Here is a 113,647-nt window from a genome sequence, read left to right as displayed (position 1 = left end):
GATTTCGTCCATTTCCTGGTTGTTTACGGCTATGCAGCCGTTGGTCCAGTCCAGGCCTGTGTATGCAAACGCCATGTCTTCTGCACCATTAGGCAGGCCGTGAATCATAATGCTGCCACCGGGATCCAGGCCCCAGTTTTCCGCCATTTCACGGTCTTTTCCACTTGGGTAGGAAATGTGAATGGATTTGTAAAAATCGCTGCCAGAGTTGCGCCAGTCCAGCGTGTAGTCGCCTTCGGGGGTGCGCTCGTCGCCTTCAAAGAGCTTATGCCCTTCCGGGTTATCACCCAGCGATATACGGTAACTCCGGATCACCTCTTCCCCGTTCATCAAATACAGGCGGCGCTGCCCTTTTTTCACCAGCACTGTACTGACCATCAGAGACTCGTCTGGCGAATCGTCCATTGCCGGCATGCGGGGGTCTGCCCGAGCCAGCAACTCTGAACTGTAGGCCGGAAAGCTTGCGGCAACAAAAAGAGCCAGAAGGCACGAGGTTAATAAACGGGAAATAGCCATAACCTTAACTTACCAATGATTAATCTTTACGCAGAACCTTTTATAACATAGCCGGTCTGCCAGAGGTTAAGGGGTTTTGTTAACTTTTATAGCTATCCGATGCAGATATCAGGCATTTTGTGACTTGTCCATTTTCAGACCAACCTTGGTGACCTGGTCTGCCTCGGTGGCCCTCGCTACCAGAGTAACAGGCCCCAGAACCACTGTATCGCCAACAACCGGGTGCCCCTTGGTGCGCTTGGCAAAGCACTCCGCCAGTGACAATTCAGGTGGCAGCTCATCGAATTCAATGCCATAAACCTGCTCTACATCACCAAGCAGCGCATCTCCGTTCAGCACGAAATCGCCAAAGAAAGCCCTCTCTGCGAGGTATTTTGGTGTGTGGCGGCCACTCAGTGACTTGCCTAGCTCTTTCAGAACACTGGGCGTAGCAAACATGGCGACCATATCGCCACTGGAGACTTCCAGATCTGCCTTGGGTTGCAGGCAGACCCGATTGCGGAATACGCCTGCAACGGCTGTGTTTTCCGGAAAGCGAAGCTGGCCCAGGACTCGAGGAGTTTCCCAGTTTTCTCCCCGCAAGGGGAACAGCATCAGCTCGTGATCGCCGGCCGCAGGTGCGTCCAGTGGCAGGCGCCGGTAAGGCTCGCCGTTTGCCGGGATCTCCAGGCGCAGTTTGCGCGCAAGCGGGGTGATCGTTGTACCTTGAACCAGCAGAGAAACCAGAACAATAAAAAAAGCGGCATGAAAAACCAGTTGTGCCTCGGGCAGGTTGGCAATAATCGGGAACAGGGCCAGGACAATAGGTACGGCTCCCCGGAGCCCCACCCAGCTGATAAAGCCCAGCTCCCGGCGATTAAAGCCAAAAGGCCAGACGGTGAGCATGACGGTTAACGGGCGGATCACAAAAATCAGCGCCAGCGCCAGTATCAGGCCGCTTCCCGCCAGGGGAAGCAGGTCGGATGGATTAACCAGCAAGCCGAGAATCAGGAACAGACAGAGCTGGGCCAGCCACGCCAGACCATCGTGTACCTGGAGGATCATGGGCATCATCCGTACCTGGCGGTTACCAATCACAACACCACTCAGGTAGATGGCCAGAAACCCGCTACCGCCGAGGGCGTTGACGACAGAAAACACCAGGATACCGGCAGCGACCACCAGCAATGGGTAAAGCGACGGCGTCAGGCGGATGCGATTGGTCAGCTCAGCAATCAGAAAGCCGCCAAGGATACCGCCAACGCCCCCAATGCTGAACTGCTTGAACAACAGTATCAGCGAATCCTGGATCGCGTGTTCGCCACCGCTGGCAATCACCGAGACCATCATCAGCGTCAGGAAAATCGCCATAGGGTCGTTACTGCCGGATTCGATTTCCAGCGTCGCGCTTACGCGCTCATTCAAGTGCAGCCCGCGACCTTGCAACAGTGAAAATACTGCGGCCGCATCCGTTGATGAAATGATGGAACCGATGAGCAGGGCAGTCATCCAGTTCAGATCAAAGACCAGCCAGGCAACGAATGCAGCCCCCAGAGCCGTCATGGCTACGCCAATGGTTGCCAGTACCAGGGCGGGCTTCAGGCCTACCCGGAAGGTTTCTGCCCGTGTGCGCATGCCGCCATCAAGCAGGATAACGCCCAGCGCCAGATTGGCGACCAGGAAAGAGAGCTGGAAATCGTCGAATTCAATGCCGCCCGGGCCGTCTTTGCCCATCATCATGCCCACCGCCAGGAAAATAAGCAGTACCGGCATACCGACCCGGCTGGAAAGCGGGCTCAGAACGATGCTGATGACGAGCATCAGGGCACCTACCAGGGTGAGCGTTGGATCCATCAGAACTCCAAAAGAGAATGCTTGCCGGGAACCGGCGGAAGCGCTTATATTGCGCGGGTAGTCACGCCTTCTGGCGGGTGTAGTTCAATGGTAGAACGGCAGCTTCCCAAGCTGCACACGTGGGTTCGATTCCCATCACCCGCTCCAAACCGAACTTCGATGCCTTTCAGTATCACCGTAAAGCACACTTGTATCAAATGGTTGGCCGCCGTCAAAGCAGATGACGCTGTTCTTAGCTGTCGCTGCCCGGAAACTGTGTGGCTGGGCCTGGCAGTTCGCCGCTTCCAGCCTGGCCAAGCTGCTTTGCATTGCGCCACTCCCTCACCGACGGCTGATCACACTCGACAATCAACGAGTGATTGGCAAGGAATACGACTCAGTTTTAAGGCTGGCTTGCCGCAATTGCACGGCGAAAAACGGAGATAGATGACAACTGTCGCAAAACGTCATGATTTTTCGACTGCACAGCTTACAACCCTATGAAAAATATGGAACAGTCAGCGAAGAACGATGCTAGATAAGCGAACAGATATTTTGCAGGAAATCCGACAATTGACGCTTATTTCCAGGCAGGCTACCTTTTAGAGTAGGTAGTTTTTTGATAATAAAGACAAATTTGATGGGTGACACCCGCGACGCGGGGGAATAGACGCGTTTAGCATAGATGTCATTTGTCGTTGAATTAGCTGTTATGCACTACACCGTCGAATATGAGTAGAAAATGAGAATCCATTTGAGTACAGCAACGGTGACGTCCCATGAAAACAGGCGTCAGTCGATGAATTTGCACTTTAATCCGGTGGTGCTGTTTGAGAATAGCTGGCCCTTTCCTATAGACCATTTGAAAGATATAAGCTGGAGCATAGAGGCCGAGTCGATAGGGAAGCATGATTTTGAGTTCACCACCGGTTGCGATTCACCGTTTGAAGTGGAGAATGATCGGAATTATATAGAGTTCTTCTTGAGTAAGAAGAGCGTGCCATTTCAATATGACGATTACCCGTGCCAAATACTCTTTTCGGCCACATTGGACTCCCCTCATTCTGGTCCGATAGAGATAGATCGTCGGTTTTTTGGTGTAGTTAAAACAGTGTGGTCCAAAGGGCTACGATAAAATGCATAACCAAACCAGGCACAGCGACGGCTTTTCCGTTGCGGCTTCGCCTCCACTACAAAGCCGTGCGTGCTGGCAGCGTTATACCTGACGGAGAAACTAATGAGGAAGCTTGTAAGTTCAGGATCTCATCTGGAAGATCCGATTGGTTTTTCGAGAGCATGTCGAGTTGGAAACGTTATTGCTGTCTCCGGTACTGCACCTATAAAAAATGGTGAAACCACTTGCGTCGGTGATGTGTATGGGCAGACAAAGTACTGCTTGGAGTTGTCTATTCAAGCTATTAAAGAAGCAGGCGGGAACCCGACAGACATAACCAGAACTCGAATCATGCTAACGGATATAACGCGTTGGGAAGACGCAGCAAAGGCACATGGAGAGCTGTTCTCCACAATAAAGCCAGCATGCACTTTCGTAGAAGTGAGTCGCTTCATAGATCCAGCATGGCTTGTGGAGACGGAAATTGACTGTGTCCTGGATCAGGTATAGCCAATCAGTCAACCGTACACCAAAAGCCTTCTGCTTTTTGGTTCCCTCCGCTGGCGGTTACCTAGGCGTTATATTTCCGAGTTACCCACGAACAGTAGCCCCCTTCTATAGTTAGGGTGATCCCTAGCGCGCAGCTGATTTACGCCGAGTGTTTCGAGTCGATCGCGGCGGCCTAATCCGCTATCTTCGAGGAAAGTGAAGTCGATGACTCAGCTCGGTAAATTTCGAGCGTGGTTGAGCCTTACAGAGCGTCAATAATTTTTCAGGCCCGACATCATGATTGTTGCTTTCGACAATTACCGCCTCAATACTGATACCTATCAGCTCTTTCAGGGTGACACACTGGTAGCTGTTGAACCGCAAGTCTTCTCGGTACTGCACACGCTGATCGAAAACCGGCACAAAGTTGTTTCCAAGGATGAAATGATCGAGCGCATCTGGCGAGGGCGCATCATGTCTGATGCGGCTATCTCCAGCCGCATCAAGAGTGCACGCCAGGCGATTGGTGACGATGGCACCGCCCAACGTTTAATCAAAACCGTTCACGGTATCGGGTTCCGGTTTGTTGGCGAGGTGAATGCCTTTCCTTCCAGCCCGTCGATTCAAACCAGCGGACCAACCGCAGGAAAAGACGTTTATCAAACCGCCGGAGATTCCCGCCCGTCCATTATCGTGCTGCCCTTTCAATCTGTGAATGAGGGGCTTTCAATCGTGCCTCAGGGCCTTGCCCACGATGTTATTTCCGGGCTATCGAGGCTGCGGTGGCTGAAGGTGATTTCCAGATCAAGCTCGTTTCGGGTGGGCGGCGATAAAACGGGGCTGGAAGCGTTGTGCCAATTGACGTCTGTGCGTTACTGCCTGTCCGGTTTTATTGAGCAGGAAAGACGGCAGCTGATTCTGAGCATTGAGCTTTCCGATATTCTCAGCGGCTCGGTGGTGTGGGCCGACCGAATTCTCGTGAATGCCCATGACATCCATGATCTGCGATCTGACATTATCAAGCGAATGATCAGTGTTCTGGAGCTTCGCATCTCGGATAGCGAGGCTCAGTTGGCTCAATTGAAAGCGCCTGAGAATCTGGATGCATGGGAAGCCTACCATCTGGGGATCGCTCACCTGTATCGATTCACTGAGATTGATAATCGCAAGGCCGTTGCTCTTTTTACCCGCGCTGTTTCACTCGAACCCGGCTTTGCGAGAGCTCACGCCGGGCTCTCTTCGGCGGAGTTTCAGAACGCCTTCAATCTCTACCCGGGCGTCGACAGGAACGACACCATCGCGAATGCGACCAGAAGCGCTGAGAAAAGTATCGAACTCGACCGGTTGGACCCCTTGGCCAATTTCGCTATGGGCCGAACCCACTGGCTCCATGGCAACACTGAGGCGAGTTTGCCTTGGTTAGAGCGGGCACTCGCGCTAAACCCCAACTACGCCCAGGGATTTTACGCTCATGGCTTGGCGTCCTTGATGACCAGCAACGAGCTCAGGAGCTATGACAGTTCTGAACAGGCGATTTCCCTGAGCCCGCTGGACCCATTCCTCTATGGGTTTTATGGCATCAGGGCGTTTTCCTACCTGGCCGATGAAGACATCGACAATGCCCGGCTTTGGGCCGAAAAAGCCGCACTGCAGCCAGAGTCCATTGTGGTGATGGATATCCTCGCGGCGTCGACCTGTGAAATGGCCCAGGACCCTGTTGCTGCGGCTAAATGGATCGATCGGGCTAAAGCCCGACACCCAGACATCGACAGCCAGTATTTCTTCAAGGCCCTGCCGTTTGTTGCCGGCAATATTCGCACTCTGATCCAGTCTTCGCTCACCCGCTTAGGGCTCTGACGGATTTTAACGTTCAACCTCTCGAGTTCTACAGAATTCCCCCGATTTTCTTCAAGCTTGGCCGTTTCCTTTTTGCAGTAATACATCCTGAGGGTGACCCAAACCATGGTTTGCCTTACGCCACTGACTCAGGAGATGATCATGCACATTCCACAGCTTTCTGATTACCGCGAAGATTTACTACCCATTACTGCAATCCACGGCTCTGCCAGTACGGGATCACTATGGCGTCGGCTTGCGACGCTATCCACGGCCCGGCGGGCGGTGTTCGCGCCCGACCTGACAGGGTACGGCGCCAATAACACGCCCGAACCAGACACTGTCTCGACCCTTGAAGAACGAGCCTGGCCAATCATCGACACCATTGAACAGTCCGGGCGACCAACCCACTTGGTGGCCCATTCTTTTGGCGGCTCAGTGGCTCTTGAGGTCGTCGCCAGAATTCCACACCAAATCACAAGCCTGACGCTGTTCGAGCCGGTGTCACCGTCGCTGTTGAGAGGCACGGACCAACCGGAGGATCTAAGCTTGCTCGGCGATATCCTGGGGTTATCGGAGATTGTCCGGGGAACGTCCGGCGCTGTGGGAATGGAGTCCTTTATTAACTTCTGGCACGAAGCTGATGCCTGGTCGCGGTTGTCGGATAACGCCCGAGCCAGGCTGGCCAGGCTGGCTCCTGTGGTGCACCAGGATTTCAGAGAAGCCTATTCGGTTGACCCCCATGCGCTGTCAGCCATCAGTTACCCCGGCCCCGTCAATCTACTCGTGGGTGAGCAAACCAACGCCCACGCAAAAAGAATGTCGGAAATACTCACGCGGCAGTTCCCCCAGGCTTCACTTGTGACCCTGGCCGGCATGGGTCATATGGGGCCACTGACGCATTCCGAGATTGTCGGCAACGCCATACTGGCGGTTATTGAGCGGGTAGAGAGTGAGGCGCAATCGGTCAGGTTGGCGGCCAGCGGAGGTTGAAAATATGCTGGAGGCAACCTGCCTTCAGCGGAACAAAAAAAACTGAGGGAACACTGGGTGTTCCCTCAGTCTGATTGGCAGGCATTGAATAGATCAAGCTCTGGTTAATTGCTCTACCGTTATATTGACGTCAACCGGAATGGCTTTGGATACCAACTCATATACTGGAGAGTAGCTCATCAGCTTTCTCACAGTTGCTTCATCGGCAGACGTCTTGGCTTTCACGTCGACGCGAACCTTGCTAAAGCCACGGTTGGCATCGTCTGAAACACCGAAGAAACCGCGTGCATCCATCTCACCTTCAGCCGAAGCATTGAACGCCTGGATCGCAAAGCCCTGCACCGATGCGTGGGCAACGACAGTGGTGGTGATGCAACTCACCAACGAATTCAGATAGTGTTCAACGGCGTTGGGGGCGGTGTTGTCTCCCGCCAGAAACGCGGGCTGGTCTGCGGCAACGATGAGTGCATGGGCGCGCTCGGTCCTTTCGTCGTTGCCTGCATAGAAGTCCTTGATTGCGGTGCGGCTCAAATTCCCGTTGACCCACTCATTGTCAGCACGGAATCGGAAGTTGCCGTAGTTATCGTCCTGCGACATTTTGGTCGCGAGTTCAACAATGCGGGCTGTATCAATGCCGTTTACGATGTGGTCAGTTTTGATGGCTGTATTGGTCATGATTATTGCTCCTAACGTGGTTGGTTGTTTATCGACGCAATCTGTCGATATGAAAAGGTTATGCAACCACGGGTTCGACTGATACGACTGAAAATGTAGTAAACAGCTACTAAATCTGTAGTAATCTGATTGTGGGTTGTCCTTGATTCAAAATAACTTGAGGTGAGGATTTATGGACTACGGACAGTTCTGCCCGATTGCGAAGGCGACCGAGTTACTTGGTGAACGCTGGATGTTGCTGATTCTGCGGGAGCTCTTTCTGGGTTCACATCGTTACAGTGATATTCAGCGCGGCTTGTCACGAATTTCCCCGTCATTGCTAACCAAGCGGCTCAAGGAACTTGAGCTCGCGGGCGTGGTGGTGCGCAAATCAAAACAGGGCCGCACCGGGCGTGACTATTATCTGACCCCGGCGGGCAAAGAACTGGAACCGTTGATCGAAAACCTTGCGGTGTGGGGTATGCGCTGGGCTCGCGGGCAACTGCGTGATGAGGAGCTGGATGTTGAATTTCTGATGTGGGATATCCAGCGCCGCCTGCAGATCGATAAATTGCCTGAGGGTGAGACGGTATTCTGTTTCATTTTTAATGACATAGAGAGATACAACAGTTGGTGGATTATCGTGCGTGACGGAACCGCCGACCTCTGTACAGAAAATCCCGGACTGGATGTCGACCTATATATCCGCAGCTCGCTGCGTGCCATGGTTGAAATATGGGAAGGTGACCTGGGGTTAAAGGCTGCGTTGCAGGGCGAACGCGTCACTGCACACGGCAAAAAGCATTTGGCAAAAACAATGACTGATTGGCTTGGTATTAATCCATTCTGTGATATTCGCCCGGGTGATCCCGAGTTGACCAGGATTGCTGCTGTTTAATAACAGTTTTGTTCGGCTGGAACGTCCGCCGGGCCTGACGGCCCTCCACCGGACGCATTTTTCTTTCTCCGCTCCGTTGCAAAAAAGTCGTTGCTGAACAAAAGCTTTAAATCAGTAATGGTACCGGAGTTGAGCGATAAGTAGAGCGTCATCCGTGACCTTGTAGACCATGCGATCCTCTTCGTTGATTCGGCGAGACCAGTAGCCAGCCAGGCTATGTTTTAGGGGCTCTGGTTTACCAATACCTTCGAACGGCTCGCGCTTGGTTTCTTTAATCAACTTGTTGATTCGGTTAAGAACCTTTTTATCGGTTTTTTGCCAGTACAGATAGTCTTCCCAGGCATTCTCGGAGAAGATAAGCTTCACTCAAGAAGTTCCTTTTCTTGTCCGCCGCTTTGTTCCAATTCGGCAACGGATTCTAATAGTCGTCGGGCATTCTTCGGCGCACGCAGAAGGTAGGCTGTCTCCTGCAACGCTTCGTAGTCTTCAAGTGAGATCATCACCACGGACTGCGATTTGCTCCGGGTGATAATGATTGGGGAACGGTCTTCGCAGACCTGCTCCATGGTTTTTGCCAGATTGGTTCTGGCAGCTGAGTAGCTGATTACATCCATAAGATCACTCCTGTACATAATGTTGTACTGGTACAGGATATCGTACAAGTAAAGATTTAACAATTGGCTACACAGCGACCGATTGTGCGCCGCTTCGCGGCTCCAAGCCGGCTATCGCTTTACGCGCTAAACCACACCCTTTCTCTTTAGCGCCTCGATCTCACTGGCGGTCTTTTGCAGCACGCGCTCAAGCACCGCGGAAGTGTCTTCTCCCAGTGCGGGCGGCGCTTTGTGGTATTCAAGCGGAGTTTTCGAGTATTTGATCGGATTGGCCACGCTCTTCACCGGGCCATGAGCGGAATCGAGGGTCACCTCCATGCCGCGCGCCTGCACTTGAGGATCATCGAATACCTGGGCGATATCCTGAATCGGGCCGCAGGGCACACCAATCTCATTGAGAAGCAGGGTCCATTGCTTCAGCGTGCGTGTTTTGGTCGCGCTCACTAATACCTTGATCAGCTCAACGCGGTGTTTCACTCGCTCAGCATTGGTCGCAAAACGCGCGTCCTGGGCAAGCTCGCCGTGGCCAATGGCCTCGCAGAAGCGCTGAAACTGCCCATTGTTCCCTATGGCAATGATGATCTGTTGGTCATCAGCGGTGGGAAAGGGCTGGTAGGGCACGAGATTGGGGTGATAGTCACCCGTGCGCGTTGGGGGTTTGCCACTGCAGAAATAGTTCTGCGCCTGGTTCGCTAGCCAGCTCACCTGAACATCAAGCAGCGCCATATCGATATGCTGCCCTTCGCCTGTCTGGGTTCGGTGGTACAGAGCGCCCAGAATGGCTATGGTGGCGTTCATGCCAGTGGTCAAATCTGCTACAGCGACACCGACGCGTTTTGGGCCGGCGCCAGGCTGGTCGTCCGCCGCCCCGGTAATGCTCATCAGCCCGCCTTGCGCCTGAATCAGGTAGTCGTAACCCGGCATTTCGGCCATTGGCCCGGTGTGCCCGAAACCGGTGATCGAGCAATAGATCAGGCCCGGGTTGAGCGCAGAGAGGGTGGCGTAGTCCAACCCTTTCTTCGCCAAGCCACCGCTTTTGAAATTCTCGACCAGGATGTCGCTTTGGCTCGCGAGCTCACGGATCAATTCCAGACCTTCGGGCTGGCTGATATCCACCGTCAGTGAGTGTTTACCGCGGTTGGCCGCGAGAAAGTAGGCAGACTCGCGGGTGTTCTCGCCATTTTCGGCCTTGAGCCAGGGAGGCCCCCAGAGGCGTGTATCATCGCCACTATCGGGCCTCTCGATCTTGATAACCTCGGCCCCCATGTCTGCAAGAATCTGGGTGCTCCAGGGACCCGCCAACACGCGGCTGAGATCAAGTACGCGCAACTTTTTCAAGGGACCTGCCATGGTGCACACCTGCCGTTAGAAAAAAATCAGTAAAAGGCCTGGAGCCCGGTTTGAGCACGACCCAGGATCAGTGCATGAACGTCATGCGTGCCTTCATAGGTGTTAACCGACTCCAGGTTCACCATGTGGCGAATCACGCCATACTCGTCCGAAACGCCGTTACCGCCGTGCATGTCACGGGACTGACGAGCGATATCCAGTGCCTTGCCACAGTTATTGCGCTTGATCAGCGAAACCATCTCTGGTGCCCAGTTGCCGCTGTCCATCAAGCGACCTACCTGCAACGCTGCCTGCAAGCCCAGGGTGATCTCGGTCTGCATGTCGGCCAGTTTTTTCTGAATCAATTGGTTAGCGGCCAACGGGCGGCCAAACTGCTTGCGGTCCAGGGTGTACTGACGCGCTGCGTGCCAGCAGAATTCAGCCGTGCCCATTACGCCCCAGGCGATACCGAAGCGAGCTTTGTTCAGGCAACCAAACGGGCCTTTCAGGCCGCTGACGTCAGGCAGCAGGTTTTCTTCGGGAACAAAAGCATTATCAAGTACGATTTCGCCCGTGATGGACGCACGCAGAGAAACTTTGCCCTCAATTTTCGGTGTGCTGAAACCTTTAGTGCCACGCTCGACGATAAAACCCTTAATCTGGTTATCATGGGCAGCGGATTTCGCCCACACCACTGCAATGTCGGCAATCGGACTGTTGGTGATCCAGATTTTGGCGCCAGTGAGGCGGTAGCCGCCATCCACTTTTTCGGCACGCGTGATCATCGAGCCGGGGTCGGAGCCGTGGTCAGGTTCTGTCAGGCCAAAACAGCCGACGGTTTCGCCGCTGGCAAGTTTGGGCAAATATTTCTGTTTCTGTTCTTCCGAGCCATAAGCTTCGATGGGATACATCACCAGCGACGACTGCACGCTCATGGCGGAACGGTAGCCGGAATCGACACGCTCTACTTCACGCGCAATCAGCCCATAAGCAACGTGGTTGACGCCCGCACCGCCGTATTCCGGTGCAACCGTAGCACCCAACAAGCCGAGTTCGCCCATCTCGCTCATGATCTCGCGGTCAAAGCGTTCCTCGCGAAACGCAGACAGGACACGTGGCTGGAGTTTTTCCTGACAGTAGTCGTAGGCAGCGTCACGAATCTGGCGCTCTTCGTCAGTCAACTGCTGTTCCAGCAGTAGTGGGTCGTCCCAATTAAAACGGCTCATCGTCAAAGCTCCAAAGCTGATAGTGGCGATTGGTGTGCAGGAAACGTTCTAGCAAAATATCGACATTTTAATAAAACGTCAAAATATTTCTCGTAAGAAAACGCATGTTCGCCCGATAGTCGAATGACGGTATCGAGAGAAAGCCTACGTTGCACGGCATAAGGCCAAGTTAGGCTTAGGGTGCATGCAGGTGTGGTTTAATTGCTATGGATCAAATAACGTGGATATTTTACAAATTTGTAGAAATTTTGTGGCATGTTCTATTTATATGGGGCTACACTGAATCCGGTTTAGACGTTCCGGACACTCGATGTACCTACAACAAACAACAACATTCCTTACAGATTAAGGGTCCTCTTATGAATCTCTCTGCATTCGTGAAAAGCCTTCTTGCCACTTCCCTTGCGGTTTCCGTGCTGGCCAGCCAGGCGGTCTACGCTGACACGCTGCGTCTGCGCATGCATACGTTTTACGGCACAGAAGTCGATCAAATCGCTTCCGACCTTCGAGATCGCGTTAAAGAAGCCAGTGACGGCTCTATCCGAATTCAGTTCTTCCGTGGTGGTGAGCTGGTAGACAGCGATCAGTTTGTGGAAGCCGTTGCGCGTGGCAGTGTCGATATCGCTCACGGTGTAGGCAGCTATTGGCCGGGTACGGTTGGTATCGGCACGATTGAAGCTGGCTTGCCAGGCGCTTGGGTGAGCGTAGAAGAAGCTCGTGATGTTTTTGCTAATCAAGGCTTGGACAAGCTAATTGCGACAGCCTATGAAGAAAAAGGGGTCAAACTGATCGGGCGGGGTTTTGGCAGTGATTATGGTCTGGTTACTCGCGAACCGATCACCAGCCTTGAAGATCTTTCTGACATGCGTATTCGGGCCACCAGCTCAATCGCCACCGTACTGGAAAAGTTTGATATCCCCACCGCCTTCATCCCGGGTGAAGAAATTTACATTGCTCTTTCGACGGGTGTCATTGACGGTGCTATTTATGGTGGCCCAGTGGAGTACGAGCAGCTGCGAATCAACGAAGTGGCCGGCTATTACACCGATATAAACCTGCTCAATCCGGGCTGGACAGAAAGTGTGCTTATCAATCCAGATACATGGGAGAAGATGAGCGACGAGCAACAAAAGATAGTTGCAGCAGAAATTGATCAATATCTTCTGGACATCCATAACTGGCTTGAAGAAGGCAATCAGCGCCTCATCGACGAAGGCAAGCTGTTTAAATTCTCCGTTTTGCCAGAAAAGGATTCACGCGGATTGGCGGAGGCTTCCCTTCCGATCTGGAAAGAAGAGGCCGCCCATTCCGAGCGCAATGCCCGCGCCGTCGAAATCCTGATCGAAAATGCCAAAGTGAAAGGGCGCCTCAGTGAGTAAGATTACCCGCTATCTTCGTTTTCAGGACGGGCTCTCCGAATGGATTGGCCGAGCCACCTCCTGGCTGACGTTAGGTATCATCGGTGTACTGCTCTATGAAGTTGCTGCTCGCTATATTTTTAACGCCCCCACCGTGTGGGGGCACGAGTTGGCAACAATGTTCTTCGGTGCATTGGCCATACTGGCCGGGAGTTATACGTTGCTCCATCGGCAGCACGTGTGCAGCGATGTCATCTACCGTTTGTTTCCGGTGCGTGTTCAAGCCCTTTGTGACGTGATCGTATTTTCGTTGGGCATTCTCGTTTTGGCTGTGTTTTTCAAAATGGCGGTGGAATTTGCCTATCGTTCATGGGAAATAGGCGAGTACTCCAACAGCAGCATATGGCGCCCAATGGTATGGCCCGTTAAAGCAACAATCCCTGTTGCTGTCGGTTTTCTGATTCTGCAGTCCATGGCAGAGCTTGTCCGCGCCTTAGCCCGTTTGTCGGGCGTGCAGTATGACGACCCGCGAGACCAGCGTGATGAGCAAGGCGCCTGATTGAGGCGCCCCCGGTAAGACAGACAACGCAGCCATGCTTATCGTGACGCACCAAGAAACACATTTGGGTCTATCGCTGAGATAGTCCCTGGAAAGGCTTTTTCTATGATAGATCTAGATCCCTTTGCCATCACTGCCATCATGTTTTCCTCCATGATTATTCTGATGGTAATGGGTGCTCCGCTGGCATGGGCACTCATGATATCGGGCATGGGCAGTGCCTACTTGATGTTTGGCCCTGGTGGGCTGCAATTCCTGCTTTCATCAGCCTACAGCACCATGGACAACTTTTTGCTGGCGGCACTTCCGTTGTTCATATTCATGGGGCTGGTGCTTGAGCGCTCAGGAATAACTGACGACCTTTTCGAGATGATACACAAGCTGATGGGTCGGCTTCCTGGCGGTCTTGGTGTCGGCACCATTCTGATCTGTGCCCTTATAGCCGCGATGGCAGGTGTCTCGGGTGCGGCGACCGTAAGCCTGGGCATCATTGCACTGCCTGCAATGCTTAAGCGAGGTTACGACAAGCGGCTGGCTACGGGTACCATCATGGCCGGCGGGGCACTCGGCTTTCTGATCCCGCCAAGTGTGTTGATGATTGTTTATGCCTTTCTTGCACGTGAGTCTGTGGGCAAGTTGTTTGCTGCGGGTTTGATGCCCGGTTTGATGTTGGCGGGCATCTATATGGTCTACATTTTGATACGCTGCCGCCGGAACCCTGCGCTCGGCCCTGCGGCGCCCGTGGAAGAGCGCTTCACAGCCAAAGAAAAACTGAAGTCGCTCCGCCACCTTATATCCCCGGGTATTCTGGTCACGACTGTGCTGGGCTGCATTATTGGTGGTGTAACGTCTCCGTCTGAGGCCTCTGCTGTCGGCGCCGCTGGCGCGCTAGTCATCGCGGCTATGCACGGTAGGCTGAACTGGAATCTGCTGCGTTACGTTATGCTATCCACTACAAAAATCACTGGCATGCTCTTGTGGATTGCTATTGCGGCCGTCTTTTTCAGCCGAATCTACATGGGGTTGGGTGCTGATGAGATCATCACTGACTCAATTGATGCTTTCTCACTATCACCCTATGTCGTCATCCTCATCATGCTGTTCAGCTTTTTCGTCTTGGGAATGTTTCTGGATGATTTTGCCATATTGTTCATTACCATCCCGATTTACGTACCGATCGTGCGCGACATGGGCTTTGACACTACCTGGTTTGCGGTGCTGTTTATCCTCAGCATGCAATCAGCGTATTTGACGCCGCCCTTCGGATACAACCTCTTCTACATGCGATCGGTGGCCCCAAAATCCATCACCATTGTGGACATTTATCACTCGGCGCTGCCCTACGTTGGCTTGCAGCTTTTTGGCCTTGCTCTGGTTGTCGCTTTTCCGATGATTGCACTGTGGCTACCCGGCCTGTTGTTCTAGCAGCCGCTTAGTCCATTCCCCGGAAAACGATAGCAGTATAAAGGGACGCCATAGTCCCTTTATTCTTTCAGTGGGCTGCCTTCAAGCAGTCCCTTGTTGCTGCATTATTGCTGTGATAATCGGAACAGGCGTCATCAGGTGTTCGCGCATCATCCTTTCGGCATCTTTTTTGCGGCGGGCAAGTGTGATCTCTACGAGAGCATCGTGTTCTTTGCGCTTTTGCTCCAAGGCCTCCTTGGAAAAAACGGTGGCTTTCAGCCAGACATGACGATATCGCTGAACCTTGTCAAAGAGGCCATCGCGTACTTTCATTAGCTGGGGAGAGCTGCAACCGCTCACAAGAGCTGTATGGAAACTGCTATGGCGGGCATCCCATACTTCCAGCAGTGAGTCGGGCGTGTTGGCTTCACTCACTTTAGCGAGTTGATAATTTTTGCCCAATATACCCGCTTCCCAATTGTCATCGCCCCGTTCAATCGCCAAGCCCAGCATCATGGCCTCCAGCTCGGCACGTGCGTCATACAAATCGTGCAGTTCAGCAAGCGACATAGGAGAAACGCGATAGCCGCGTTGGCTGATTGCCACAACTAATTGCTCGGCTACCAATTGCGACAACGCCTCACGCAGAGGTCCAATGCCGAGGTCATAGCGCTCCTTCAATACACTCATGCGGAGCTTTTCGTCGGGGCGGAGCTGACCTTTGATAATGTCATTCTTTAGCTGTTTGTACGCGCGGATACCGAGGTTCTCTTTGATATCCGCCGGCTCTTCTGGGCGTGCTGTCAGATTCATGGTCAGAACGTTCGCAAAATTGATATCGAAGCATAACATAATTCGATAGGAGGCAATGGGATGGCTACCTGGCCTGGCGGTTAACCTGCAAGGCCGCAATAATGATCCCCAACGAGGCAACACCGATAATGATCGCCGCCAGCGCATTCACGTCCGGGCTGACTCCCAGCCGGACTTTGGAGAAGATCACCATTGGCAGGGTTGAGGCGCCCGGGCCGGAGACAAAGCTGGCAACCACCAGATCATCCAGGCTGAGGGTGAAGGCCAGTAGCCAGCCCGACATCAGCGCCGGGGCGATCACCGGCAGTGTCACATCGAAGAATACCCGTACCGGGCGCGCACCAAGATCCAGCGCTGCCTCTTCTATCGACAGATCCATGTCCACCAGCCGCGATTGGATAATCACTGCCGCATAGGCCGCGCCAAACGTCGAGTGCGCGATGATGATCGTCAGGATGCCACGCCCTCCGGGCCAACCGATAACGCTTTCCATAGCGACGAACATCAACAGCAACGACAGGCCAATGATCACCTCAGGCATGACCAGCGGCGCGGTAATCATCATGCTCAGCAGCGTCTTGCTGCGAAAGCGTTGGAACCGGATCAGCACGAATGAGGCCACGGTACCGATCACAATAGACAGGGTTGCACTGGCCAGGGCGATCCGCAGGCTAACCCAGGCGGCATCCAGGATTTGTGGATCGCGGAACAACTCGCCATACCACTTGGTTGAGAATCCGCCCCAAACGGTCACCAGGCGGCTTTCATTAAAGCTGAAGATCACCAGTGACAGGATCGGCGCGTAAAGGAATACGAAGCCGAGAACGCCAACAATCGCAAGGAACCGGGACTTACGCTTCATTGCGCTTCTCCTTCACCCGCTGACTGCGCCCAGCGTAGCAGCATGATGGGGATGACCAGAACGAACAGCATCACGATGGCGACGGCGGAAGCGATGGGCCAATCCCGGTTCGAGAAGAACTCATTCCAGAGCACCTGGCCGATCATCAGCGTATCCGGCCCGCCCAGCAGCGCCGGAATGACAAATTCGCCCACTGCGGGAATGAACACCAACATGCAGCCCGCGATAATCCCGCTCAACGACAGCGGCATAGTGACGGTAAAGAACGTGGTGATCGGGCGCGCGCCCAGATCGGCAGAGGCTTCAAGGTAGGCCTCGTCCAGTTTCACCAGATTGGCATAAAGCGGCAGGATCATGAACGGCAGATAGGTATAAACGATGCCGACATAGACCGCGAAATCCGTCTGTAGCATCACTAACGGCTCGTCGATGATACCGGTGCTCATCAGAAAGTTGTTGATAACGCCATTGCTCTTGAGAAACCCGATCCATGCATACACCCGCAGTAGGAACGACGTCCAGAACGGCAGCACAACCAGCATCAGCAACAGGTTGCGCCGACCCGGTTCTGAGCGCGCGATCAGGTAGGCCATCGGGTACCCGATCAACAAGGCGATGAGTGTCGAGATGCCGGCAATCTTGACCGAGCCCAGATAGGCCGCAACGTAGAGAGGATCTTCCAGGAGGAACAGATAGTTACCGAAATTCAGGTTGATCCTGAAAAAACCATCGACCCATTCGGCGATTGGCAAATAGGGCGGCCGGGCAATAGCGGCCACAGAAAACGAGATTTTCGCGACCACGAGGAAGGGAATCAGAAAAAAAATCAGAAGCCAGACGGTCGGAATAGCGATGACCAGGGTGCGCCCCTTGAGCCCCATTCGGCCCAGAACCGCCCCGATCCTGGTTCCCAGCGGCAGGCTGCTCATGACGTCACCACAACCCCGGCGCTGCCGTCCCAGCCCAGGTTCACGCGGTCACCGTAGTTCAGAGTGCTCTCCTCGGAGCGGGTCAGATTGGTCTGGGTGACGCGCACACGTTTGCCGTTATCCAGCCGTATCTGATACACGGACGCATCGCCCATGTAGGCAATCTCATCAACGGTGCCAATCAGCTTGTTACGCAGATCTCCCAGATCATCCTTGCTGATCACCACTTTTTCCGGGCGCACCGCAACGGCGACCTTTTGGCCGATCACACCGCTGATGCTGTGGGGCACATAGATGTCCAACCCTGCCTCGGGTGACGCGACAATAACGTGGCTCTCCCCGTCCTCGGCGATACGGCCCTCGAAGATATTCACCGAACCAATGAAATCGGCAACGAACCGGTTTCGCGGGTACTCATATATCTCGCGCGGAGTGCCAACTTGCACGATCTCACCTGCGGTCATAACACCGATCCGGCTGGACAGCGTCATCGCCTCCTCCTGGTCGTGGGTGACCACCACAAAGGTCACGCCCAGGCTTTCCTGAATCTTGATTAATTCGAACTGGGTCTCTTCGCGCAGCTTCTTGTCCAGCGCGCCCAGGGGTTCGTCCAGCATCAGCAGCTTGGGCTTTTTGACCAGCGAGCGTGCCAGCGCGACTCGTTGGCGCTGGCCCCCAGACAGTTGATGCGGCTTACGGGTGGCGAATCCTTCCATTTGCACCAGCGACAATATATCGGTGACGCGAGTGGCAATCTCTGCCCGTGGCAGACCGTCGCGCTTCAACCCATACGCAATGTTCTTTTCCACTGTCATGTGCGGAAACAACGCGTAGGTTTGAAACATCATATTGGTGGGCCGATTATAGGGCGGGATGCCGGCCTGATCCTGGCCGTCGATGATGATCTGGCCGGAGGTAAGACCCTCGAACCCCGACAGCATCCGCAGCAGCGTCGACTTGCCGCAACCCGATCCGCCCAGAAGGCAGAAAATCTCACCTTTGTAGATATCCAGCGAGACGTCGTAGACCGACGTAAACGCGCCGAATTTCTTGGTCACATTTTTGATTTGTAAAAATGGCACCGCGTTCGGATCGGTCCACGGTCTTGCATCCGATGACGAGATAACTTCGGACATGATGGTTTCCCCCTCCCGAAAAAGCGATCCTGGAAATTGGTTGGCGCCGGGGCAGGCCCGAGCGCCAACGTGCAGGCTTACTTTCCGGTCTTGATCGTGGTCCACGTGCGGGTCAGAGTCCGGTCATAGCGCGCTGAGTGCGGCTTGGAAACGAACATCTTGACCTTGACGTCCTGGGGGGGATAAATGCCTGGGTCATTCGCAACGTCTTCGTTCACAAACTTCGTAGCAGCCGTGTTCGGGTTGCCGAAATACACATAGTTGGTGATGTCCGCGGCAACTTTTGGTTCGAGGATGTAGTCGATGAATTTTAATGCGTTTTCGGGATTGGGTGCGTCGTCCGGGATCGCCATCATGTCGAACCCGATCAGCGCGCCCTCTTTCGGGATCGTGTAGGCGATGTTGGTGCCTTGTCCGGCTTCGGCGGCACGGTCGCGTGCCTGCAGGATGTCACCTGAGTAGCCAATGGTCAGGCAGATGTCGCCATTGGCCAGATCGTTAATGTATTGCGACGAATGAAAATAGCGGATGTAGGGGCGAACGCCCAACATCAACTCGCTGGCTTTCTCCAGATCGGCTTTATCTTCGGAATGCGGATCCAGCCCCAGATAATTCAGCGCCGACGCCATAACCTCAGACGGAGAATCCATTATCACCACGCCACAATCGGCCAGCTTGGCCACGGTGCCCGGGTCGAACACCATGTCCCAGCTGCCGATCTTGTCTGCATCGATGCGCTCGGCGATCATGTCGATGTTATAGCCGATCCCGACAGAGAACATCATGTAGGGTACGCCATAGGTGTTGTCCGGGTCGTTCACCGCGATGATTTTGAGAATGTCAGGGTCGAGATTGCCGTAGTTCTTCAGCTTGTCCTTGTCGATTTTGGCATAAAGGCCGGCTTGCGCCTGACGAGCGAGAAACTCGATAGAGGGCACCACTACATCGTAGCCGCTGGCACCGGTCAGCATCTTGGCTTCCAGCACTTCGTTGCTGTCGAACACGTCGTAATTGACCGTGATACCGGTTTTCTTTTCGAAGTTGGAAATCGTATCGGCGGCCACATAATCAGACCAGTGATAGACGTTCAGTTCACCATCAGCCCATGCTGAGCCGGTAGTCAGCGCCAGTGCGCCGAAGATCATTGTTGTTTTTTTCATGGTGTTCTCCTAAAGAGTTTTTATTATTGGATCAGATACCCATTTTGTCACGCAGCCCGTACCACCAGGAGCCCATCACCGAATAGGGAACGCGGAACATGCGTCCACCGGGGAACGGATACCACGGCACCTTGGCAAACACGTCGAACCGGGTCATGTCGCCGTGGATTGCCTCGGCCAGGATGCGCCCGAAGGTGTGCGATCCGGTTACGCCATGGCCGCTGTAACCGTGTGCGAAATAGGTGTTGCTGCCGATGCGCCCCATCTGCGGAACACGGCTGAACGAAAGGGCGAAATTACCACTCCAGGCGTAGTCGATTTTCACCCCTTTGAGTTGTGGGAACACCTTGTCCATGTTGCGCTGCAACTTGGATTTTATGTCACTGGGGTCAGCGCCACCGTAAACAGTGCCGCCGCCAAACAACATGCGCTTGTCGCCGGACAAGCGATAATAATCAAGGATATAGCGGATATCTTCGACGCAGGCATCGGATGGAATCAATTCCTGTGCACGCGCTTCGCCCAAGGGTTCGGTCGCCATCACCTGCGTTGACACCGGCATCACCCGTGAGGTGAGCGTCGGCACCACGTGGCCCAGATAGGCATTGCCGCACAGAACCAGCGTTTTGCAGGTCATCGAGCCTTTGGCCGTTTTGACAACGGGCTGCGCCGCCAAGTGATCCACGTCGATCACCGCCGACATCTCATAGATCGTGCCGCCGTTCTGCTCAAACGCCGCCGCCTCGCCCAGGGCCAGATTCAACGGGTGCATGTGGCCGCCGGAATGGTCGATCATCCCGCCTTCGTAAAGGTCGGAATTAACGTATTTCCGCAGTTGTTCCTTGTCCAGCATCTCCTGGTTCTTCAGGCCATAGCTGGCCCAGAGCTTCACCCGCTCTTCCAGTTCGACCATGTGGGCGCTGGTCAAACCCGTAAAGATGTTCTTGTCTTTCAGGTCGCATTGGATGTCGTAGGTGCTGATTCGCTCACGGATGATCTCGCCTCCTTCCTGCACCAGACCCGCGACGAAGGTGGCCGTGTCTTGCCCGTAGCGTTTCTTGATGGTTTGCAGACTGGCGTTCAGCCCGTTAACGATCTGTCCGCCATTGCGTCCCGAGGCACCCCATCCAACCCGAGCGCCCTCAATGATGGCAACCTTGTAGCCTTTTTCCGCGAGGTACAGGCCCGTTGAGAGCCCGCTATAGCCGGCGCCTACGATGCAGACGTCGATTTGGTGATCACCCATCAGTTCCGGCCGTTCCGGCGCCGGGTTGGCTGAGGCGGCGTAGTAACTTGTGGTGTGGCTTCCGTCGCCGGCATAAGTGTGGCCCTGGGAGCTCATCACACGATCTCCAAATAGCTGTCGTATTCGAAATGGGTCACATGGCGGGCAAACGTGCGTAATTCCTGCATCTTGCATTCGACCAGCATCGTTTGCAGCCGTTTGGAAAAGATCTTCGGCACATCCGTACCCTTTTGAAAGGCGTCGATGGCGGTCGCCCAGTCCAGCGGCAGATTGTCCAGCTTCATCGAATACGCGTTCCCGGTGATGGGTGCCGCCGGCTGCATGTCGTTTTGAATGCCGAGCAGCGCGCCGCCCAAGATGCTGGTCAACACGAGGTAGGGGTTGGCATCGGCACCCGCGACGCGATGCTCTATGCGCCGCGCGCTTGCAGCACCGCCGGGGATGCGGATTGCCGCAGTTCGGTTCTCATAGCCCCAGGCGACATTTGTCGGCGCATGGGCGCCGGGTAGAAGACGGCGATATGAATTTTCGTGCGGCGCAAATGTCAGCGTGTTTTGCTGCATCGTGGCCAGCATTCCGGCTACCGCATTCAACATCAGGGGCGAGCCTTCGTCGCCGCCATTGTCGAAGACGTTTACCCCGTTTTCATCGATCAACGAGAAGTGGACGTGAAAGCCGCTGCCAGACAGGGCGCCATAGGGCTTTGCCATAAAGGTGGCCGCAAACCCGTGCTTGCGGGCAATGCCACGCACGAGCCGCTTGAACAACACGGCATCGTCGGCGGCACGCAAGGGGTCGGCGACGTGACGCATGTTGATCTCGAACTGCCCCGCCCCATTTTCCGAGATTGCCGCATCAGCTGGAATGCCCTGCAATTCGCAGGCATCGTATACATCGTTCAGAAATTCATCGAAATGCTGCAATTCGTCCAGGGACAGCGCCCCGTCAGATACCAGCCGCTTACCGGTGACCGGGGATCGAGGCGCCTGCGGGTGATCCTCCGAGGGGTCGACCAGATAGAATTCCAGCTCGGTCGCCACTACGGGCGTCAGCCCGCGCTCTTTGTATTGTTCGGCCACGCGCGCCAAGGCCCGACGCGGATCGCCGGGGAAGGGTGTGCCGTCCTCTTGCCGCATCCACAGCATCGCCAGCGCCGTCGGGCGACTGGTCCAGGTGATTGGCATCAATGGGCGGCCGGTATAGTCACACAGCCCATCGGAATCGCCGGTCTCGAATACGAGTTCATTGTTTTCGATATCTTCGCCCCAGATATCCATGGCGACAATCGACAACGGCATGCGCAGGCCGCCATCTATGACCTTGGATACCTGATCAACCGGAACGCGCTTGCCCCGCATGGTGCCGTTCAGATCGCAAACGCAGGCAAAAATGGAATCAATTTCAGGATGCTGTGCCAGCCAAGCTTCGGCCTTATTATCAGACATGGATCACCTTGCGATACCGTTTTAAGAATTGTGATATCATTTTGTAAATATTTATATCATTACCTTAATTGTGTCAATCTATTTAGGTAATATAACCCCCTTCAACAAACCCCAGGGCGGGCTGATGACCAACAACGGCGAACTCAATATCCCTGATATCCCGGCACTATCCGGGACGACGACACAGGAATACGTATATGAACGCCTACGCAACGCGATCATGTTGGGCGCGATCGAACCCGGCACTTCGCTGACGATGCGCGGGTTAGCTGAATGCCTGGGCCTCAGCCCAACCCCTGTACGCGAGGCGGTGCGGCGGCTCAGCTCGGAACATGCGATACAGATCAAAGACAATCGGCGTATGACAGTGCCTTTGATGACGCTCGACCGCTTTGAAGAATTGGTTGCACTCCGCGTCGCGATCGAGGTCCATACAGCCCAACGCGCGTTGCCCTATATGTCGGATGTCATCATCGAAAAGTTGACGGAAATGGATGACAGGATGGACGGCTTCGTCTCTGAAAGAGATCTGGATCAACTAACTTTGTTGAACCAGGATTTTCATCGCACCTTATACACGGTTAACCCGGCCCAGGCCTCAATGCCGATCATTGAAAGCATCTGGCTGCAGCTGGGTCCGTTCCAGCGCCAGGTCCTCACGCGGGTCACCGAATATTACGAGATTGATCGCCACAAAGAGATTCTGGCAGCGCTGACGACCCGCGACGCAACTGCGCTGCAAGATGCCATTACCAACGACATCAGAGACGGCGTTCTGAAGTCCGGCCGGAGCCTGCTTGCCGTCATAGAAGCGGCATGACGGTTTTCAGGCCATGTTAGCCTGTTCAACCGTGTTGGCCGTCTGTTCCGGGACTCAGTGGCCGGCAGCCAAGGCGTCAAATGTGGTGACCTCGCCGGGGCTGTCGGGTTCGTAACCCGGCACGCCGTTGATGCGATCGATCAATGCCGGGGATTTCATAAGCGCTGTCAGGTCTGCAAGTGTGGCGGGAGGCAGGCGATCCTGGCGGTAGATCAGCATGTAGTGCTCGCTGGCCATTTCAATAAAATTCAGGTTGAACTGCTCGGCAGCAGCCTGTACCCCAAATCCAACTTCCGCCATCCCCGACGCTACGAAGGCTGCAATCGCCGTGTGGGTGAACTCCTGCTGAGAAGTGCGGTTGATACTGTCCCCGGCAACATCTTGCTGCTTCAGTAAAAGATCAAAGAGAACCCGGGTGCCGGAGTGACGGTCACGGCTGATGAAGCTGAGGCCGGAGGTGCTCAGATCCTGCAACGTGCGGATGTTCTCGTGTTCGCCTTTGCGCATCATCAAGCCTTCGCGCCGGGTAACAAAACGGATAAGGCGGTGCTCATGACCGTTCAGGTGCTTTTTATAGTGGCTGATAATCTGCCGGGCGAGTGACGGGCAAGTGGGCAGGTGAAAACTTGCGATATCACACTCTCCGCGATTCAGGGCAGAAAGCGCTTCTTCCGGGTTCCGGTACTGCAGGTTGATGTTTACCTGCTCCGAGAACTCTGGCAGCAAGGCAACCGCGTAGCCGTGGCTTGCGTGCAGGCGCAGAGTGGGTTGGGCGCCGGCTAGCAACTGCTGAACCTGATCGTTCAGCTCCGCAGCCATGCTGTCGATTTGTGGGCCAAGCCGAGCGGTTACACGGTGCTCTGCCCACAGTAGTTTCTCCCCCAAAGCAGAAAGCTGGCTGCCATGGCCTTTGCGCATGATGACCAGTGGCATGCCCAGAATATCGGTACCCCGGTTGAGTAAATTCCAGGCGTGCCTATAGGAAATGCCGACTGCGGCGGCGGCAACGGTGAGCTTGCCGGTATCGCGGATGCTCGCCAGCAGGCGAAACAGAACGGGCTCGAAGAGTTCGTCAGTATCGGTGCGGAATACCCAGGCCGGGGATATGGTCAGTTTCCTGTTATGCATTCTTGTTCATATTCCGTACCGGAGCCTGGAGTGCTAATTTGGCGTAGTTGAGTGTTTTGTTACTGTATCAGAATAAAAACAGGTAGGAACAGTCATGCATATGTCAGAGAGAGCTGATCATAAAACAGTGCCCGTTGCCGGCGACTGGAGCCCTGACATGATTCGCCAGGAAGTCGCAGCCCTGCAGCACGGACCCGGTGCGCTTTTACCCATTTTGCATGCCATACAGGATCGCATCGGCTACGTACCCGAGGGTGCCGTACCCATCATCGCTGAAATGCTGCAGCAAACCCGAGCCGATATTCACGGGGTTATCAGCTTTTATCATCATTTTCGCACCCGCCCGGCGGGCAGCAACGTGCTGGAAGTGTGCCGTGCCGAAGCCTGCCAGGCCCGCGGCGGGCGGGCGCTTGAACGCCACGTTCAGGAAAGGCTGGGCGTGGGCTACCACGAAACCACCGCCGATAACGAGTTCACGCTCGCGCCGGTGTATTGCCTGGGCAACTGTGCCTGCGGGCCGTCTATTCGCGTGAACAATGACGTTATCGGCCGAGTGACCCCACAGAAATTTGATCAGCTGGCGGACAAACTGACAACGTCTGTCCTTCAGCTAAAATAAAAGCAGGAGCGAGTTCGATGACAACAACAATTTATGTGCCCTGCGATACCACAGCCCTTTCTTTAGGTGCCGACCGGGTTGCGCAAGAGTTACTGCTCGCAGCAGCAGCGCAGAACCTGGATGTAAACCTGGTGCGTAATGGCTCACGCGGGCTGTTCTGGCTCGAGCCATTGATTGAAGTGCAAACGCCTTATGGCCGCGTCGCTTATGGCCCGGTGGAGCCGGATCAGGTGGAAGAACTGGTGGTTGCTGGCTTGTTTGAGGGTCATCCCGATCACCCCTTGTATCTGGGTGACATTGCGCAACACCCTTACCTGCAGCAACAGCAGCGCCTTACGTTTGCCCGAATTGGCATCACTGACCCGATCTGTATTGAGGATTACATTGCCCACGGTGGTTTCGCCGGCCTGAAGAAAGCCGCTGCGCTCGCGCCCCAGTGCATTGTGGGTGAAGTAAAGGCCTCCGGCCTGCGCGGTCGCGGCGGCGCGGCCTTCCCCGCGGGGATAAAATGGCAGACCGTATTGGACGAACCTCAAAACCAGCAAAAATACGTGGTGTGCAACGCCGACGAAGGCGATTCCGGCACCTTTGCCGACCGCCTGGTGATGGAATGCGACCCTTACATGCTGATTGAGGGCATGGTCATTGCCGGCCTGGCGGTGGGTGCTACTCTGGGTTTTATTTACGTACGTTCGGAATACTTACTGTCCAAGAAGATGCTGGACGAAGCCATCCGCACCGCTGAGGCCCACGGTTATCTGGGCGATAACGTTTGCGGCAACGGCCGTTCGTTCCGTCTGGAAGCGCGGCTCGGCGCAGGCGCCTACATATGCGGCGAAGAAACCTCCCTGCTGGAAAGCCTTGAAGGGAAGCGTGGGCTGGTGCGTTCCAAGCCGCCGCTGCCCGCCATCAAAGGTCTGTTTGGCCAGCCCACGGTGGTAAACAACGTGCTGTCGCTGGCGGCGGTGCCATACATCTTGGCCCACGGTGGCAAAGCTTACGCCGATTACGGCATGGGCCGCTCGCTGGGCACCCTGCCCATTCAGCTGGCCGGTAACATCAAGCAGGGCGGCCTCATTGAGCTGGCCTTTGGCGTGACCCTGCGCAAAATCCTGGAAGACTTCGGCGCTGGCACCTTTACCGGCCGGCCAATGAAGGCCGTGCAGGTGGGTGGTCCGCTGATGGCTTACATGCCCGAAAACCAGTGGGACACACCGATGGATTATGAAGCTTTTGCCAAACTCGGCGCGGGCATTGGCCACGGCGGTGTGGTGGTGTTTGACGACACCGTGGATATGGGCGAACAGGCCCGTTTTGCCATGGAGTTCTGCGCTGTTGAATCCTGCGGAAAATGCACCCCTTGCCGGATTGGCTCGGTGCGTGGCGTGGAAGTGATTGATCGCATTCGTGCCGGTGAGAACCGCGATAACAACCTGGTGTTGCTGGAAGAGCTGTGTGAAACCATGGTGGACGGCTCACTTTGCGCCATGGGCGGTATGACGCCCTTTCCGGTTCAGAGCGTGATGAAACATTTCCCCGAAGACCTGATGGCCAGCCCGCGCCCAGTGGAGGCTTGATATGTTGCACTATTATGATCCGCGCACCGAAAGCTACCAGCCCGGCAAGAACGGCCTGAATCCCGACGTTGATTACGGCACGCCAGTTAGCCTGTCAGAAGCATTGGTATCCATTTCGGTCGATGGCCGTGACATCACCGTACCGGAAGGCACCTCGGTATTGCGCGCCGCAGCACTGGCGGGCATCAACATCCCCAAATTGTGTGCCTCCGACAACCTGGAAGCCTTTGGCTCCTGCCGCTTGTGTGCGGTGGAAATTGAAGGCCGTCGCGGCTATCCGGCCTCCTGCACCACACCGGTAGCAGAAGGTATGGCCGTTACCACCCAGACCGGCAAGCTGGCGAAACTGCGCCGTAATATCATGGAGTTGTACATCTCCGACCACCCGCTGGATTGCCTGACCTGCCCGGCCAATGGCAACTGCGAACTGCAGGACGTGGCCGGCGTGGTGGGCCTGCGGGAAGTGCGCTACGGGTTTGACGGCGAGAACCATCTGGACGCTGAAATTGACGATTCCAACCCGTATTTCAGTTTCGATCCCAGCAAGTGCATTGTCTGCTCACGCTGCGTGCGAGCCTGCGACGAGGTGCAGGGCACCTTTGCGCTGACCATCGAAGGCCGCGGCTTTGACTCCAAAGTCGTCGCCAGCCAGAACGATCCGTTCATGGATTCCGATTGCGTATCCTGCGGTGCCTGCGTACAGGCTTGCCCTACCTCCACGCTGATGGAGAAGAGTGTGATCGACGCCGGCCAGCCTGAGCACAGTGTGGTTACTACCTGCGCGTACTGCGGTGTGGGCTGCTCGTTCAAGGCCGAAATGAAAGGCGATCAGGTTGTGCGCATGGTTCCCTACAAAGGCGGTGAGGCCAACCACGGCCATTCCTGCGTGAAAGGCCGGTTTGCCTTCGGCTACGCCACCCATAAAGACCGCATCAAAGAGCCGATGATTCGCGAGACCATCAACGATCCGTGGCAAGTGGTGTCCTGGGACGAAGCGCTGGCGTTTTCCGCCAAAAAACTCAAAGGCATTCAGGCCGAGCATGGCCGCGAAAGCATTGGCGGGATTACCTCCTCGCGCTGCACCAACGAAGAAACTTATCTGGTGCAGAAGCTCGTGCGTGCGGCCTTCGGCAACAACAACACCGACACCTGCGCACGGGTATGCCATTCCCCTACCGGCTACGGTTTGAAAACTACACTGGGCGAGTCTGCCGGCACCCAGACCTTCGATTCGGTGATGAAGGCCGACACCATTGTGGTGATCGGCGCCAATCCAACCGATGCGCACCCGGTTTTCGGCTCGCTGATGCGTAAGCGCTTGCGCCAGGGCGCCAAACTGATCGTGATTGATCCGCGCCGTATTGATGTGATTCACACGCCCCATGCTGCTGAAGGCCTGCACCTGCCGCTGCGCCCCGGCACCAACGTGGCCATGGTGAACGCACTGGCCCACGTGATTGTGACCGAAGGGCTGGAAGATCAGGAGTTCATCCATAACCGTTGCGACACCGAGGCCTACAACGCCTGGCGCACGTTTATTGCCGAGGCGCGTAATTCCCCCGAAGCCATGGAAGCGGTAACCGGTGTAGCGGCAGACAAAGTACGCGAAGCCGCCCGCCTTTATGCACAGGCAGACAACGGCGCCATCTACTATGGCTTGGGAGTGACCGAACACAGCCAGGGCTCTACCATGGTGATGGGCATTGCCAACCTGGCCCTGGCCACTGGCAACATTGGCAAAGAAGGCGGCGGCGTAAACCCGCTGCGCGGGCAGAATAACGTGCAGGGCTCCTGTGATATGGGGTCCTTCCCCCACGAGCTGCCCGGCTATCAGCACGTGAGCGACCCGACGGTGCGTGAGCGCTTTCAGGCTGTCTGGGGTGTGCCCATCGACAACGAGCCGGGCCTGCGCATTCCGAACATGTTCGATGCCGCCATCGCCGGGTCGTTCAAAGCGCTGTACGTGCAGGGCGAGGACATTGCCCAGTCAGACCCCAACACCCAGCATGTGGAATCGGCTCTGAGAGCCCTGGATTGCCTGATTGTGCAGGACATCTTCCTGAACGAAACTGCCAAGTTCGCGCACGTGTTGCTGCCTGGCTCCACCTTCCTGGAAAAGAACGGCACCTTCACCAACGCCGAGCGCCGCATCAACCGCGTGCGTAAAGTGATGGAGCCCATTGCCGGCATGGAAGACTGGGAAGTGACCATGGCGCTGTCGAACGCCTTGGGTTACCCCATGCACTACAACCATCCCTCTGAAATCATGGATGAAATTGCCTCATTAACACCCACCTTCACCGGTGTAAGTTACGACAAGCTGGAACAGCTGGGCAGTATCCAGTGGCCCTGCAACGATGAGCACCCGGAGGGCACGCCCACCATGCACACGGTGGACTTCCCCATCGGCAAAGGCAGGTTTGCGGTCACCGAATACCTGGCCAGTGAGGAGCGAGCCGGCCGCCGCTTCCCGCTGTTGCTGACGACCGGACGCATCTTGTCCCAGTACAACGTTGGCGCCCAGACCCGCCGCACCAGCAACAGGGATTGGCATGAAGAAGACGTGCTGGAACTGCACCCCAGCGATGCGGAACTGCGCGGCGTAAAAGACGGCGACTGGCTGGGCATCAGCAGCCGCGTAGGCCATACCGTGCTGCGGGCAAAACTCAGCACCCGCATGTTGCCGGGAGTGGTTTACACCACTTTCCATCACCCGAGCAGCGGTGCCAATGTGGTCACCACCGACAATTCCGACTGGGCGACCAACTGCCCGGAATACAAGGTAACGGCCGTGCAGGTAGAAAAAGTGTCCCAGCCGTCGGATTGGCAGCGCAACTTTGTGGACTTCAACAAGCGCCAGCAGGCCTTGCTGAAGCCGGCCATGGAAAGCGGGGAAGACAGCCATGCAAACGCACTCAAGTAATCAGGGGCCAGTTGCCATGGCTGATACACCCGCAAGCATTTCACCGCCGATGAGTGAGGCCCGGGTGAGTGTGCGCGGTGGTATTGAAGGCGCCCGGTCCCGCGATCTGATTGCAGAAGAAATTCCGGTGGCCATGGTTTACAACGGCGTGTCCCACGCCGTGATGATGGCTTCACCCTGCGATCTTGAAGATTTTGCCCTGGGTTTCAGCCTGAGCGAAGGCATTCTGCAGCGGCCGGACCAGCTGTTCAGCGTCGAGATAAAGCCGGGTGAAGACGGTATAGAATTAGACATGCACATTGCCGGCGACTGCTATGCCCGCCTGCGGGAGCAGCGCCGCAATATGGCCGGCCGAACCGGCTGCGGGCTCTGTGGCACTGAATCCCTGACCCACGTGGTACGAACCCTCAAGCCGGTGGCGCCGCAGCCAATCCCCGGCGACGAAGCCGTTCAGGCCGCACTGCAAAATCTGAAAAAGCACCAGCCGTTGCAACTGCAAACCGGAGCCACCCACGGTGCCGCCTGGTGCGACACCCAAGGCCGGATTGTTCAGACCCGGGAAGACGTAGGCCGCCACAACGCGCTGGACAAGTTGATCGGTGCCCGCCTGCGCGAATATGGCGATCAGGCCTTTGGCGAAGGCTTCGCGCTAATTTCCAGTCGCGCCAGTTTTGAAATGGCACAGAAAAGCGCCAGTGTAGGCATATCAACTCTGGTGGCAGTATCCGCCCCCACTGCCCTGGCCATCCGCGAGGCCCGCAAAAGCGGCATGAACCTTATCGGCTTCGCCCGCCCCGGCCGCCACGTAATCTATGCAAGCTGCGATGACACTGCGCAGGAGAGCACCTTGTGAACGATCACCAATTAAACAACCTGATCAAAATGCTCGACCAGATTATCGCCAACAACCTGCACCATGGTGACGACGATAAGGTAACCGACGTGGCTGCCGACCACCTGCATAAGTTCTGGGCCCGCAGCATGAAGCAACAAATCATCGCCTACGCCAGCGAAAACCCGGCAGAGCTGTCTGCATTAGCCCGATCGACTATTGCCAAGCTGGAGGCCGCGCCGGAGTAAACACCGCATCAAACCAGGTTTAACTGTTTTAACAATTCATGTTTTAATACTGCGCTACAGCTGCACGATGTTTATATTGATAGCCTTCAATGCTGGGCCAAAGCCATGCAAGGTACGTACGTTGAGCTTGTTGAAACGCGGATAGATACTGCTGATCTGGAAATCGGCATGCATGTCATCCGGTTGGATAGACCCTGGGAAGAAACAGACTTTCTCATGCAGGGCTTTATTATCAGAGACCTGAACGAAGTCCACGCGTTGCGTCTTCAATGTGATTTTGTGGTTATACAAGGCGTAGCCGAGAAAAACCGGGAACCCAGAGAGAAGGTTTCCAGCCCGGGTCGTCTGGCAGGTTTTTTCAAGCCCAAACAGAAGCCTGTGCAGCCGCCGAAACCCGGCTCCGCCCGGACAGTCCCCCGAAAGCGTGTTTCCTACATAAACCAGGTGAGCATGAGTCGGGAATTGCAAACGGCGACCATGCGGTTTGAAGACGCTCAGAGCACGGCCAAATCCATCATGTCCGGTTTGCGCATCAGCCGCACGCTGGATATAAACAACGCCCGAACGGTTGTGAATAGTTGCGTAGAGAGTGTGCTGCGCAACGAGAACGCCTTGATGCTGCTCACCAAGATCAAGAACCAGGATGAGTATACCGCCGAGCATTGCATCAACGTTTCCATTCTGGCCGCAGCGTTTGGAAAATCTCTGGGTATGATAAAGGGCGAAATTGAGAATTTGGCACTATGCGGCCTGCTGCACGATGTTGGTAAAACCAGAATTCCGAACGAGGTTCTGAATAAGCCAACCAGCCTGACCGACGACGAGTTTGCGTTAATGCGAAACCATACGATTCACGGTCGCACCATTCTCATCAGCACCGGAGCCCCCCTGCAAAGCGCTGTGGACGTGGCCTTCTCGCATCACGAGCGAATAGACGGCAAAGGCTATCCAAGAGGGCTACCGGCGGAAAACATACCCTACTTTGCAAAGATCATCGCGCTGGTGGACACCTACGACGCGATTACCAGCACGCGTGTTTATCAAAAAGCCCTGGCGTCCATGCATGCTCTGGAGATCATCCACAATAATCGCGGAACCCAGTTTGATACTGAGCTGGCTGACGCGTTTATTCAGATGGTGGGCGTTTATCCACCCGGATCCATCGCCGAAATGGTGAACGGAGAAGTGGGGATCGTGATCGAAAGCCATGCGCTGCACAAACTCAAGCCGAAGGTGTTAATGGTTCGGGATGCGGACAAAACACCGGTAGTCTCTTTCAGGATATTGGATTTACAGGCGGCTCCAAAAGACGATAACGGAATGGTCTACCAAATCGCCAAAGAGGTGCCAGACGGGACTTACGGTATTGTACTGCAGGACTTCGTGAAGGAAGGTTTGATCGTAACAGCGCCTTTGTCTTCGTTTGATACAGAATAGAGCACAAGTGGGAGTATCCTCTGGTAGGCGATAAGTTGCCCGAAGGTTGACTTGGCTGTGGTTCCGACCGGGACTCCCGCGGTTTTCTGGCCCGCGGTTATCGCGTTACTGCCTTTGACGCCTCCGACAAACTGGCCGGCCTTGCCCCCAGGGCCATAAGCCACCCCGTTTCCGTTCGCACGTTTGATCAGGTTAGCGAATACGAGGCCTACGATGGCATCTGGACCTGCGCCTTGCCGCAGTTTGAGAAAATGGCGATCTGGCAAACCGCTGACCGGGGCGGGATGAGTGTTGGGTGAATGGGGTTTGTCAAAAATCCTAGAGTGGCTCGACGTATGAAGCGTCATTTATCCATCCAATCTCACAGCCTCCCAAACTCCTCACTGTATGAAAAGACGGTCACGGTGCCAGCGCATAAATTCTGGCGATGGTGAGAACTTATCTGGCAGTTCAATTGTGGTTCCGCTTCGCTCAAGAAACGTCTCGCGTATGTGATTATTGCTTTGCTGTTTTTCCAATTCCGATGAAATCATTAACCTGTAATCATCGGCGAACGTGATTAAGCCGATATCAAAGGCTCGATCATAAAATGTGCTGAGACACAGGCCGTTACGAGGGTTTAGACGATTATGCTCGTCTTCGGCCCACGGTTTAATGTGGCTAGCCACTAGAAAACGTGTGTCTGCGATACCCGTAACGCAACATTGATAGTCGTACGCAGAAAGCACCGCTGTACGAAATAGGTTTTGGCTTTTGCGGCGCTGGATGACCGAAGAGATGGTTTCACCACGGTAGCTGTTAAGCTCGATAGCTTCTTGTTCATTGGGTGTGGCCGAATCCAGGCTCTCCAGAGCCATCACTATTTTGGGCATGATTCGAGAGGGGGTTTGGCTAAACTCTTGCCATAGATCTCGATCTGCTTGCGAGGCTCCTGCAAGTCCTTTGCGCCCAGAGCCGGTGATAACCGGATCCAGGCTTGCGAGATTGCTTAGCTTCATGGCAACAGAGCTGGGTGAGCGCTCAAGCTTGAATGCGACCTCAATAATTCGAGGATGGCGCTGATGAAATTTTCCAAAGGGAAGCTCGCAGTAAAGCCCCAGAGCAACCAACAGATCAAATTCCGACCATGCCTTTCTCGTCGTCATGCCGTTACCTTCGCCAGAACGCTTGAATTTAGCCCCTCAATGCAACTTCAACCTAGGCTGCATCGCCCGGCTTATCTTGTCCATAAACCAGATCACGCCGGTGCGTAGAAAGCCGTGCAGCGCTACCTGGTGCATGCGGTACAGCGATACATAAAACAGCCGGGCCACCTTGCCTTCAATGTACATGCTGCGGCCAGAAAGGTTGCCCATCAGGTTGCCTACGGTGGTGTAGTGGCTGAAGTTGATCAGCGAGCCGTAGTCGTTGTAAACGAAGGGCACGGCGTCTTTGCCTTCCAGCCGGTTGCACAGGGACTTAAACAGGGCATCGGCTTGCTGGTGCGCGGCTTGGGCGCGGGGGGCGACGGGTCTGTCAGAATTCGGTTGCGGGCAGGCGGCGCAGTCGCCGAAGGCGAAAATGTCAGAATCCCGGGTGGTTTGCAGGGTCTGGTGCACAATCAGTTGATTGCTGCGGTTGGACTCCAGGCCATCCAGGTCGGCGAGAAACGCCGGCGCTTTTATGCCTGCAGCCCAGATGGTCATTTCCGAGGGCAGCTCGGTGCCGTCTTTGAGTACCACAAGGCCGGGGCGGATTTCGCTTACGGGTTGGCCGTTAAGAACTTTCACATGTTGGCGCCCAAGTTCCTTGGTGGCCGCTGCCGAGAGCCGGGCTGGCAGTGCCGGCAGAATGCGGTCGGCGGCTTCAATTACGGTGATGGAGACATCGGAGGCTTTCAGGTGGTTCATGCCGTACACCGGCAATTCGCGAGAGGCTAACCGTAGCTCTGCTGCCAGCTCAACACCGGTGGCGCCGGCACCTATAATGCTGATGTTCAGCATGTGATCACCGCCTTGCCGAGCTTCGTGGTTTTTGCGCAAAAACGCATTGAGCATCAAGTTGTGGAAGCGGCGGGCCTGTTTCAGGCTGTCGAGGAACAGGCAGTGCTCCTGTGCGCCGGGGGTACCGAAATCGTTGGCGGTACTGCCGACGGCTATCACCAGGGTGTCGTAATTCAGGTGGCGCTCGGGAACCACTTCGTTGCCTTCTTCATCGAGAAAAGGCGCGATCACCAGTTTTTTGGTTTCACGATTCAGGCCGCTCATGCGCCCCAGCTGGAATTCGTAGTGGTGCGTGCGGGCGTGGGCCCGGTAGTTTATTTCATTGGAATTGGCGTCCAGCGAGCCGGATGCCACCTCGTGCAGGAGGGGCTTCCATACATGGGTCAGCCCTGCGTCAACGAGGGTAACGCGAGCTTTGCCCTTTTTGCCGAGCTTCCTGCCCAGGCTGGTAACAAGTTCGAGGCCGCCGGCACCGCCACCGACGACAACAATATGATGAAGGTTTTCCATAGCAATCCAACCTGTAAGTAAAGAAAGCCAAACACTCTTTCAGAAAAACGCTTGGCTGTCGTCACTGGAGCCTGTTTACAAGGTAGGATACTAATGCTGCCCGAATAATACTAACGTGCTCCGGACAACCGGCACAATTGGTCGGAACACCTATTGATCATTCGACATACACAGCAAGAGACAGGAAAGTATGAAAGTAGCAGTTTACTGTGGTTCCCGTTCAGGTAACGAGCCGCAATACGCTGAAAAGGCCAGAGAGCTGGGTGAGTACTTCGGTAATAACGGTATAGACCTGGTGTTTGGCGGCGGGCACGTCGGCCTGATGGGTATTATTGCTGACGCGGTTCTGGCTAGCGGCGGCAAGGTTTATGGCGTTATCCCGGAACATTTGTTGAATCGGGAGCTGGCACACTCGGATCTTACCGAGCTTTTTGTTGTGAGCAACATGCATGAACGCAAGGCGAAGATGGCGGAGTTGGCCGATGGCTTTGTCGCCCTGCCGGGCGGTATTGGCACGCTGGAGGAAATCTTTGAGGCCTGGACTTGGGGGCAGCTCGGTTTTCACCAGAAGCCGTGCGCCTTCTATAACGTGAAGGGTTTTTACGACTCGTTGTTGGAGATGATTAAAACCATGGTGGCCTCTGGCTTTGTTAAGCAGCAATACCTCGACATGATTGTGCTGGCGGATACACCGACAGAACTGGTTGATGGCTTCAAGGCCTACGTACCGCCTCGGGAAAAGTGGACCTGAGCAAGCGTGAGCGCCTGACTGAATTCAAAGCCGGCTGACTTTGCCCATCAGTCGGCCCAGGTACAGTTGACTTTGGGGGCGTTGGGGTGCGGCCAGTCGCAACCACCTCGACGGTGATATCCACGCGCACCGCCAGATAGCTTCTGCGTATCCTTGGCAAATATTTTTACCAGCGATCAAGCTGAAGGCCGTGCTTCTTGAGATAGGCACCACTATCCGATAAATAGCGTTCGGTTCTCTTTTCATAGTACTCAGGATGAGTGTCTATTTTGACTGCTTTATAACGCCCCACCTCGATGGCGGTCTCGGCCCAATTCATAATCCATAGGACAACCGTACCGCCGGGGGCGAGCCCCAGAACCAATGTATCACGGGGCATGTTGATGGTTTTTCCATTTCTTTGAACCGGTGCGGGTTGCTCCATACGTTCACGTAGGGCTTCCGGGTCAGGGATATGGATAAGCCGGGTATAGGACTGCTGTTCGGCGAAGGAAAACCATGTTATGTGGATGTAGTCGGGCATGGGTTCCAGATGCGCGTTCCCGTTACCCGAAGCCTTCCAGCAACAGGTCGTGATGCCAATCGGATGCCACCAGGCTCGCTCTCCTGTCGCTTCGAATTGCACTGGCTTGACCCACGCATCGTAATGTCGGGGCACACTGACACGAAGTCGGTACTTCACTGGATGGTCCCATTCAGGCGTACCCGCGATGGAGCAGCCACTTAACAGGAAGCTCGTGCAGAGCACCGTCACAAGCACTACAAGTCTTCTGATCATTTGAGTCCCTTATTCGGATATACGCCCCGCACGCCACCGGGTGCAGGTTTGAATGGAAAGAGTGGTCCGGCAATCTGGTAATGGGCTGAGTGGTGAATGTAACGTTGGCGAAGCAGGGCTTCCTCTGCCGCAGACAGTCGCAGTGGCTGGCCTTCGTTGATGTGGCGGGTAATCTGGGCAGCGATAGGTTGAAGCTCATCGGGCAAGACGATATCAGGGTCGGCAGGGTCTACCGGGTCAAACGGTACCCCCGCATTTTTTGCCAGCCGGTACATCTGCCGCAGGGCCACCCGAGAGTATTCGGCCTGTACTCGCCGGTCCAGCCAAAGACGAAACTGCAGTTCGACTTCACCTTCTTTTAACCGCCGGTGGTAAGCTTCTTCAACTGTTAGTGTGCCATCCGGATTGTATGCCCCCAGCCAGCCTTCACCGGCTATCCGCTGACGGTCCATCAGGATTTTTGTGTATTCATAACTGTCTCTGGGGTGGTAGCCGCGGAACTTGCGGGGCAGGGCTACCTGAATGTGTTCGTGGAAGTTATCGGGGTAGCCGCCACCTATGTCGGAATGGGCTCCGGGCAGTACCCACTCGTCAAAATGATCCGGCAGGCTACCATCCGGCCCTCGCACGCTGTTGAGGGAGAAGTTGTAACGCCATTCGTCCCGAGCCGTCAGGTGCACGGCCCGCTGAACCGAGTCGGCGGCAATGTCCACGCGCACCCCGCCATTGTTGGTATTGTGAGCTGAAAAGTCGGCACCCAGTATATCGACAACGGCTGCCACGGTATCAAACAGCCCCAGAAAACGAATGGTGACGGTTTTCGGCCAGGTAATGCCTAGTTTCTGAAAAGATTGCCCCAATGCACCGCTGGCACCATCCCCCACCTCATTCACGAAATGTCGGGCGGTAGCCGCGCCCCGGCTGAAGCCGAAGACATCCAGAATTAACTCGTCAATTGGGCTACTTGCATCACGGGAAATGTATGCTCCCAGTTCATCACAAGCCAATGTCATTTTGGCGAGAATCCCCCGCTCACCCGTACCGGTTCCCATAGCCCAGGCATCATCCTCCTTGCCGGATTTGGTGCCAACGCCCGAGACATATACAGGATATCGGTGATTTTCGATGGTTAGCGTGTTAGTGGAAAAGGGCAAATAAAGATCACGAAGCTTTGCAACATTGGTCTCAGCATTAAGGTAGCTCCCCTCCATCAGTTGCGAAATTTCAGCGCTGCAGGCTTCCTCACTGATGGCCCCCGCTGCCTGAGCGGTCAGGCATTCATCCACCTTTCGCTCAAAGGCACCGGTGTTATCGCGGCTGTTGCCGGTGCCGTCGAAGAAAATTCCAGCCTCAACGGTCACTTTGGGGCGGAGGTCAGACTGGCCTGCTGCATAGCGTTTCGAGGCTTCAATTTCTTCGGGGGTCGCGCCTTCCAGACCTTTGTCTACCAGTGCGCCTTTGGCTTTGGCCCACTCAACAAAGCCGAAAGGGTCTTTGTCCAGCGCCTGCGTAGCCTCCGGGGTCAGTTGGCCCTGGCTGTTCAGGGCACCCGCCTTGGCGAAATCCACCACCGGTGCGGTAAGGGTGGCTACGCCTAAGATGACACGGGGTTTGCCGGTAATGATCTGGCCACCGTGGGAGGTCGGGCTGCCCATGTGGGCCAGGGGGCGACCGTCCAGCAGGGCCAGTGGATAACCCTGAACGATTACGGCACCGCAACCGCAGGCATCGCCCACCCGGGCGATGGGTACACCATCCACATTGGCGGTCGCGCCGTTCGCAATAATGGGGCTGCTGCCGTGGCCGGGAATGGGGCAAACGTGGGTGTCGCCAACGCAGGCGACCATGAGGTTGCTCATGAGGCACTCCTTCCTTGGGTGATGACCGGTTTTGATCCGAAAACCGGCTTGCCGTAAGACAACGAAAGCGTATACATTTTTTGGTCAAGTTACCATGATCAGCCTGAGCTCATGGCGAAGATCAACTGGCTGAATTCAAAGCCGGCTGACTTTGCTCATCAGTTGGCTCCAGTCAATCGGCAGCCGCTTTTCCAGGCTGGCCAGCGCGGGGTCTTTCGGATGGATGGCCTCGAAGGGCTGTTTGCTGGCGTACACAATGGTGTTGTTGGTTTTACTTTTGAATACCAGCAGCACGGCAAAGTGCTTTCTCAGCTGGCGGAAGTAAGGCCCTTCCGGGTCCGGCGTGCGGTGGTAGTTCAACACCAGCCAGCCATCGGGGCTCAGTGCTCGGCTGCAGCCTTCGACAAACTGCCGCTGGGCCTGTGCCGGGCTCATGCGGTCGGCGTTGTACAGGTCTGCCAGAATCATATCGGTACTGGCATCGGGAAGATCGCTCAGGGCATTGCGGGCATCGGCAATGGTCACCTTCAGGCGCTCGCTGTCGGGTAACCCGAAGTGTTCCCGGGCCACATCCAGAACCGCCTGCCTCAGCTCAACCGCGTGTACGCGGCATTCCGGGTAAAGATGATGAAAAGCACTGGCCATCACGCCGCCGCCCAGCCCGAGTATGGTTACGTGCCGGGGGCTGCTAAAGGCGGCGGGCAGCAGCATTGCCCGGCTGTATTCGTGCACGGGAACATGCGGGTATCGTCGGTCAATCTTGCTTTGTTCAAACACTGAGTTGAAGGTCAGTACCCGGTGCTTGCGGTAGTCGATCACCAGAATACTGCCGAGTTTGTCCCGGCTGTGGTGAATAATCTCGCCTTTGTTGAACATGCGGTGCTCTTTGAGAAAATCGGGGGCTAGCGTTCCAGAAGCTTGATCACGTTTTGGTTGCCATTGGCGCGGGCAAGATTCAGTGCCGTATTGCCATCTGCGTCCTGCAGCTCCGGGTTGGCGCCTTTTTCCAACAGCAGTTGCACCGTATCGGCATGGCCGTTGCTGGCGGCAAGCATCAGCAGGCTTTCGCCGTTGCTGGTGCGTATGTCTACGGGTACTCCGGCTTCCAGCAGAGGGCGGAGCATGTTGGTGCCGCCGTTGCGTGCCAGCTCAAAAATCCCCTGGGCGAACGCAATGGCGTCTTCATCCAGCTGGTTCGCTGGTTGTTGCGGCTGGCCGGGCTTGTGCTCGTTCATCTGGTCTCCGTTTAATTTACTATTCAAAGGTCGGTTGGACATACGTACGATACCGTTGATACAACCTTTTATCACAGAATGAGTTAGTCTCAGACACAATCGCTGGAATAGAGCCCAGCTGCTAACAGCAATAACTGACAGGAGAAAGCACCATGAAACTGAACGTTGAGGGTATTGAAGAGGGCAAGCCGGTCCCGGATATATTCGCGTTCGGCGTGTTCCACCCGGAAGACCACATGAGCTTTGGCCCTAACCGGAACCCGGGGATGTCCTGGGAAGGCGCACCGGAAGGTACAAAAAGCTTCGTGATTATGATGTTTGATCCGGATGTGCCCAGTGTGGCGGATGATGCAAATCAGGAAGGCAAAACGGTTTCAAAAAACATTCCGCGAGTGGATTTTTTCCACTGGCTGCTGGTGGATATTCCCGCCCGCGTTAGCCGTATTCCAGAAGGCGAAGACAGTGATGGCGTTACACCCAAAGGCAAAGACAGCGGCCCAGGCCCGTTTGGCCTGCGTGGGGTAAACAACTTTACCCAGTTCCTTGCCGGAAACCCGGATATGGCGGGAACTTACTACGGCTACGATGGCCCCTGTCCGCCCTGGAACGACGAGCTGCTGCACCACTATCACTACGAAGTTCATGCGTTGGATGTGGAATCTCTGGGCCTTTCCGGGGAGTTTGATGGCGAGGCGGTTCGTAACGCCATGGCGGGCCACGTACTGGCCAGTGCCAGGGTGACCGGAACCTATACGCTCAACCCGGACCTGCGCTAACGTGATTGAATAGCCGGATGAACAGCCGTTCGCAGTGGGTTTTCCGCCTCTCCTTTCTGGCCATTGTGGCGCTGGTAATGATCGCGATCTGGCTTGTGCTTAGCCAACTTGGCATGCCAGCCAGTTTCGCGCCAGTGGCATTGTCGGATTGGCTTGCTCATCAGGGGGAACTCGGGCCGCTGCTTCTGATACTGTTAATGATCCTCGCGGTGGTTGTCGGGCCTATCCCGACACTGCCCATCAGCGCTGCAGCGGGCCTGGTGTATGGTATGTATACCGGAACGGCCATTGCGGTGGTTGGCGCGCTCGCGGGGGCGCTTATTGCGTTTTACCTGGCGCGGATTCTCGGGCGTGATGCCGTTCAGAAGAAGCTGGAGCACAATCCGCTGTTCTCGGCACAGGGGTCACAACGTTTCCTGTTTGTCGCGATACTGCTGACCCGGTTGATCCCCCTGTTTTCCTTTGCCCTGGTCAGCTATGCGGCCGGGGTCACGGCAATACATCTCTGGCGTTACATGCTTGCGACCGCCGTGGGTATGGTGCCAATGACCTTGGTTTTTGCGGGGCTTGGCCAGAGCTTTGAACTCAACCCGATGCTGACGGTGATAGCCGCCGCTATTATCCTGGTGTTTATGAGCACCCTGCCAATTTATCTTGGCCGGCACCCGAATTCCAGGCTGGCCCGTTGGCTGCATCTGAATGGCGATGTTTGAGCCTATGCCCTTTCTGTGTAACAGAAAGCGAAGTCTGTTGTCTGTAACCGCACCCTTTCACTAAAAACCCGATACAACTGGGAGCGATTATGCTTGGTTACCGACGTTTGTCATTTGTTCTGGCCTTTCTTGTTATGCCTGCCCTGGCGTGGGCCGATATTAATTCCGGGTTTTATGCGGGTTATCAGCGCCTTCTTACCGATTATCTGGTTAAACAGACCTTACCCGGTGACGGACTGATTTCTGCCTTCGAGTACCGGTCTGCCCTGGCCGATAATGACCTGCAACAAACGTTGACGGACCAACGTGCCAAGCTGATGGCATTCAATCCCGAGACCCTGGAGGGGCGAGAGGAATCCGTTGCCTTCTGGACGAACGCCTACAATTTTTTCATGCTTGCCCAGATACTCACTGAGCGACCGGATGGCGAACTGGTTTCGTCCGTCTGGGATTATGGCGGCCGGGTGAACCCGTTTGTTGACAGTGTGTTTGAGCGAAAGAGCTTTGCTGTTGGAGGACGAGCTTACAGCCTCAATGAGATTGAAAAGGAAATCCTGCTGGGTGACGACTATGCCGACAAGGGCTGGAAGGATGCCCGCGTACATTTTGCTGTGAACTGTGCTTCGGTTGGCTGCCCGCCACTTCGGGACACCCTTTATACTGCAGATAATCTGGAAGACATGCTCGCAGAAAATACCCGCCGGGCGTTCAGCACAGAGCGTCACCTCCGTGTAGAGGGTGAGGTGCTCTATGTTACCGAATTATTTAAATGGTACGAAGAGGACTTCACCGAGGTTTCCGGTTCTGAAAAGGCTTTCATTGAAGAATGGGCTGATCCGGTAGTGGCAGATCGAGTGGCAGGCACAGAAACCATAAAATTCATCGACTACGACTGGGCTTTGAACAGCCCGGCCAATTTTCCCGAGTTGCGTTAATCCGGTTCTCGGAATACGGACACAAAAAAGGCCACTAATCCGGAGAGTAGCGGCCTTTTCCGTTCCTGATCACTTTGCAGAGACTTTCACATCCACAATCTTGTCAGACGTTGTCATCGGAAAGCTCCTTGCTTCGTTGTATCTGTCTGCTTGACCGTTCATGGCCAGCGCAGTAGACGCAGAGAACGATAGGGCAATAGCGGCGAGTATCAGTGTCAGTTTTCTCATGGCTTGGTACCTCGTTCGTGGTGATGCACGGGGTCTATCCGATGCTCGGTCAGGCCGCGCTTACGAGGTATAGACAACTGACTGGCCCCTTGTGTTACAGATTTTCGGGAGGAGGCAAGAAAAATTGGGGATTTTTATATAACCAGACGTCATAGAAGCAGGGCTATTCATTACCCGGCATAGAATTCATAATGATCGCTCAAAAACTGATAGCGATAAAGGAGAAGCACCATGAGCCGTATCCTGGCCATTGTTTTGCTGGTTGCCAGCTCACTTGCGTGGGCGGATGGCGATAGGACTCCGCCCTTGGTGGATGCCAGCTGGCTTGAAGCGCACCTTGAACGAGATAGCCTGGTGGTGCTGGATGTCCGCTCCGGTATCGACAATGGTGGTGACCGAAGCAGCTTTCAGAACGCTCATATCCCCGGAGCTGTCTACAGCAGTTACACCGATGATGGCTGGCGCGAGAGCCGGGACGGCGTCACGGGCCTGTTGCCTCCTGTCGCAAATGTGGAGCGCCTGATTGGTAGCCTGGGAATCAGTAACGACGATACCGTGGTGGTTGTGTCCGCTGGCACTGGCGCGACCGATTTCGGAAGTGCCGCCCGTGTGTACTGGACCTTCAGAGTGCTGGGTCACGACGACGTGACCATTCTCAACGGAGGTTTTGCTGGCTGGAAGGCTGCCGGTTACCGCGTGGACAGCGGCGAGGGGACTCAGCGGAATGTGGAGCAGTTTGAAGGTACCCTGCAGCCAGATCTGATTGCCTCTCTCGAGGAAGTTCAGGAAGCCAGGGGGAGTCAGGCGCAACTGGTTGATGCACGCCCCGGTGACTATTTCAGAGGCGAGAACCAGTCCCCGGCGGCCAGAGCCCCTGGTACGATTCCCGGTTCCCGCAGCCTGCCTCACGCTGACTTCCTCGGTGAACAAAACGCAGTCTGGTACCTGAACGAAGAAGGTATCACAGCGCGGATAAACCAGGCCGAACTGAATGCTGGCACCCGTACCATCGCTTTTTGCAATACCGGTCACTGGGCTGCCACAGACTGGTTCGTGCTGAGTGAACTGGCCGGGTTTGAAGAGGTTGCGCTCTATGATGGCTCCATGGCGGAGTGGTCCCAGGACAGCAACCGCCCGCTGCAGGTAGCGAAGAAGGGGCTTGGTAAGCTTCTCGACCTGTTTAACTGACCCGTTTAACCAAGTGGACTCGTAATGGCCAACTCTGCAGTTCTCCAGCCCGGGCTTCAGCAGCCCGTCTGGCAGATGGATCGATTTATTATAGCAACCGCGCTGGCAGGCTTTGCTTTGCTGGGTGGGCTGATCTGGCTGGAAACCGCGCCCTTCATGGTGGCGTTGTTTGTAATTGGTACTGTGTTGGGCATGGCCTTGTATCATGGTGCCTTCGGCTTTACTGCAGGTTGGCGCAATCTGGTGGTCAAAAAGCGCGGCGCCGGTATGCGGGCCCAACTGATGCTGTTTGGTCTCTCTTCCGTCATTATGGTGCCCATGCTCTACAGCGGGCAGGCCGGGCTTGTGGGTGCGGTCGCGCCTGTGGGCACGTCTCTCGTTGTAGGCTCCTTCATATTCGGGCTTGGTATGCAGCTTGGTGGGGGTTGTGGCTCGGGCACCTTGTTTACCGTAGGCGCCGGCAACATCCGCATGGTGGTTACGCTGGTGTTTTTTATAGCTGGCACGGTGCTTGGCTCTATTCACCTGCCCTGGTGGCTGGATCAGCCGGGCTTTGACCCGGTGCCACTGGTCAACACCTTTGGGGTCATTGGTGCAATTGTTGTTCAGCTTTTGGGGCTGGGCCTGCTAGCTCGTTGGGTTAACCGGATTGAGCGCAAGGCCCATGGCAACCTTGAGCGGGATGAACTGCTCTGGAAAGGCCAGGCGCATGGAGTGTTCCGAACCCTGCTCAGTGGTCGCTGGCCGTTTACCTGGGCGATTCTGATCCTGGCCGCAGGTAATGCGCTGACTCTGGCTTTCAGTGGCGCTCCCTGGAGTATTACTTTTGCCTTTAATGTCTGGGGTGCCAAAGCATTGGAAGCGGTGGGTGTGAATATGTCCCAATTCGAGTTCTGGACCTGGGAATACCCCGCCATGGCCTTGAAGGACTCAGTGCTCACCAACGTTCCCTCGGTAATGAACTTCGGGCTGTTGCTCGGCGCCATGCTGGCGGCGGGCCTGGCCAACCGTTTTAACGAGGCGAGCCGTAACCGGCCGGACGGTCGCCAGTTCCTGGCCTCCGTGGTGGGTGGTTTGCTGCTGGGTTACGGCGCCCGATTGGGCTTTGGCTGCAACATCGGTGCGCTGTTTTCCGGTATTGCTTCAGCCAGCCTGCACGCCTGGATCTGGTTTGCCTGCGCCTTCGCCGGATCTCTGATCGGTATTCGCCTGCGGCCCTGGTTCCGGCTGCCAAACTGATGCGGGAGGAGAACATGGAACGAGCTTATCACCCCACCCGCATTCTGGTTGTGCTCGGCATCATTCTGGTGCTGATTATGGCAGACCACCTGAGCAGCCCAACCTTTGCGTTCAATTCCGGGCAGGGCAACGTGCAAACAGCGTTGAGCCAGCGGGATGAAACGGCCTGTGCGCCATGTGGAGCACCCTGCCCCTCAACACGAGACTGACAAACTAGCCGGTACAGCCGGCGGGAGAGACAGCTGATGAACAAGGTATGTGTTGTTTTGGGTGTGGGTCGAGGCAATGGCGAGGCCTTTGTGCGGCGTTTTAGCGGTGAGGGCTTTCAGGTAGCGATGCTCGCGCGCAGTGAAGACTATCTGAAGCAGTTGGAGCAATCGGTTACAGGTGCCCATGCTTTTGTATGTGACCTGATGGCGCCAGACCAGATCGCCACAGTGCTGGCTGCAATCGAGAGCAAACTCGGACCGGTTTCGGTGATGATGTACAACGCCGGTGGCGGTGTATTCAAGAACGTGGAAGAAGCCAGCCTGGATGAGTTCGAGGCCAACTGGCGTCTCAATGTTCATGGGCTGGTGGCTGCCACCAAGGCTGCATTACCGCAGCTACGCCAGCATGACAGCGCCAGCATTATTATTACCAGCGCTTCGGCGGCTACCCGGGGCCGGGCCAATACTGCGCCATTCGCCTCGGCCAAGGCCGCCCAGCGCAGTCTGACGCAGTCACTGGCCCGCCAGCTTGGCCCTGAAAAAATCCACGTGGCCAATGTGGTGATTGATGGCGTGGTGGATTTGCCCCGCACCCGTGAATGGCTGGCGGACAAGCCGGACGATTTTTTTGTGAAACCAACGGCGGTAGCGGACGCTGTCTGGGCGCTCAGTCAACAGGATCCATCCGCCTGGACCTTCGAGCTGGATATCCGGCCGTTTGGTGAAAACTGGTAACCACCTTCCTGGCCTTCACACCGGGTTGGTGGCCAGGATCTTCTTCAGAAAATCCTTCGTTCGGGGATCCTTCGGGTTATGGAAGATCTCGCTGGGTGGCCCCTGTTCCACAATGCGGCCACCGTCGATAAAGATCACGCGGTCGGCCACGTCCCGTGCAAAAGACATTTCGTGGGTGACTACCATCATGGTCTGGTGCTCTGTCGCCAGCTGTTTCATCAGTCCCAGTACCTCCTCTACCCACTCGGGATCCAGTGAGGATGTGGGTTCATCGAACAGGATGACCTCGGCACCGGCGGCCATGGCGCGGCCAATGCCAACCCGCTGCTGCTGGCCACCTGACATGGAGGCGGGGTAGGCATCTGCCTTCTCGGCCAGGCCGATCTGCTCAAGAATCTCGCGGGCCCTTCGGTAAGCCTTTTCCTTGGGCCATTTATCCACCACCAGCAGACGCTCGGCAATGTTCTGCAGCGCCGTCTTGTTGGCAAACAACGCGTAGTTCTGGAACACAAAAGCGGTTTGCCGTCGCATGGCGAGGATATCCGCCCGGCTGGCCCGATTCACATCCACCGTGAGATCACCCACAGTCATGGTTCCTGAAGTAGGTTGTTCCAGGAAATTGATGCAGCGCAACAGGGTGGATTTGCCGGTTCCCGAAGGGCCGATGATCACCACAATTTCGCCCTTCTCAATGGTCAGATCGATCCCGTCGAGAACCACGGTCTTGCCGAAATGTTTGCTCAGTGACGCCAGTTTGATCATCGGTTATAGGCCTTGTTCAGGCGGATTTCCAGATAGTTCTGAAGCTTGGAAAGCAGTTCAACCACGATCCAGTACATGATGGCGGCAACAATGAAGGCCTCGAAGTACAGAAAGCTGCCGGCCGCCTCTTTCTGGGTGGCGCCCATCAGTTCAGTGACGCCCAGCGTGAAGGCGAGAGAGGTCGCCTTGATCATGTCGATGAAGTAGTTCATCAGAGTGGGCAAAGCCACTCGGGTAGCCTGGGGCAGGACAATCCGCCGCATCAACTGGCCATTGGTCATACCGATAGACAGGGCGGCTTCGGTCTGGCTGCGGTCAACACCCACGATGGCGGCGCGAATGGATTCGGCCATGTAGGCGGAAAAATGCATGGTCAGGCCCATGACCGTCGCGGTGACGCCATCTATCACCGTTAGTGCACTGAACAGTTGGGGCAGCCCGTAATAGAACAGGAACAGTTGCACCAGCAGTGGCGTGCCCCTGAAGAAGGAAATGAAAACGATAGTCAACTGGTTGAGCACTGGAATGCCCAGCACCCGGACAACGGCAAACAGGCAGGCAAGAATCAGTGCAAGCACCATTCCGATGCCCGCCAGTTGCAGGGTGAGGGGCAGGTACCTGAGCAGAACAGGTACCAGGCCAAGCATGTACTCGACGTTCAACACGTCCATAGGGAATCAGGCCTCGGTGCGCCCCTCAGGGCTGGGTGATGTCCGTGCCGAACCACTTCTCGGAAATGGACGCGAGGGTGCCGTTGTCACGCAGGGTCGCCAGGGCTTTGTTAACCTCATCTCGCAGGGCTCGCCCGGCTTCGGTGTCGTGGAACGGGTAGGCATTGGTGATCTGTGAGAAAGTGGGGCCTGCCAGTTCAAGGGGCAACGGCTTCTCCTTGATGATCTGGCTGGCACTGACCCGGTCCATCACGAACGCATCCACGCGGCCCAAGGCGGTGTCCCGTTCCAGATTACTCTCATAGGTTTTAATCGTGATCTCGTCCGCATAAGGCAAGTCCTTCAAAAGTGCCTCGAAATTGGAGCCCAGGTTCACAGCAACGGTTTTGCCCTTCAGGTCTTCCACACCCCGAACCTCGGTATTGCCTTTTTTGGTCACAACTTGTGCACCGTCGTAAACGTAAGGGTCGCTGAAAACATACGCCTTCTTCCGTTCGTCGGTGATGGTAATCTGGTTGGCAACGGTATCGATGCGCCCGGATTGCAGCATGCCAAACAGGCCGGAGAAGTTGGCGGTTTCGTACTGGATATCACGCCCCATCTCCTTGCTCAGCGCGTTCATAACATCGACTTCGAAACCTTTAAGCTCATCCTGCTCCACAAAGGTAAATGGGAAATACTGGCCGGACATCCCGACTCTTAAGGGTTTATCCTGTGCGAGCAAAGGCGCACTTGCGAACAGTGAAATTGCCAACAATGTATTGATCAATAGCGTTTTCATAAAGCCTCCTTTCGACGTGCATCGTACCTGAAGCATAGTCGGGGGTGAAAATTGGGCAATTACGCCCTTCATCTGTTTTCAACGAGTGATTCAACATCGGCGATGATTGCAGGGGCATCTGTAAGCCGTGCCAGCCAGCTCAGAGGAATGCCGCGCTCACCGCCAACGCCGTAAAGTGCCGCCAGGGCCGGCCCGATGATCCAGGCCCGTCCACAGGAATCGCCCCCGCATTGAATATTGGCGCGAACGGCTTCTGTATAGCTGCGGGCATGGCTCAGAATATGAAAGATCACCGGCATGGCCTCATGCAGATAACAGGTGCGGCCATAGACGTCGCCCGCGCCGGGAGCGTCCAGAACAGAACCGGTCCGGGCTTTGTTGAGGTTTTCCGGGGCTGGTGCTTCAGCAGTGCCAGCGTCCAGAGCCACTGACATGGGGTTGCCCCGGAAAAGGTGATCCAGAAGTCGCGCAGCGCATTTTGCCCAAGCCACGGCTTCGTCATTGTGATTGGTCACCCGAACCGCCGCTTCTGTGACCTTCAGCAGGTTGTTGCTGCCGTAATAGCTTGCCACCAGCGGCGGTAGTTTGGAGATTGCCGGCAGTTGCATGTCGTCGGCGCCGCTTTCCGGCAGCAGGTGATGGTCGATGGTCTCGGCCAGGTGAACGCCGGCTTCCTGTATCTCCGGTTCCTGGTAGGTAAGGCTTATGGCCTTGCGGACAGGATCTGCCAGTTGCTCGCCGCTCAGGCGTCGGGTGTAGGGTAAAACCTTCTGAACCAGCACCCGCTTTTGTTTTTCCGTCAGTTTGACCGCGGAGGCTGACAGGGCCTGCTCAATGGCTTTCTGTTCGATGGTGTTCAGGTTGTCCAGTGTGCCCCGGGTGGGATTGTCGATGTAACCCTGCCAGCGGCCACCGGGCCCGAAGAACGCTCGAAAGCGCCGCTGGTAATCGCGGATATCCAAGGTGCCGTTATGAGCCAACAGGCTGTCGGTCAGTACCCCTGTGGCGGCACCGTAGTGGCTGATATCGCCAGCCTGTTTGCCTTCATGAGCAAAGTAACCGAATCCGCCTTTGAAATAGTCGGCCTTCGGTTGCAGAAATTCCGGTGATGCGCCGCCAACTTCATGGATGCGCTGGCTGTCGTACAGCCAGTGCAAACCGAGACTGGCCGCATCTGCAACCCACCCACCGGCAAGGGCGGCGATCATCGTGGCTTTTCTCTCGCTGGACACGGTGCAGGTCATTGGAAATCCTTATTCGTCATGGTCAGAATTTGAGATCGAGAAAGTTGCCCTTGGCTCTTCGGAGCAGTTCTTTTTCGGTTATCCGGGAGCTGGAGATGCTTTCCTCCCACTGTCTACGCCCGTCTCGCTCTGTGGATCGGTGGAACAGCAGCAGTTGGCCATCAACGATCTTGAAGTTCGTCGGGTCAATGGTCTCCAGGCGCCCCTGTGCCAGATTATAGGGGCAGCTTCGTGGAAAGGACGGTGCATAGGTTGCCGGGTTTGCCTCGAAGGCATCCTTCTGGGCGGCACCGGTGAACCAGTACACGTTCCCTTGATAGGTACTCTGATAGTCTCTGGAGCCCTTTTCGGGATGGCCCTGTTCATAGTAGGAGACGGGACTGTATCCTTCCAGGGCAAGTTGCGCGCGGATAGCTTCGTTATCAGCGGCGTAGGCCGGCAGGGCTGGCATAAGGGCCAGTATCGTGAAGATGGTTGCGGCTACTCTGAGATCGTGGTTTATCATACGACTTCTCCAGTGATGGGTACCCGGAAGGGACAGCTTGGCTGGGCACGCATGCATTACACTCAACGTAGACGACTGTCGTGGCGTGTTGTTACAAAATTAGTAGTTGGGCGTCTCCTGTTTTCCGCTTGTTCAAAGAGGAGCTACGAGAGGGATCTTTCGGATTCCGGGAGAGCTTGCCTGATCGCTACCAAATCGCCAGCCCGATGGCTGCCGCGATGGATATCGCAACACTGATGGCAACCCAGGCCCGACGGACTCGCCCACATTCGCCCTGCAATCCTCGTGATTCAAGGCAGCGCCGGGTTTCCCTGTAAAGCCTGGTCGGTGTCGCGAGATGTCTGTGATAGTGCCGGTTGAAGTAGTCAGCCAGCACCGGTGGCATGGTCTCCGGCGAATATCTGTGCCAGAGTTTCACTAGGCCGATCCGGTCACGCTTCTCAAGCGCGCGCCTTAGCCAGCCGGGGAATTGGCGGGTGGATGTGCAGGAGGCGAAGTCGATAATGGCGGGGCTGGCATCGTCACGAACCAGAATGTTGCCACCGTTGCCCAGATCCAGATGCACAAAGCCATGGCGGTGTATGTTTGCCGTCAGCTCCCACAGGTCTTTAAAAAACGCTCGGGGCAGCGGCGTGTTGCCGTCGAACTGGCGCAGGGGGAGCCCTTCAATGTAGTGGTAACTGATGGTGTGGGGGTTCTCGAGTTTTACTTGCTGGGGGATGCCTTTCACTGCCGCGAGACTGCGGAGTGCGTGATACTCCCTGTTGGGAAGTAGTCGACCATAGATCAGCGCGCCGGGAAAACCACATTTGCTATAATCCTTGACCACTCTTGCGCCTGCAGGATGGATTTCCTTCTCTACAAGGGCCTGGCCCCACCTGTGCTTGTAAAGACGCTCTCTTGTCGCCACAGCCCTGCCCTCCTAACGCCAGTTGCCCGCTGTTGCCTGATGCCAGTCACTGGCCCAGGAATCCGGGGCGCAGTCCGTATGCAAAAGACACCCATCCTCAATACAGGGATACAACTGGGCATAGGTCATAATGCTGCCTTGATTGACCCGCCGATTAATATCCGCGGGCTCCAGATCTTCCAGTCGGTTCTTGCCCAAGATGCTGAGCAGTTCTGCCAGGGTTTCCATTGAGGAGTGATGGTAGTTGGCCACCCGCATCCCCTTGTCGGTCACATTCAGCTGTTTGTAGCGCGCAGGGTTCTGGGTGGTGATGCCGGTGGGGCAGTTGTTGGTGTTGCAACTGCGGGACTGGATGCAGCCCAGTGCCAGCATCATGCCGCGGGCTGAATTCACGGTGTCGGCCCCCAGAGCCATCAGCCGCAGCATGTGAAACGCCGAGAAAGCCTTGCCAGAGGCGACAATTCTGATCTTGCTGCGCACACCGATACCTCGTAAAGCATTGTGCACAAAGTGCAGGCCATCCCGCAGCGGCATACCCACAGAGTTAGTCAGTTCTATCGGCGCGGCCCCTGTGCCCCCCTCGCCGCCGTCCACGGTAATGAAATCCGGTCGCAGACCGGTTTCCAGCATGGCTTTGCAGATACCCAGGAATTCCCGTTTGTTGCCGGGGCATAGCTTGAAGCCCACCGGTTTGCCGCCCGAGAGGTTGCGCAGCTGCGCAACGAACTGGAGCAGTTCAATGGGGTTGGAGAAGGCCGAGTGCCCGGGTGGCGACAATACGTCCTCCCCCATAGGCACCATACGGATACGCGCAATTTCTTCGGTAAGCTTGGCGGCGGGCAGCACACCGCCATGCCCGGGCTTGGCTCCTTGGGACAGTTTGATCTCGATCATTTTGACCACATCCAGCCCAGCCTGCTTTGCGAACAGGTCCGGATTAAATACGCCTTCTGGCGTGCGGCAACCAAAATAACCGGTTCCGATTTGCCAGATCAGGTCACCGCCGTACTCAAGGTGCCAGTCGCTGATCCCGCCTTCGCCGGTGTTGTGGGCGAAATTTCCGAGTTTGGCGCCGCGGTTGAGTGCCATCACCGCATTGCGGCTGAGGGCGCCGTAACTCATGGCGGAGATGTTCAACGGGGAGGCTTCATAGGGCCTGGTGCATTCCGCCCCGCCAAAGGTAATCCGCAAATTGGTTGGAAGGCACGCCTTGGGTGCTACGGAATGGTTTACCCATTCATAACCGTCGCGGTAGACATCGAAGATGGTGCCAAAGGCGCGGGTGTCATCATCTTTTTTGGCACGCTGATAGATGAGGCTACGAAATTCCCGGCTGACTGGAGCGCCATCCAGATCGGATTCCACAAAGTATTGCTGCAGCTCCCGCCGAACCGATTCGAACAGGTAACGGAAGTGGCCAATAACCGGATAGATCCTGAGGAGTGTGTGTTTGTTCTGGGTAAGGTCATGAATACCCAGAATAAAAAGCGGTCCTATGATCAACCAGATCCAGTTAATGCCGGGCCAGAGGATGCTGGCGATCGCTAATGCGGCGCTCAGCGCCAGACTCGAAAATACAAACACCTGACGGAAGATCATGTGGAGAATCCTGTTTCCAGAGCTGATGGTTCGTTGTTGGTCTGGATTAAGAGACACTTTGTTGAAGCGGTTGTTACAGAAAGCTCTCTTGCGCTGCCCCTTGTGTGTTCTGTTTGTCTGTAACGTACGGGGTCTGTCGGTCTGGAGACCAGCTCTGGTTCTTCCATGACTTTCGGTGTAACAATTGGAGGCGTTTGGTGGTCCTGCGAAAGGACGATATAAAAGGTGAGGAAAAGCACCATGACAAAACCACGGCTGGTTAAAAGAGTAAAAGGTTGTTCCCGACTGTTCTCGTCAGGGCTGATGATCTGCGCCGTAGTGCTGGCGGAAAACGCCAAAGCTGAAACGACGATCAGGCTTGAACTTTCCAACGACGTTATCCTTAGTTCCGACAATCAGTTCACCAATGGCACGTCGGTCATCATCTCGTCCGAACCTGTCAGCTCGCTGGATAAAACCGGGGGTACACTGGCGTTTGGAAAGGCTCTGCTCGCCTGGGCCATTCCCGATAAGCCCGGACTGAACTATCGTGAAAGTTGGGTGTTGGGTCAGAACATGCAGACCCCGGCGGACATTGAACAATCGGCGCTCATTGAAAATGATGTTCCTTACGTGGGGTTTCTGGGCTGGGGCAATAGTTTTTACGGGTTCAATGACGAGTATTTTTTTGGTGCCCAGTGGTTGTTTGGCTGGGTCGGAGAACAGGCATTGGCCGAGCAATCCCAGAAGGCTGTTCATGCAGCGACGGGCGGTGACGACCCTGAAGGCTGGGGCAACCAGCTCGATTTCGAGCCCATACTGAACGGGTATCTAAGTGGCAAGCGTCGTCTGTACCGCAATTCCTGGTTTGACGTTGCCCTGACGGGAGATCTTGCAGCGGGTAACTTTTTTACCTTTGCGCAGCCAGGGCTGGAGTTTCGGTTTGGTGATCGTCCGCAAGGATTCCACTTTATTCCGGACCCGGTAGGTCGCGGAATGGACTATGATGCGAATATTTTGCCAACTGGAGGCAACTGGTTGTATGCCTCGATTACGCTGAGAGCAACCTATTTTGCCTGGGCGCTGCCGCGTGAGGGTAACCTTTTGGTAAACAATGAATGGACAGACAAAAACAGGGTCAGCATTAACCGCACCGTCGGTCAAACCATACTGGGCTTGCACTGGGTAGGGCCGCGCTTTGGGGCACATTTGAGCCTCTGGCTGTCCACGGACACTGTTGATGACCGCAACTTGCCATCGAGCGAAGATCCGAGAAACAGCTTTGGCTCATTCATGGCGGAGTATCGGTTTTAGTGCCGCCCGATGCGCCGGGCAGCGTTTTCGTGTCAATGAGAAACTGTTGAAACGGCTCTGATCGGCGCAGAAGCTCCCCGCCAAGCCCAACCAGGGCGTCGACGTCACTGGTAGTCAGTGCCGCCGTGGGAAGTGCATTATAGTGGGCCCGCCTGGCAGGATCTTCAACCTGATTGAATGTCAGAGTTGAAAAGTAGACGTTAACAAGTGGCTTGCCGGGTGGGCGGGTGAGATTGAGACTCTCGCCCCATGCCAGAAATTCCCGGCGCGCCTGGGCGATGTTTTCAGTGGTTAATGTATTGAACGCCGCATCAAAAGAGGCCGCGAGGGTATCGTATGCGCCGGGTTCCTTGCCAGAAATTGACCATGGATAGGTAGGGGATACCTGAGCATTCACGAGGATAACCAGTACTTTTTCGACCTTCTTGAGGGCCGTCACGGTAAAAGCACCAGCCATTTTTCGAACATCGCCACGGTGTGCGACCGGGCTCATCATGGAACCGCGCACACCGATGTTGTCAGTAATGCCGCCGTCGGCCAGATTGAGATACGGCATGTGCCCTGGATCAAGGTAACGTGACAGCGCTTGGGCGACGGCAAACTTTCTTGCCAACAAGTTTCGTTCGTTCAGCGCCTCGGTAACCCATTGCTTGTTACTTGGGTCGCAACCAGGGTAGTTACGGAGCCTCACCGGAGCGAATGCGGGTGGTACGGTCGAGGAGGCCATGACGGCGTTGGCAACGGGGTAGTTGCTCAAGTCAGAGCAGAGGAAATCAAACTGTTGCTGTATGAAGGAAAAGGTCAGGGCATTGTTCAAATCCGTGGCGTTGATAATCACAAATGGAAGCGGCCCAACCGACAGATCGGCAAAGGTTTTGTCATCAAAAACCTGTTTGCCCAGAAACTCTGCCATCAGATCCGAGCGGTTGAAATCAGGAGAGATCAGCCGGGCCATGTTGTACGGGTTCGCCAGCATCCAGCCATAAGTACGCGGCCAGTTGCGACGTAGGAAACGCGCCTCGAAATCTTCAAACAACCGGTCCCCGAAAAGACCGTAATAAGCCGCAGTATAGCTACCGCCAGAAACGGCGGAAATCACATCGATCTGATCCAGCAATCGGGTGGACTGGTTGTCAATCACCAGTTGCTCATTACGAAGTGCATTCAGAACGCCATAGGAAAGCGCTGCGGCCCGGGTACCGCCTCCGGAAAAGGCAAGTACAACAAACAGCCGTTCGTCATTGGCGGGCAGTCGCGACTGGAAGTCATAGTGGGCAGCAGTGGCCGTGTGACCCAGTTTGGCGTTGAGCGTGCCCGTAGAACAGCCACCCAGCGGAAACAGGAGTATCACCAGAATACCGAGGAGCGGTAATGGGATAGGGCAGCGATTCTCACGAAAGAAAAACGTCATTTGATGGCCTTTGCTGTAACAATTGGCGCTGTTTGGTAGTCCATTAAAAGTAGACCATCTTAACGGGCAAGGAAAAACACTATGACAAGATCCAAAGTCGAGTTCGCAAACGCCCAAGGCCAGAATCTTGCCGGCTTACTGGAGTTGCCGGGCCAGAGCAAGCCTTACGCCATGGCCTTGTTCGCCCACTGTTTCACGTGTGGAAAAGATATTGCAGCAGCGTCCCGGATAGGGCGTGCCCTCGTGAAGCACGGTGTCGGTGTGTTGCGTTTCGACTTTACCGGGTTGGGCAACAGTGACGGGGACTTTGGCAATACCAATTTCTCCTCCAACATCGAGGATTTGCTGGCAGCCGGCGAATTCCTCAAGGAATACTACGAAGCGCCACGAATGATCATTGGTCATAGTCTGGGAGGCGCCGCGGTTTTGGCGGCGGCCCAACGCATGCCGTCCGTTGAAGCGGTTGCCACCATCGGGGCGCCGGCTACAGCCCATCACGTCCAGCATCTTTTTGACAGCAAGGCCGACGAGATTCGTGAGTCCGGTGAAGCCGAAGTGACCCTGGCTGGTCGGACATTCAATGTAAAGTCGCAGATGCTGGATGATCTGGTGCAATGGAATACACCGGACCACATCGGTAATTTGCGTAAGGCACTGATTATTTTCCATTCGCCGGTTGATGAGGTTGTGGATATCAACGAAGCGGCCACCATCTATCAGGCGGCCAAGCATCCCAAAAGCTTTATTTCCCTTGATAATGCCGACCATCTGCTCTCAAGAGCTGCGGATGCGGAGTATGTTGCGGATATGCTCGTGGCCTGGTCCAGCCGATATCTTTAAGGTTGCGGAGTCAATCAGGTATTTGGGAAGCCGGCGCGCCGGTCAGCATTGCTGTTTAGCGAATGAATGATCGGCCATCGTTGCGGGTCTTCACTGCATCGGCAACGTTCCACCAGGCTATCCAGGGTGGATTCGATCTGTTGCAAACCGGCGATCTAGCGGCGCATATCATACAAATTATGCTCAGCCATGGCTCTGGCCTCGTCGCAATGGGTGCCGGCCTTCTTTGTCAGGGTGCCAATGGTCATCGAGGTTGTGGTCATGGGTGTTGATTCCGGCGTTGATTCCGTAGTCAGGTACGGAGGTAAGCTCAACGTGTTGATCCCGATTTCGATACCAACAAGGACATTGCCATGGTTAGAAAACTTACCCTGCTGTTGTCGGCTCTGACAGTCAGCATTGCTGTGCTGGCGGCCGATAATCAATATGTTTTGGGCGTGGATGGTCTGGCTTGCCCGTTTTGTGCTTACGGTATCGAAAAACGTCTGAACAAGGTCGACGGTGTCATCGGGGTGCAGGTCGATGTTGGCGAAAGCGTGGTACATGTGATCTTGCAAGAAGGCAAAACGCTTACAGAGGATCAGGCGCGTAAGGCAGTTGATGAAGCAGGCTTTACGCTTCGATCCTACTCGGAAGCCGAGGGCAAAAAAGGCGGTAGCAATGGGCAGTAACCGACGTTCCGTTAGCGTGTTGGCGCTGATTGGCTCTTTGCTGCTGACTGGTGAGAACACGACGCAGGCTGCCCCCAACACCTTCAACACCGCCCTGCCGGTGGCCCAAGGGCAATACCTCTGGCGCGAGCAGCTTGTTCTGCGGGAGCGCTCAGACGATGGGCTCTTGGATCGTGAAGTCTCGGTACAGGCCCTGGGCAGTGTGCTGGGTTATGGCGTCACTTCAAAGTTCGCCGTGTTTGGCATGGTCCCCTACTTTTTCAATAAAGAGCTGGACGTTACCACGCCCATGGGCCGGGTGGAGCGTGACACCGCCGGCTTTGGCGATATTTCGCTGTTTGGTCGCTACACGCTGTACAAGAAGGACTTCACTGGCAGCACCTTTCGCGTAGCACCGGTGTTCGGGCTCACCGCCCCCACCGGCGACGATAACGACAGCGATCGTTTCGGCGAACTGCCAAGACCGCTGCAGGCCGGCGATGGCGCCTGGGATGTTTTCGGCGGCGCGGTGGTCACCTACCAGACGCTGCAGTACCAGGTGGATGGGCAGTTGCTCTACCGTGAAAACGGGCGCCATGATGGTTTCGCACGAGGCGACGAGACACGCTTCGATGCGTCGCTGCAATACCGGATCTGGCCGCGAAGCATGAAGGGTGTGCCCGGCACGCCAGGCTTTGTCTACGCTCTGCTGGAATCCAATCTTATCTACCGTGAGCGCGATGACGTGGGCAGTGGTGCCGATGCCAATTCCGGTGGTACCCAATGGTTGCTGGCGCCGGGGCTACAATACGTTAGCCGGGGCTGGATCGTCGAAGGCACGGTACAGCTGCCTGTGGCTGAAAATTCCCATGGAGACGCCATCCAGGACGACTCTATCGTGCGCGTTGGTTTTCGTCGTAACTTCTAGCTTCCGGGGCAGATCATGGGAAAAATCGGTAAATGGTTGGGTTACAGCGTCCTCTGTCTCACTGCCATACTCGCCCTGCTTGCCTGGGTAGGTGGAGCGATCAACTGGAACCAGGAACCGCCGTACTCTCTGGCTCATAGCTGGGGTGAAAAAGGCAGCGCTCCGGGGCAACTGAATGACCCCACCGGCATTGCCGTAACGGACACCGAAGTCTTCGTATCCGATGCACGCAACGGGCGTATCCAGGTTTTTGATCACGAAGGGCAATTCAAACGGGCATTCGGTACTGCCGGCGATGGCGTCGGCGAACTCGGACGACCGATGAACCTGACCATCCACGATGAAAAGCTCTACGTGCCTGAGTACATGAACGACCGGATTCAGGTTTTTAGCCTGGCGGGTGAGCCTCTTGAGATAATCGGTGGCCCCGGTGAGGAGCCTGGCCAGTTCAATGCTCCGGGCGGTGTTGCCGTTGCCGACAATGGCGACCTGCTGGTAACGGACTTTTACAATCAGCGAGTGCAGCACTTGCATGCGGATGGTTCGTTCGTCAAGCAGTGGGGAGCGACCCGAGAGACGGGAAAGGGTGCCGGCGAATTCACTTACCCCACGGATGTGGCTCTTGCCGATGACGGAACTCTCTACGTGGCAGATGGCTACGGTAATCGTATCCAGGTCTTTAATGCCGGAGGCGATGTTCTGCACAAGTGGGGTGGACCGTTTGCCGTGGGCATCTATGGGCCGTTCGCAGGCTGGTTCACGACCGCGACTTCAATTGCCTTGGGGCCCAAGGGTAATGTCTTTGTTGCTGACTTCTATAATGACCGTATCCAGAAGTTCACGGCGCAGGGTGACTATCTCACCGCATTCGGCAGCGCGCCGGACAACCCCGGCCATACGGCAATGGCTGTCGCCGTTGGTAGTGACGGAACTGTATGGAGCGTGAACTTTGCCGACAACCGGGTCGAGAAATGGGAACCGGTGAGGTAGGCTGATAAGAGCGTTAGAAAACCGAAATCCTGTTAACTGTGCAGATCAAGGAGATTCATCATGGGCAAAACTTATCAATCAATTGTGGTCAAGGCACCGGCTGAGAAGATCTGGAATGCTCTTCGCGACTTTCATGATCTGAGCTGGGCACCGGATGTCATTTCAGACGTTGATGTGGTCGGGGAAAAGAAAGGCGACCAGCCAGGGGCCAAACGCGTACTGAATGGGGCGTTTCACGAAACCCTGCATGTTCTCGATGACGATAACCGTGAGCTCACGTACAGCATCGACGATGGCCCCTCACCGATTTCTCATGAAGAAATCAGTAACTACGAGGGGCATGTCCGGGTTCGTTCGGTAACCGAAGGCAATGGTGGCACCTTCGTGGAATGGTATTCAAGCTGGACCGGTAATGATGAGGCAGCAGCTGAATTTTGCCACGACATTTATGCCGGGCTGCTGGGCCAACTCAAAAAAACATTTGAACGTTAAAGCGCTCAAGATGATTGCTGTCGGGAATGTATTGAGCGGTGATTGCATCGGTCACTCCGACAGCCTCATAGGGAATGCAAAAATACGCGTAGATGCCCTTCGGTAACATTTACCCTGTTCGCGTGTCCTGAACATCAGAACAGGGGTACAGGGCTCTCATGGTTTCAATTGTAATCACATTGACCATTGCTGCAGTGATTGGCTATACCGCTCAGGTAACTGGCCTCTGTATGGTCCGTGGTGTCACTGACTGGATCAGGGGCAGGCGTTTGCGCTTGACGGCCATTCTTATGGCCGGATTCTGGATCTACCTGTTTACCCCGCTGATCGAGTATCACAACCATTCCTTTCTGACGGTCTACGCCTTTCATTGGTCTATCCCCCTGGGTGGTTTCATGTTCGGGATTGGGGCTGCAATTAATGGCGCATGTTCCATTTCCACGGCCACGCGCCTTGCCAGCGGGGATCTGCGCATGGCGTTAACCATGCTGGGCTGGTTGGTCGGGTGGGTGTTGCTGATCATGGCCGGCGTGGAGCCAAGCCTGCGCAGTACGCCGCACCAGGCCGGGCTTTTGCCCTGGTTTGCCATGGGCACCCTGGTGCTGGTTTCAATACTGGTTTACTGGAAGTTCCACGACCGCTGGCGACTGTGGAGCGGCATTATGTTGGTCGGTATTTTTGCCGGGGCGCTGTTCCTGTACGAGCCGGCCTGGTCGCCCAGTGATTTTGTCCGAGACTCAGGGCTGAATCTGATGGCTGGTACTTTGCCATTCCCGTCGCTATCCAGGGTGTTGATTCTGCTTGCCATGTTGCTGGGCATGACAGCCGGGGCCTGGCGTTTCCGGCGTTTCCGCTGGGTGTTGCCCGCCATCGGCGAAACCGGCAAACACCTTGGCAGTGGGCTTTTGATGGGGGTCGGTTCGGCACTTGCACTCGGGGGGAATGATTTCCAGTTGTTACTGGCTTTGCCCGCATTATCCCCTGCCAGCCTCTCCGCAATGGCCGGTATGCTGGCAGGGATCTGGTCCGGACAGCGGTTGACCGGGCACCGAAGGCGCGGCCATTCCGCCCCAGGCAGTGATGCCCGATCTTAACGTTATCGCCATGTTGGCCAGTCAGATGGGTGGCCAACATGGGAATGATGGCGGCGGTCGCGGGAGGGTAAAAAACCGGGACTATTTTTGTAACAATTTGCCGGTTCGCCTGTCAGTAGGTTATGAGTTACAGAACGACTTACCTTAAATGCCGCGTTGGCTCTATGTAACCTTTGCATTGTTGGTCGGGTCGCAAACCCCTTGGGTGGAGCAGGTCTCCACCCTTTTTTTGATTGCCTCCTCAATTATCCAGAGCCTGTCCTGGCCCCAGAACTGATGGTTTCATACCGGAAGCTCGGCACACCCCGCAGCCTTGCTCGAGCTTTGTGCACGGATCATTGCAGAGCATGTCGGTACGAACTGGAAAGTGCGCGGGCGAACCAGGGCATAAGATCCGCTTTGACCGGGCGGCGCATAGGAGAGTCTCTTAATTTGTTATTGATTGATCAGAAATTTCCTTACGCACTGTAACAGTTGCACTTCTCATGTGTCTCTATCCGTGAAACGCGAATAATCAATGCCTTGGGATGTACCGAGGCAGTGAGTAACCGGAACGGAGAGCGCGACAAGATGACTCGGCACTATTGGATGGGTGGCAACAGGTCCTACGAGGAAGACAGATTTTTCGAAGAATCCCTCGACAAATCCCTGTGGCAACAGGCAGAGACCTCCGAGCAGTGGCACGCCTGCTGGTACACCGGGATGCCAGACCCGGAGTTTTTCAGCCAGGTGGGGCGGGAGCGGAAAATTAATCACATTCCCGGCAACAATGCCCTCACGGTGAAAAGCCGCCTGTACCGCAGCCTCATGGACCTGCGGGAACGAGTGGAGCGGCAGGAAAATGGCGACGGGCACCTGACCGATCGCCTGGCTTTCGTGCCCGGGGTTTTTTCAATGCCCGAGGATTACCACGACTTCCAGCAGGCCGCACTGGAGAATCCGGGCAAACGCTGGATTCTCAAGCCCAAGAATGCCGCCCGCGGAAAAGGTGTCCAATTGGTGGGCGACCCGGCGGACGTGCCCATGGAGTCCTCCTGGATGGTTCAGGAGTACCTTGAAAACCCCCATACCATGCATGGCCGGAAATATGTGCTGCGCCTGTATGTGCTGGTGTCTTCTGTTTCGCCCTTCAGGGTTTACCTTTACCGCCAGGGGTTTGCCAAGCTCGCGTCGGCACCTTACGACGAAGAAAACGCAAATAATCCGTACAGTTACCTGACCAACCCCGATGTCAACGCTCTGAACCTCGAGGCCGAGGTGCCGGTGGAATTCGTGGATTTTGAGCGCTACCGGGCCTGGTTGCGGGAGCAGGGCCATAACGATGAGGCGCTGTTCGCCAAAATCGAGGATATGGTTGCCCTGACCTGCCTTGCAGCCCTTGAGCCCATGCGTGAGCGCTCAAGAGTCATCGGCGCCGACACCCGGGGCTGTTATGAACTCATGGGCATTGACTGCCTGGTCGACGACAGCCTCAAGCCCTGGATCCTGGAGTGTAACCTCAGCCCGTCTCTGGAAGTCTGCGCCGGCCCTGAGAGTGGCGGCGACATTGAGGAAAGCATCAAAGGCGCCCTGATAAGGGATATGGTTGAAATGCTTGGCCTTAACCGGCCTGCTGGTGCCGATTCTGCCGGTTCCATGGCGGAACGGCTGGTTCGGGAAACCCAGGCTGAAATGGCCAACAGTGGTGGCTTCAGGAACCTGATACCGGGGTCGGATCCCACGGCATACCTGCCGTTTATGGCGCTGCCTCGGCTGTCTGACTGGGTGGTCGCCCAAGCGCTCTCCGACCGTCCGGTGAAACAGCCCCGTCTTGAACGATGGATGTCCGAGGAGACCTTCAGTGAAGACCAGGTCTATGTCTACGACACCAGGCTGGGCCACCTGAGCAGCCTGAACGAGACCGCGTCACTGATCTGGTTGATGGCCACAGAAGGTGCCGGGCCGGATGACATTGCGTCGACGCTGGTAGATTCCGCTTTCAAAAGTATGCCTGTCGCCCTGGACGCCTGGGCTATTCGCAACGATGTATGGAATACGCTGGCTGACTGGGTTAACAACCGTTTTCTGGTGCAATCTGAGAATCTCCCGGCTGAACGGGTTGCGCTGGAATCTGTCCAGCCGCCATTCCCGGAGACGTCCGCCATGATGTCGATGGTGCTGGCCTGCGGTCGCTTCCGGGCCCGGTTCTTTACCGACAGTGCAGCGCTGGTCAATCGGATTGAAAATCTGTTGCAGCCGATGGCGGTTTCCGACGAGGCGGGAAAAGACTCGCTGCCCCGGCTCGAAATTGTCCGGGATACGCCGGGCTTTACGTTGATTCTCGATGGCAAGGTGGTCCACCCGCGGTTGCCGCTTTCGGCTGTCGCCCCCGCGCTTGCCCGCTGCCTGGCAACGCACGCAGCGAAACACGATGACATCGCCATAGACGCCGGCCTGGTTGCCGGCCCCGATCAGGCTGGCCCGATGTTTATGGTCAGCCATAGCGAACCAACCCTGCGCGACGCGCTGACCCTGGCTCTGGCTGTCCACTGGCGTGCTGATTATGGCCGCGGGGCACTTCTGAAAGCCTCCGGGGATTATCACATTGAAGGGCTGGGTTTGCCCCTGCAGGCACCCGATCAGGCGGGGATGTTCGTGCCTTCAAAGGAGGGTATGACGGGCAATACCGCCCAGGTACTTGCGGTGCTTGTTCCCACGAACGAGCCAATCGAGGACAAAAGCGGTGTACAGGCCATGACCGTGAATGAGGTACTCAGACACCTCATTGCCAACTGCTGTTCCGAAGACGGACTGCCACTGGATACCGGTGGCTTCACCAGACTTGCAGGTTGGCTGGAAAACTGCGAACGCTATCTGGTTGATATGAATAATCCGGAGGCCGCTGCTGCGGCACTGTCCGGGCGGTGTTCTCAGAGAACACCGCAAAAGGCATCCGGGAGCCGTTGAGCGCAAATGTTCTTCGATTCCGGGTATTGGGAGGCCAGGCGTACAACCTGGCAATAATGTGAAAAGCAAAGGGGACACATCATGTCCAGAGAAGCACATAAACAGAGATTGCTCGGCAAGCTTGCCCGGGGCATGGCCTACACCGGCCCCGTGTTTGCAGTCATTATGGGCGCCTCGGCGTTCAACGTTTCAGCCGCCGATGTCACTGCGGAGCCAGGCTACCTGATGCTTGCCGCAGGAGAGGCGGAAGCCGAGGGCGAAGCCAAGAAGAAGGGCTATGGAGAGGGTGAAGCCGAAGGCAAAGGTGAAGCCAAAGGAGAAGGTGAAGGAGAAGCTGAAGGCAAAACCAAGAAGAAAGGCCATGACAAGGATGACGCCAAGGGAGAAGGCGAAGGGGAAGGCGAGGCCGAGGGAAAAGCCAAGGGCTGAGATGTTGATCGGTGTGGGCATGAGTAACGCTTGTGTCCACTCGGTCGCTTTCAGCGCTTAAAAGAACAACAGGAAACGGATGAATACCATGACACAGCCAGTTTCAGATAAGCGTCGGGACGTGAGCGACATTGTTGAAGAAAATGCCCATGCCATCGGGCAACTCGTCGACCTGTTGCAAGCGTTGCCCGGGAACCTGTACCGGCAAAGCTTTGGTCACAGGAAGCAGCATGTGATTGGCAAGCACGTTCGTCACATCATCGATCACTACAGCGCCTTGTTGTCGGCCACTGATTGCCCCGGGGCATTGCTCGACTATGAAAACCGGAACCGGGATCTGTCACTGGAGACAGACCGACGGACCGGGGGGCGTCGTCTGTCAGACATCTTACGGGAATTGCGCAACCGGTTTGGAACAGAGTATTGCAATGAACTTGCGATGCTGCACAACAGTGATGGCCAGCGGCAAGTGGTAACCACCAGTGTCGATCGTGAACTGGTTTTTCTGGCCAGCCACACCATTCACCACATGGCCATTATCGGAATGCTTGCTGAGCAGGCAGGTGTGGAAGTCGGTGCTGAATTCGGAGTCCATCCCTCGACGTTGCGCTACCTGGAAAGGCAGGTGTCGGGCATGGCCAGAAGCGCCTGAGGCCTTGTGCACCCTGAATAATGGAAAAATACGACCGGAGGTTATTGATATGTCCACAAATAAAAACCGAAAAGAACTCTTACGCAAACTGTCCCGTAATCTCATGGTGACTCTTCCCATGATGACGGTAGTGGCAGCAGCTGGCTTCAACACGGGTTCCGGCTCTTTTCTGGAGCTGATTCCATCCGCCGAAGCAGCGCAGGGTGAGGCTGAAGGTGAAGCCAAAGGTGAAGCCGAGGGAGAAGCCAAAGCTGAGGCTGAGGGCTCTGCTAAAGGAGAAGGCGAAGCAGAGGGCCGCGCCGAAGGCGAAGGTGAGGGTGAAGCGGAAGGCAAGGCTGAGGGAGAAGGCGTATCTGCCCGTCTCAAGAAAGCGGTTCGTCGGCCTGAAGGTTACACACCCTATCAGGGCAATGTGGCCGAACTGAGAGCCAAGGGCGAGAAGCTGTTCAACGATACCAGCCTGTCTTCCAACGGCCTTTCGTGCGCCACATGCCATACAAATGGCATGCTCTACAACCCTACCTTCAAGAACGAGTACCCGCATTTCGTGGCCATGGGCCAGCGTGACTTTGGTATGGACATGGTGCACCTGGATGAAATGGTCCAGATCTGTATGGTGGCGCCGATGGCAGCGGAGCCTCTGGAATGGGGGTCCGAGGAGTTGGCTGCGCTGACTGAGTACTCACGAGTGGAGCAAAAGAAATTCATCGACAAGTAATTACGCCGGCTTGCACCAGTGAGGTTGTTGTCCACCTTGGGTTGGGGCCAAAACCCCCACCCTTTTTTGTATTGTCTCGCAGCTGAGGCCGGTTATAGATTTGCCCAGTTGATGGCCCTGAAATCAAAGCTGTTTTCCAGCGTCGGTTTGATAATCCGGAAATACGGAGATGCATCAAAGTCCCGCGGAGTGAACAAGGATGTTTGCCGGATCCGGTAATGTTCACGGATACAGTCTGTGCAGTTTGGGTCGTCTGAAGGTATCGTGTCGACGGTCGGAAGTATCGGATAACGCAGGCGCTGAAAACCCTCGGCAATAAACGTTGAACAGATAGCCCGTGTCGGGTCGCCGCTTCCGAATGACAGCAGCTTGTGTCTGTGCCGTGCAGGAACCGGCGGTGTCTGGATAAGATAACGGGCAAGGTCAAACACATTCTTCATATCATACTGTTGGCCCAGCCGGCTCAGTGCGTAATCGATGAGCATGCGCATGTTTTCGTCATCCAGCCCTACAGGGCGGCAGATACGGGTATGGCTATTGCGGTAATAGGATAGCGGCAGGGAGCGAATACCGAACTCCAGATCCGCTTCGATCAGTGTGTGAGGTTCGCCGTCTCCCGATGTTCCCAAACCTGAATTCGGCCCGAGGTAAAGGGCCGCATGAGACCAGGTGGACTGGGTCAGGTACTTTATCGCGACGCTGATGCGTGTATTCCCTTCCACAAGCAGAACGTCTCCGGGCCTGAGTACCTTTTCCAGAGCTTCATAGGTTGAAGTAGGCACGGAATGCTGCGCCACCTGTTTGGAAAGATAGGCAGCCAGACGCCTCGACAGCCAGTTCAGAAACATGCAGTACCCCGGTCGTGAATCTGTTGTTATTGATAACACAGACAGACAATCGGGGCATCTGTTACAGAAATGGCCGATCCTTGCGAGGAAGTGACGGTAACAGGTTCCCTGACCTGAAAAGCTCATTCAGGGATTTCTGAGATAACGCGATACACTGTTGAGGTACTAATGTCTTTTGTCCGGATTTTACGTAAGCCCGTGGTTCGCCAATGCAGGGAAGCGGGTGAACTTGCCATAAGCGATGGCACGCCCCGGCGTGCCGCAAAGTTGGCGGTGGTGGTAGGTACCCTGCTGGTTGTGATTAATCAGTGGGAGGCGGTCACCGGAGTGGGTTCAATGGATTGGCTGAAGGTTGCATTGACCTATTGCGTACCCTATTTGGTCTCGACCTATACCAGCGTAAGCAAGGACATGCACCTACTTCGGGACGCCGAAATCGCAAGGCAGAGTGTGCACGAGGAAGCCCAAAAGACTCAGGTTCGGCAAGGCACGTTGTAACAAATTCGCAGTCCGGGTGCCTCACTAACCTGTATGCGGCAGGCTTTATCCCCTTATTTGCGAACGCGGCCCTCAGATTTCCTTGCACTGAGGGCTTCAGCCACCCGTTCATCGATTTTGCGAATCAGCTCCTCATTTCCTTGCCCGGATGAATGCACCTTTAAAAGGTCGATACTCGCGCGCAGATTGCCAATAAAAGTCCGGCAATGTCTGCACATCATCAGATGCATTTTCACGGACAGGTTCTGTCGGCCGGTCAGCTCGTCATCAATGTAGTCACTGGCAATTTCGGCCAGACCCTTGCACATTAGCATTCGCCCGTCTCCTGGAAGGTTTCCACCATGAGAAAGATTTTTTGCCTCCCACGGTGTAGAAGTACACGGAGATTAGAGGCGCTCACATCGAGAATGTTACACACATCTTCAGATTTGTGCTGGTGAGCTTCATAAAGCATCAGGGCGGAGCGCTGGGTTTCCGGCAAGGTGGAAAGGTGTTTGTCCAGGCAATCGCTGAGGGCGTCGTTTTCCATCAGGGTGTCTGCAGATTCGTGAAATTGCAGCTTGGGCGGCAGGCCCCAGCGGCCGTTGGAGTTGAAACGGCTGGCCAATTCCGGATCCAGGGTTTCCGAAAAATCGGTGGCCACTTCCCGATTACTGGAGCGGAGTTTGTTTTTGCAGCGGTTGGCGACGATGCGATGTAGCCAGGTTTTCAGGCCGGATCTGCCCTCAAACTTGTGGATGGCATCAATGACCGTTACCCAGCAGTCCTGGACAATTTCTTCCGCGCTGGACGGGTCCAGATAGAAGCGGGCAACGGCCAGCATGCCCGGAGAATACTCCCGCACCGCGCTCTTGTAGGCGATCGCATTGCCTTTCCTCAGGTCATCGATCAGTGAAGCTTCAGTTTCCGGGTGCACCGATGTGCTCATGGGTTTCCGTCCCTAGTGAGTCCGAGTTTACTTGTTGTCTCTTTATAGTGTTTCAGAACCGGGGAAAGTTCCGGCATTCTGTAGCGATTGCTCAAAAACTTTAGTTCATGGAAGATGTAACATCCAGTCGGTGATCGTGTCTTAGCGATAACAACGTATTGGTTTATACACTTTTAATAGGCGTGAATATGAATCGCAGCAAGTTTCTCCTTATTATTTTTATCGTCGCGATTGTGGGTATTTTCCTCGGCTTCGACGGGCATAAACTTCTCACACTGGAAAATCTGCAAGGTCATCAAGGTGCTCTGGCTGAATGGATTGATCAGAACCTTCTGCTGGCGGTTACCGGTTATGCCGCGATTTATGTGGTTGTAACGGCATTGTCTTTACCGGGTGCGACGATCATGACTCTCGCCGGCGGCGCCTTTTTCGGCAACCTTTATGGTCTGGCTGCGGTTTCCATTGCCTCAACCTTGGGTGCGTCTCTGGCATTTCTGGTCGCCCGGTTCCTCATGCGTGACACGCTGCGCAAGCGATACGCTGAAACCGTGGCGAAGATGGACCGGGGAATTTCAAAAGATGGCGCTTTTTATCTGGCCACCCTGCGATTGGTGCCGGTGTTCCCCTTTTTCCTGATCAACCTGGCCATGGGCCTCACGGCCATGAAGCTGCGCACCTACGCGCTTGTAAGCTGGGTGGCCATGCTGCCAGGCACGTTTGTCTACGTGAACGCCGGCACCCAGTTGGGGCAAATCGAGTCTACCGCTGACATCGTCTCGGCCGATTTGCTGCTTTCCTTCGCGCTGCTGGGGCTTTTCCCGCTTATTGCCAAGTTTGTCGTCGGTTTCATTCGCCGCCGGAAAGTCTATGCGGGCTGGCAGAAGCCTGAGCACTTTGACTACAACCTGCTGGTGATCGGCGGCGGCTCTGCCGGCCTTGTTTCCGCCTACATTGCTGCAGCGGTGAAAGCCAAGGTGGCGCTGATTGAAAAGCATAAGATGGGTGGCGACTGCCTGAATACCGGCTGCATGCCCTCGAAAGCTCTGATTCGCAGTGCCAAGGCAGCCGATACGCTGCGCCATGCCAACCGCTATGGGCTGGAATCGGTGCCGGTGAAAGGCTCCTTCAAGAACATCATGAACCGGGTTAAAGAAGTGATTGCCAAAGTGGAGCCCCATGATTCCCCGGAGCGTTTCCGCAAACTGGGTGTGGACTGCATCTCGGGCGAGGCGAGCTTCGTATCTCCCTGGGAACTGGAGGTCCGGCACAATGACGGTCACACCGAACGCCTGACTGCGCGAAGCATTATTGTTGCCACGGGTGGCAAACCGGCTGTTCCGCCAATTCCTGGTTTGGAAGACATGCAGCCGCTGACCTCCGATAACCTGTGGGAGCTGCAGGAGCAACCGGAGCGTTTGTTGGTGCTGGGCGGCGGCCCCATCGGCTCTGAACTGGCACACGCCTTCGCCCGGTTGGGCAGCAAGGTGATTCAGGTTGAGCGTGACGAGCGTCTGTTGGCGAAAGAAGACGAAGATGTTGCGTCATTGATTCTGGAGCAGTTTGAGGCTGATGGTATCGACGTGCGCCTGCAACATTCTGCGGTTGAGTTTTGTCTTGAGGAAGGCGAGAAAGTCGCCTACTGCGAGCACGGCGGTGAGCGGGTGCGAATTCCCTTTGATCAGGTTCTGGTGGCTGTTGGCCGTGCGGCAAACACCACCGGCTTGAACCTGGAACGTATTGGCGTGGACACCCAGCCCAATGGCACCGTTCCGGTTGAAGACGATATGAGTGTTCGTTACCCCAACGTGTTTGCCTGTGGTGACGTGGCGGGCCCTTATCAGTTTACCCATGCCGCTGCCCATCAGGCCTGGTATGCGGCTGTGAATGGCCTGTTCGGTCAGTTCAAGCGCTTTCGGGTGGATTACCGGGTAATGCCTTGGGTAACGTTCACCTCGCCGGAAGTAGCGCGGGTCGGGCTCAGTGAAGCAGAGGCCCGGGAACAGGGCGTCGCCTACGAAGTCACCCGGTATGGCCTGGATGATCTGGACCGTGCCATCGCCGAGAGTGAAGACTATGGTTTCATAAAAGTCCTCACGCCGCCGGGCAAGGACAAGATTCTTGGCGCGGTTGTTGTGGGCTCTCACGCGGGTGAAATCCTCGCGGAATTCACGCTCGCAATGAAGCATGGCTTAGGCTTGAACAAGATTCTGGGCACCATTCACCCGTACCCGACCTGGAACGAGTCGGCCAAGTACGCGGCCGGTGAGTGGAAACGTGCCCATGCGCCTGAAGGCATTCTGAAATTGTTGGAGAAGCTGCACGGCTGGCGCCGGGGTAAAGGCCAAACTCGCCAACAGAAACGTAAAGAAGTAACTGCGGGCTGAAAAAAGTTGGGCGATGGCGGAAACAAAACCGCATCGCCCGTGTCCGAGCACCCTTATTCTTGAACTATCGAGGAGCAACTATGCCCCTGATCGAAACCCGACCGGCCCGCAGCAAACGTATTCCGGCTGTGGAAGTTCTGGAGTCCAGAGCCTTCGACAGCTGGACTCATACCCGTAATGGCGATCCCCGGGGTTACATTGACGCAAACAAGCTGAAAGAGCTGTGGGTCCACACAGGCACCGCCTGCAATTTGGCCTGCCCGTTTTGCCTGGAAGGCAGCCACCCCGGTGATGGCCGTATTCCCGGCATGAAGTTGAGCGATGTGAAGCCGTTTATTCACGAGGCCATTGATATGGGCGTGGAGCAGTTTTCTTTCACCGGCGGCGAGCCGTTCGTGATTCGCGATTTTGTGAACATTTTGGATTACGCCAGCCATCATCGCTCCTGCTTTGTGCTGACCAACGCCACCGAGCCGTTGCTCAAGCGCCGGCATCAGGTGTTGCCGTTGCTAAATAACCCCTACCCGATTCACTTCCGCGTTAGCCTGGATTTCCCCGACCGCGCCCGCCATGACAAGGATCGCGGAGACGGCAGTTTTGAGCAGGCGCTGGAGGGGATTCACTGGTTGGTGGAGCAGGGCTTCAAGGTTTCGATTGCTCGCCAGACGGATGCCAATGAGGTACCTGCGGAGGTAGAAGCGGTGTTTCGCGGGATATTTCGTGAATGGCAGATTCCGGAAAATCTGGCGTTTACGGCGTTTCCGGATTTGGGTACGCCAGGATCAGAGGATGGTAGCCCGGAGATTACAGAGGGTTGCATGGAGAAGTATCCAACCGTGGATAGCCGTGCGCATTTCATGTGCACCTATACGCGGATGCTGGTGAAGAAGGGCGATTCTGTGCGGGTTTATGCATGCACGCTGGTGGATGATGATCCTCAGTATGATTTGGGTGGGTCGCTGGAAGAGAGCATGGATGAGCGCATTATGTTGCGGCACCATCGGTGTTTTTCCTGTTATCGGTATGGGGCTAGTTGTTCGGCGCCTGGTTAGTTTTTTTAAGACTGGTTGTTGAGAGTTGGCGGCATGGGGGATGTGTATTTATTTTCTTGGAAAAACAACTCGCTGCGCTCAGACATTTTTTCCGGCGAAACTAAATACACATCCCCCATGCCGCGGCTTGCTCAGTGCGGGCCTCCTGTGCTGAACATCGAAAAAACCCCTGGATAAAACGAGGAAACAGACAAAGTGAACATCACAGAAGCCTCCCTGTTTTGGGGGTTCTTGCTGGTTTATGGCGTGGTTATGTACGTTCTGTCGCCGAATAGCAGGAATGCGAACTCTTTTTACAAAGGCGCGGATGATCAGGGTAATCCGGTTAGTCAGTGGTCGCTGACGGCGAGTATTTTTATTAGCTGGATTTTTGCCAAGTCGGTGACCAATGCGGCCAACCTGGGGGCGACTTATGGCGTGACCGGTGGTCTGGCTTATGCCAGTTACTGGCTGTCGATTCCGGTGGCCGGGTACATCATTTACCTGATTCGTACACAGACCGGCGCGCGCAGTTTGCAGGATTTTCTTACCTCGCGGTTTGGGCGTCTGGCCGGGTTGGCGTTTGCGGCGGCTATTCTGATCCGGCTTTATAACGAGGTCTGGAGTAACACGGCGGTTGTGGGTGGTTACTTCGGGTTGCCCGGGGAGTGGGAGTATTACGTTGCCGCTATGGTGTTCACGGCGTTTACGCTTGCCTACAGCCTGAAGGGCGGGCTGCGGTCTTCGATTTTTACCGATGTTATCCAGACTTTTGTGTTTGTGTTCTTTCTGGGTGCGGTGCTGTTCATGATTATCCCGGCTAACGATACTTCCGCATTGCTGAGTGAAGGTGAGTTTCGGTTGAATGCGGGGTTTGATTTGTTGCTGGTGGCCCTGCTGCAGATGTTCAGCTACCCGTTTCACGATCCGGTTCTGACGGATCGGGGCTTTGTGAACAAGGAAAAAACCATGCTCAAGAGCTTTGTGGTTGCGGGCTTGTTGGGCTTTGTGGCGGTGTTTTTGTTCAGCCTGGTGGGTGTTCACGCGCGCCTGAACGGTATTGATGCCATGGGCAATGCGCCAGCGGCCGTGGGGCAGTCGCTGGGGCTGGCGGCGCTGTTTTTCATGAGTGTGGTGATGATGACTTCTGCAGGGTCGACGCTGGATTCTACGTTTACCTCGCTCGCCAAATCTCTGGCGGTTGATCTGCCACGGCTGGCAAAACGGGCAAAAGACCGGCTGCCCAGCGTGCGGGTGGGCGCGGTGGTGATGATTGTGTTTGCGGTGATTGGCAACCTGCCCATGTTTGCCGGCACGGATATTCTTAAAGCCACCACCGTTTCCGGCACCATGGTGATGGGGCTGGCGCCGGTGTTCCTGTTTTACGGGTTCACCCGATGGTCGCCGTGGAGTTTTCACCTCAGCTTCTGGACCGGCCTGGGGCTTGGTGTGCTGATGGCGGCGGGGCTGATTCCGGCCAGTTGGGCTATCGGTGACGGCGGGTACGCCATGCTGCTTGGGGTGAACGCCTACGGGTTCCTGATCTGCACCGCTGGTTTCTTCCTGCCGCTGGCTGTTCGCCTGCTGGCCGGGAAAACTCTGGCGGCGGGAGAGGCGCGATGACGGAAGGCCGCAGCTGTCCTTTGGTTTATCGCTATCAACCCGCTTCTTTGTGCGCGGAGCCCGTGCCGGTTACTGAAGAGGTTCTGTATGTCATTGGCGGGCTGTACGGCAACCCGTTTGCGCTTGATGAAATCGAGAACATGGCGCTTGCGGAAGAGCGGCAGGGGCGCAGCGTAAAGTTAGTGTTCAACGGTGATTTCAACTGGTTTAACGCCAGTGATGAGCTGTTCCGCGATATCAACAGCCGGGTACTGAGCCACACGGCCAGTCTGGGCAATGTGGACTATGAACTGGCGACGCCGAGTAGCGGTGCCGGGTGTGGCTGCGCCTACCCCGAGTTTGTGGATCAGGCTGTGGTGGAGCGCTCGAATCAGATCATGGCGCGGCTACAGACACTTGCCGAAGCGCATCCGGATATTCAGAAGCGGCTGGCCGCTCTTCCAAGATATCACTGCCTGTTGTTTGGAGGCCTAAAGATTCTGGTGTTGCATGGTGATCCGGAATCTCTGGCGGGTTGGGGCCTGGCTCACGAGTCCTTCTCTGCGGGTAACGAGCAAAAGCTGGGCCAGTGGTTCCGGGCCTCCGGGGCCGATGTGATAGCGTCTACCCACACTTGCCTGCCCGTGCTCTGGTCGGGCGACGTGGAAAGTCGGTCTTGCATCGTCGCCAATAATGGCTCATCCGGTATGGGTAACCTTAGTGCGGATGCCCGAGGGCTGGTCACTCGCATAAGCCGCACGGCTTCAGCGCTTGAGCCGGTGGCCGGGCTGATTGCCGAAAGTGGGCTTCGGGTAGATCTGATACCTGTAAACTATAACGTCAGTGCATGGCTGGAGCAGTTTGATCGCCTCTGGCCTGCGGACTCACCGGCAGCCAACTCGTACCGTGAGCGCCTCCTGAAAGGCACGTCTCTCACTCCTGGCGACCTCGTTTTCCCTTCGGTTATTTAATCTTTTCTGCACTGACGAATACGTTAAACCGGTCTATTCTTGAGGTAACAGGCTAGTCTTCCCAAGGCAGTGCTTGGCGGCCCGACTTGAATTATATTTTGTGGTCTATATAATTTACCTCTAACTTTCTAAGGTGAACTACCTACGTTATGACTTCAGAAGGATCGAATACCACCGCCATCACCCTGCGAACACCCGCCAAGGATGATGGCTTCAGGCTCCACCAGTTGGTAGCGGAATGCCCTCCTCTGGATGCCAACTCTATATACTGCAACCTTTTGCAGTGCAGCCATTTCGCCGACACCGGCGTTGCTGCAGAGAAGGACGGCGATCTCGTCGGCTTTATCTCCGGATACATCCCTCCCCAAAAGTCCGAAACTGTATTTGTCTGGCAGGTAGCCGTTCACGAGAAGGGTCGTGGGCAGGGTCTGGCCAAGCGGATGTTGAAGGAAATCGTGTCACGGGAAGCGTGCAGAAACGTGACCCATATGGAAACCACGATTACCGCCGACAACGAAGCGTCATGGGCATTATTCCGCTCGTTCGCGCGGGACATGGGTGCAGAACTTGAGCACCACGAGCATTTCGAGAAAGGCACCCACTTTGGCGGCCAGCACGATTCTGAATTTCTGCTGCGCATAGGGCCGTTTACCAAGAAGCCATGAGCCAACCACAAAGTCGTGAGGCTTTTCTGGGGCGCCCGTAGCCGCGCCCTGCCTGCGCATACGCCCCAGCCTCGGAGCTATCCTTTAAAGAATCCTGTTGAAAAGGCCGAACAGGCCAAGAGGTAAAACTATGGAAATTTTCAAGACCACTGAATCCGAAGTACGTGTATACAGTCGCGCCTTTCCAGTGATTTTTAATCGCGCTAAAAATGCGCATCTTTACACTGAAAGCGGCAAGCAATACCTGGATTTTCTGGCCGGTGCCGGTTCACTGAACTACGGCCATAACAACGACATTCTGAAAAAAGCACTGCTTGAGTACATCGAGGCAGACGGCGTGAGCCAGGGCCTGGATTTGTTCACTACGGCCAAGCATGACTTTATTGAATCCTATAAGAAGTACATCCTGGATCCCCGTGGTCTGGACTACAAAATGCAGTTTACCGGCCCGACCGGAACCAACTGCGTGGAAGCAGCCCTGAAGCTGGCCCGTAAAGTGAAGGGCCGTAGCGGCATTATCTCGTTCACTAACGGTTTCCACGGCGTGACCCTGGGTGCAGTTGCTGCAACCGGTAACAAGCATCACCGCGGTGGCGCGGGTGTTCCGCTGTCGGGCGTAGACTTCATGTTCTACGACGGCTATCTGGGTGAAGACGTTGACACCCTGGCCGTCATGGACAAGTTGCTGTCGGATAGCTCTTCCGGTGTTGAACTGCCCGCCGCGGTGATCGTGGAAGCGATTCAGGGCGAAGGTGGCCTGAATGCTGCTCGTGCCGAGTGGCTGAAAGGCTTGGAGACCCTGTGCAAGAAACACGACATTCTGCTGATTCTTGACGACATCCAGGCAGGTAACGGTCGTACCGGTGACTTCTTCAGCTTTGAGTTCGCAGGCATCAAACCTGACATTGTGACGGTGTCCAAGTCGCTGAGTGGTTATGGTCTGCCCATGGCGCTGGTGCTGTTCAAGCCAGAGCTGGATGTTTGGACCTCGGGTGAGCACAACGGTACCTTCCGTGGCAACAACATGGCGTTCATTACCGCCCGTGCCGCTGTTGATACCTATTGGAAAGACGACAAGTTCGCCAACGAGGTGAAGGAAAAGACTCAGGTTCTGGGCGATGCGCTGCAGGCGATTTGCGATAAGTACCCGGGTGAGTTCAAAATGAAAGGACGCGGCCTGATGCGGGGCATCGAGGCGGCGAACGCGGACATTACAGGCGCGATTACCCAGCGGGCTTTCGAGCATGGCCTGATTATTGAAACCAGTGGTCCGAATGATGAAGTCATCAAATGCCTGATGCCGCTGACAACCAGCAAGGAAGACCTGAAACTGGGCGCGGAACTGCTGGCAAAGAGTGTGGATGAAATCATGCAGGAAGGGGTCAGCAAGGCGTCGTAAGACGCCTCGCCATTCAGGACATTTAATCTGCAGGAAAGCCAGGGTAGAACTATGACAAGCCAATTGCACACCGTCGAGAAGATCGGCGGTACTTCCATGAGTAACTACGAAGCCGTGCGCGATAACATCATCGTTGCGGATCGTAGCAAAGACGATCTCTACCAGCGTATTTTCGTGGTGTCGGCCTACAGCGGTGTAACCAACGAACTGCTGGAGCACAAGAAAACCGGCGAACCGGGCGTTTATGCATTGTTCGCCGATGCAGAATCTGACTGGGCGTGGAACGATGATCTCACCCAACTGATCAAATTTATTACGGACATCAATGGCGAACTGTTTGAAGATCCCATGCTCAAACAGCAAGCGGATCAGTTCATTACTGATCGTATCGAGGGCGTTCGCGGTTGCTTGATTGATCTGCAACGCCTGTGTTCTTACGGCCAGTTCCAGCTGGAAGAGCATCTGCTGACGGTTCGTGAAATGCTGGCAGGCATTGGTGAGGCCCACAGCGCCTTTAACACCACGCTGAAGCTTCAGCAGGAAGGTATCAATGCACGCTTTGTGGACCTTACCGGCTGGCGTGACACGGAGCTTCTGCCGCTGGACGAAAAGCTGAAGCAGACGTTTGCCTCCGTTGATCTGAGCCGTGAATTGCCGATCGTAACCGGCTATGCCCAGTGCAAGGAAGGCCTGATGCGTACCTTCGACCGGGGCTACAGTGAGATGACATTCAGCCGTGTGGCGGTCATGACAGACGCTCGCGAAGCGATCATTCACAAGGAATACCACCTGAGTTCTGCTGACCCCAACATTGTCGGCGCGGAAAAAGTGGTTCCTCTGGGTCGTACCAACTACGACGTGGCCGACCAGCTGGCAAATCTGGGTATGGAAGCGATTCACCCCCGTGCCGGCAAAGGCCTGCGTCAGTCGGAGATTCCGCTGCGGGTAATGAATACCTTTGAGCCGGAACATACCGGCACCCTGATCACTGGCGATTATGTGAGTGAAAAGCCACAGGTTGAGATTATTGCCGGTGCCAAGGGCGTGTTTGCCATTGAGGTATTTGATCAGGACATGCAGGGAGAGCCGGGCTCGGACCGTCGCATCCTCGATATCCTGAGCCGTTTCAAAGTACGGTTTATGGCGAAGGATACCAACGCGAATACCATTACTCATTACGTGGACAGCACTCTTAAACATGTAAAGCGTGTGGTGAAGGCGCTGAAAGATGAGTTCCCCAACGGTGAGATCAGTACCCGTAAAGTGGCTGTGGTTTCAGCAATTGGCAGTGATATAAAGATGCCGGGCATTCTTTCGCGGTCGGTCAAAGTGCTGGCTGATGAGGAAATCAGCGTGCTGGCCTTGCACCAGTGCATGCGCCAGGTTGATATCCAGTTTGTGGTCGATGAAGATAACTATGAAAAAACGATCATTGCGTTGCATGGTGTTCTTGTCGAGCCTCACAATCATGGCTACGCGATTGTTGCTGCCTGAGTGATTGAGTGATGTAGCCCCGGGTAGATTCGTGCGCCGACAGAGTTTTTCAGGCGTTAAGTCTTTCTCGGCTTTAAACGCCGTGGCTGGAATGCAGCAGGAAGAACCAGGCGCCGACAGCTAGCTGGCAGGTTACTGCGACGAGCGTCAGGACCAACCTTAGTCGAAGATACCAGGCTGGCCAATACACCCGCATCCAGCGCGCATCGGTAACGTACAGGGCGAGGTACGCAAGAGTGTAGAGCACTATCTGTGCCGGCGTACTCAGAAGCAGGCCGACGCCCGCAGTGACAAAGAACACCTGGCTTAGCAACATGGTTACCAGCGGCGATAGAGGGTAGCAGCGATTATCCAGCTGCATCGCTATGGGCCAGTAAACACCTGCCATGAAAGCCAAAATACCCGCACTGTAAAGGTAGAAATAGCCCAGCATAGCGACGCTGTATTGCGGCAGCGCAAAAAGAGCGACAACACCGGCAATGAAGGGTATTAACCCCACCATCCCTACGAGAATGGCAAGTCTCGCTACTGAAATCACGTTTTCTGCGCCTGAGCCTGATGGCTCTGAACCCGGATTCGCAAAGGTTCAATGCCTGCAGGCTCCATACCAATCATCTCGTGATAGGCAGAGGGGTGAACAACCTGAGTTTCCCCGATGGAAAAGGTGGCAAGAGTATCCTGAAGTTGCCAGGCGCTGCGGAAAAGTCGGGTCGCGCCCTTTTTCTCAGACAGTAGAAACTGATCATCGCCGAGGCTCAGCCTGGCCATATATTGCTGGCCTTCAATAGAGATGATTTCAAGCAGATCAATAACCTGCTTTGGCTGGGTTGCGAGTTGTTCCAGGGTAATTCTCACAGTGAAGCTCCGGGATGCCTGATTACCCAGAACTTACGTGCCGGTGGGCATTTAAGATCATTGGGCGAGCGAGCGGCACTGCGTGTGTTGAGGACAATAAACCATGTGATCGTTAACCATGCCGGTAGCCTGCATGAAGGCATAAACAATGGTAGGGCCGACAAAGGTAAACCCGGCGCGCTTGAGCGCTCGGGACATGGCCTCGGATTGCGGCGTTGTAACGGGCACTTCATCAAAGCTGTGCCAGCTGTTCTGAATCGGGCTGTTTTCCACAAACGACCAGAGAAAGTGTGAAAACTCTGTGCCTTTTTCCTGCAGATTCAGAAACCCTCTGGCGTTTTTGATGATCGACTGTACTTTCAGCCTATTGCGCACAATGCCCGGGTTCGTCAAAAGCTCGGCAACTTTGGTGTCGCTGTATTGAATGATTTTTTCCGGGTTGAAGTGATCATAAGCGGCTCGATAACTCTCCTGCTTGCGCAGAATGGTTATCCAGCTCAGGCCAGCCTGCTGGCCGTCCAGGCAAAGCTTTTCGAACAGGGCGAGACTGTCGTATTCGGGGCGACCCCAGACGGTATCATGGTAGTGCACATAGAGCGGGTCGGTACCGCACCACGAGCAGCGCTCGGTGGTGGCCGGAGCTGTGGGGGTTTCGTTATATTTGAGCGAAGCTGGCATAAAGAGTCTCCTTGCGCACTTGTCAGCGTTTGGCGCGGATTCTGCGCTGGAATACCGGCTCCCAGTGTGTGTCCAGTGGTTCTGCGGCGCTCAGGCTGTAGTCGTCAGGGGGCGGTTCCAGCAGCGTGATGACTGGCCATGCGCCATGCTGGTTACCGGCTGTTTGTTTGTACACCAGTGTGCACAGAAACCCTTCGGTATAAAAGGCGCAGGCCTGCCAGTGATCGTCCGGTTGGTCACCGTAGAGCTCAAAATTCCTGCGCACTTCCAGAGTCTGCAGATTTTTGGCAATGCCCCGGCCAGTGGCTTTCAACCAGGCTTCTTTCAGTGTCCACACCCGGAGAAAGGTGTGGGGGTCGTCTTCCTTGAACAGCCATTCCTGCTCAACGGGGGAGAACCAGCGTTTGACCACCTTTTTCCATTGTGGATGGCGCCTGCTGGGCTCAATGTCTATTCCCAGCGCAGAACCATATTCAGTAGCGCAGGCGGAGAGGCCATGGCTATGGCTCAGGGAGAGGTGCCAGCCCGCCGGGCAGGCGGAAGTCGTTGGACGCCCCTCCACCGGGCAGCACAGGTCAGGTGTTATAGAGCCTGCTTTGCTCAAAGCCTGGCGTATCAGCCAGCGGCTGGTGAGGAACTCTGCCGCGCGGGTGCCGCGGAGCGCGGAAAATTTCTCGCGCTCATGAGCCGTTAGCCAGTCAGGTGCAACGTCCGGCAAGTGTCCGGTCTGATGGCAAAGCTTGATGGTCGGCTTCTGCCGGGTGCCGGCGAAATCAGGGCTGGAGTCGTTGGATGAGCCAGTCATCGTCTTCCCTTACGTATTCAAACCGGTCATGGAGGCGGCTTGGACGGCCCTGCCAGAATTCGATGCGCTCAGGCACAACGCGGTAGCCACCCCAGAAGCCGGGCAATGGCACTTCACCTTCGCTGAACTTGCGCTTCATTTCTGCCACTTTCTGCTCCAAAAGTCCCCGTGAGGTGATAGCCTTACTCTGCTCGGATACCCAGGCGCCTATCTGGCTACCCCTTGGGCGCGAGGCGAAGTATTTCAGCGATTCGGTTTTGCTGACCTTCTCGACCCGGCCCTGAATACGCACCTGCCGGTTCAGGCCAATCCAGGGGAACAGCAGGGCGGCCCTTGGGTTTTCAGCAATCTCATGGGCTTTACGGCTTTCGTAATTGGTATAGAACACGAAACCACGCTGATCAAAGTACTTCAGCAGCACCGTGCGCAAATCGGGCATGTTGTTGGCACCGGTGGTGGCAAGTGACATGGCGTTGGGCTCGAGAATACCGGCTTCGCGGGCGTCACCAAACCAGGTTCCGAATTGCCTGATCGGGTCGTCGCTCAGTGCGTCGCGATCCATCCCTTCACTTTCAAAGTCGCGACGCATATCGCCGATGTCCATAAACGCCTGCCTCGTTTGTTAAAAACCAGAAAATCGTGTCAGGTAGTGTCAGAAAAATACGATCACAAGGTGCGATCGAGAAGCCTCGATACGAACGCTCAGGATATAGAGTTCAGTTTCACCTGTCAGCGGTTGCTGAACAGTGGCTGACAAACCGCTGCTGGGCCGACTATCCTTATGTAAAGGCTCTTTATCCAGCCATCGACACCCTAAAGGAGAAATTCGTGGCCCAACGCCGTCAGAGCAGTCACTTGCGCAGAAATCTGGTTATCGGCGCGCTCGTACTCTTCGTGTTATACAGTTTGGCGGGTTTTCTGGTGCTGCCCTGGTGGCTAAAGCGTACGTTGCCTGATCAGATGGAGCAACACATGGGGTGGCAGGCGGGTGTTGGTGACATCCGCAGCAACCCGTTTACGCTTGGTGTGGAAGCTCTGAACCTGTCTGCGCAGGACAGCGACAATGAAAAAGTGGTGGGTTTTGATCGCCTGTATATTAATCTGAGCTTCTTTGAGCTGATTCAAGGCGTTGTCGGGTTTGAGGCCATTGAACTTGAAGAGCCGTTCATCCGTCTGGATCTGCTGGAAGACTACAGCGTGAACTTCGCCCGGGACTTTCAGGCTGCCAGTGCAAGGGAAGGTGGCAAACCGACCGAGCCCGGGGAAGATCAGGCGCCGCCCTCATTGTATTTTCAGCAGTTCACGATAAGCGGAGGCGAACTGTTGTTCAGGGATTTCACTCAGCCGGAAATGGCGGAATTCCGGATTACGCCCCTGGATCTCACTCTGAGCGATCTTGCCACATGGCAACGGGATGATCGCAGCAGCGATTATCATCTACAGGCAGCCTTGGGTAACCAGACCATCGAATGGCAGGGAAATCTCAGCATTACACCGCTCTATTCAAGCGGAAATCTGGCCATTTCAGGCGTTGATCACAAGACACTCGGGCATTTCCTCGCCCCCTATTTTCCCTATGATTTGCGCGGTGGAAAAGTAACGGTACGTTCAGACTATGAGCTGCAGGCCGCCAACATTCTGTACCTGTCTACCAGCAACGGTCGATTGTCAGTGGAAGATCTGGCCTTTGCTCCGGATAAGCAGAGTGATCAGCCCCGATTAACCACCGCATCCATTGCCATCGACGACATTGGATTTGATCTCAATGCCCGTGAAGCCCGCGTTGGGCAGATTATTCTGGAGCAGCCCGACATCATGCTGGCGCGCAACAAAGCCGGAGAAATCGACTGGGTTGCCGCGCTTGACGCCTTTGCGAAAAATGGTAGGAAGACAGAAGCAGACACTGAAGAGCCTGCCCCTGCCCCTGCAGCAGCTAAGGAGCCTTTCCGCTGGTCTCTGGCGGGTATCAAGGTTTCCGGAGGGCGGGTGCTCTGGCAGGATCAGCAACCTGCATCGACCGCAGAGCTTTCACTGGATCAACTTTCGTTTTCTACCGCTGGCATCAACAGCGAGATGGAAGATCCGATTTCGTATCAGCTGGAGACAGCCCTGGCCAGCGGCGGCAAGCTCTCCCTCAACGGTCAGTTGACACCTCAGCCCTTTACGCTGGAGGCTGCCATCTCCGGATCCGATATACTGCTGGCGGCGTTTGAACCCTATTTGCAGGAGTTGGCCAACCTCGCGGTTGCGGGGGGCACATTGGGACTGGATGGAAACCTGGATCTGGACGGCCAGCAGGAGCCCTTAACCGGAACCTTCAGTGGCACCGCAGAAGTTTCCGGGCTGAGCCTTCAATTGCCGGGCAGCAACGAGCGTCTGATTTCATGGCAAACGCTGCGCCTGGCACCGATTGAGTACAACGTGCACCCGGCCAGGCTGGAAATTGGCACGGTTACTCTTGCCCAGCCAGCCATCAATCTGGTTCGCAACGCCAACAGTATTCATAACGTTGAAAAAATTGTCCGGCAGTCCGAGGCTGCTGGTACCTCTACATCACCACAACAGGACACGGGTGAAGACGCGCCGTTTATCTTCCGTATCGGCCAACTGATGATTGAGAAGGGCGCGCTCGATTACACCGACCGTACATTAGACCCGGTTTTTACAACCTCACTCGACCAGCTCAATGGTTCGGTTATCGGTCTCAGTAATGTATCGCCGCAACAAGGCAAAGTGTCCCTGAAAGGGCAAGTGGGTGGCAGCGCGAGCGTGGAAGTTGACGGCACAATTGGCACCCTGGGAACGGAAGAAACCAGCAACCTGAAGCTGACCCTGAAAGACTTCTCGTTGCCCGCACTTTCGCCCTACCTGGGCCGGTATCTGGGTTATGGTATCGACAGCGGTAAGTTGGGACTGGATCTTGACTATAAAGTTACCGGCAGCCAGATAAATGCATCGAACAGGGTGGTTATGGATCGTCTCGGCCTGGGGCAGGCCATTGCCAGCAAAGACGCCGTTAATGCGCCGGTGAAGCTTGGGCTGGCGCTGCTCAGGGACAGCAATGGTGTTATTGAGGTGAACATGCCGATCAGCGGCGATTTGGACAGTCCGGATTTCAGGGTTGGTCAGGTGATCATGCGAACGTTTGTGAATTTGCTGGCCAAGGCGGCCACATCACCGTTCAGTGTGCTTGGCTCAATCGCCGACCTTGCCGGCCTGAGTGGTGAAGAGCTGGGCCAGCTGAGCTTCGAACCGGGTACAGCCAGGCTAGCCCCGGGCGAGGCGGAGAAGCTTGCTGTTCTGGCGGACGCACTACTGGATCGCCCGGATCTGTTGCTGAACATTCGCGGAGGTGTTTCTCCTTCCGCTGACGGTCTGGTGCTTCTGCGGAATGAGCTTGCCGCCGGGAGCGGCGAGCTTTCCGAGCAGGATTGGGAAGAGGCTCGTAAGGCCTATCTTTCCGGGGAGCGGTCACTGGCGCCTGAGGTTCTGAATAATCTTGCCAGGGCGCGGGGTGCTTCGATGCAGGAAATACTGCGGGACACCCACAATGTGCCGGCGAGCCAGCTATTCATGCTCGACCCTTCACGTAACGCGGAGGTGTCGGGCGATGGCAAGGTTATTATCGGGTTTACGCTGGATGTACGTTGAGGCGTCTATGGGTTTCACAACGATGGTTATAGGGAAGAATTCACGTGTCACAGGCCGGTAGTCATTTTTTTGCTTACGTTTCCCGCCTGCGCTGGATCAAGCGTTGGGGGTTGATGCGCAATGCCATTGAAGAAAACGTAGCAACCCACTCCTGGGAAGTGGCCACTCTGGCCCACGCACTGGCGTTGATCCGCAACCGGCACTTCGGCGGGCGGGTGAACGCCGATAAAATCGCGGCTGCGGCGCTTTACCATGACGCTACTGAAGTGATCACCGGCGATATGCCCACCCCTGTGAAGTACCACTCCAAGGTTATGCGGGAGGCTTTCGGTGATATTGAACACAAAGCGGAGGCTGAGTTACTGGCACTGTTACCGGAAGATCTGCGTGAGGAATTTTCCCCTTATCTCCGGGAGTCCCAATTGCCGGCGGAGGATCGTGAACTGATCAAGGCGGCGGATCGTCTATCGGCCTGGTTGAAGTGTCAGGCTGAGGTGCGTGCGGGTAACCGCGAGTTTGAGCCAGCCGAGAAGCAGATTCGGCAGAGGCTTGAACAAGAGGGGTTGCCGGAAGTGACTTACTTTATGGAAGTGTTTGCGCCCAGCTATGAAGAGCCGCTGGACAACCTGCTGGGCTAAGCCCGGCAGGTTGTCCATGCGTTTGTGAGGATCAGGCGTTGCTGGCACCGCCCACCAGGCCACCGCGCAGGCCATCCCTCTGCAGCGACTGGCGCACCACGTCGTCCGGGCTGCCGGCCAGTTCCCGGAACATGCCCATAGAGCCCAGCAGAGCAGAAGACTCGTAGGGTACAAACACCCGCTCGCCGTCTTTTGCCATGTTCGGCAGTACCTTGATGTAGCTTTGCCCCAGCAGATAGCCGATAACCGTCTGCTTGTTGTCTTCGGAATCACCGATGGCACTCAGCACCAGGCGAATGGATTCCTGTTCACCCTGGGCGCGCAGAATAGCGGATTCCTTGTCGCCCTGGGCGTTGAGAATGGCGGATTCGCGCTGGCCCTGTGCCTTGGCAATCGCCGCAGTCTTTTCACCCTCGGCTTCGGTTACGGTGGCTCGGCGCTTGCGCTCTGCAGCCATCTGCAAACGCATGGCATCTTCCACTTCTTCCGGCATGCTGATGTCCTGAACTTCCACCCGGGTCAGTTTCACACCCCATTTTGAAGCAGGTTCTTCCATTTCGGCCTGAATGGCGTTGTTCACCTCGGCGCGGGATTCAAACAGTTTGTCCAGTTCCATCTTGCCCACTACCGAGCGCAGCGTGGTTTTGGCCAGTACTTCTACCGCCTGGCTCATATTGGCTACTTCGTAAACGGCACGGCGCGGATCGATAATCTGGTAGTACAGGGCGCCGTTGATGGACACCGTAACGTTGTCGGTGGTCACCACCGGCTGCCCCGGGAAGTCCATCACGGTTTCGCGGCGGTCAATGCGGGTTTCATCGGTCATCATGGCCTGATAGTCCGAACCGGCGCGTAAATAGCGGATCATGGTGATGGGGCGGGGTCGTTCGATAAAAGGAATGATGATGTTAACGCCGCTTTCCAGAACGCGGTTAAACGAACCCAGGCGCTCAATGACCATAACTTCCGACTGCCGGATGATTACCAGCCCCTTGGCAATGATAAAGATACCGATGACGACAACAATCAGGCTGATGATTAGCCCCGGTGTAATATAGGGTTCCATGCTTACAGTTCCTTGTGTGTGGCTGTTTGGACAATGGCCGTTGTGCCATCAAATTGCTTGAATATAACGTCAGTTCCCTCAGGGAAATCGGTGGCGCCGGTATTGTCGTCTCTCAGGCGGTAAAAGTCGCCGTTGATCTTGATGCCCGTAGCGCCATCGAAATCCCTCTTGAGGGTACGATAGCGCTCGCCCTGCTCGACGCCTGTGCCAGTAGTGCCGTAGGCCACGCCTTTGGGGGAAAACCGCGGGCGGATCGAGCGGATAGCGATGGGCACCAGCAGGCCCGAGAACACGCCCATGCCGACCAGCTGCCATTCGAACGACAGACCAATGAAGGCCAGCACTGCCGTCAGGGCAGCGGCGATAGCCAGTGCCAGCAGCAGAAATATGCCGTATGCCAACTCAGCCAAGCCCAAAGCGAGGGTCAGAATCAGCCAAAAATGCGTGAGACTCCATTCCATACAGAAAATCCGCAGGTTCAGGGTTTAGGAAATCCGCGAGATCGAGCTCCCGGATGATGGATTGTACCCAAAAGCCAAGGCTGAGTCCGAATGGCCCACCAGGCGTCGTGCAAGACAGAAATTTGTAGCCCTATGCGGATCAGGGGCAATTGTCAGAGCGTTTCCCGACAAGAATCTGTATACCTGATTGCTGTAACGGGAGTGCATTGTGAGGCGGGCAGACGAGATACTGGCCTGCCAGCTTAATTCCGGTATTCTTGCGGTAGAAGTGCTGATTCTGCAAGGAGCCATTTCACCCTATGTGCGAACTACTGGCCATGAGTGCCAATACACCCACCGACCTCTGCTTCAGCTTCACCGGGCTGACCCGCAGAGGCGGCGACACCGGCCCCCACAAGGATGGCTGGGGTGTGGCTTTTTACGAGGGTAAGGGCGTGCGGGCCTTCCACGATGTGGACGCCAGCGCCAACTCACGGCTTGCTGAAGTGGTTCAGACTCACCCTATCAAAAGCGAAGTGGCGATCTGCCATATTCGCCAAGCCAATGTGGGTGAAATCTGCCTGGCCAATACCCATCCGTTTATGCGTGAGCTCTGGGGCCGCTACTGGGTGTTCGCCCATAACGGCCAGCTTTCCGAGTTTCAGTCGTCGCCAGGGTTTTACGAGCCTGTTGGCGGCACAGACAGTGAGGCGCTGTTCTGCGATATCCTTAATCACCTGCGTAGCCAATGTGATCGTAATGACTCGGTCGAGGCTATTACAAAGCGTTTGGTTCAGCTCTCGAAAGCGTATGCCGGTCAGGGTGTGTTCAACCTGTTGTTGAGCAACGGCGACTGGTTGTTCACCTACTGCACCACCAAGATGGCCAGCATCACCCGCCGCGCGCCTTTTCGCCCTGCAAGGCTGAAAGATGCCGACGTTATTGTGGATTTTGAGTCTGAAACCACGCCAGGCGATATCGTGAGCGTAATCGTAACCGAGCCACTGACCAGCGATGAAGAATGGGACGTCTACCAGCCCGGTGAGTGGCGGTTATGGCGTAAAGGGGTTGTGGAATTAAGAGGATAGCCCCATATACAATTTTGAATTCCATTGTCGCCGGAAGCGTTTATGATTGATCGACCGGATACGCACAGCAAGTTGTTTGGTTATCTGCTCTGGATTTTCGGGTTTTTGGGTGCCCATCGTTTTTATTACGGCAAGCCGATCACCGGAACCATCTGGTTCTTTACATTCGGTCTGTTTTTTATCGGCTGGATTATCGACCTGTTTCTCATTCCTTCCATGGACGAGCAAGCAGACAGCCGGTTCCGTGAAGGTGAGGTTAACTACAACATTGGCTGGTTGCTGCTCACCTTCACCGGCGTTTTCGGGTTACACCGGCTGTATATGGGCAAGTGGATCAGCGGGATTATCTACCTGCTGACCGGGGGTCTGTTTTTGCTCGGCGTGCTTTACGATTTCTGGACATTGAACGACCAGATTTCAGAGCGTAACCGCCAGGTAAAGTTTAACTGACAGCGCCCTCCTCCAGCTCCACCAGGCCATCCTCCAGGTAATCCAGCATCCGCTGCAGGCTCGGTAGCGTGCGGCGGCAGCCAATCAGCCCGAATTCTATCTGATCCTTGTAGCTGGTCAGGGTCATATTCAGGCCCAGCCGATCCATGGCGATGGACACGGGGTACATACCCTCCAGTTTGGCGCCGTTCCAGTAACAGGTTTCCTTCGGCCCGGGCACGTTGGATATCACCACGTTGAATGTCTGCCACTTTGGAGCGACGCCAGTCAGCAGATGAAACGCCGCTGGCGCCAGGGTCAGTGCGGTGTAGTTGACGATTTCTTCCGGCGACATGTGAGCGTAGCGGTCTTTCCCTTCCTGCATGCTTTGATGAATCTTCCGCAGTCGCGTGCCGGCGTGGCTTTCATCCGTATACAGGTTGGCCAGGATAACGCCCACCTGATTGCCCTCGGTCTGGCTGCCTTCCGTTTTATCGCCGGTCGACTTCTCATATTTACGTAGCGATACGGGGACCATCGCGATCAATGGCTTCTCCGGCAGCGCATCCTGATTCATGAGGTAGGTGCGCAAAGCACTGGCGCACATCGCTGTGACCACATCGTTTACGGTGGTGCCATACGTATGACAAACTGCTTTTATCCGCTTCAGACAATACGACTGGGCCGCAAAGCGCCGGGAACCGGTAATTTTCTGGTTCAGAATGCTGCGTGGCGCATGAAAAATGGAGTTGTAGACCGGGTCTTTGCGAGCGGTGTTTATGGTGCGCAACAACTCCCGCGCGACGGTTGGCATGGTACCCAGTTGTTTTCCCGATTCCTCCAGCAAATGACTGATACTGCGCCATAGCGAAGAGCTGCGATTATCATCCCGCCGTGGTCGTGCCAATAGGTCCCAGATGGGAGGCATATTGCGCTTTGAGGGATCCGTGGACAGCATTCTCTGAAACATTCGCATGGCAGAAACGCCATCCATCAGAGAGTGGTGCACCTTGGTGTAAACCGCAAACTGCCTGTCGCCCAAACCTTCGATAAGATGAAACTCCCACAACGGCCGTTCACGATCCATAAGATGTGAGTGCTCCGCAGAGACAAAACCAAGCAGCTCCCGGATACGGCCCGGAGTAGGCAGAGCTTCAAAACGGAAGTGATGTTCCAGATCCAGGTGTTTGTCGTGTACCCAAACCGGTTGTGCTAACCGGCTATCGAGACGCCGGTTGAAAGGCTCCGTCACCTCGGTATCGTTACGAAGCTGTTCAGCAAGCCGGGCCACATAGTCGTCAGGTGCATCGTCGGGAAACGAAAAAATCTGCAGCCCGCCCACGTGCATGGGTTGCTGGCGTTTCTCCAGCCAGAGGAAAAGCTGATCGGTGGGGCTCAGAGGCTTCACGGGCGGCATCCTTTTTATTGGCGTTTTCGTGATATTACCTCAGGTTGTCCGGGAGTGGTTGACCTCTGGTGGATGCCGGCCCGTCAAATTGCCCTGATTTAGCTTCTTGCCCGGTCAGGCAGCCACGGCTTCCCGTTGCTTATCGGCGGTTTCCAAAACGATCCGGTTACCATCCAGGAGAACGGCGTAGGTTTTGACCCTGACCGAGTTGTCTTCCAGACAGACACCGGTTTTCAGATTGAAGTGTTGTTTATAGAGCGGCGAGGCTACGATGGGCTCTCCTTTAAGGTCCCCCGTGATACCGCGCGCCAGAACATTAGCGCCGCTGAACGGATCGGTGTGGCTGATGGCAAAGAGCGCCGGCAACCGGTGTGGCAGATAAAACACCGCCACAGGTCCATCTTCCGTCCAGACAGCAATACCGGATTCCGGCACCAGATCGTCAACAGTACAAACCGTGTTCCAACAAGTACGAGCTTTCATCTGTGTTCTCCTTGAATTTTTAACTTTCGATAACCAAAGGCTCTGTGAGCGAGGGGTGCGGGGGTGCTTTTCCGCCGGGAAAAAATGTCTGAGCGCAGCGAGTTGTTTTTCCCGGCGGAAAAGCACCCCCGTGCCCCTTGCGCCGCCCCAAAAACAGGAAGGCTACGCAGGTTCCAGAACAGGCCGCCTCTGCCCCCGTTCAGTCGTCCACTGCTGCACCGGATCCGTCTGTTCCGGCAAATTCACAAACTCCCGGAACCGCTTACGCTTCTCGGGATCTTCCACCGCCGTTTTCCACTCACACTGGTAAGTATCTGCAATACCGTTCATGTGCTCCTCCAGCTCCGCACAAATGCCCAGACTGTCCTCAAGAATCACCTTCTTCAGGTAATCCAGACCACCCTCCAGGTTCTCCATCCACACACTTGTGCGTTGCAGCCGGTCGGCCGTGCGCACATAGAACATCACCACCCGGTCGATGGTGCGAATCAGCTCCTCATCAGACAGATCAGTCGCAAACAGATCGGCGTGGCGCGGACGCATGCCACCATTACCGCAAACGTAGAGGTTCCAGCCATTTTCGGTAGCGATCACCCCGAAATCCTTGCTCTGAGCTTCGGCACACTCCCGGGTGCAGCCAGACACCGCCATCTTGACCTTGTGCGGCGCCCGTAGGCCCTTGTAGCGATTCTCCAAGTGGATCGCCATGCCCACGCTGTCCTGCACGCCATAGCGGCACCAGGTGCTGCCAACGCAGGACTTCACCGTGCGCAGGGACTTACCGTAGGCGTGACCGGTCTCGAAACCCGCTGCAATGAGCTTCTCCCAGATCTCCGGCAGCTCGCTCAGAGTGGCTCCGAACAGATCAACCCGCTGGCCGCCCGTGATCTTGGTATACAGGTCGTACTCTTTGGCCACCTCGCCCAGCACAATCAGTTTGTCGGGCGTGATCTCACCACCGGGAATGCGTGGCACAATGGAATAGGTGCCGTTTTTCTGCATGTTGGCCATGAAGGTGTCGTTGGTGTCCTGCAGTGGCACGTGATCGGTGGCCAGGATGTGTTCGTTCCAGCAGGTCGCCAGAATCGAGCCGACCACCGGCTTGCAGATGTCACAGCCCTGACCCTTGCCGTGCTGGCTGATCAGGGTGCGGAAGGTGCGGATGCCGTTAACCTTCACCAGATGGAACAGGTCTTGCCGGCTGTAGGGGAAGTGCTCACACAGGTCTTTGCTGACCGCCACACCACGCTTTTCCAGTTCATTGTCGACCACGTTCTTGAGCAGGGCAGTGCAGCCACCGCAACCGGTGCTGGCCTTGGTCTCGGCCTTGACGTCGCCAAGATCGCTGCAGCCGGCGTCAATAGCGCAGCAAATATCGCCCTTGGTGACGTTGTGACATGAACAGATCGACGCGGTTTCCGGCAGGGCGTCCGGGCCCAGGGCCGGAGCGCCACCCTGGCCCTCCGGCAGGATCAGGGTTTCCGGGTTGTCTGGCAGGGCTATGCCGTTCAGCGCGTATTGCAGCAGGGTGTCGTAATGGCTGTTATCGCCCACAAGAATGGCACCCAGCAGCGTCTTGCCATCTGCGCTGATCACCATGCGGCGATAATGGCCAGCCTGTTCATCGTTAAAGCGTATGTTGCGGGCGCCGGGTGTCTGGCCGTGGGCATCGCCAATGGAGCCGACATCTACACCCAGCAGTTTCAGCTTGGTGCTCATGTCGGCGCCAGTAAAGGCCGCATCGCGATCGCTGTTCAGAACCGAAGCCAGGGTGCGAGCCATGGTATAGCCGGGGGCGACCAGCCCAAAAATCCTCTGGTCCCAGAGTGCGCACTCGCCAATGGCATGGATATGCGGGTCTGAGGTGGTGCACTGGTCATTGACGACAATGCCGCCACGTTCACCCACCTCCAGACCACTGGCTCGCGCGAGTGCGTCTTGCGGGCGAATACCGGCAGAAAATACGATCAGATCGGTTTCCAGATGGCTGTCATCACTGAAGTTCATGCGCAGCCGGGCATTTTCGCCTTCCACGATGTCGGTGGTGGCTTTCTCGGTGTGCACCTGAACACCCAGCTCTTCGATCTTGTGACGCAACAGCGCACCGCCGTCGGTATCCAGCTGCACCGGCATCAGGCGGGGCGCGAATTCCACCACATGCGCCTGCAGGCCGAGACTCCTCAATGCGTTGGCAGCTTCCAGACCTAGCAGCCCGCCACCAACCACCACTCCGGATTTACCGTCCTGGGCGCTGGCGCGAATGGCATCGAGATCGTCCAGGGTTCGGTACACGAAGCAATGCGCGTGCTCGCGACCCTCAATTGGCGGTACGAACGGAAAGGAACCGGTGGCCAGTACCAGCTCGTCGTAGCCGTATTCGCCTTTTGGAGTGGTAACGATGCGCTGGTCACGGTCCAGCGCAGTGACCGGCTCATTCAGCTGCAGTTTAATACCCTGCCCGGTGTACCAGTCTGCGGTGCCCATAGCGAGGTCTGCGTGGGTGGAGCCAGTGAAATATTCCGACAAATGTACCCGGTCATAGGCCAGCTGTTTTTCCTCCCCGAAGACGAGTATCTCGTACTCAGTGGCCCCGGGGCTGGCGACGAATTGCTCCAGGAAGTGATGGCCAACCATGCCGTTGCCAATCACGATCAGGGTTTTCTTGCTCATGGTGGTGTCCTCTCTCAGGGGCAGCGGTTCAAGCCGCCGCCTTACAAAACGGTTTGCCAAAGGGCAGCTGGGCCCGGAACAGGTCGATGTCGGCGTTGCCGGCAATCAGCTCCTGGTACCAAGGGCCCTGGCTGGTATTGCCTACCAGGATGGCGCCGACCAGGCGGTTGTCACGAACCAGCAAGTGGCTGTAGCTGCCGGTTGCAAAGTCCTGCCAGACCAGGGATTCGGTGTGTTCATCGGGTGCCTGCTGGCCACAGGAAAAAACGGGTATGCCGCTGATTTTCAGGCGGGTTGCGGTGACAGATGGTTGGTATGCGGCGCCCTCGGTTGACCCTGCAAGCACGGATGCCAGGATTTTCGCTTGCTGATAGCCCGGCTCCACAAGTCCGAAGGTTTCGTCGTTGAACTCACAGCATTCGCCAAGGGCAAATATGTCCGGTGCGCTGGTTTGCAGTTGCGCGTTGACTTGAATGCCCCGGCCGCAGGCCAACCCGGCGTTTTGTGCCAATTCGCGGTTGGGCGTGATACCGGTGGCGATAATGACCAGATCGGTGCAGATCAGGGTCTGGTCATTCAGCTGGATGGCGCGAACACTGTCCCGCCCCAATAATTGGAGTGGCGAGGTCGACGTCATAACGTTGATGCCGCGGGCCGTCAGAGCGTCGGACAGAAGTTTGCCGCTGTCCGGATCCAGCTGTCGGTTCAGGAGGTGGCTACTTCGGTGCAGAACGGTGACAGCCATGCCCCGTCGCAGCAGCCCTTCGGCCGCTTCAAGCCCCAGAAAGCCACCGCCGACCACGACGGCCCGTTGCCGACTCTGGCTCAGTTCAATCAGGGTGCGGGTGTCATTGAGATCCCGAAAGTGCATGACGCCGTTCAGCTCTTCCCCGGGGATCCCGAGGGGGGCGGGGCTGGCCCCGGTTGCAATAACCAGCGCGTCATACCTGTAAACCCGGCCAGTGCTTGTGGTTACGGTGTGTTTGTCGGGAGCGATAGCCCGAACCGCTTCTCCGTGATGAACCCGAATGCCGTGACGGGCAAACCAGGCGTCCGGTTTCAGGGGCAGGCTTTCCTCGTCGGCGTCTCCGCTGAGCAGGGCTGAAAGCTGAATCCGGTTGTATGCCGCAGAGGTCTCGCCATTGAACACAATGATATTCCGGTAGGGTATTGAAGCCTTGCTCACCAACTCTTCAAGGAATCGCTGAGCCACCATTCCGTGGCCACAGACAATCAATGTGGGTTCCATTTTCCGGATCATCTCTGTACCTCTGCCCCGTTTAAAACCAAAAAAAAGCCGGAGCACCTCATCCCCTGAGGGAGTCGATGATCCGGCGCCAATGCCAATAACAGTGTTCTGGTGATTCGACCGAATCCTTGGCCGGGATAATCATCCATGAATTGTATAAAGCGATGTTCGTGCCAATTTTAAAAGACATTTAAAATCAATCGCTTGTATTTATTGTAATGAGTGGGTCGCTAATAAATGCGGCTTTTTCGCCCTTTGCCGGAGCAGGTTGCACGACTTTGATGCTTTTTTTGCTGGCGCGGTAATTGCTCCAGACTCCTGTAACGCGACAGTGGTCGCAGGCCCGGAGCCTTGATATGAATACCAGTAGACGTCGACACAACCCTGTCCAGCCCTCGGCTGAGGCGTACCTGATCGCATCGCGACGGTGCGAGCTTATGAACCTCCAGTATTTTTTGCAGATGGGGAAGCTGGTACAGAGCATCAGCAATCTCGTGCACGGGCTGCAGCGGGAACGCGGAGCGTCCACCATTTTTCTGGGATCGGATGGTGAAAAGTTTGGCCAGGAGCGAAAAACAATGGTCGCGGAATCGGAGTGTTTGTATATCGTTTTCAAGCGGGCACTGGCTGAGATCCATAAAGAGCTGACGACACACCCTGTCAGCAGCCACTTGCTGGCTCATATTGCCAGCGCCCTTCATGGGCTGGAGAGCCTGCCGGCGCTGCGGGTGCGGGTGAAAGCCCGGTCACTGTCGGTGCCAGAGACAACCGAGTCCTACAGCATGCTCATTCACCGACTGATTGTCGTGGTTTTCGAGGCAGCGGATACCGCAGTAGATCCTTCTCTTGCGCGTTTGCTGGTGGCTATGGTGCATCTGATGAATGGCAAGGAGTTCTGTGGTCAGGAGCGTGCAACAGGCTCCGCCGGGTTTTCCAAAGGGCGCTTTGATATCGCACTGAGTCAGCGCATGACGCACCTTGTTGAAGCGCAGGAACGGTGTTTTGAGGTGTTTCTCGGGTTTGCAGACGAACAAAGCTGCGGGCTTTTGCAGAGTTTCCTTGCTCATGAGCGCGAAAAGGAAGTTGAGCGCCTGCGGCGGTTCGGATGCTCCATTGGCCGATACAAACCTCTGGACCCGGAACTTGCTGATCACTGGTTTGCGCTAATGAGCGAGCGTATGGATGAGCTCAAAAAGGTAGAAGAATCGGTGGAAAACAGTTTTCATGGGCGCTGCGCCGAGCGCTATGCAGACGCACGGAGCTCACTGGCACATCATGAGATACTGATTGCAGCACTTGATCAGCCAGAAAATCCTGTGCCGTCCATGTTGGTACTCTGTGAGCCAGGCAGTAGTGGGCAGACCCAATCAGGTGAAGTCTGGAACAGCGACGGTATTGGTCAGCAATTTGGACGGTCGATTTTTGACCTGGTGCAGGAGCAGTCACGTCGGCTTCAACAGATGAGCGAGGATTTGCAGAGTGCCAAGGAAGCTCTGGAAGAGAGGAAAATCCAGGAAAAAGCGGTCTTGTTGCTGATGCGTCACCGCAAAATTGACAATGATGAAGCTCATCGGGTTTTGCGAAGGCTGGCGATGGATCAGGGTAAAAAGCTGCCCGAGATTGCTCGGGCATTGGTGTCGATGGCAGATGTGCTGAAGTAATCGACCTGTTCAGGCCTTCGCCGCCAGAGCGGTGTCTTTTTTCATGCTTGCGTCAGTAGCCTGATTATTCCGGCGCGGCGCGATGCTTTCCAGCTTACGTTGCTTCTCATAGAGAAACTTCAGAACCTCCTGTCGGTAATGCACGTAGGTGGGATCATCCGCCAGAGTGACTCGGTTACGGGGCCTTTCCAGGTCGATGTAAAGATCTTCTCCGACGGCGGCAGCGGGGCCGTTGGTCATCATGATGATACGGTCAGACAGCAGCACCGCTTCGTCCACATCATGGGTAATCATGATCACCGTGTTTTTCAGGTCCTGCTGAATGTCCATCAGTGAATCCTGCAGGTGGGCCCGGGTCAGTGCATCCAGTGCGCCAAAAGGCTCGTCCATCAGCAACACGCTGGGCTTCATCGCCAGTGCCCGGGCAATGCCAACCCTCTGTGCCATACCACCTGAAATCTCACCCGGCCGTTTGTTGGCGGCGTGTGCCATGTTCACCAGTTCCAGGTTGTGGTGAACCCAGTCCCGGCGCTCCTGTTTTGCCATGGATTTTCGGAATACCTGCTGCACCGCTAATTCGACGTTCTCGTAAACCGTCAGCCAGGGCATCAGGGCGTGGTTCTGGAACACTACCGCGCGTTCCGGACCTGGAGAGTTGATCTCGCGGCCGTCCAGGATGCAGCCACCTTTAGTGGCTTGTAGCAGGCCAGCGACGATGCTCAGGACCGTGGACTTGCCGCAGCCGGAGTGGCCAATCAGGGAGACAAACTCACCCTTTTTGATTTTCAGGTTGATGTTGTCCAGTGCGACGAAGGGACCTTTGGGCGTATCAAAGGCCATTTCCACGCCGGTCAGTTCCAAATGGGATTTAGTCATGATTGTCTCCGTTATTCATTCCAGGCAATTTTCTTCTGGATCATCAGCATGATGCGATCCAGCAGGAAGCCGATAAAACCGATGGCCAGCACCGCTGCCATGATCCGGCTCAAGGACTGGCTGCTGCCGTTCTGGAACTCATCCCAGACAAACTTGCCAAGTCCGGGGCTCTGCGCCAGCATTTCGGCCGCAATCAGCACCATCCAGGCAATGCCCAGCGAGACCCGAAGCCCGGTGAATATCATCGGTACGGATGATGGCAGCACTACTTTTCTCACATGGGTCCAGAACGACAGCTGCAGAACCCGGGATACGTTCAGCAGATCGGGGTTCACTGCGGCTACGCCGACGCCGGTGTTAATCAGGGTAGGCCACAGGCTGCAAAGGGTGACGGTGATCATCGAGGTCAGGAACGACTTCTCGAACATCGGGTCGTCACTGACGTAGGTGGCGGATACCACCATGGTGACCAGGGGGAGCCAGGCCAAGGGTGAGACGGGTTTGAAAATCTGGATCAGTGGATTGACCGCCGCCTGAAGATAGTGGTTCAGACCCAGCACGATGCCCAGTGGTACGGCGATCGCCGTAGCAAGCAGGAAGCCGGCCATTACGGTAATCAGGCTGGTGACAACCTGATCCAGAAACGTCGGGGCGCCGGGATAGCCCCGGATCTTGACCTCAGCGCCCGGATTGTCGGCCAGAATGCGGGCGTTCCGCTCCTCCTGCATGGTCACGAACTTGTCCGCCCGCTCCCGCTGGTTAACGTGTTCCTGCCAGAGCTGCCCACTTTGCTCCCAGACCTGTGCCGGGCCCGGAAAGGTGCCCAGCGAGGTGTTCACCTGGGGGGCGGCCAGATGCCAAAAGCCGAGGAAAATCAGAATGCCGACCATTGGCAGCAAAAGCTGCTTGCCGGTCTGGGCCAGTTCGGCGCCAGTGAGTCGGTCTGTCAGTACTTTGAGCCAGCTGACGACTCCGGTTCCGGAACTTGAATTGGTTAGCGTACTCATGTCGTTCTCCTGGGTGCTGCCGATTACGGTGTGTCGGCGCCTTTCAGGCCAATATCAAAACTGTCGATATAGGCGTTGGGCTGGTGTGGCGTGAAGGCGACGCCGTCAATCAGCTCACCCTGATGCGGGCGGGTAAAATTTTCCTGGCTGAAGTCGGGGAAATCCTCGGCCTTCATCAAACCATCGTCGACCAGGGACTTGGCAGCCTTGGCGTAGATGTCTCCGCGGTATACCTGTGCGGCTGTTTTCATATACCAGTCGTCCGGTTTGGCCTCGGGGATCTGACCCCAGCGACGCATCTGCGAGAGATACCAGATGGCATCGGACGGGTACGGATAAGTAGCGTAATGGCGGAAGAAGACGTTGAAATCTGGCACTTCCCGGACATCGCCTTTTTCGTACTCGAAAGTGCCTGTCATGGAATTGGCAATGACTTCGGCATCTGCGCCCACATAGCTCGGGCGAGCGAGGATCTCGACAGCCTCTTCCCGGTTGGCGTTGTTGTTCTCATCAAGCCAGTAGGCGGCGCGGATCAGGGCGCGCAGCAGGTGCAAGTGGGTGTTGGGGTTTTCCTCGGCCCAGGATTGACTGACGCCGAACACCTTTTCCGGGTTGTTGGGCCAGATCTCATAATCGGTGATCACCGGAACGCCTATACCCTTGAACACGGCCTGCTGGTTCCAGGGCTCGCCCACGCAGTAGCCCTGAATGGTGCCAGCTTCCAGAGTGGCGGGCATTTGCGGCGGTGGTGTGACAGACAGATGAACGTCCGCTTCCAGGGTGCCGCTGGTGTCACCACGCTGAGGCGCGTAATAGCCCGGATGCAGGCCGCCTGCCGCCAGCCAGTAGCGCAGTTCGTAGTTGTGAGTGGATACCGGGAACACCATGCCCATGCGAAAGCGCTCGCCCTTTGCGCGGGATTGCTCCACCACCGGTTTCAGGGCGCTGGCGCTGATTGGATGCACCGGCTTGCCGTCCTGCTCCGGAATGCGCTGGCTCATGGTCTCCCAGACATCATTGGAGACGGTGATGCCGTTGCCGTTCAGATCCATGCTGAACGCGGTAATGATATCGGCCTGTGTGCCATAACCAATGGAGGCACCCAAGGGCTGGCCCGCCAGCATGTGGGCGCCGTCCAGCTCGCCGGTGATGACCCGGTTCAGCAGGACTTTCCAATTGGCCTGGGCTTCCAGCTCAACAAACAGGCCTTCGTCCATAAAGAAGCCACGTTCCCAGGCGACGGCCAGCGGCGCCATGTCTGTCAGTTTGATGAAGCCAAGTTTCAGGTCCGGCTTCTCTGGCGCTCCAATCTCTGCCTGGGCCATGCTGGCGCTGGTTATCAGGGAGACCGCAGCGGCCAGTCCAGCCACATGATGGAATGTTCCGGTGATGATGTTCAGGGGCGTCTTCATGAATCCTTACCTCGTGACATTCTTTCAGGCAAAAAAACGCCCGCCCTCCGTTGTCGGAAGGCAGGCGCCTATGCCTGTTTAATCTGAGTGGTCTCGAATGTTCAAGTCAGACGGTTGCACAGCCTGTGCCAGTGATAAAAAAATGTTATAAAACAACACGTAAGGGGGAAGGCTCAGTTTCATAGGGCGTTTTTGACAGATCTTGTCGGCTTGCTTTGGTGCAGGTTGGCGACTTTTTGCACCATTGTGAAACGAATGGCCCACATCTGGTTAAGCCTGTCATCGGTTAATCATTGGGTGGCGGGTGCTATACGTCGCGTTTACAGGCCATTCCCAAGGCTTTGGAGCTGCGCTGGCCCTGTTATTGCAGCTTGCTCTGGGTATCAACTGAACAGCCATCAAATACAGGTAAAGAGGACGTAGCGTGGATTCCAAGGTCAAACCGGTAGCCGGCACTCAGACCACTTGCCCTTATTGTGGTGTGGGTTGTGGTGTGACGGCCACGCCTTCCGAAGTAACCGGCGATGAGCGCCACCCGGCCAATCAGGGGCGGCTGTGTGTGAAAGGCTCGGCGTTGCATGAAACCCTGGTACCCAGCGGAAGGCTGTTAAAGCCCCGGATCGCTGGTGAGGACCGAAGCTGGCCAGAGGCCCTTGCTGCGGTGTCCAGCGCTATTCGTGATGCGGTCGCTCAGTACGGCCCGGGGTCGGTGGCCTTTTACCTGTCGGGTCAGTTGCTGACAGAGGATTATTTCGTCGCCAACAAACTCGCCAAAGGTTTTATTGGTACACCCCACGTGGACACCAACTCTCGCCTGTGTATGTCTGCGGCGGTGGCCGCCCACAAACGGGCGTTTGGCGAGGATTGTGTTCCCGGGTGTTATGAAGACCTGGAGCTCGCGGATCTTCTGGTGCTGGCGGGCAGCAACGCCGCCTGGGCCCACCCTGTTCTCTACCAGCGTATGCAGGCTTCGCAACGGGCCGGTCGCCGGGTGGTGGTCATTGATCCCCGCCGAACCGCCACCGCAGAGCTTGCGGATCTGCACCTTAAACTGAAACCGGGTACTGACACGGTTCTGTTCAATGGTTTGCTGGTGTGGTTGACGCAACACGAAGCGACAGATCGGAGTTACATTGCGGAACACTGCAGCGGTTTTGCGGAAACGCTGGTTTGTGCACAAGAGGTTGCGCCGTCGGTGACGTCGGTTGCGGCCCAATGCGATCTTGACGAGGATGACGTCGAGAGGTTTTACCGCTGGTACGCCGACACCCCCCGGACTGTGACAGCTTTTTCCCAGGGGATTAATCAGGCGGTAACCGGCACCGACAAGTGCAACACCATTATCAACTGCCATCTGGCCACGGGGCGTGTGGGCCAGCCGGGCGCCAGCCCTTTCTCGCTGACCGGTCAGCCCAATGCCATGGGTGGGCGGGAAGTCGGGGGCCTGGCTAATACCCTGGCCGCTCATATGGAATACGATACTGCGGGTGCCCGCGAACGGCTGGCCGGATTCTGGGGCACAGATCGCCTTCCGGAAGCGCCCGGGCTGAAGGCCGTTGATCTGTTTGATGCCGTGCACCGCGGTGACATCAAGGTGCTCTGGATTATGGGTACCAATCCTGCGGTTAGCCTGCCGGATTCGGCGCGGGTTTGTGAGGCGCTGGCGGGTTGCCCCACGGTGATCGTATCTGACTGCATGGCGAATACGGATACCACCGCTTTTGCCGATATTTTGCTGCCGGCGGCCGGCTGGGGCGAAAAAGACGGCACCGTCACCAATTCGGAACGCTGCATTTCCCGCCAGCGATCCTTCCTGCCTTTGCCCACGGAGGTTTGGCCGGACTGGCGGATACTGACTTCGGTGGCGTGCGAGCTTGGGTATGCCAAGGCCTTCCGGTTTCAGAGCCCTGTGGAGATTTTCCGGGAACACGCGGCGCTCTCAGCCCTCGCTTGCAGGGCCAGTAATGGCCGTCAGGTGTTTGATATCGGAGCACTGGGCCAACTGACAGAGGCTCGGTATAACCAACTGGAACCGATCCAATGGCCCGTCACTCTGGATGAGGCCGGTGTTGTAACCGGCATGCCTCGGCTGTTCTCTGACGGGCGTTTTGCCACGGATGACGGACGGGCCCGGTTGGTGCCCATACCTGCTGGGCTGCCTCGCCAGATCGTGACCTCTCGTTACCCACTCGTGGTCAATACCGGCCGGATTCGTGATCAATGGCACACCATGACACGGACGGCACTGGTCTCGCGGCTTCTGACACACCGCCAGGAGCCCTTCGTTGAGATTCACCCGGACGATGCGCACCACCTTGGTGTCTGCGAAGGGGCGTTGTGCCAGCTTACCGGCCCCGGGCCTGAGCCATTTATTGGTCGTGCCCGCATCACATCGGATCAACGACCTGGTGAGGTGTTTATACCGATTCACTGGAGTGGACGTTTTGCTTCACAAAGCGTGGCAACGAACCTGATCGCCGCTGTAACGGATCCGATTTCAGGGCAGCCGGAAAGCAAGCACGGTGTTGCCAGCCTTCGCCGACTTGCCTGCAGATGGCAAGCCCGGCTGATGCGGCGCAGTGCAAGCGACGAACTCCCGGGGCTGACAGGGTTGTGTGACTATTGGTGCCGCCAGCCACTGGCTCATAGTGATAGCTGGTGGCTGGCAGGCAGCCAGACCATGGACTGGGAGAGTGAAGGGAGTATCTGGTTGGCGGGAGAGCCACAGCTGGTCATGGCCGATTCGGCGCAAGGGCGATTCCGGGCGGCCCGAGTGGTTGATGGCCGGCTGGAAGCCGTTCTTTTGGTCGATAGTGATGTTGGTCTGTTGCCGGATCTGGCTTGGCTGGATGAGTGTTTTGCGGCTGACCGGCTGAGCCCGGATCAGCGACAGTGTTTGCTTGCGGGGCGATCTGTTGACACAGAAGAGATCGGAGCGCTGGTGTGTAGCTGCTTTCAGGTGGGGGATCGTCAAATCATCAACGCCATCCGTGGCGGACAGAAGACAGTGGAGGCACTGGGAAAAATCCTGAAATGTGGCACCAACTGTGGCTCCTGCGTTCCTGAACTTCGTGAGCTGTTGCAGGATGAGCTTTTAGAAACCGGGTAGGCAGTGTCTTGAATTATGTGTCAGCGCACCCTGCGCAGCATCGATATGGGGACGCGGTAACGCCGACCCCGGAATTTCCCCGTCCCGTCGACGGTGCACGTTTTCCGGTTAACCCGGACGATCTCCCCGTGAAACTCCCGAGTGCCGGAGCCGAACGCGACGGCATCCTCTACTTGCCAGGGCGCCGGCTGGAGTGCCGGGTCAGGGAGCTGGAAAGGCTCACTGGACAACGATATATGCAGTTCACCGGCCTGCTTCGCCAGTGCCTCCCGAGCCGCGTCTGCACGACCACTTTCATGCAACCCATCAAGAATGGTGTAGAAGTGCCGGTTGTGAACCGAGCCGCGATATCTCTTGCCGGCACTGTGTTGTAACAAGTGTGCGAATTCGTGACAGCAGGTGTGCGCCAACAGGTTAAGCGTGCTCAACTCACCGTCGAAATAACCGTGCTTGTGGATTTCCCGGGCTGAGAGCCAGCCACTGGCCGTATCAGGCTGATGTTTGGCCTGAATCATGCGAAGGCCGTAGGTAATCTGGTGCTGTTGGTACTGCGGTTCAAAACGATGATAAGTCGCCTGCCCGGAGCCCACCCGACACACCAGAGTGCTGCCAGATGCCCGTTGCCGGACCCAGCCTGCGGCGGGTTGCCAGAGAATCTGTTCGGTAACGGTGCACATCAGTTCGCCGAGCTTGCGGGCTTGAGATTTCGGATCGCTCATATCAATTGAAGGGCTACACGCCTCATGGTATGGGTAATAGATTTCAACAAGAATAACGTTCGAATAGCGTGTTTGCTATGGCTCACCCGTTCAATGTTGTTTAGAGTCTCCTCCACATTTTGTGTAGTGGTTGTTTCAGGAGATGCCTTTCCGCCATGAATGCCGAACAACTTAAACAGCTTGAAGACGACCTATGGTCTGCCGCCGACAACCTGCGGGCCAACTCCGACCTCAAGTCCAGCGAATACGCCACCCCGGTGCTCGGGCTGATCTTTCTGAAATTTGCCGACAACAAGTACAAGCGGGCCGAGCCGGACATCGCCAAAGAATTCGCGGAACTCAAGGGCACTCGCCGTGAAAAGCCAATTTCCGAAATCGCCATCCGGAAATGCGGCTTTTACCTTCCGGACCATGCTCGTTACCACTACCTGCTGGAGCTGCCGGAAAAGGAAGACCTGGCCAAAAAAATCAAACAGGCCATGGAAGCCATCGAGGAATACAAACCCGAGCTGGATGGGATTCTTCCAAAGGATGAATATGTCGCGCTTACTCGCACCAGCAATACCCTGCTGGCGGAGTTGCTAAAAAACCTCTCCGATATTCCGCACGATGCCAACGGTGACATCTTCGGTAAAATCTATGAATTCTTTCTCGGTAAGTTCGCCCTGAGTGAAGGCCAGAAAGGTGGCGAGTTTTTCACGCCTCCCTCGGTCGTTAAACTGATGGTGGAAATCATCGAGCCTCACCATGGCACCGTTTACGACCCGGCATGTGGGTCGGCGGGGATGTTTGTGCAGTCTCAGCACTTTGTGGAGCGCCACCGCAGGAAGCTGGATGAGCTGGGCGAAACTCACAACGAAGGCCAGCTCTACGTTTACGGCCAGGAAAAGACCCTGGATACCGTCAAGCTGGCCAAGATGAACCTGGCTGTCAACGGCCTGCGGGGCGAGATACGCCAAGCCAACAGTTACACCGAAAACCCCTTTGATGGCTTCGGCAAGTTCGACTTTGTGATGGCCAATCCGCCGTTTAACGTGGATGACGTGCCCCTCGCTGCCGTAGAGGACGACCCACGCTTCAATACCTACGGCTTGCCACGGAAGAAAACCAAGGTCAAAGCCAGTGAGCAGGGCAAGGAAACGGTTCCCAACGGCAACTACCTGTGGATCAACCTGTTTGCCACTTCCCTGAAGAACAATACGCCGGACAGCGGCCGGGCGGCGCTGGTCATGGCCAATTCCGCCTCCGATGCCCGCCACAGCGAAGCAGACATTCGCCGCACCCTGATTGAGAACAAGCTGATCTACGGCATGCTCACCCTGCCCTCCAACATGTTCTACACGGTCACCCTGCCTGCCACCCTCTGGTTCTTTGATAAGAACAAGCAGGACGACCGCATTCTGTTTATCGACGCCCGCAACATCTTCACTCAGATCGACCGTGCCCACCGGGAGTTCAGCGAGGAACAGATCCAGAACATCGCCATCATCAGCAAACTGCACAAAGGTAAGCCGGCCGACTTCATCCGATTGGTAGACAGCTACTTCCGAAAGGGCATAGACCAACTGCTGATCAATCGGGAAAGAGTTGAACCGGTCAGCGAGCAGTTACTGGACGTGCTGGATGACGCCCAAGGTAAACAGGCGGTGGACGACCTGATTAGTCAGTGGCAGGGCCTGAAAGCTCTGAAGCAGGCCAGCGATGACTACACAGAGGCGGCCGATCTGCACCTAACTGCACCGGGTGCTGTGGAGATTGCCAACGGCAAACAGCAGGAGCTGAGGGCGAAATTTGATCCCTTCTTCCAGCAACTGCACACAGGCCTGAAGCAACTGGACAAGGTAGTGCGCCAGCATGAAAAGGTCAGAGCCGAAGAAGCCCGAAAAGCCGGTAAGCGCACCACCACCGACCGTAATGCTCGCCGCCTGAAGGAAGCTTTGGAAGAACTGCACAAAGAAGTTCGAAGCGCGGAGAGCTACTACCAGCATATCCACTGGCTGCAGGAACGCTTCCCGAACGCCGAGTATGAGGATGTGACTGGCCTGTGCAAGCTGGCTACGCCGGAGGAAGTGAAGGAGCAGGATTATTCCCTGAATCCGGGGCGGTATGTAGGGGTTGTGATTGAGGAAGATGGGAAGACTGAGGAAGAGTTCACTGCCTCTTTGCTTGCGTGTGCAGATGAGTTAGAAGCCTTGAACTCGAGCTCTGATCAAAATCGGAGTGTCATTGCCAATAATCTGAAAATGTTGTTGGGGGACTAAAATGGCAAATCGAAAGCTCGGCGATGTTTGTGAGTTTATCAATGGTGGGGCATGGAAGGAGTCTGAGTATTCAGATAACGGGATACATGTTGTCAAAGTGACCAATATAGTGGCTGGCGAGATAGTGAAACGCCAGGATGATAGCTATTTACCTGATTCTAAACATGATAAATACCAAACGCATGAGTTGAGGGAGGGTGATATCGTGGTTGCGACGGTTGGTTCGCATCCAACTCAGCCTGGATCTGTCGTGGGAAGGACGACGAGAGTAAATCACACCTTTGCTGGCTCGTTTCTTAATCAGAATGCTGTGTGTCTGAGATTTCCACAAGCTGGGGAAATATGCTCGGAATATTTTGCGTATCTCACGAAGACGATCTTATTCAAGCATCACATTGAGTCACGGGCGAAAGGTAGCGCGAACCAGGTCCGGATGGGGATCGGAGAGCTAAAAAAATACGAGCATAACTTTCCAGCGCTCTCAATACAGAACAGAATCGCTGCAATACTGAGGGCCTACGACGATCTGATCGAAAACAATAAGCGCCGCATCACTCTACTGGAAAAAATGGCCGAGGAAATCTACCGCGAGTGGTTTGTACGGTTCCGATTTCCGGGGTGGAAGGAGGCGGAGTTTGAGAAGGGGCTTCCAGTTGGCTGGGCTCACCAGAAGTTAGCGGAAGCATTCGACTTTACCGGTGGTGGTACTCCGTCGAAAGACAACGACAGTTATTGGCGCAATGGTGACGTTGATTGGTATACGCCTTCAGATATTACGAGATCAAACTCGTTGTTTATGGCGAGTTCCGAGTTTCAGTGTAACGAGGAAGGTCTCCGGCGAAGCTCCGCAAAGCTGTTTCCGGCTTACTCGGTAATGATGACAAGCCGTGCAACGATTGGCGCAATTGGTATCAACACGAAACCTGCCTGTACCAACCAAGGGTTCATCACATGTGTTCCGAATGAGCAGTACCCGCTGACTTATCTGTATCACTGGCTCAAAACGGCAAAACCGCACTTTGAAATATTATCTGGCGGGGCAACTTTTCCTGAGTTAATCAAATCCACATTCAAGAGAATCGAGATTCTATCCCCTGATCAGAGTGTGGTAGAGAAGTTCGATGGACTAGTATCTCCGATGTTTAAGCAATTGGAGAGTCTGTCGAGACAGAACCGGAAACTGGAACAGACGAAAAACCAACTCCTCCCCCGCCTGATCTCGGGCAAACTCTCCGTGGAAAACCTGGATATCCAGTTCCCACCCTCCATGCAGAACGACAAAACAGAGAGCCCTGTCGAAGCCGTCGCTTGAACCCTCAGCAGTAATCAGACAAACTGTCACCAGATATAAATAAGTGGTGACGGTTTGTCTGATCCTAACTCCGCCCGGTCTTCCCGGGTGCAACTCCAATCCCTGTTCCGCCTGCACGGCGGCCAGCTCCGCCTGAGCGAGGCGCTGGCCCAGGGCATCAACCGGTACCAGTTCTATCAGCTGCGGGATGAGGGGCTGATTGAGCCGGTCAGCCGGGGCCTATACCGGCTGGCGGATCTGCCGCCTATTGAAAATCCGGATCTGGTCGCCGCCGTTACCCGTTTTCCCCATGCGGTGCTGTGCCTGATTTCTGCGCTGGACTGGCACGGCATCACCACGCAGATTCCCCATCAGGTGCATCTCGCGGTTGAGCGGGATGCTCGCCTGCCGGTTCTGGATTATCCCCCGACGGCGGGTTACCGGTTCTCCGGGCGGGCATTCAGTGAAGGCATAGAGAAGGCGACGGTGGATGGCATCACACTGCACGTCTACAGCCCGGAGAAAACCCTGGCGGACTGCTTCAAGTTCCGCAACCGCATCGGTATGGATGTGGTGCTGGAAGCGCTGGAGCTCTACCGCACCCGCAAAAGCTTCCGGCCAGGCAAACTGATGGAATATGCCAAGATCTGCCGGGTTGCTAATGTGATGGCACCCTATGTGGAAGCCAAGCTGTGAATAGAGTCAGGTTCTTAATGGAATAAACAAACGTGAAAGGAGTTCACTATGGCCAAAAATGTCGCCGCGTCTGTTCGTCAGAAGCTGCTGAATAAATCCAGGGAAGAGAAGCGCCCCTTTCAAGAACTGTTGCAGTATTACGGGATGGAGCGGTTTTTATACCGGCTGAGCCAGTCGCCCCATAACCACTGTTTCACCCTCAAGGGCGCGCTGATGCTTTGGGCCATGCAGGGGCCGAACAGCCGCCCGACCCGGGATATCGACATGCTGGGCGAGACCAGCAATGAGCCTGATGCTATTCTGGCACAAGTTCGTGATGTGATTGCTGCGGATGTTGTCGATGATGGTCTGCGCTTTGATCCGGACACTCTGAAAGTGGATAGCATTACCGAAGATGCCGATTATCAGGGGCTGAGAGTGACCTTCACCGGTTTTCTCGATAATGCCAGAATCCCGATGCAACTGGATATCGGGTTTGGCGACCCGGTTTTTCCCTTTCCCTCCTGGTTGGAGTTCCCGGCCCTGCTGGATTTTCCTTCAGCCAGAATTCAGTGCTACACACCGGAGTCTTCCATCGCTGAGAAGTTTCAGGCAATGGTGAACCTTGGCGAACTGAACAGTCGGATGAAAGACTTTTATGATATCTGGCTGCTCTCGCGCCAGCATGAGTTCAGATTGGAAAATCTGATGGGTGCGGTTGAACGCACGTTCCAGACACGCGGAACGGAAATCCCTGAAACCGGTCCCTTTTCTGCCGCTTTTGTAGACAGCAAGCAGCCACAATGGCAGGCTTTCCGTAAGCGCCTTGGCCAGCCCCATGCGCCAGAAGCGTTCGCGGAGGTTGTAACGGTGGTGATTGAATTCGTTGCGCCTGTGATGGCAGGTAAGGCTGCGGATGCCCCCGAGCAAATCTGGCACCCACCCGGTCCATGGAGTCGGCAGGCCGATGGCTAGTTTTATTTCGGAAGACAACATCGAGCAGGCGCTGTTGCAGCGCCTCCAGCATATTCACGGTTTTAACGTGCTGGATTGCTATACCGCAAAGCCGGAAGACCTGAACGACGGCTCTCACCGGGCCGACAAGCGAGATGTAATCTTCCCGCTCGAGTTGAAAAAAGCCTGCCTCGAACTGAACCCCGGCATCCCTGAAAACAAGATCGATGAAGCCATTGAGCGGGTGATGAACCGGCGCACCGCCATGTCGCCGATTGCCGCTAACCGGGAATTGTATGATTTCATCCGGGATGGGGTGCCGGTTCAGTTTGATGATGAGAAAGGTATCAAACAGCACGAAAAGGTGCAGATGATTGATTTTGATGATCCGAAGCAGAACCGCTGGCTGGCGGTCTCCCAGCTTTGGATAAAATCCGTGGGTCAGGCTCCCAAGGGTGCTTACCGTCGCCCCGACGTGATTCTCTACATCAATGGCCTGCCATTGGTGTTCGTTGAGCTGAAAAACTCCAATGTGAAGCTGCGGAATGCTTATGAAGACAACCTTCGCAGTTACCGGCACGACATACCGCAACTATTCCACACCAACGCCTTCTGTGTTCTCTCGAATGCTCTCGAAACCCGTGTGGGCAGCTTTACGGCAGGCTGGGAACATTTCTTCAACTGGTTCCGTGTGGAGAACGAAAAGGAACCAGTAGATCGCAAGAAAATTTCTGAGCAGGCAACCAGTCTGGAGCATGCAGCAGACGGTGTCTGCGAGCCTTCCCGATTGTTGGACTACATCGAGAACTTTGTGCTGTTTCACAAAGGCGAAACCAAGATCATCGCCCAGAACCACCAGTTCCTCGGGGTTAATAACGCCTACGATCGTTTCCTGAACCGCCGCGAATACGACGGCAAGCTGGGGGTGTTCTGGCACACCCAGGGCTCGGGCAAGAGCTTTTCGATGATTTTCTACGCCCGTAAGATTTTCCGGAAAGCCACGGGCAATTTCAGCTTTGTGGTGGTCACCGACAGGCAGGACCTGGATGGGCAGATCTACCGGAACTTCCTCAACACCGAGACCGTTCGCAAGGAGGATGTTGCGCAACCGGCGAACGCCGAGGAAATGCGCAAATTTCTGGGGCAGAACAAGAAGGTGGTTTTCACCCTGATCCAGAAATTCCGCTACGACAAGGGCCGAAAGTATCCACAGCTGTTCGATCCGGATAAGGAAAACCGGGAAGTCATCGTGATGGTGGATGAAGCTCACCGTACGCAGTACAAGAATCTGGCGGAGAACATGCGGGCGGGCCTGGCGGGCGCTCACTTCCTCGCCTTCACCGGTACGCCTTTGCTGGGCCGGGATCGCAAGACCAATAGCTGGTTCGGTGATTATGTATCCGAGTACAACTTCCAGCAGGCCATGGAAGACAATGCAACGGTGCCGCTTTTTTATGAGAAGCGTGTGCCAAAGGTTCTGATACAGAACGATGATCTTGGGGATGAGTTTTACGAGCTTCTGGAAGACGAAGATCTGGACGATGCCCAGCAGGAAAAACTGGAGAAGAAGTACGCCCGGGAACTGGAAGTGATCAAGCGGGACGACCGGCTGGATACCATTGCCAGAGACATCGTTTATCACTTCCCCCGCCGTGGTTATCTCGGCAAAGGCATGGTAATTACCCTCGACAAGTTCACCGCCGTGCGAATGTACGACAAGGTGCAGCAGCACTGGAAGGACGAACAAAAGCGGTTGCTGAAGCTGATCAAGGAATCCACAAACGAGATCGAGAAAGCACGTTTCAAGAAGATCCGGGATTACATGAAAACGGTCGAGATGGCCGTGGTGATCAGTGATCCCAAAGCCGATGAAGAGAGGTTTGAACGCCAGGGGCTGGATATCAAACCCCACATCAAACGCCTGGATCAGCTTGATGAACACATGCACGACGTGGAATACAACTTCAAAGACCCGGAACACCCTCTGCAACTGGTGTTTGTGTGCGCCATGTGGCTCACCGGGTTTGATGCCCCCACGGTATCAACCCTGTACCTCGACAAACCCATGAAAGGCCACTCCCTGATGCAGACGATCGCCCGGGCCAATCGTGTCGCTTCATATCGGATCAAGGGCCATAGCGGCGATCTGGTGGAGAAAAAGAACGGCGAGATTGTTGATTACTACAACGTGTTTCGCAACATGCGTAAGGCGCTGAAAGATTATGCGCAAGGAGCGGATGGCGAAGCACCGCCGGTCCAGGAGAAGTCGGAACTTTTTAAATTGTTGGATGATGCCGTTGTCCAAACGCTGGAATTCTGTCGAGAGCGCGATATTGAAATGGAGGTCGTCTTCGAGAAACAGGATACGTTCAAGAGCATCGGCTTCTTTAACCAGGCGGCGGATACCCTGTTAAGCAATGAAGAATGGCGAAAGCAGTTCAACGTCTACGAAAACACGGTGACGGCCCTTTACGAGGCATGCAAACCGGAGGTTTTTCAGTTCCACGACAACCTGCGAATTGCTGCAATCCAGTACCTGCGGGGCGTTGTGGATGCTCTGGTGGAACAGGCGGACATTGATGAGGTTAGCCAGAAGATCTCCGAGTTGTTGGATGAAAGCGTGGTGGTGGACAACGCAGAAGCGTTTAGCATCAAGGACCACCGGGCGGAATACGAAATCGTCCAGAAAGGCCAGGGCTGGGATCTGAGCAAGATCAATTACGACAAGCTTCGGGAAGATTTCGGAAAAGCAGAGTACAAGCATATTGAGATCGCGGAGCTCCGGGCGTTTATTGAAAACAAGCTGCAACAGCTTCTGGAACAGAATCATACCCGCACGGACTTTGCCCAACGGCTTCAGGAGATTATCGACAAATACAATTCCGGTAGCTCATCTGCTGATGCATATTTTGAGGATCTGGTTCAGTACGTTGGTAATCTGCGGGAGGAATCCGAGCGCCATATTCGGGAAGGGCTGACGGAAGAAGAGTTGGAGATCTATGACCTGCTCAAGAAAGACAAACTCACCAAGTCGGAAGAGCAGAAGGTCAAGTTGGCGGCCAAGGATCTGATTATCCGGTTACTGGAAGGGCACCCCAAAGTACTGGTTCAGGACTGGTGGAAAGATGGCCAGACTCAACGGGCTGTAAAGGCTGCCATTGAAGAGGTTCTGGATAAGGATCTTCCGGAAAGCTATGACCGCGTGGCGTTCAAGGAAAAGTGCGACAACGTGTTTGAGCTGGTGGTGGAGTTTGCGGCTAGTGGTCGGAAGTGGGTGGCGTAGAACTGGGCAGCAGAAAACCGTCAAATACCGGGCGATATCGTTCCCGCAATTTTATCAAACTCTTCTTCTGGAAAGCTCAAAATAAGGATTGAATCGGGGTGTTCCTCACTGAATAAATAACCAGTTAGGTAGTTACGATACTGTGCAGAAAACCCTGTGAATCCTGATGAAAAGCTCAGTGGTTTTGTTTTAACGGCCTCTGACTCAGAGTCGGATCTGAGCTTGCTTAGAAAATTGGATGTTGAAGAAATGTTTTCGGGTATTGGCTCAACCCGGATAAACCCGATAGCTTTCCCATTGCGAAAGAAGGAAGTGTCGTTCTCGTCGATCCGCACCGCATCAAATAAAGATGATTGAACCGACACCGCGTAATCTTGACTGGGTGAAAACGATATTGGCTGGGTCGATGCACAACCGGAGAGAATCGAAATGAGTATGACGGTTGCTATGAGCTTCATTTTTTCAGGCGTCCTTGTCTTATCCGAGAGAGGCTTCCAGTAGACTCCTGAATTGTAACCCACGAGTCAATTTGCAGGTAAGGCTGATTTTAATCGACCCATGGGCGAATGGTTCTCCTGCTGCCCGAATAACCCTGATTGCCCATTTTCGGATACCGTTTGCGGGAGCAAGTAGGTCTTTGGGGTTCGGAACAGCATCTATCCATCGACTGCATTCATCGGTCTCAGTAATCAGTTGAGCAACAAGCTCTAGTGTTTCAGCAGTTATGCTACCAGCATGAAACCGGCTTGCGATGCGCTCACTGTAAAAGGCAGTGATTACGGCCTGAACCGTGGCGACTTCTTCCTCAGTTAAATTAATGTTGCTCACTATCAATCTCCCTTTGATAGTTGGAATAGAAAAAGAGGGGACATAGCCCCTCTTTGACATCAAAGCGTAAATTACGCCTCGATTGGCGAACGCCAGTCGTCTGCACCGGAAGTGCCGGCAACAGTGTGCTCCCAGGTTACTTTGCGGTAGGACACGGAAACGGTGACCAGTTGAGTGAAGTCAGCGCTGGCAGCATCCTGGCAGTGTGGCATGTTGCAGTTGATGTCGATGATGGTGGCATCTTCCAGGATGGTGGAGAAGAAGTGCTCCTGCTTGCCTTCTACAGATGTGCGGTACCACTTCAGCTCAACCTTCGGCAGCATTTCGCCGGAAGCCAGAGCGTTGTACATCAGCGGAGTGGATTTGTTCAGTGCGGATGTGAACTTGAACGGCTTATGCACGCGTTGGCCGGAAGGCTGGCCAGACTGGGGATCGGTAGGAACGGTAACAACGTGGCTGAATTCCTGTACCAGTACTTCGTCTTCATGGCCTTCAACGTATATGTTGCCGACGGAATCGGATGTGAATGCACCGGCGGTGATGTTGCCCTGGGTTTTACCTTCAATAGCGATATAACAAGGGGTTGGCATAGTCTGCTCCATGACGTTTAAGTGAATGTTCGTCCCCGAGGTGTTCCCTGGACGAGATCACTTAGAGCAAGGCGCATACCAACGCAATAAACTCTATTTAAAACAGTGGCATAAGATATTCATAGGCGGTGCGCCAGGGTTATGAGCAAACCCTTGCCTGGCGACCGGGCGAGCCTTTGCTGGCCGGGCAATTTATTGCCCGGATCACGGTCGATACGCGAACGACAGCATCAGAGCGAGCAACAACAGAGCTGATAGCCCTTGCCAGAAACCTACTGGATGGCGTTCGATCAGGGGTTTTCGGTGCTGTTGGTTCCAGTGATGACTGGGCTGTCGCAGATCAAACAGGAATTCAGACAGTGCCGGATAGCGTTTGTGGGGTTCGGGGTGCAGGGCCCGGGCCAGGGCCTCATCAACCCAACCGGGCAGGTCGTCCCGGCACAGGCGGGCGGGATTATAGCTGAGCTTACGTAACTGGCTCTGGTTGCGGATGCCTGGCACGCGGGTGCCATACGGCAATTGGCCGGTCAGCAACTGATAGGTGATCACACCGAGAGAAAACTGGTCGGCCTGCCAGCCCGAGGGTTCCCCCAGAAAGGTTTCAGGAGCGCTATAAAGCGCCGCGCCCCTGGGCCAGCCGGGCTCATCATGCTCTTGGAGTTCCTGTAAGCCGGCGATGCGGGTAGCGCCAAAGTCGATGAGTACCGCGGTGCCCTGGCTATCGATCAAAATATTTTCCGGCTTCAGGTCCTGGTGCACCATTTCCAGCCGGTGAAAAGCCCGAAGCCCACGAGCTATCTGTTCTACAAACTGGCGCACCGTCTCCAGATCCGGACCCGGATTGTCCTGCAACCACTGCTTGAGGCTGATTCCCTGCACGTATTCGGTGGCCAGGTACAAGCAGCTGCGCTGTCGTTCCGGAGCAAAGGGCCGCACCACGTGGGGACTGTTGATGCGTTGGGCCACCCATTGCTCAGTAGCAAAGTGGTCCAGCGCTCCGGGATCCTGCTGCATTTCCATGGCCGGTACTTTCAATGCAACTTGTTGGTTGCTGGCCTGGTCCACTGCCAGATAGACATGGCTGCGGCTGCTGGAATGAATCTGCCGCAGAGTTCGGTAGCCGTCCAGCGGCTGCCCCGGAACCAGCTCCGGTGCCAGCGGCAGTTGGTGGGCATCCCGGGTGACTTCTTCATTGCTTTTGTTGGCGGGTATCGAGTCCACCCGCACAATCTGTGCACTCAGGTTATCTTCGCTGCCATTGGCGAGTGCAGTGGCAATCAGCTGTCTGGCCGCAGTGTCCAGATCATCGCCGGATTCGCGGATGATCCTGGCCATGCTGCTTTCCGGCAGGTGCTCGTAAACGCCATCCGTCGCCAGCACAAAGGTATCACCGGGCCACACCGGAACGGTCAGATAATCAATGTCCAGTTGCGAGCTCAGACCCATGGCCCGATTCAGGCAGCTGTCATCCCGGGATAGCCAGACCCGGTGATCGGTAGTCAGTTGTTCCAGACCCTTACCCTGTAATCGGTAGATGCGGGCGTCGCCTACATGAAAGATATGGGCTGTGGCGGATTTCAGGATCAGCACACTCAGGGTGCACACATAACCACGATCCTGATCATACCGGTACCGGCTTTGCCGGGTCTGGGCATGCAGCCAGGCGTTGTTTGCCCGCAGCACCCGCTGGGCGCACTGTTTGACCGACCAGCTGTCCGGCGTTGAGTAATAGTCACTCAAAAAACCAGCGACCGCAGACTCACTGGCAATCTGGCTAACGTTGCTGGAGCTGATGCCGTCGGCGATGGCCACAACAACACCTTTGGACCGGAGCTGTGGATTTTCTGGAATTATCAGGCCATGAAAGTCCTGATTAACCGGCTTCTGGCCTTTGTCCGAGTGCTGGCCAGTGGTAACAGAAAGCTGGATGGTCATCCGTTTCGCGCCTCAGGCAACGACACAAAGCCCGGGGGTGCGGCCCACGGGCTTTGTGTCCACGTCAGTCATTTAGTTGGAACGCGCCAGTTCACCATTAAAACTGCCAGGCACCGTGCGTTTGGGTGCTGTACGAATGTGCGTGGTGTAAAGGGTGAGACCGGTAAAAGACAGGCCGCCTACCAGGTTGCCCAGGACCGTCGGGACCTCGTTCCAGATGAAGTAGTCCATAATCGAGAACTCGCCGCCCATCATCAGGGCGAACGGGAACAGGAACATGTTGACGATTGAATGCTCAAAGCCCATGTAGAAGAACAGCATGATCGGCATCCACATGGCCAGCACCTTGCCTGGCACCGTGGTTGAAATCATGGCGCCAACCACGCCCATGGAAACCATCCAGTTGCACAGCATGCCGCGCAAAAAAATTGTCATCCAGCCCGCAATGCCGAATTCGGCATAACCCAGGGTTCGAGCCTTGCCTACGCTGGCAATCTTATCGCCTACTGCACCGGGGTCGGTGTTGAAGCCGTAGGTAAAGACAAAGGCCATGATTACGGCCACTGTCAGCGCACCACCAAAGTTACCCAGGAACACCCAGCCCCAGTTACGCAGAATGCCTTTGGTATCGACTCCAGGGCGTCTGTCCAGAAGAGCCAGTGGAGTTAGCATGAATACCCCGGTGAGCAGATCAAAGCCCATCAGGTAAAGCATGCAGAAGCCCACCGGGAACAGTATGGCGCCCGCCAACGGGCTACCGGTCTGAACAGCCACGGTAATGGCAAAGACTGCAGCCAGAGCCAGAATGGCACCGGCCATGAAGGCCCGGATCAGAACGTCTCGCGTGGCCATGTAGATTTTTGATTCACCAGCGTCCACCATTTTTGTGACGAACTCCGAAGGCATGATGTAAGACATAGGGTAATCCTCTGTGCTTTTCTGGCCGTCTTTCGACAGGCGAAAAAAAACGGCGCCGCTCACAAGCTACCGTTGGATTGGCAGGTGTGAGCAGACGCCGTCGTCTGAAATAAACTTGAGTGTGGGCAGACAACCAAGGCCTGCTAAACAAGTCTCAGCAGGTGTCGTGCCAGTCTTGTCCGTTTTCTGAAAAGGCTTTTTATTCAATGGGTAATACGAGATAAAGCGCTCAGGGAAGGTTCGCGCAGCGGGGGTTTTCCTGCACCGGCTCAGTGCTATTTGGGCAGCAATGGTGCGGAAATTCAGCGCAGGCTGAATCTGACGGGGAGTGCGTAGCGAAAGGTTTGGCCAGACATGCCATCGGGGACTGAAGGTAATGGAGCCGCTTTCTCCAGCATGGAAAGGGCGGCTTCGTCCAATAAGGGGTGGCCGGATTCTGTGCGCAGGCTGTGGCCGAGGAGTGAGCCGTCCCGGCGGAACTCGAAGGTTATAACCGGGGCGCCTTCCTGCCCCAGCCTGCGTGCCCGGCGGGGATATTCGTAGAACCGGGACAGGTGCCGGCTGAGCCGTGTCAGGTAATTCTCGACTGCCGAAGGATCGCCGGCATTCTGCAGTGGAACCGATGACTGCGATTGAGACTCTCCTTCTTCAGGCAACAGCTCTGAAGCGTTGCTGGCCATAGCCTCTGGCGGAGAATGATCGGTGGTTGACGAGGGTTCGGCTTCCGCGACCATTTCTGGCTCTGGCTCTGGCTCTGGCTCTGGCTCTGGCTCTGGCTCTGGCTCTGGCTCTGGCTCTGGCTCTGGCTCTGGCTCTGG

106 protein-coding genes and 1 tRNA gene (1 of these 107 running past the window's edge) are annotated in these 113,647 nt (G+C 55.6%); 53 read left to right on the top strand and 54 right to left on the bottom strand.

The window, feature by feature from the left end; translation table 11 throughout:
- Both ACN0V1_RS02575 and ACN0V1_RS02570 read right to left on the bottom strand, forming a co-directional pair.
- On the bottom strand, positions 1 to 516 hold the 5' portion of the coding sequence (locus ACN0V1_RS02575) for a L,D-transpeptidase family protein (protein WP_417543482.1). It extends 45 nt beyond the left edge of the window; only the first 516 of its 561 coding nucleotides appear in the window; it begins with the start codon at positions 514 to 516; the stop codon falls past the left edge of the window.
- Positions 517 to 624: 108 nt separating this feature from the next.
- A complete protein-coding gene (locus ACN0V1_RS02570) occupies positions 625 to 2,349 on the bottom strand; it encodes a potassium/proton antiporter (RefSeq protein WP_417543481.1) in 1,725 nt (574 codons plus the stop codon).
- A 73-nt stretch (positions 2,350 to 2,422) separates the two neighbouring features.
- On the opposite strand from ACN0V1_RS02570, the gene ACN0V1_RS02565 reads away from it, so the two are divergent.
- From ACN0V1_RS02565 to ACN0V1_RS02550, 4 genes are all read left to right on the top strand, one after another.
- Positions 2,423 to 2,496, top strand: a tRNA-Gly gene (locus ACN0V1_RS02565).
- Positions 2,497 to 3,565: 1,069 nt separating this feature from the next.
- Complete coding sequence (locus ACN0V1_RS02560) at positions 3,566 to 3,952, top strand: RidA family protein (protein ID WP_417543480.1); 387 nt, start codon at positions 3,566 to 3,568, stop codon at positions 3,950 to 3,952.
- Between the two features lie 276 nt (positions 3,953 to 4,228).
- The gene (locus tag ACN0V1_RS02555; protein ID WP_417543479.1) at positions 4,229 to 5,788 is read left to right on the top strand and encodes a winged helix-turn-helix domain-containing tetratricopeptide repeat protein; all 1,560 of its coding nucleotides are present in this window, start codon (positions 4,229 to 4,231) and stop codon (positions 5,786 to 5,788) included.
- A gap of 141 nt (positions 5,789 to 5,929) precedes the next feature.
- Entirely contained in the window at positions 5,930 to 6,760 is an 831-nt protein-coding gene (locus tag ACN0V1_RS02550) for an alpha/beta fold hydrolase (RefSeq protein WP_417543478.1), read from the top strand.
- A gap of 93 nt (positions 6,761 to 6,853) precedes the next feature.
- On the opposite strand, the gene ACN0V1_RS02545 is transcribed toward ACN0V1_RS02550, so the two are convergent.
- The gene (locus ACN0V1_RS02545) at positions 6,854 to 7,435 is read right to left on the bottom strand and encodes an OsmC family protein (protein WP_417543477.1); all 582 of its coding nucleotides are present in this window, start codon (positions 7,433 to 7,435) and stop codon (positions 6,854 to 6,856) included.
- Positions 7,436 to 7,607: 172 nt separating this feature from the next.
- On the opposite strand from ACN0V1_RS02545, the gene ACN0V1_RS02540 reads away from it, so the two are divergent.
- Entirely contained in the window at positions 7,608 to 8,312 is a 705-nt protein-coding gene (locus ACN0V1_RS02540) for a winged helix-turn-helix transcriptional regulator (protein ID WP_417543476.1), read from the top strand.
- 111 nt (positions 8,313 to 8,423) lie between these two features.
- On the opposite strand, the gene ACN0V1_RS02535 is transcribed toward ACN0V1_RS02540, so the two are convergent.
- The 4 genes from ACN0V1_RS02535 to ACN0V1_RS02520 all read right to left on the bottom strand — a co-directional run bounded on the left by ACN0V1_RS02535 (position 8,424) and on the right by ACN0V1_RS02520 (position 11,481).
- On the bottom strand, positions 8,424 to 8,678 hold the full coding sequence (locus tag ACN0V1_RS02535; protein ID WP_417543475.1) for a Txe/YoeB family addiction module toxin: 255 nt from the start codon (positions 8,676 to 8,678) through the stop codon (positions 8,424 to 8,426).
- The gene (locus ACN0V1_RS02530; protein ID WP_417543474.1) at positions 8,675 to 8,926 is read right to left on the bottom strand and encodes a type II toxin-antitoxin system Phd/YefM family antitoxin; all 252 of its coding nucleotides are present in this window, start codon (positions 8,924 to 8,926) and stop codon (positions 8,675 to 8,677) included. Before ACN0V1_RS02530 ends, ACN0V1_RS02535 begins: the two co-directional genes overlap by 4 nt.
- A gap of 126 nt (positions 8,927 to 9,052) precedes the next feature.
- On the bottom strand, positions 9,053 to 10,276 hold the full coding sequence (locus ACN0V1_RS02525; protein WP_417543473.1) for a CaiB/BaiF CoA transferase family protein: 1,224 nt from the start codon (positions 10,274 to 10,276) through the stop codon (positions 9,053 to 9,055).
- A 26-nt stretch (positions 10,277 to 10,302) separates the two neighbouring features.
- Positions 10,303 to 11,481, bottom strand: a complete 1,179-nt coding sequence (locus ACN0V1_RS02520) for an acyl-CoA dehydrogenase (RefSeq protein WP_417543472.1) — start codon at positions 11,479 to 11,481, stop codon at positions 10,303 to 10,305.
- Positions 11,482 to 11,687: 206 nt separating this feature from the next.
- On the opposite strand from ACN0V1_RS02520, the gene dctP reads away from it, so the two are divergent.
- From dctP to ACN0V1_RS02505, 3 genes are all read left to right on the top strand, one after another.
- The gene (gene dctP, locus ACN0V1_RS02515; protein ID WP_417543471.1) at positions 11,688 to 12,860 is read left to right on the top strand and encodes a TRAP transporter substrate-binding protein DctP; all 1,173 of its coding nucleotides are present in this window, start codon (positions 11,688 to 11,690) and stop codon (positions 12,858 to 12,860) included.
- The gene (locus tag ACN0V1_RS02510) at positions 12,853 to 13,398 is read left to right on the top strand and encodes a TRAP transporter small permease subunit (RefSeq protein ID WP_417543470.1); all 546 of its coding nucleotides are present in this window, start codon (positions 12,853 to 12,855) and stop codon (positions 13,396 to 13,398) included. Before dctP ends, ACN0V1_RS02510 begins: the two co-directional genes overlap by 8 nt.
- Before the next feature lie 105 nt (positions 13,399 to 13,503).
- Positions 13,504 to 14,823, top strand: coding sequence for a TRAP transporter large permease (locus ACN0V1_RS02505; protein WP_417543469.1), 1,320 nt, complete (start codon positions 13,504 to 13,506; stop codon positions 14,821 to 14,823).
- An 81-nt stretch (positions 14,824 to 14,904) separates the two neighbouring features.
- Here the strand turns inward: ACN0V1_RS02505 and csiR are convergent, their stop codons facing one another.
- The 7 genes from csiR to ACN0V1_RS02470 all read right to left on the bottom strand — a co-directional run bounded on the left by csiR (position 14,905) and on the right by ACN0V1_RS02470 (position 22,393).
- On the bottom strand, positions 14,905 to 15,615 hold the full coding sequence (gene csiR / locus ACN0V1_RS02500; RefSeq protein ID WP_417543468.1) for a DNA-binding transcriptional regulator CsiR: 711 nt from the start codon (positions 15,613 to 15,615) through the stop codon (positions 14,905 to 14,907).
- Positions 15,616 to 15,679: 64 nt separating this feature from the next.
- The gene (locus tag ACN0V1_RS02495; protein ID WP_417543467.1) at positions 15,680 to 16,477 is read right to left on the bottom strand and encodes an ABC transporter permease subunit; all 798 of its coding nucleotides are present in this window, start codon (positions 16,475 to 16,477) and stop codon (positions 15,680 to 15,682) included.
- Entirely contained in the window at positions 16,474 to 17,406 is a 933-nt protein-coding gene (locus ACN0V1_RS02490; protein WP_417543466.1) for an ABC transporter permease subunit, read from the bottom strand. The genes ACN0V1_RS02495 and ACN0V1_RS02490 overlap by 4 nt, the downstream gene beginning before the upstream one ends.
- Complete coding sequence (locus tag ACN0V1_RS02485) at positions 17,403 to 18,542, bottom strand: ABC transporter ATP-binding protein (RefSeq protein WP_417543465.1); 1,140 nt, start codon at positions 18,540 to 18,542, stop codon at positions 17,403 to 17,405. Before ACN0V1_RS02485 ends, ACN0V1_RS02490 begins: the two co-directional genes overlap by 4 nt.
- A gap of 77 nt (positions 18,543 to 18,619) precedes the next feature.
- Entirely contained in the window at positions 18,620 to 19,702 is a 1,083-nt protein-coding gene (locus ACN0V1_RS02480) for a polyamine ABC transporter substrate-binding protein (RefSeq protein ID WP_417543464.1), read from the bottom strand.
- Between the two features lie 31 nt (positions 19,703 to 19,733).
- The gene (locus tag ACN0V1_RS02475) at positions 19,734 to 21,044 is read right to left on the bottom strand and encodes an NAD(P)/FAD-dependent oxidoreductase (RefSeq protein ID WP_417543640.1); all 1,311 of its coding nucleotides are present in this window, start codon (positions 21,042 to 21,044) and stop codon (positions 19,734 to 19,736) included.
- Positions 21,044 to 22,393, bottom strand: coding sequence for a glutamine synthetase family protein (locus ACN0V1_RS02470; RefSeq protein ID WP_417543463.1), 1,350 nt, complete (start codon positions 22,391 to 22,393; stop codon positions 21,044 to 21,046). Before ACN0V1_RS02470 ends, ACN0V1_RS02475 begins: the two co-directional genes overlap by 1 nt.
- 124 nt (positions 22,394 to 22,517) lie before the next feature.
- On the opposite strand from ACN0V1_RS02470, the gene ACN0V1_RS02465 reads away from it, so the two are divergent.
- The gene (locus ACN0V1_RS02465) at positions 22,518 to 23,213 is read left to right on the top strand and encodes a GntR family transcriptional regulator (RefSeq protein ID WP_417543462.1); all 696 of its coding nucleotides are present in this window, start codon (positions 22,518 to 22,520) and stop codon (positions 23,211 to 23,213) included.
- A gap of 54 nt (positions 23,214 to 23,267) precedes the next feature.
- Here ACN0V1_RS02465 and ACN0V1_RS02460 read toward each other — a convergent pair whose 3' ends face one another.
- Positions 23,268 to 24,341, bottom strand: a complete 1,074-nt coding sequence (locus tag ACN0V1_RS02460; RefSeq protein WP_417543461.1) for a substrate-binding domain-containing protein — start codon at positions 24,339 to 24,341, stop codon at positions 23,268 to 23,270.
- A 94-nt stretch (positions 24,342 to 24,435) separates the two neighbouring features.
- Between ACN0V1_RS02460 and ACN0V1_RS02455 the strand changes: the two genes are divergently transcribed.
- The 6 genes from ACN0V1_RS02455 (at position 24,436) to ACN0V1_RS02430 (ending at position 31,977) form a co-directional block, all read left to right on the top strand.
- Complete coding sequence (locus ACN0V1_RS02455) at positions 24,436 to 24,960, top strand: formate dehydrogenase subunit gamma (protein ID WP_417543460.1); 525 nt, start codon at positions 24,436 to 24,438, stop codon at positions 24,958 to 24,960.
- Between the two features lie 17 nt (positions 24,961 to 24,977).
- On the top strand, positions 24,978 to 26,537 hold the full coding sequence (locus ACN0V1_RS02450) for a formate dehydrogenase beta subunit (protein WP_417543459.1): 1,560 nt from the start codon (positions 24,978 to 24,980) through the stop codon (positions 26,535 to 26,537).
- A 1-nt stretch (position 26,538) separates the two neighbouring features.
- The gene (gene fdhF / locus ACN0V1_RS02445; RefSeq protein WP_417543458.1) at positions 26,539 to 29,460 is read left to right on the top strand and encodes a formate dehydrogenase subunit alpha; all 2,922 of its coding nucleotides are present in this window, start codon (positions 26,539 to 26,541) and stop codon (positions 29,458 to 29,460) included.
- 16 nt (positions 29,461 to 29,476) lie between these two features.
- On the top strand, positions 29,477 to 30,313 hold the full coding sequence (gene fdhD / locus ACN0V1_RS02440) for a formate dehydrogenase accessory sulfurtransferase FdhD (protein WP_417543457.1): 837 nt from the start codon (positions 29,477 to 29,479) through the stop codon (positions 30,311 to 30,313).
- Complete coding sequence (locus ACN0V1_RS02435) at positions 30,310 to 30,540, top strand: formate dehydrogenase subunit delta (protein WP_417543456.1); 231 nt, start codon at positions 30,310 to 30,312, stop codon at positions 30,538 to 30,540. Before fdhD ends, ACN0V1_RS02435 begins: the two co-directional genes overlap by 4 nt.
- 105 nt (positions 30,541 to 30,645) lie before the next feature.
- Positions 30,646 to 31,977 (top strand): HD-GYP domain-containing protein, encoded by a 1,332-nt coding sequence (locus ACN0V1_RS02430; RefSeq protein WP_417543455.1) that lies wholly within the window; start codon positions 30,646 to 30,648, stop codon positions 31,975 to 31,977.
- Between the two features lie 380 nt (positions 31,978 to 32,357).
- Here the strand turns inward: ACN0V1_RS02430 and ACN0V1_RS02425 are convergent, their stop codons facing one another.
- Together ACN0V1_RS02425 and ACN0V1_RS02420 are read right to left on the bottom strand one after the other, a co-directional pair.
- Positions 32,358 to 33,122, bottom strand: coding sequence for an HNH endonuclease (locus tag ACN0V1_RS02425; protein ID WP_417543454.1), 765 nt, complete (start codon positions 33,120 to 33,122; stop codon positions 32,358 to 32,360).
- Positions 33,123 to 33,158: 36 nt separating this feature from the next.
- Complete coding sequence (locus ACN0V1_RS02420) at positions 33,159 to 34,469, bottom strand: NAD(P)/FAD-dependent oxidoreductase (RefSeq protein ID WP_417543453.1); 1,311 nt, start codon at positions 34,467 to 34,469, stop codon at positions 33,159 to 33,161.
- Positions 34,470 to 34,659: 190 nt separating this feature from the next.
- On the opposite strand from ACN0V1_RS02420, the gene ACN0V1_RS02415 reads away from it, so the two are divergent.
- A complete protein-coding gene (locus ACN0V1_RS02415; RefSeq protein WP_417543452.1) occupies positions 34,660 to 35,220 on the top strand; it encodes a TIGR00730 family Rossman fold protein in 561 nt (186 codons plus the stop codon).
- 166 nt (positions 35,221 to 35,386) lie between these two features.
- Here the strand turns inward: ACN0V1_RS02415 and ACN0V1_RS02410 are convergent, their stop codons facing one another.
- The 4 genes from ACN0V1_RS02410 to ACN0V1_RS02395 all read right to left on the bottom strand — a co-directional run bounded on the left by ACN0V1_RS02410 (position 35,387) and on the right by ACN0V1_RS02395 (position 39,092).
- Positions 35,387 to 35,998, bottom strand: a complete 612-nt coding sequence (locus ACN0V1_RS02410; RefSeq protein WP_417543451.1) for a DUF2931 family protein — start codon at positions 35,996 to 35,998, stop codon at positions 35,387 to 35,389.
- Positions 35,995 to 37,857: a phospholipase effector Tle1 domain-containing protein gene (locus tag ACN0V1_RS02405; RefSeq protein WP_417543450.1), complete on the bottom strand. Its 1,863-nt coding sequence runs from the start codon at positions 37,855 to 37,857 to the stop codon at positions 35,995 to 35,997. The genes ACN0V1_RS02410 and ACN0V1_RS02405 overlap by 4 nt, the downstream gene beginning before the upstream one ends.
- 135 nt (positions 37,858 to 37,992) lie before the next feature.
- A complete protein-coding gene (locus ACN0V1_RS02400) occupies positions 37,993 to 38,733 on the bottom strand; it encodes a spermidine synthase (RefSeq protein WP_417543449.1) in 741 nt (246 codons plus the stop codon).
- Between the two features lie 26 nt (positions 38,734 to 38,759).
- The gene (locus ACN0V1_RS02395) at positions 38,760 to 39,092 is read right to left on the bottom strand and encodes an ankyrin repeat domain-containing protein (RefSeq protein WP_417543448.1); all 333 of its coding nucleotides are present in this window, start codon (positions 39,090 to 39,092) and stop codon (positions 38,760 to 38,762) included.
- A 152-nt stretch (positions 39,093 to 39,244) separates the two neighbouring features.
- Between ACN0V1_RS02395 and ACN0V1_RS02390 the strand changes: the two genes are divergently transcribed.
- The 3 genes from ACN0V1_RS02390 to ACN0V1_RS02380 all read left to right on the top strand — a co-directional run bounded on the left by ACN0V1_RS02390 (position 39,245) and on the right by ACN0V1_RS02380 (position 41,516).
- Positions 39,245 to 39,868, top strand: coding sequence for a YbhB/YbcL family Raf kinase inhibitor-like protein (locus ACN0V1_RS02390; RefSeq protein WP_417543447.1), 624 nt, complete (start codon positions 39,245 to 39,247; stop codon positions 39,866 to 39,868).
- Positions 39,869 to 39,885: 17 nt separating this feature from the next.
- Entirely contained in the window at positions 39,886 to 40,581 is a 696-nt protein-coding gene (locus ACN0V1_RS02385; RefSeq protein WP_417543446.1) for a TVP38/TMEM64 family protein, read from the top strand.
- An 89-nt stretch (positions 40,582 to 40,670) separates the two neighbouring features.
- Positions 40,671 to 41,516: a DUF547 domain-containing protein gene (locus tag ACN0V1_RS02380; RefSeq protein WP_417543445.1), complete on the top strand. Its 846-nt coding sequence runs from the start codon at positions 40,671 to 40,673 to the stop codon at positions 41,514 to 41,516.
- Between the two features lie 69 nt (positions 41,517 to 41,585).
- Here ACN0V1_RS02380 and ACN0V1_RS02375 read toward each other — a convergent pair whose 3' ends face one another.
- The gene (locus ACN0V1_RS02375; protein WP_417543444.1) at positions 41,586 to 41,744 is read right to left on the bottom strand and encodes a hypothetical protein; all 159 of its coding nucleotides are present in this window, start codon (positions 41,742 to 41,744) and stop codon (positions 41,586 to 41,588) included.
- A gap of 231 nt (positions 41,745 to 41,975) precedes the next feature.
- Between ACN0V1_RS02375 and ACN0V1_RS02370 the strand changes: the two genes are divergently transcribed.
- Genes ACN0V1_RS02370 through ACN0V1_RS02355 form a run of 4 tightly spaced genes read left to right on the top strand, consistent with a single transcriptional unit; the run spans position 41,976 to position 45,115 of the window.
- A complete protein-coding gene (locus tag ACN0V1_RS02370) occupies positions 41,976 to 42,932 on the top strand; it encodes a sulfurtransferase (protein ID WP_417543443.1) in 957 nt (318 codons plus the stop codon).
- Between the two features lie 24 nt (positions 42,933 to 42,956).
- Positions 42,957 to 44,171, top strand: a complete 1,215-nt coding sequence (locus ACN0V1_RS02365; protein WP_417543442.1) for a YeeE/YedE family protein — start codon at positions 42,957 to 42,959, stop codon at positions 44,169 to 44,171.
- 14 nt (positions 44,172 to 44,185) lie between these two features.
- Positions 44,186 to 44,380, top strand: coding sequence for a hypothetical protein (locus tag ACN0V1_RS02360; protein ID WP_291946322.1), 195 nt, complete (start codon positions 44,186 to 44,188; stop codon positions 44,378 to 44,380).
- A 36-nt stretch (positions 44,381 to 44,416) separates the two neighbouring features.
- A complete protein-coding gene (locus tag ACN0V1_RS02355) occupies positions 44,417 to 45,115 on the top strand; it encodes an SDR family NAD(P)-dependent oxidoreductase (RefSeq protein ID WP_417543441.1) in 699 nt (232 codons plus the stop codon).
- Positions 45,116 to 45,130: 15 nt separating this feature from the next.
- On the opposite strand, the gene ACN0V1_RS02350 is transcribed toward ACN0V1_RS02355, so the two are convergent.
- From ACN0V1_RS02350 to ACN0V1_RS02320, 7 genes are all read right to left on the bottom strand, one after another.
- Positions 45,131 to 45,877 (bottom strand): amino acid ABC transporter ATP-binding protein, encoded by a 747-nt coding sequence (locus ACN0V1_RS02350; RefSeq protein ID WP_417543440.1) that lies wholly within the window; start codon positions 45,875 to 45,877, stop codon positions 45,131 to 45,133.
- Positions 45,874 to 46,548: an amino acid ABC transporter permease gene (locus ACN0V1_RS02345; protein ID WP_417543439.1), complete on the bottom strand. Its 675-nt coding sequence runs from the start codon at positions 46,546 to 46,548 to the stop codon at positions 45,874 to 45,876. The genes ACN0V1_RS02350 and ACN0V1_RS02345 overlap by 4 nt, the downstream gene beginning before the upstream one ends.
- 25 nt (positions 46,549 to 46,573) lie before the next feature.
- Positions 46,574 to 47,329, bottom strand: coding sequence for an amino acid ABC transporter substrate-binding protein (locus ACN0V1_RS02340; RefSeq protein ID WP_417543438.1), 756 nt, complete (start codon positions 47,327 to 47,329; stop codon positions 46,574 to 46,576).
- Between the two features lie 68 nt (positions 47,330 to 47,397).
- Positions 47,398 to 48,573 carry an ADP-ribosylglycohydrolase family protein gene (locus ACN0V1_RS02335; RefSeq protein ID WP_417543437.1) on the bottom strand — a complete coding sequence of 392 codons (1,176 nt, stop codon included), beginning with the start codon at positions 48,571 to 48,573 and terminating at the stop codon, positions 47,398 to 47,400.
- A 22-nt stretch (positions 48,574 to 48,595) separates the two neighbouring features.
- Complete coding sequence (locus tag ACN0V1_RS02330) at positions 48,596 to 49,078, bottom strand: YHS domain-containing (seleno)protein (protein ID WP_417543436.1); 483 nt, start codon at positions 49,076 to 49,078, stop codon at positions 48,596 to 48,598.
- A gap of 187 nt (positions 49,079 to 49,265) precedes the next feature.
- Complete coding sequence (locus ACN0V1_RS02325) at positions 49,266 to 49,988, bottom strand: hypothetical protein (protein ID WP_417543435.1); 723 nt, start codon at positions 49,986 to 49,988, stop codon at positions 49,266 to 49,268.
- Positions 49,989 to 50,000: 12 nt separating this feature from the next.
- On the bottom strand, positions 50,001 to 51,587 hold the full coding sequence (locus ACN0V1_RS02320) for an FMN-binding glutamate synthase family protein (RefSeq protein ID WP_417543434.1): 1,587 nt from the start codon (positions 51,585 to 51,587) through the stop codon (positions 50,001 to 50,003).
- A 240-nt stretch (positions 51,588 to 51,827) separates the two neighbouring features.
- Here ACN0V1_RS02320 and ACN0V1_RS02315 point away from each other — a divergent pair, with 240 nt between their 5' ends.
- The gene (locus ACN0V1_RS02315) at positions 51,828 to 52,880 is read left to right on the top strand and encodes a lipid A deacylase LpxR family protein (RefSeq protein WP_417543433.1); all 1,053 of its coding nucleotides are present in this window, start codon (positions 51,828 to 51,830) and stop codon (positions 52,878 to 52,880) included.
- Here ACN0V1_RS02315 and ACN0V1_RS02310 read toward each other — a convergent pair.
- Entirely contained in the window at positions 52,858 to 54,291 is a 1,434-nt protein-coding gene (locus ACN0V1_RS02310; protein ID WP_417543432.1) for a patatin-like phospholipase family protein, read from the bottom strand. The two genes, ACN0V1_RS02315 and ACN0V1_RS02310, sit on opposite strands and share 23 nt — an antisense overlap.
- Before the next feature lie 81 nt (positions 54,292 to 54,372).
- Here ACN0V1_RS02310 and ACN0V1_RS02305 point away from each other — a divergent pair, with 81 nt between their 5' ends.
- The 10 genes from ACN0V1_RS02305 to ACN0V1_RS02260 all read left to right on the top strand — a co-directional run bounded on the left by ACN0V1_RS02305 (position 54,373) and on the right by ACN0V1_RS02260 (position 64,030).
- Positions 54,373 to 55,131: an alpha/beta hydrolase family protein gene (locus ACN0V1_RS02305; protein ID WP_417543431.1), complete on the top strand. Its 759-nt coding sequence runs from the start codon at positions 54,373 to 54,375 to the stop codon at positions 55,129 to 55,131.
- Positions 55,132 to 55,484: 353 nt separating this feature from the next.
- Entirely contained in the window at positions 55,485 to 55,802 is a 318-nt protein-coding gene (locus tag ACN0V1_RS02300; RefSeq protein WP_417543430.1) for a heavy-metal-associated domain-containing protein, read from the top strand.
- The gene (locus tag ACN0V1_RS02295) at positions 55,792 to 56,709 is read left to right on the top strand and encodes a transporter (protein ID WP_417543429.1); all 918 of its coding nucleotides are present in this window, start codon (positions 55,792 to 55,794) and stop codon (positions 56,707 to 56,709) included. Before ACN0V1_RS02300 ends, ACN0V1_RS02295 begins: the two co-directional genes overlap by 11 nt.
- A gap of 15 nt (positions 56,710 to 56,724) precedes the next feature.
- Positions 56,725 to 57,699, top strand: coding sequence for an NHL repeat-containing protein (locus ACN0V1_RS02290; RefSeq protein WP_417543428.1), 975 nt, complete (start codon positions 56,725 to 56,727; stop codon positions 57,697 to 57,699).
- A gap of 60 nt (positions 57,700 to 57,759) precedes the next feature.
- Positions 57,760 to 58,191 (top strand): SRPBCC family protein, encoded by a 432-nt coding sequence (locus ACN0V1_RS02285; protein WP_417543427.1) that lies wholly within the window; start codon positions 57,760 to 57,762, stop codon positions 58,189 to 58,191.
- Between the two features lie 158 nt (positions 58,192 to 58,349).
- Positions 58,350 to 59,285 carry a YeeE/YedE thiosulfate transporter family protein gene (locus ACN0V1_RS02280; RefSeq protein ID WP_417543426.1) on the top strand — a complete coding sequence of 312 codons (936 nt, stop codon included), beginning with the start codon at positions 58,350 to 58,352 and terminating at the stop codon, positions 59,283 to 59,285.
- A 570-nt stretch (positions 59,286 to 59,855) separates the two neighbouring features.
- The gene (locus ACN0V1_RS02275) at positions 59,856 to 62,231 is read left to right on the top strand and encodes an amylase (RefSeq protein WP_417543425.1); all 2,376 of its coding nucleotides are present in this window, start codon (positions 59,856 to 59,858) and stop codon (positions 62,229 to 62,231) included.
- A gap of 81 nt (positions 62,232 to 62,312) precedes the next feature.
- A complete protein-coding gene (locus ACN0V1_RS02270) occupies positions 62,313 to 62,660 on the top strand; it encodes a hypothetical protein (RefSeq protein ID WP_417543424.1) in 348 nt (115 codons plus the stop codon).
- Positions 62,661 to 62,748: 88 nt separating this feature from the next.
- A complete protein-coding gene (locus tag ACN0V1_RS02265; RefSeq protein WP_417543423.1) occupies positions 62,749 to 63,312 on the top strand; it encodes a DinB family protein in 564 nt (187 codons plus the stop codon).
- Between the two features lie 49 nt (positions 63,313 to 63,361).
- Positions 63,362 to 64,030 (top strand): hypothetical protein, encoded by a 669-nt coding sequence (locus tag ACN0V1_RS02260; RefSeq protein ID WP_417543422.1) that lies wholly within the window; start codon positions 63,362 to 63,364, stop codon positions 64,028 to 64,030.
- Between the two features lie 92 nt (positions 64,031 to 64,122).
- Here the strand turns inward: ACN0V1_RS02260 and ACN0V1_RS02255 are convergent, their stop codons facing one another.
- On the bottom strand, positions 64,123 to 64,878 hold the full coding sequence (locus tag ACN0V1_RS02255) for a YiiX/YebB-like N1pC/P60 family cysteine hydrolase (protein ID WP_417543421.1): 756 nt from the start codon (positions 64,876 to 64,878) through the stop codon (positions 64,123 to 64,125).
- Positions 64,879 to 65,046: 168 nt separating this feature from the next.
- On the opposite strand from ACN0V1_RS02255, the gene nrtS reads away from it, so the two are divergent.
- Entirely contained in the window at positions 65,047 to 65,376 is a 330-nt protein-coding gene (gene nrtS / locus ACN0V1_RS02250) for a nitrate/nitrite transporter NrtS (protein ID WP_417543420.1), read from the top strand.
- Between the two features lie 53 nt (positions 65,377 to 65,429).
- Here nrtS and ACN0V1_RS02245 read toward each other — a convergent pair whose 3' ends face one another.
- Entirely contained in the window at positions 65,430 to 65,690 is a 261-nt protein-coding gene (locus ACN0V1_RS02245) for a zf-HC2 domain-containing protein (RefSeq protein ID WP_417543419.1), read from the bottom strand.
- Complete coding sequence (locus tag ACN0V1_RS02240; RefSeq protein ID WP_417543418.1) at positions 65,684 to 66,304, bottom strand: RNA polymerase sigma factor; 621 nt, start codon at positions 66,302 to 66,304, stop codon at positions 65,684 to 65,686. The genes ACN0V1_RS02245 and ACN0V1_RS02240 overlap by 7 nt, the downstream gene beginning before the upstream one ends.
- Positions 66,305 to 66,492: 188 nt before the next feature.
- Between ACN0V1_RS02240 and ACN0V1_RS02235 the strand changes: the two genes are divergently transcribed.
- The 7 genes from ACN0V1_RS02235 (at position 66,493) to ACN0V1_RS02205 (ending at position 75,850) form a co-directional block, all read left to right on the top strand.
- Positions 66,493 to 68,688: an FAD-dependent oxidoreductase gene (locus ACN0V1_RS02235; RefSeq protein WP_417543417.1), complete on the top strand. Its 2,196-nt coding sequence runs from the start codon at positions 66,493 to 66,495 to the stop codon at positions 68,686 to 68,688.
- A gap of 80 nt (positions 68,689 to 68,768) precedes the next feature.
- Positions 68,769 to 69,740 (top strand): radical SAM protein, encoded by a 972-nt coding sequence (locus tag ACN0V1_RS02230; RefSeq protein ID WP_417543416.1) that lies wholly within the window; start codon positions 68,769 to 68,771, stop codon positions 69,738 to 69,740.
- A gap of 195 nt (positions 69,741 to 69,935) precedes the next feature.
- Entirely contained in the window at positions 69,936 to 71,342 is a 1,407-nt protein-coding gene (locus ACN0V1_RS02225; RefSeq protein WP_417543415.1) for a sodium:solute symporter family transporter, read from the top strand.
- A complete protein-coding gene (locus ACN0V1_RS02220; RefSeq protein ID WP_417543414.1) occupies positions 71,339 to 72,292 on the top strand; it encodes a hypothetical protein in 954 nt (317 codons plus the stop codon). The genes ACN0V1_RS02225 and ACN0V1_RS02220 overlap by 4 nt, the downstream gene beginning before the upstream one ends.
- A gap of 149 nt (positions 72,293 to 72,441) precedes the next feature.
- Entirely contained in the window at positions 72,442 to 72,957 is a 516-nt protein-coding gene (gene ectA, locus ACN0V1_RS02215; protein WP_417543413.1) for a diaminobutyrate acetyltransferase, read from the top strand.
- Between the two features lie 130 nt (positions 72,958 to 73,087).
- Complete coding sequence (ectB, locus tag ACN0V1_RS02210; RefSeq protein WP_291950503.1) at positions 73,088 to 74,356, top strand: diaminobutyrate--2-oxoglutarate transaminase; 1,269 nt, start codon at positions 73,088 to 73,090, stop codon at positions 74,354 to 74,356.
- 51 nt (positions 74,357 to 74,407) lie between these two features.
- Entirely contained in the window at positions 74,408 to 75,850 is a 1,443-nt protein-coding gene (locus ACN0V1_RS02205; RefSeq protein WP_417543412.1) for an aspartate kinase, read from the top strand.
- A 73-nt stretch (positions 75,851 to 75,923) separates the two neighbouring features.
- On the opposite strand, the gene ACN0V1_RS02200 is transcribed toward ACN0V1_RS02205, so the two are convergent.
- Genes ACN0V1_RS02200 through pdxH form a run of 5 tightly spaced genes read right to left on the bottom strand, consistent with a single transcriptional unit; the run spans position 75,924 to position 78,792 of the window.
- Entirely contained in the window at positions 75,924 to 76,388 is a 465-nt protein-coding gene (locus tag ACN0V1_RS02200) for a DUF3429 domain-containing protein (RefSeq protein ID WP_417543411.1), read from the bottom strand.
- A complete protein-coding gene (locus ACN0V1_RS02195) occupies positions 76,385 to 76,705 on the bottom strand; it encodes a DUF6482 family protein (RefSeq protein ID WP_417543410.1) in 321 nt (106 codons plus the stop codon). Before ACN0V1_RS02195 ends, ACN0V1_RS02200 begins: the two co-directional genes overlap by 4 nt.
- Positions 76,706 to 76,762: 57 nt before the next feature.
- The gene (locus tag ACN0V1_RS02190) at positions 76,763 to 77,383 is read right to left on the bottom strand and encodes a DNA-3-methyladenine glycosylase I (protein WP_417543409.1); all 621 of its coding nucleotides are present in this window, start codon (positions 77,381 to 77,383) and stop codon (positions 76,763 to 76,765) included.
- Between the two features lie 22 nt (positions 77,384 to 77,405).
- Positions 77,406 to 78,188, bottom strand: coding sequence for a 4'-phosphopantetheinyl transferase family protein (locus ACN0V1_RS02185; RefSeq protein ID WP_417543408.1), 783 nt, complete (start codon positions 78,186 to 78,188; stop codon positions 77,406 to 77,408).
- Positions 78,157 to 78,792: a pyridoxamine 5'-phosphate oxidase gene (gene pdxH / locus ACN0V1_RS02180; protein ID WP_417543407.1), complete on the bottom strand. Its 636-nt coding sequence runs from the start codon at positions 78,790 to 78,792 to the stop codon at positions 78,157 to 78,159. The genes ACN0V1_RS02185 and pdxH overlap by 32 nt, the downstream gene beginning before the upstream one ends.
- 224 nt (positions 78,793 to 79,016) lie before the next feature.
- Here pdxH and ACN0V1_RS02175 point away from each other — a divergent pair, with 224 nt between their 5' ends.
- Both ACN0V1_RS02175 and yfbR read left to right on the top strand, forming a co-directional pair.
- Complete coding sequence (locus ACN0V1_RS02175; protein ID WP_417543406.1) at positions 79,017 to 81,839, top strand: DUF748 domain-containing protein; 2,823 nt, start codon at positions 79,017 to 79,019, stop codon at positions 81,837 to 81,839.
- Positions 81,840 to 81,883: 44 nt separating this feature from the next.
- Positions 81,884 to 82,477 (top strand): 5'-deoxynucleotidase, encoded by a 594-nt coding sequence (gene yfbR / locus ACN0V1_RS02170; protein ID WP_417543405.1) that lies wholly within the window; start codon positions 81,884 to 81,886, stop codon positions 82,475 to 82,477.
- A 31-nt stretch (positions 82,478 to 82,508) separates the two neighbouring features.
- Here the strand turns inward: yfbR and ACN0V1_RS02165 are convergent, their stop codons facing one another.
- Positions 82,509 to 83,543, bottom strand: coding sequence for an SPFH domain-containing protein (locus tag ACN0V1_RS02165; protein ID WP_417543404.1), 1,035 nt, complete (start codon positions 83,541 to 83,543; stop codon positions 82,509 to 82,511).
- A 2-nt stretch (positions 83,544 to 83,545) separates the two neighbouring features.
- Positions 83,546 to 84,004, bottom strand: coding sequence for an NfeD family protein (locus ACN0V1_RS02160; RefSeq protein ID WP_417543403.1), 459 nt, complete (start codon positions 84,002 to 84,004; stop codon positions 83,546 to 83,548).
- A gap of 299 nt (positions 84,005 to 84,303) precedes the next feature.
- Between ACN0V1_RS02160 and ACN0V1_RS02155 the strand changes: the two genes are divergently transcribed.
- A complete protein-coding gene (locus tag ACN0V1_RS02155) occupies positions 84,304 to 85,071 on the top strand; it encodes a class II glutamine amidotransferase (protein ID WP_417543402.1) in 768 nt (255 codons plus the stop codon).
- Between the two features lie 42 nt (positions 85,072 to 85,113).
- Positions 85,114 to 85,521: an NINE protein gene (locus ACN0V1_RS02150; RefSeq protein ID WP_417543401.1), complete on the top strand. Its 408-nt coding sequence runs from the start codon at positions 85,114 to 85,116 to the stop codon at positions 85,519 to 85,521.
- Here ACN0V1_RS02150 and ACN0V1_RS02145 read toward each other — a convergent pair.
- The 4 genes from ACN0V1_RS02145 to ACN0V1_RS02130 all read right to left on the bottom strand — a co-directional run bounded on the left by ACN0V1_RS02145 (position 85,514) and on the right by ACN0V1_RS02130 (position 91,310).
- Entirely contained in the window at positions 85,514 to 86,908 is a 1,395-nt protein-coding gene (locus ACN0V1_RS02145) for a WS/DGAT/MGAT family O-acyltransferase (protein ID WP_417543400.1), read from the bottom strand. The genes ACN0V1_RS02150 and ACN0V1_RS02145 overlap by 8 nt on opposite strands.
- A gap of 114 nt (positions 86,909 to 87,022) precedes the next feature.
- Positions 87,023 to 87,391 (bottom strand): nitrite reductase small subunit NirD, encoded by a 369-nt coding sequence (gene nirD, locus ACN0V1_RS02140; RefSeq protein ID WP_417543399.1) that lies wholly within the window; start codon positions 87,389 to 87,391, stop codon positions 87,023 to 87,025.
- Positions 87,392 to 87,553: 162 nt separating this feature from the next.
- Entirely contained in the window at positions 87,554 to 90,061 is a 2,508-nt protein-coding gene (gene nirB, locus ACN0V1_RS02135) for a nitrite reductase large subunit NirB (protein WP_417543398.1), read from the bottom strand.
- Between the two features lie 28 nt (positions 90,062 to 90,089).
- Positions 90,090 to 91,310, bottom strand: a complete 1,221-nt coding sequence (locus ACN0V1_RS02130) for an NAD(P)/FAD-dependent oxidoreductase (RefSeq protein ID WP_417543397.1) — start codon at positions 91,308 to 91,310, stop codon at positions 90,090 to 90,092.
- A 356-nt stretch (positions 91,311 to 91,666) separates the two neighbouring features.
- On the opposite strand from ACN0V1_RS02130, the gene ACN0V1_RS02125 reads away from it, so the two are divergent.
- Positions 91,667 to 92,971: a nitrate- and nitrite sensing domain-containing protein gene (locus ACN0V1_RS02125; RefSeq protein ID WP_339783082.1), complete on the top strand. Its 1,305-nt coding sequence runs from the start codon at positions 91,667 to 91,669 to the stop codon at positions 92,969 to 92,971.
- A gap of 9 nt (positions 92,972 to 92,980) precedes the next feature.
- Here ACN0V1_RS02125 and ACN0V1_RS02120 read toward each other — a convergent pair whose 3' ends face one another.
- From ACN0V1_RS02120 to ACN0V1_RS02110, 3 genes are read right to left on the bottom strand one after another with little or no spacing between them, the layout of a single operon-like run.
- Positions 92,981 to 93,847: an ABC transporter ATP-binding protein gene (locus ACN0V1_RS02120; protein ID WP_417543396.1), complete on the bottom strand. Its 867-nt coding sequence runs from the start codon at positions 93,845 to 93,847 to the stop codon at positions 92,981 to 92,983.
- A gap of 11 nt (positions 93,848 to 93,858) precedes the next feature.
- Positions 93,859 to 94,854 (bottom strand): ABC transporter permease, encoded by a 996-nt coding sequence (locus ACN0V1_RS02115; protein WP_417543395.1) that lies wholly within the window; start codon positions 94,852 to 94,854, stop codon positions 93,859 to 93,861.
- A 23-nt stretch (positions 94,855 to 94,877) separates the two neighbouring features.
- On the bottom strand, positions 94,878 to 96,179 hold the full coding sequence (locus ACN0V1_RS02110) for a CmpA/NrtA family ABC transporter substrate-binding protein (protein ID WP_417543639.1): 1,302 nt from the start codon (positions 96,177 to 96,179) through the stop codon (positions 94,878 to 94,880).
- 511 nt (positions 96,180 to 96,690) lie between these two features.
- On the opposite strand from ACN0V1_RS02110, the gene ACN0V1_RS02105 reads away from it, so the two are divergent.
- Positions 96,691 to 99,375: a molybdopterin-dependent oxidoreductase gene (locus ACN0V1_RS02105; protein WP_417543394.1), complete on the top strand. Its 2,685-nt coding sequence runs from the start codon at positions 96,691 to 96,693 to the stop codon at positions 99,373 to 99,375.
- Between the two features lie 20 nt (positions 99,376 to 99,395).
- Here the strand turns inward: ACN0V1_RS02105 and ACN0V1_RS02100 are convergent, their stop codons facing one another.
- Positions 99,396 to 100,094, bottom strand: coding sequence for a hypothetical protein (locus tag ACN0V1_RS02100; RefSeq protein WP_417543393.1), 699 nt, complete (start codon positions 100,092 to 100,094; stop codon positions 99,396 to 99,398).
- 155 nt (positions 100,095 to 100,249) lie between these two features.
- Here ACN0V1_RS02100 and ACN0V1_RS02095 point away from each other — a divergent pair, with 155 nt between their 5' ends.
- From ACN0V1_RS02095 to ACN0V1_RS02075, 5 genes are read left to right on the top strand one after another with little or no spacing between them, the layout of a single operon-like run.
- Complete coding sequence (locus tag ACN0V1_RS02095) at positions 100,250 to 102,355, top strand: N-6 DNA methylase (protein ID WP_417543392.1); 2,106 nt, start codon at positions 100,250 to 100,252, stop codon at positions 102,353 to 102,355.
- Between the two features lies 1 nt (position 102,356).
- On the top strand, positions 102,357 to 103,667 hold the full coding sequence (locus ACN0V1_RS02090) for a restriction endonuclease subunit S (protein WP_417543391.1): 1,311 nt from the start codon (positions 102,357 to 102,359) through the stop codon (positions 103,665 to 103,667).
- Positions 103,668 to 103,721: 54 nt separating this feature from the next.
- On the top strand, positions 103,722 to 104,342 hold the full coding sequence (locus ACN0V1_RS02085) for a type IV toxin-antitoxin system AbiEi family antitoxin domain-containing protein (protein WP_417543390.1): 621 nt from the start codon (positions 103,722 to 103,724) through the stop codon (positions 104,340 to 104,342).
- A gap of 48 nt (positions 104,343 to 104,390) precedes the next feature.
- Positions 104,391 to 105,296, top strand: coding sequence for a nucleotidyl transferase AbiEii/AbiGii toxin family protein (locus ACN0V1_RS02080; protein ID WP_417543389.1), 906 nt, complete (start codon positions 104,391 to 104,393; stop codon positions 105,294 to 105,296).
- Positions 105,289 to 108,558 carry a type I restriction endonuclease subunit R gene (locus ACN0V1_RS02075; RefSeq protein WP_417543388.1) on the top strand — a complete coding sequence of 1,090 codons (3,270 nt, stop codon included), beginning with the start codon at positions 105,289 to 105,291 and terminating at the stop codon, positions 108,556 to 108,558. Before ACN0V1_RS02080 ends, ACN0V1_RS02075 begins: the two co-directional genes overlap by 8 nt.
- A 20-nt stretch (positions 108,559 to 108,578) precedes the next feature.
- Here ACN0V1_RS02075 and ACN0V1_RS02070 read toward each other — a convergent pair whose 3' ends face one another.
- The 6 genes from ACN0V1_RS02070 to ACN0V1_RS02045 all read right to left on the bottom strand — a co-directional run.
- A complete protein-coding gene (locus ACN0V1_RS02070) occupies positions 108,579 to 109,016 on the bottom strand; it encodes a hypothetical protein (RefSeq protein ID WP_292275737.1) in 438 nt (145 codons plus the stop codon).
- 19 nt (positions 109,017 to 109,035) lie between these two features.
- Positions 109,036 to 109,386: a hypothetical protein gene (locus ACN0V1_RS02065; protein WP_292275736.1), complete on the bottom strand. Its 351-nt coding sequence runs from the start codon at positions 109,384 to 109,386 to the stop codon at positions 109,036 to 109,038.
- A 71-nt stretch (positions 109,387 to 109,457) separates the two neighbouring features.
- Positions 109,458 to 109,976, bottom strand: coding sequence for an Hcp family type VI secretion system effector (locus ACN0V1_RS02060; RefSeq protein WP_417543387.1), 519 nt, complete (start codon positions 109,974 to 109,976; stop codon positions 109,458 to 109,460).
- Positions 109,977 to 110,180: 204 nt separating this feature from the next.
- Positions 110,181 to 111,911: a protein kinase domain-containing protein gene (locus ACN0V1_RS02055; RefSeq protein ID WP_417543386.1), complete on the bottom strand. Its 1,731-nt coding sequence runs from the start codon at positions 111,909 to 111,911 to the stop codon at positions 110,181 to 110,183.
- A gap of 72 nt (positions 111,912 to 111,983) precedes the next feature.
- Positions 111,984 to 112,829 carry a formate/nitrite transporter family protein gene (locus tag ACN0V1_RS02050; protein WP_417543385.1) on the bottom strand — a complete coding sequence of 282 codons (846 nt, stop codon included), beginning with the start codon at positions 112,827 to 112,829 and terminating at the stop codon, positions 111,984 to 111,986.
- 302 nt (positions 112,830 to 113,131) lie between these two features.
- Positions 113,132 to 113,647, bottom strand: a 516-nt coding sequence (locus ACN0V1_RS02045; protein WP_417543384.1) for an energy transducer TonB, incomplete at its 5' end; no start/stop codon positions are given.

This window comes from Marinobacter sp. (assembly GCF_048266785.1).
GTDB lineage: Bacteria > Pseudomonadota > Gammaproteobacteria > Pseudomonadales > Oleiphilaceae > Marinobacter.
Note: the sequence above shows the minus strand (reverse complement) of the source record. Positions and strands in the feature narration are given on the sequence as shown.

Bases quoted from the DNA above. Each gene is read 5' to 3' on its own strand.
- ACN0V1_RS02290 (WP_417543428.1), top strand. From the start codon at position 56,725: ATGGGAAAAATCGGTAAATGGTTGGGTTACAGCGTCCTCTGTCTCACT.
- ACN0V1_RS02280 (WP_417543426.1), top strand. From the start codon at position 58,350: ATGGTTTCAATTGTAATCACATTGACCATTGCTGCAGTGATTGGCTAT.
- ACN0V1_RS02055 (WP_417543386.1), bottom strand. From the start codon at position 111,911: ATGACCATCCAGCTTTCTGTTACCACTGGCCAGCACTCGGACAAAGGC.
- ACN0V1_RS02050 (WP_417543385.1), bottom strand. From the start codon at position 112,829: ATGTCTTACATCATGCCTTCGGAGTTCGTCACAAAAATGGTGGACGCT.
- ACN0V1_RS02150 (WP_417543401.1), top strand. From the start codon at position 85,114: ATGATTGATCGACCGGATACGCACAGCAAGTTGTTTGGTTATCTGCTC.
- dctP (WP_417543471.1), top strand. From the start codon at position 11,688: ATGGATCAAATAACGTGGATATTTTACAAATTTGTAGAAATTTTGTGG.
- ACN0V1_RS02400 (WP_417543449.1), bottom strand. From the start codon at position 38,733: ATGTTCAACAAAGGCGAGATTATTCACCACAGCCGGGACAAACTCGGC.
- ACN0V1_RS02385 (WP_417543446.1), top strand. From the start codon at position 39,886: ATGAACAGCCGTTCGCAGTGGGTTTTCCGCCTCTCCTTTCTGGCCATT.
- ACN0V1_RS02100 (WP_417543393.1), bottom strand. From the start codon at position 100,094: ATGAGCGATCCGAAATCTCAAGCCCGCAAGCTCGGCGAACTGATGTGC.
- ACN0V1_RS02245 (WP_417543419.1), bottom strand. From the start codon at position 65,690: ATGCTAATGTGCAAGGGTCTGGCCGAAATTGCCAGTGACTACATTGAT.
- ACN0V1_RS02070 (WP_292275737.1), bottom strand. From the start codon at position 109,016: ATGAAGCTCATAGCAACCGTCATACTCATTTCGATTCTCTCCGGTTGT.
- ACN0V1_RS02095 (WP_417543392.1), top strand. From the start codon at position 100,250: ATGAATGCCGAACAACTTAAACAGCTTGAAGACGACCTATGGTCTGCC.
- ACN0V1_RS02360 (WP_291946322.1), top strand. From the start codon at position 44,186: ATGGAACGAGCTTATCACCCCACCCGCATTCTGGTTGTGCTCGGCATC.
- ACN0V1_RS02310 (WP_417543432.1), bottom strand. From the start codon at position 54,291: ATGACGTTTTTCTTTCGTGAGAATCGCTGCCCTATCCCATTACCGCTC.
- ACN0V1_RS02390 (WP_417543447.1), top strand. From the start codon at position 39,245: ATGAAACTGAACGTTGAGGGTATTGAAGAGGGCAAGCCGGTCCCGGAT.
- ACN0V1_RS02380 (WP_417543445.1), top strand. From the start codon at position 40,671: ATGCTTGGTTACCGACGTTTGTCATTTGTTCTGGCCTTTCTTGTTATG.
- ACN0V1_RS02275 (WP_417543425.1), top strand. From the start codon at position 59,856: ATGACTCGGCACTATTGGATGGGTGGCAACAGGTCCTACGAGGAAGAC.
- ACN0V1_RS02330 (WP_417543436.1), bottom strand. From the start codon at position 49,078: ATGATAAACCACGATCTCAGAGTAGCCGCAACCATCTTCACGATACTG.
- ACN0V1_RS02540 (WP_417543476.1), top strand. From the start codon at position 7,608: ATGGACTACGGACAGTTCTGCCCGATTGCGAAGGCGACCGAGTTACTT.
- ACN0V1_RS02355 (WP_417543441.1), top strand. From the start codon at position 44,417: ATGAACAAGGTATGTGTTGTTTTGGGTGTGGGTCGAGGCAATGGCGAG.
- ACN0V1_RS02130 (WP_417543397.1), bottom strand. From the start codon at position 91,310: ATGGAACCCACATTGATTGTCTGTGGCCACGGAATGGTGGCTCAGCGA.
- ACN0V1_RS02410 (WP_417543451.1), bottom strand. From the start codon at position 35,998: ATGATCAGAAGACTTGTAGTGCTTGTGACGGTGCTCTGCACGAGCTTC.
- ACN0V1_RS02545 (WP_417543477.1), bottom strand. From the start codon at position 7,435: ATGACCAATACAGCCATCAAAACTGACCACATCGTAAACGGCATTGAT.
- ACN0V1_RS02125 (WP_339783082.1), top strand. From the start codon at position 91,667: ATGAATACCAGTAGACGTCGACACAACCCTGTCCAGCCCTCGGCTGAG.
- ACN0V1_RS02520 (WP_417543472.1), bottom strand. From the start codon at position 11,481: ATGAGCCGTTTTAATTGGGACGACCCACTACTGCTGGAACAGCAGTTG.
- ACN0V1_RS02420 (WP_417543453.1), bottom strand. From the start codon at position 34,469: ATGGAAAACCTTCATCATATTGTTGTCGTCGGTGGCGGTGCCGGCGGC.
- ACN0V1_RS02305 (WP_417543431.1), top strand. From the start codon at position 54,373: ATGACAAGATCCAAAGTCGAGTTCGCAAACGCCCAAGGCCAGAATCTT.
- ACN0V1_RS02255 (WP_417543421.1), bottom strand. From the start codon at position 64,878: ATGTTTCTGAACTGGCTGTCGAGGCGTCTGGCTGCCTATCTTTCCAAA.
- ACN0V1_RS02160 (WP_417543403.1), bottom strand. From the start codon at position 84,004: ATGGAATGGAGTCTCACGCATTTTTGGCTGATTCTGACCCTCGCTTTG.
- ACN0V1_RS02485 (WP_417543465.1), bottom strand. From the start codon at position 18,542: ATGTCCGAAGTTATCTCGTCATCGGATGCAAGACCGTGGACCGATCCG.
- ACN0V1_RS02505 (WP_417543469.1), top strand. From the start codon at position 13,504: ATGATAGATCTAGATCCCTTTGCCATCACTGCCATCATGTTTTCCTCC.
- ACN0V1_RS02295 (WP_417543429.1), top strand. From the start codon at position 55,792: ATGGGCAGTAACCGACGTTCCGTTAGCGTGTTGGCGCTGATTGGCTCT.
- ACN0V1_RS02490 (WP_417543466.1), bottom strand. From the start codon at position 17,406: ATGAGCAGCCTGCCGCTGGGAACCAGGATCGGGGCGGTTCTGGGCCGA.
- ACN0V1_RS02375 (WP_417543444.1), bottom strand. From the start codon at position 41,744: ATGAGAAAACTGACACTGATACTCGCCGCTATTGCCCTATCGTTCTCT.
- pdxH (WP_417543407.1), bottom strand. From the start codon at position 78,792: ATGGACATCGGCGATATGCGTCGCGACTTTGAAAGTGAAGGGATGGAT.
- ACN0V1_RS02220 (WP_417543414.1), top strand. From the start codon at position 71,339: ATGACGGAAGGCCGCAGCTGTCCTTTGGTTTATCGCTATCAACCCGCT.
- ACN0V1_RS02465 (WP_417543462.1), top strand. From the start codon at position 22,518: ATGACCAACAACGGCGAACTCAATATCCCTGATATCCCGGCACTATCC.
- ACN0V1_RS02525 (WP_417543473.1), bottom strand. From the start codon at position 10,276: ATGGCAGGTCCCTTGAAAAAGTTGCGCGTACTTGATCTCAGCCGCGTG.
- ACN0V1_RS02340 (WP_417543438.1), bottom strand. From the start codon at position 47,329: ATGAAAACGCTATTGATCAATACATTGTTGGCAATTTCACTGTTCGCA.
- ectA (WP_417543413.1), top strand. From the start codon at position 72,442: ATGACTTCAGAAGGATCGAATACCACCGCCATCACCCTGCGAACACCC.
- ACN0V1_RS02570 (WP_417543481.1), bottom strand. From the start codon at position 2,349: ATGGATCCAACGCTCACCCTGGTAGGTGCCCTGATGCTCGTCATCAGC.
- ACN0V1_RS02315 (WP_417543433.1), top strand. From the start codon at position 51,828: ATGACAAAACCACGGCTGGTTAAAAGAGTAAAAGGTTGTTCCCGACTG.
- ACN0V1_RS02185 (WP_417543408.1), bottom strand. From the start codon at position 78,188: ATGACTGGCTCATCCAACGACTCCAGCCCTGATTTCGCCGGCACCCGG.
- ACN0V1_RS02530 (WP_417543474.1), bottom strand. From the start codon at position 8,926: ATGGATGTAATCAGCTACTCAGCTGCCAGAACCAATCTGGCAAAAACC.
- ACN0V1_RS02560 (WP_417543480.1), top strand. From the start codon at position 3,566: ATGAGGAAGCTTGTAAGTTCAGGATCTCATCTGGAAGATCCGATTGGT.
- ACN0V1_RS02495 (WP_417543467.1), bottom strand. From the start codon at position 16,477: ATGAAGCGTAAGTCCCGGTTCCTTGCGATTGTTGGCGTTCTCGGCTTC.
- ACN0V1_RS02060 (WP_417543387.1), bottom strand. From the start codon at position 109,976: ATGCCAACCCCTTGTTATATCGCTATTGAAGGTAAAACCCAGGGCAAC.
- ACN0V1_RS02240 (WP_417543418.1), bottom strand. From the start codon at position 66,304: ATGAGCACATCGGTGCACCCGGAAACTGAAGCTTCACTGATCGATGAC.
- ACN0V1_RS02165 (WP_417543404.1), bottom strand. From the start codon at position 83,543: ATGGAACCCTATATTACACCGGGGCTAATCATCAGCCTGATTGTTGTC.
- fdhF (WP_417543458.1), top strand. From the start codon at position 26,539: ATGTTGCACTATTATGATCCGCGCACCGAAAGCTACCAGCCCGGCAAG.
- ACN0V1_RS02395 (WP_417543448.1), bottom strand. From the start codon at position 39,092: ATGAACGAGCACAAGCCCGGCCAGCCGCAACAACCAGCGAACCAGCTG.
- ACN0V1_RS02205 (WP_417543412.1), top strand. From the start codon at position 74,408: ATGACAAGCCAATTGCACACCGTCGAGAAGATCGGCGGTACTTCCATG.
- ACN0V1_RS02285 (WP_417543427.1), top strand. From the start codon at position 57,760: ATGGGCAAAACTTATCAATCAATTGTGGTCAAGGCACCGGCTGAGAAG.
- ACN0V1_RS02300 (WP_417543430.1), top strand. From the start codon at position 55,485: ATGGTTAGAAAACTTACCCTGCTGTTGTCGGCTCTGACAGTCAGCATT.
- ACN0V1_RS02450 (WP_417543459.1), top strand. From the start codon at position 24,978: ATGACAACAACAATTTATGTGCCCTGCGATACCACAGCCCTTTCTTTA.
- ACN0V1_RS02090 (WP_417543391.1), top strand. From the start codon at position 102,357: ATGGCAAATCGAAAGCTCGGCGATGTTTGTGAGTTTATCAATGGTGGG.
- ACN0V1_RS02460 (WP_417543461.1), bottom strand. From the start codon at position 24,341: ATGCATAACAGGAAACTGACCATATCCCCGGCCTGGGTATTCCGCACC.
- ACN0V1_RS02075 (WP_417543388.1), top strand. From the start codon at position 105,289: ATGGCTAGTTTTATTTCGGAAGACAACATCGAGCAGGCGCTGTTGCAG.
- ACN0V1_RS02425 (WP_417543454.1), bottom strand. From the start codon at position 33,122: ATGACGACGAGAAAGGCATGGTCGGAATTTGATCTGTTGGTTGCTCTG.
- ACN0V1_RS02230 (WP_417543416.1), top strand. From the start codon at position 68,769: ATGCCCCTGATCGAAACCCGACCGGCCCGCAGCAAACGTATTCCGGCT.
- ACN0V1_RS02260 (WP_417543422.1), top strand. From the start codon at position 63,362: ATGTCCACAAATAAAAACCGAAAAGAACTCTTACGCAAACTGTCCCGT.
- ACN0V1_RS02235 (WP_417543417.1), top strand. From the start codon at position 66,493: ATGAATCGCAGCAAGTTTCTCCTTATTATTTTTATCGTCGCGATTGTG.
- ACN0V1_RS02320 (WP_417543434.1), bottom strand. From the start codon at position 51,587: ATGATCTTCCGTCAGGTGTTTGTATTTTCGAGTCTGGCGCTGAGCGCC.
- ectB (WP_291950503.1), top strand. From the start codon at position 73,088: ATGGAAATTTTCAAGACCACTGAATCCGAAGTACGTGTATACAGTCGC.
- ACN0V1_RS02350 (WP_417543440.1), bottom strand. From the start codon at position 45,877: ATGATCAAACTGGCGTCACTGAGCAAACATTTCGGCAAGACCGTGGTT.
- ACN0V1_RS02555 (WP_417543479.1), top strand. From the start codon at position 4,229: ATGATTGTTGCTTTCGACAATTACCGCCTCAATACTGATACCTATCAG.
- nirD (WP_417543399.1), bottom strand. From the start codon at position 87,391: ATGAAAGCTCGTACTTGTTGGAACACGGTTTGTACTGTTGACGATCTG.
- ACN0V1_RS02370 (WP_417543443.1), top strand. From the start codon at position 41,976: ATGAGCCGTATCCTGGCCATTGTTTTGCTGGTTGCCAGCTCACTTGCG.
- ACN0V1_RS02480 (WP_417543464.1), bottom strand. From the start codon at position 19,702: ATGAAAAAAACAACAATGATCTTCGGCGCACTGGCGCTGACTACCGGC.
- ACN0V1_RS02405 (WP_417543450.1), bottom strand. From the start codon at position 37,857: ATGAGCAACCTCATGGTCGCCTGCGTTGGCGACACCCACGTTTGCCCC.
- ACN0V1_RS02080 (WP_417543389.1), top strand. From the start codon at position 104,391: ATGGCCAAAAATGTCGCCGCGTCTGTTCGTCAGAAGCTGCTGAATAAA.
- ACN0V1_RS02335 (WP_417543437.1), bottom strand. From the start codon at position 48,573: ATGACCTGCACCGTGTCCAGCGAGAGAAAAGCCACGATGATCGCCGCC.
- fdhD (WP_417543457.1), top strand. From the start codon at position 29,477: ATGGCTGATACACCCGCAAGCATTTCACCGCCGATGAGTGAGGCCCGG.
- ACN0V1_RS02345 (WP_417543439.1), bottom strand. From the start codon at position 46,548: ATGGACGTGTTGAACGTCGAGTACATGCTTGGCCTGGTACCTGTTCTG.
- ACN0V1_RS02365 (WP_417543442.1), top strand. From the start codon at position 42,957: ATGGCCAACTCTGCAGTTCTCCAGCCCGGGCTTCAGCAGCCCGTCTGG.
- ACN0V1_RS02455 (WP_417543460.1), top strand. From the start codon at position 24,436: ATGCATATGTCAGAGAGAGCTGATCATAAAACAGTGCCCGTTGCCGGC.
- nirB (WP_417543398.1), bottom strand. From the start codon at position 90,061: ATGAGCAAGAAAACCCTGATCGTGATTGGCAACGGCATGGTTGGCCAT.
- ACN0V1_RS02155 (WP_417543402.1), top strand. From the start codon at position 84,304: ATGTGCGAACTACTGGCCATGAGTGCCAATACACCCACCGACCTCTGC.
- ACN0V1_RS02430 (WP_417543455.1), top strand. From the start codon at position 30,646: ATGCAAGGTACGTACGTTGAGCTTGTTGAAACGCGGATAGATACTGCT.
- ACN0V1_RS02415 (WP_417543452.1), top strand. From the start codon at position 34,660: ATGAAAGTAGCAGTTTACTGTGGTTCCCGTTCAGGTAACGAGCCGCAA.
- ACN0V1_RS02270 (WP_417543424.1), top strand. From the start codon at position 62,313: ATGTCCAGAGAAGCACATAAACAGAGATTGCTCGGCAAGCTTGCCCGG.
- csiR (WP_417543468.1), bottom strand. From the start codon at position 15,615: ATGAATCTGACAGCACGCCCAGAAGAGCCGGCGGATATCAAAGAGAAC.
- ACN0V1_RS02115 (WP_417543395.1), bottom strand. From the start codon at position 94,854: ATGAGTACGCTAACCAATTCAAGTTCCGGAACCGGAGTCGTCAGCTGG.
- nrtS (WP_417543420.1), top strand. From the start codon at position 65,047: ATGTCTTTTGTCCGGATTTTACGTAAGCCCGTGGTTCGCCAATGCAGG.
- ACN0V1_RS02470 (WP_417543463.1), bottom strand. From the start codon at position 22,393: ATGTCTGATAATAAGGCCGAAGCTTGGCTGGCACAGCATCCTGAAATT.
- ACN0V1_RS02550 (WP_417543478.1), top strand. From the start codon at position 5,930: ATGCACATTCCACAGCTTTCTGATTACCGCGAAGATTTACTACCCATT.
- ACN0V1_RS02120 (WP_417543396.1), bottom strand. From the start codon at position 93,847: ATGACTAAATCCCATTTGGAACTGACCGGCGTGGAAATGGCCTTTGAT.
- ACN0V1_RS02110 (WP_417543639.1), bottom strand. From the start codon at position 96,179: ATGGCCCAGGCAGAGATTGGAGCGCCAGAGAAGCCGGACCTGAAACTT.
- ACN0V1_RS02190 (WP_417543409.1), bottom strand. From the start codon at position 77,383: ATGCCAGCTTCGCTCAAATATAACGAAACCCCCACAGCTCCGGCCACC.
- ACN0V1_RS02265 (WP_417543423.1), top strand. From the start codon at position 62,749: ATGACACAGCCAGTTTCAGATAAGCGTCGGGACGTGAGCGACATTGTT.
- ACN0V1_RS02475 (WP_417543640.1), bottom strand. From the start codon at position 21,044: ATGAGCTCCCAGGGCCACACTTATGCCGGCGACGGAAGCCACACCACA.